Genomic DNA, 105,820 nt, shown 5'->3' with positions numbered 1-105,820 from the left:
GAGGGTTGCGGCCGGAAATGGGGAAACGACGCTCCTGCATGGCGGTAAGTATGAACCTCTGCAGATGGCCGAGGTGCGGTAGTTCATCCAGGAAGAGCACTCCCTCATGGGCCTCATGTATGGCCCCTGGCACGACACGGTCATAGGGCTGGGTACCCAGCTGGGCGTGCCCTCCGTAGGGGTCGTGGCGTACGTCACCCAGCAGTTCCGTCTCGGAACTGCCCGTGGCTAGGACGAACGGGTTGCGGTCCAGGCGGACCAGCACCTTGCGCGGAGATTGGCGTTCCCAATCGCGGCGCTTTTCCAAGGCCTCCTGGTCCAGGACCCTGATCATCTCCCCGCATTTTTCGAATACCACCACCTCCTCCTTGCCGAAGCGTGTGCGGGTGGTGGTGACACGTTCCTTGCCGGCCGCGCTGGCCAGACCGGGAACGTTCATCTGTTCGAACAGGCCGGTGACCAGGTCCCCGAAGGGATTGTTGTTGACGGTCGCCTCAGCGGATTTGATCTTTTGACACTTGATGCAGGTGCGTTCTTTTGGAGAAGAGTAAGCTCCGCAATTGCGGCAGCGATATCCTAAGCGCTCGGCGACGTTGATGGGGGCGTTGATCGGTTCGATGAGCTCACCCTCGGCGAACTCCCGGGATTGAGATTCCTTGCCGACCTCATCCTTGTTCTTAACTTCCACCAACGGCCGTTCCGGATTCTCCGGGTTGTGCACCACCCTTATCTCCTGGGTGGGGCGGGAAAGGTGCAGAGCTAGCGCCTGAGCGATCATGGACTTCCCGGTTCCGGGAGGTCCGACCAGCAACAGGTGCCGGCGCTGCTTTGCAGCGATGCGGGCCAAGGTCACGGCCTCGTCCTGACCGATCACCCTTTTCAGGGGGTCGGAGGGGATGGCCACCTGGGTGGTGTCATCGACACCGCACCAGTCCGCCTTGGCTTCGTCGCTCATATCAGTTCAGGTCGTCCTTGGACCAGATATCGATACCGGCCGGCTGTTTGGTGATGTTGCCCATCTTGGTGCCGACTATGGTGACGATCTTCAGGTCGGAGGCCAGGTCCAATATCCTCTGGGTGATGATCCCGTCGAAGACCACCGCGGATACCGGGTCCTTCTCCTCCTTCAAGGTGTTGACCAGCTCCTTCACTGCCACCTCTTTCAGGACACCGCCCTTGGCGTCGATGATGCGCGCTTTGGACGAGGATGACAGTTCGTTGATCATTCCCTTATACTTCTCCTGTGCGGCGGAGAGCTGCTTGCGGGAGCTAGGCTTACGCTCCTCCAACTCCTTCTCCTCTCCGAAGGACTTCTCCTGGCGCTCGAAGCGCTCGTGCCTCTCGGGTCGGGGCTCAGCATGTTCCGCCTTGGGTTCCTCGCGATCGCGGCGATCGGTCTTGACCGGCTTCTCCGAGCGAGGCTCCTTTTCGGGACGTTCCTTTCTGTCATGCCTTCCTGCACGGGGCTCCCTCTCCTCACGGTCGAATTTCTGCTCCTTGTCAGCGCGTGGCTGAGGGGCGGGTTCTTCCCGATCATCCTTGTCGGGGGTCTTCTCCCGGTCGGCCTTCTCGGCCTGCTCGAAGCGTTCCAGACGTTCGACCTTGTCGCCTCGGGTCTTGTCCTTGCCGTTACCGTTGCCGGAATCCGATTCCAGACCGAACATCTCAATGAACTGGTCTCCTGGGATCTTGTTCCGCAGGCATTTCATGATCTGTTTCTGGGTCAGTTCCTCTACCTCATGAGCGCGGGGCGCCCGTGCCACGAAGTCGACCTCGGCCACCTGGAACAGCTCGCGCAGGATCAGCTCTCCGCCTCTGTCGCCGTCGACGAAAGCGGTGATGACCCTTTCCTTGCTCAGGTCCATGATGGTCTTTGGAACGTTCGTCCCCTCGACCGCAATGGCGTTCTTGATTCCAGATTTCAACAGGTTCAGTACGTCGGAGCGACCTTCAACGACGATGATGGCGTCGGATTCCTGGACGTTCGGTCCGGCCGGCAGCCTATCTTTGCCGAAGTAGATTATCTCCTCCACCTGAACGGACTGGCGCACGCTTTCGGTGAGATCGATCCCGCTGGTCTTGGACTGCTTGATCAGCTCGGTCAGCAGTTCCCTGGCCCTCTCGATGATCCTCTCACGTTTAACGACACGTACGTCCTCGATGGACTCCACGATGATCTTGGCCTTGCACGGACCCACCCTGTCGATGGTCTCCAGTGCCGAGGCTAAGATAACGGTCTCGACTTGATCTAAGCTTGATGGTATCAGTATCTGTCCTTCGGACTTACCTTGTCTGGAGTGAACGTCAACCTCGATCCTGCCGATCCTGCCACTTTTCTGCAGGTCTCTCAGGTCGAGCTCGTCCCCCAACAGACCCTCGGTCTGTCCGAATATAGCTCCTACCACGTCTGGTTTTTCTACAATGCCGTCAGCGTTCAGCTTGGCCTTGACCAGATACTTGGTGGTGCTTGGGTCAATATTCATAGTTTCACCTCTTCTGGACTGGAAAAGAAGATAAACTCCCGAATACCTGTTTCATATCTCGCCCCTGACCCCTTCTGGGTCAGGCACGCGTTGACCATTTCATATGACCATCACTCACGGTCAGATGATCTATGGATGATAGTGATCATGATATAGGAAAGCCCAGCTAATTTTTCCAGGCCTTGATTGACGATGTCATAATTTTTCTTTAACTTATAAACTTTGTGATGAGAAAATCCGTTCAGGTCATAACGACCACGATAGGATATCACTTATCCAAATCGGGGAACTTGGTGATCTCCAATGTCGACGAACCGACCGCGACACCGTTCTTCTCATATTCCTCTAAGAGTATGCGTGATAAGGTGTTGCGAGTTCCCCGTCGTCCCCTGGTCTCGCAAATGTATCGAACGTGGAATTCAATATAGTTGCTCGTAAGCACTATGTTCACCTTCGATTCCACCTCCCGCTTGGTCAGATAATATTTCCCCATCATGATCGCGATCTCCGCCTCGGCCTTTGCCGTTACGGTCGCGGTCTCTCTCTTGACGATCTCCACCGTCAGTTCCGAGGCGGCCTTCCAATCGTTGTCATAGGAGATAGGGATGACCAGTTCGTCCCAAAGGAAGTTGTTGTCCTTGGTGTAATTGAAGATGGATCCGGATAACAGATGTCCATTGGGAAGGATCACCAATCTTCCCGTGGCCTGGTCCCCGTCGACCCACTCCCTCAGCTCCAGGAGCGTGGTGTACATGATGCCGATGTCAATGACATCGCCGACCACATCCTTCATCATGACCCGGTCCCCGACCCTGTAGGGAGATTCTATAAAGATGATGAACCCCCCGGCCAAGTTCTTGAAGACGTCCTGCAGGGCTATGGCAAGTCCCGCTGCGAACAATCCATAGGAGACGACCAACGTCTGTGGGTCGGTGACCCAAACGGTGATGATCGCACCGATGGAGAATATCAGGCTGAGAATGGAGAAGACCTTGCGCACTGAGTATCGGGTCTTCTTGTCGCTTAGCCTACCAGATACGAAGCTGGTCAGCAATATCGAGAAAACCAGGTAGATGATCGCCAGAGCCACCAATGTCTGGAATCCTTTATTGAGGTTGGGTTCTGGATAATAAAGATCGGCTATCCACAGTGCTATCGCAGAAACGATGAGCAATGATAGGTTGAGAGCCCTCTTCCACATCTATCATCTATACATCATACTGGATATAAAAACAGACGTCATCCGCCCGATGCCACCTTGACGATACGAAGTTCGTCACCCTCCCTGATCCTCTCCGTCAGAGGTATGGGGCTCTTACCGCGAACGACTATATGTGAATCCGGAAAAAGGTCCATGGCCCTGAGCAGACCCGCGACCGTCTCCTCATCACCGATCGACAGGACCTCGGTCCTCTTGTTAAAGGCAACTTTCACTTCCATCGCTGTTCATCCTTGACAGGTCATTCCTCTGAATTTATTTATCTGATTGCCAAGCCTTAAAATATTAAACTCCATTCCGCCCTTGGGCCAAGGTAGCCTAGTCCGGTAAGGCGGTAGCCTCGAATCGACCTTCAGGTCGAAGGGACAGCTACTGACTTCACGTCTCGGGAGTTCAAATCTCCTCCTTGGCGCCACTTCTTTTCTTTGCCATCAGGCAATTCCTTTGAAGTGCCCCGGACCGAGCAAGCGTTCTTGGATATCGCTGGCGAATTCCTCTGCCGCTTGATAATAGCCTTTGCCGAACTCCTTGTCCGTGAACTTCTCGTATTGCGCGTGTATGTTGGCGTCCGTCTCCAGCTGCAGTTCGTTCTCGATTATCGGAAAGACCTGGTTCTCCTCCTCGGCTATGTGCACGGTCATGAGGTCGACCAGCTTTCGTATCTCCTCCTCCATGGTTTCGACGTCATCGGCCTTGATCACTTTCAGGGTGGTCTTGATCATTTCACGTGCCTCGGCATGATCCTTCTTAAGATGTTCCAAGGTCTCGGCGATCTTGGGGCACTCACGGGCCGCCGCCGGGAAGAGGAAGAGCTCTTCCTTGGCATGATGGAAACGGTCCAGGAACTGCTCCAGAAAGGCCACGGCTTCCTGGAGTTCGGGGATATGTTGTGGCGCTCGGTGCGTACGTACCAGTTCACCTACTACATCCAGTACTTGTCTGACGATCCCGTGGTCGTACTGCAGGATTGTAACCGAGATCCGCATGGTAGAAACTAGGTCGAACCACCTTATTATTTATTTTGACCCGGGCGGTTATATCTAAGTCCTGAGCGATTACCTGCTCGAGTGATCTGATGGAAGACCTTCTGGAGAGGGCGGTGCAACGGGCCAGGTCTCATGGCGCATCCTATGCTGAGGCTAGATATCAATCCGATCGTAATGAATCGATCCTGATGAAGAGCGGAACGCCCGAGGCCACGTCGGTGGATACGCAGCGCGGCATATCGGTCCGAGTACTGGTGAACGGGGCTTTGAGCTTCGGGGCGACAAATGTCCTGGGAAAGAGGTCCCTCGACTCCCTGGTCAGTAAGGTTGTGAAGGGCGCCTTTGCCGCCGCTTCCGCCAGAAGGACCCCGATAATCATGTCCCCGGCTGAAATGGTCGTGGCGGACCATATGCTCAAACCACGCGTTTCTTTTGAGAACGTTCCCTGGGAGTCGAGATTGGAGCTTCTCAAGGATGCCGATTCCTCGGCACTGGAGGCCGCCGAGCGCTCAGGCATTAAGCTACCTGGTCGATACATCAGCCTGGACGCGTTGACCACGGAGCGGACCATCCTCAATTCTGACGGAGGTCGAGTGCACAGCGTCGTGCCCCGCGTTTCCATGCATGTCTTTTTGACGGCGCTGCACTCTGAAAAGGGGACGATGCAGCGCATCATCTCCCGCGGCGAGTCTGCCGGATGGGAGGGAGTGGAGCGGTGGGACCTGCCATCGGTCTTCGGACGTGAGACCAAGACCCTGTCAAAGATACTGCGGGATGCCAAGCCCCTCAAGGGGGGCAAGATGGATGTCATCCTCGGTCCCGAGGTCGTAGGACTGGTGAGCCACGAGTCCAGCGGCCACCCTGGTGAGGGGGACCGCATACTCGGAAGAGAGGCGGCCCAGGCCGGGGAGACCTATCTTTCGAAGGACTCTCTGGGATTGAAGGTGGGAAGTGACCTGGTGAACGTCGTGGACGATCCTACCATCCCCCACTCCTTCGGATACTATCTTTACGACGAGGAAGGTGTCAAGGCCAGGCGACGCTATCTGATCAAAGGGGGCGTCATCAACGAGTTTCTGCACGACCGGGAGACGGCCGCCGAGTTCGGGGTGACCAGCAACGGTTCCTCTCGATCAGTGGCCTACGATAGGGAGCCCATCGTTCGCATGGCCAACACCTTCGTGGAACCGGGCGACCATTCGCTGGAGGAAATGCTCGAGGACGTTCGCTCCGGTATCTATCTCAAGAACTTCATGGAATGGAACATCGACGACCGCAGATACAACCAGAAGTACGTGGGGTTGGAAGCCTACAGCATAAAGGACGGTGAACTGACCTCACTGGTCCGCAATCCTGTTCTGGAAATAACCACGCCAGGTCTCTGGAAGGCAGTGGACGCCGTAGGCGATGAACTGGAGTTCTCCTCGGCCTATTGCGGCAAGGGCGACCCCATGCAGGGGATACCGGTGGGTACCGGTGGACCGCACCTCCGTCTGCGAGGAATAACCATGGAGGGATCGTCGTGAAACCGCAGGAGGTCTGCGAGAGCGCTCTGAGCATCTGCCGCCGGCTGGGAGCCAACGACGTGGTGGTCTCCGTGACGAACAATGAAGAGAGCATGGTGCGCTTCTCCAATGACCAGGTGACCGTGGTCAATTCTCTGGACGAGGTGTCGGCCAACATCTTCGTTTGCATGGGTCGGAGGAAGGCTGGCATCAATGTATTGGACCTCGGCGTTCGAGGTTTGGAGAAGGCCTGCCGTGAAGCAGTGGCAATGGCGTCCAACACTCCTGAGTCCAGCCTGTACGCACCCCTGCCTCATGGTCCGTTCGATTATGACCCTGAGCTGTTGAAGAAGGCCACGGTGCCGAACGGTCCCGATCAGGCGGTCCACTGGGCCCAGGAGGCCATCGCCGCGGCGAGGAAGGCCGGTGCCCTACGCACCGCCGGTTCTCTGGTCGCTAGGAACAGCATCGCTCATCTGGCAACCAGCGGCGATGTTCGTGGTCTGGCGTATCGGCCGTCTTTGGAGCTCTCCATACGTGCTTTCGGGGATGGTCTGGCTTCAGGCCACTCATTGTCAGTATCAGCCGACGAGGCCGGGTTCGGCCCGGCCGAGGCGGGGCGGGAGGCGGGGGAGCTGGCCAAGGCGGCCAAGGACCCGGTGAAGGGCTCCCCTGGAAAAATGGACGCGGTCCTGGGACCGATGGTCTTTGCCGACATCATCAGCCAGGTAGGACGATTCGCCTCCGCCTTCTATGTGGACGCTGGCATGTCCTTTCTCACCGGTAAGATCGGTATGCAGGTGGCCAGCGAGAATATGGAACTTATCGAGGACGCCACCGATCCGCATGCGTATGGGGCTTCGCCGTTCGACGCCGAAGGGTTACCGACCCGCCGAAAGGCCATACTGGAAAAAGGGGTGCTCAAGACCTTCCTGCATAACAGCGCCACGGCGGAAAAGTTCGGCACCCAGAGCACCGCTAACGCCGGTCTCATCGCTCCGGCGCCGTTCTGCCTGCAGGTAGGTCCAGGCAACGTCTCCGCGGAGAAGTTGATATCGCAGATCGATCGGGGGATATACGTCACCAATGATTGGTATCTGAGGTATCAAAACTACGCCACCGGGGATTTTTCCGCCATTCCCAGGGACGCCATGTTCCTGATCGAGGACGGTCAGGTAGTGTCGTCCTTGAAGGAGCTGCGCATCAGCGACAACGTGCTCAAAATGCTTCAGAGGGTGAAAGGTCTGAGCAAAGAGCGGAAATGGATCAAATGGTGGGAGGTGGGGACGCCTACGCTAACGCCGACGGCGCTGGTGAGCGAGGTGCAGTTCACCGCCTCCTCTCAGTGATCGTAACCTTCCATGTCCATGGATAACCGTCGATAGCCCAAGGGGCGTAACAGCTCCACCACCTTTCCCCTTTCAGAGAACAGTCTAGGTATCTCTTCCGGGGCCACCTCGATGCGAGCCCAGTAACCGTGGTCCCGGACGCGAAGCTGTTTGAAATCAAAGGGGGCAAGCAAGGCTTCGGCCTTGTTCACCCTTTTTAACTGCTCCTCGGTGATACGCACATCGTAAGGAATGCGGGTGGCCAGACAGGTATTGCTCGTGGCGTTCCAATTGGGAAGTTCCATCTGTTTCAGGAGAGAACGCACATCCTCCTTGTTCAATTTCACTTCGACCAGCGGTGATCGGACGTTCAGCTCCATTAGTGCCGCCCGTCCAGGACGCACCTCTTTAAGATCATCCATCTGGCTCCCATCGAGTATGTGGGTGATCTCTTCGTCCTGGCTCGCCTTCTTGATCATTCGAAAGATGGTGCTCTTGCAGATATAGCAACGGTCATCCCAGTTACGTTTGAAACATTCGTCGTTCACAAGATCGGTCTTGATCAGGACCACTTCGACCCCCATCTTCTCCGCGAGTTCCAATGCGTTATTCTGTACCTTGAGAGAGAACGTGTCCCCAATGGCCATGAAAGTGGTCACATCCGCTCCGGAATCCAGGGCGGCCTTTAGTAACAGGGTGCTGTCAACGCCCCCGGAGAAGGCAACGGCGACCTTGCCCATTCCCCGTATGAGATCGACCAATCTCTGATATTTTTCATTGGCATCGGTCATGTAGTTCAACGGTACAAGCCACGCAACATTATTTATTTTTAATCGAACATCGTTTACGTTCATATGCCAAGAAATCAATGCTGCCGGAGAGGGGGCGGACCTGGTCGACCAATGAAACCCCGTAACATATTGAGCATCATCGATTTCGATAGCTTCTTTCCCAAAGAGGGTGAGGCCAGGGTGCCAATTTTGATCGGGCACGATGAGGTCGAAGCCTTGCGTTTGGTGGATTATCTCGGGCAAAGCCAGGAGGAGGCAGCTCTTTCCATGGGAGTTTCCCGGGGAACGGTATGGAGGTGCGTAGACAGCGGGCGGCGCAAATTGTCGGCCATGCTGGTGGAGGGCCGTCCACTCCTGGTCCGTCAGGACACCGGGAACAGTGATATCGAAACAATTGATTAGGTTAACCTAAATTACTTATAATATCGTGTCTATGCACATAATGATGGTCGGTGATAGACCGGCCAAAGGAGATTTGATCATGCCATATTTAGATGGAACCGGCCCTTATGGGTCTGGGCAAATGGGTAGGGGCAGAGGTCCCTGTAGAGCGGGCGGCCGCATGGGCGGCAGAGGCATGGGATGGGGCGCTGGAATGCCGGTCGCTCCCACCTACGCTTATGTAGAACCGGCCCTGGCCGATGTACGGAGGAGCATGGAGATGGAGGCGGAACTATTGGAGAGAAGGCTCAAGGTCCTGAAGGGTAGGATGCAAGAGCTGGAGCCTGATCCCCAATGAAGGTCGCGGTCACCTCCGCCGGCCAGGGTCCGGAATCCATGATGGACGACAGGCTGGGACGCTGCCCATACTTCGTGATATTGGACACCGCCACTGGGAACATCGAGTCCCTGCAGAACACTGCGGCCGAAGCGTCCAGCGGTGCCGGGACCAAGGCCATGCAGATGCTGGTCGACAAAGGTGTCGATGTGGTCATCACAGGAAGGATAGGTCCGCACGCCTCTGCCATGCTGGCCGAGACCAAACTGGAAGCGGTCACTGGAATTTCCGGTATGGTGGGCGAGGTCCTAAAAGATTTTACAAAGAAGAGGGGTCTCTGACCCCCCTCTTCGATCCTATTTTTATTCCAATTTCATCAGTATGCCGCTACCACCACGGTCCACGGCATGCTTGCTCACTTCCTGCCAAATTTTATGGAACTCTAACGAGGCCAGTGAGTTCGGGAAGAGAGACGGCAACGGCTTCATGGCCTTGATCGCCTTCAGTACTGAAGGGTCGTAGGAAACACGTCCCACCACCATCACGCCGTTGCGGCGACAGCTCTCCTCAATGCACTCGGTCATTCCGGGGTGCAGGTCCCATTTGTTGACCGCCACGCACACCGGGATGTTGAAATGTTTGGCAAGATCGATCAGGCGCATCAGATCATGCTCACCCGATTGACTGGGTTCGGTTATGGCCAATATCAAGTCCACCCCGGTGATGCTGGCGATGGCCGGGCAACCTGTTCCCGGCGGCCCGTCGATGAGCACGGTGTCTATCCCGTCCGACTCAGCGATGTCCTCCGCCAGGTGCCTGACCTCGGTGACCAGCTTGCCGCTGTTGGACTCTCCCGGCTGTAGTTCGGCATAGACCATGGGCCCGCGGTCAGTGTCCATGACGAATATCTCGCCGGATTTCTGCCGGACCAGCTTAACCGCACCTTCCGGACATACCACCTGACAGGCACCGCATCCCTCGCAGTGGATCTCTTTGATCTGGAAATCCGAGATGGCCCCGAATATGCACACCTCCTCGCATTTTCCGCATTCTATGCACAGCTCGTGGTCTATCTTGGCCTTCAAAGCACCTACATAATCGTTCTTGGTGCGCAGTCTGCTGGACATGGTCAACGCCAGGTTGGACGCGTCCACGTCACAGTCGGCCAATACCAGTCCCTGGGAGTACCAGGCCATGGAAGCCACCGCGGTGGTCTTTCCAGTCCCTCCCTTCCCGCTCATCACGGCGATCTTGATCATCGTTGCAACCCCCTGATCTCCAGAAAGAGATCGAGCATCTTGCTTTCCATCCCCGGCATTGCTTCCAACAGGGTCCCGCCGTGGGCGTAGCACTCCGCTACCCGTCTATCGAAGGGGATCCTCATCAGAATAGGAACGTTCGTTATCTCACACAGGCGCTCGATGATAGCATCATCTCCGCTGGAGCGGTTGATGAGCACACCACAGGGCACTTCCAGTCTTCGGCAGACGGTGATCATGCCCCGCAGATCGTGCTCCCCGAAAGGGGTTGGCTCGGTCACCAACAGGGCAAAGCTCGCTCCGTCTATGGACTCAACCGCCGGACAGCTGGTGCCAGGAGGGCAGTCGATGATGACCAGGTCATCCTTCTCTTCCTTGATCTTTCGGATGATGGGAACCGACAAGGCCTCACCGGTCAACAGTTCACCGCAGGCGAACTTCATGAGCCCGGCCGTTCCGTAGCGTACCGTCCCCACTGACCGACCGGACATGGTGATCGCGTCGAGGGGGCAGACCAGACGACATGTCCCGCAGCCATGGCAGAGACCTGACATGAGCCTGACCTTCTTTCCCAAACGTATCATAGCTCCGAACTGGCAGTTCTCAACGCACTTACCACAGGCATCGCACTTGGCGGCGTCTATGACCGGGTAGGGCACTTTGACCTCCGCTTGCGAAAGGAACTCGGGGTGAAGGAAAAGGTGGGCGTTAGCCCCCTCCACATCGCAGTCCAGAAAGGTGAGCGGGCGGTCAAGTGATAGTGCTAAGGCGCATGCTACCGAGGTCTTCCCGGTGCCACCTTTTCCACTTGCGACGGTCAGGATCATGAGCGGCCCCCTTAATGCTGATGCTCGGAACAGGCGTTCGCATGGTTGGCCGCTGACATCTTCCCCTCTCGCCAAGCGTCCATGGTCTCCTGCACCGTTCCCTCGGCACCTACATATACCTGGATATTGAACGAGCCGAGCATGTCCACGGCCTTTGGACCAAGTCCGGAGCAGAGCATGACCTGCACACCCACCTTAGACAAAAGTTCCGGGGGCAGGCCTATACCGCCCATGTGCTCGCTGGTGTTATCGATGAACGTTAATTCCTGGGTCTCGGTATCGATTATGGCGTACGCCGGTACCTTTCCAAAGTGGGCTCCGACCGTGGCCGACATTCCATCGCGGTTCATAACTGGTATTGATACCTTCATTTTTTCACCTAAATTATCTTATTAACGCCGTGAATAATGTGCATACACATAAAATTATCCTTCGAAGGCCCCGCATAATGGTAAAATATACCTCCCGCCCTCGGAGACACGATGAACGTCCGGGACATCTTGGAAAGATATCGCCTGGGTAAGATCGATCTACAAAGAGCGGAACAGCTTCTGCGTATGGACTTTCTGGAACGGGTGGGCGAGCACACGCTTTTTGATCATGCTCGCGAGGCGCGACGAGGCATCCCCGAGGTCATTTGGGGGGAGAACAAGTCCCCTACAATGGTGGCGGACATCGTCCAGGCGGTGCTTAAGGACCGCGACGCAGTGCTGATCTCCCGGGCATCGACCGAACAGCTCGAGGCGTTGCGTGGTGTGGTGGACCCGGCCCACCTCCGTTTCATCGAAGGCTCTCGAATGATAGTGGTCGATAAAAGGCCAGACCGGCCCAAGGTCGGAATGATCGGCATATTGACCGCCGGAAGTTCGGACATCGCGGTGGCCGAGGAGGCCAAGGCCATGGCCGAGATCATGGGTTGCCAGGTGCTCACTGAATACGACATCGGTGTGGCGGCCCTGCATCGTTTCCTCGAACCGTTGGCCAAGATGCTGGACCAGGGCGTGGACGCATTGGTGGTCATCGCCGGTATGGAAGGGGCCCTTCCCACGGTCGTCTCCGGTCTCGCCGATGTTCCTATCATAGGTGTGCCTACTTCCGTAGGCTACGGTTATGGGGGAAAAGGGGAGGCGGCGCTCATGGGCATGCTGCAGACCTGCTCTCCCGGACTGGTGGTGGTCAACATCGACAACGGCATCGCCGCTGGCGCCACCGCTGCTCTGATCAGCCTGCGTTGCCGGCGCGAGAGGTGAATCGATGGATGTCAGGCCATTGAGGATGGAGGACATACCACGATCGCAGATCCTCATGGTCAAGACCTGGACCGAGCAACTGAAGCGATCCACCGGTCTGGACATCGAATATCCGGTCAGGCGGTCCAATTGGTACTCATCACGCCTGGAGGTCGAACCCGGAGGATGCTTATGCATTTTTGACGGGGATAAGATGCTGGCGGCGGGTTTCGCCCTCAAATGCGGTACATCCGGATGGATAGGGCCGATCGAAGTATTGCCAGAATGTCAGGGGCAGGGCCTTGGAAAGGTCATCCTCAGCGCCCTGGAAGATCATCTGAGGGGACGTGGTTGCCAATGCATCGGTCTGGAGACGATAAAGGACTCGCCGAAAAATGTGGCCTTCTATGAGAAAGCTGGCTACCACAATGACGGGGAAACGCTCTATCTGGAGAAGGTATTGAGGAAGGATCGGTTCATTTTTGGATCGCGCCCCCGCGCTCATAAAGAAAAGGAGATCGGACGCCTGGGGAACGCGGTCTCTCCTGGTTACGATCCATCATCGGAGTTCGTAATGGCAGTGAAGAGCGATCTAGGGCGGTCCTTCGGCCTCGAAGGGGTGGCAGCGCTGCTTCTCCAGGACCCCATTCTTGGATCGGGTAAATCCTATCTGAGATCGCTGCTTTGCGATTCCGAGGAACGAATGGAATCGGCAATGAAATTGGTCCGATACAGCGAGAACGAGATGATGAGGGGGGGCGCGATTTCCATCTTCACCCTGTTGAGGAGCGACAGTCTGTTCCTCCCCCGGTTATTGAGGGTCGGTTACCTGCCGAAAGGGGTGGACCTGCGTATGATCAAAGGCGATTTCCCTCAGAACCACCGGGCTTCCATCATCTCCTGGTCAGGTTAGGGGTTCTTGGGCAGAACTATGGCCAGGACCAGGTAGGCCACCAGGAACGTGCCTGCGGAGACCAGTATTCCCACGACCCACAACACCCTCATCAGGAAAGGGTCCAAGTTCAAGTACTCGGCCATGCCGCCGCACACACCGGCGAAAACCTTGTCCCTACTGGACCGTCCCAATCTTTTTGCCGGATAATACGGTTGATCGGGCTGGGCCCCATTGTTGTAGATAGGTCCCGAAGCGGTCGGAGGTATCGCCTGGGGTGGCTGGGGGCGATCTGCTCTCATTATCACGCCTATATAGCCGATCAGCAGAACCAGCAAAAATATGATGTATAGGATGGAGAAAAGCAGCGTGGCTATGGTCTCCAGTTCGTTCACGTTATTGGAACGGCCTAGCATGTCCATGATGTTCGCCAAAATCCACAGGACGAAGGTGATTATGATGGCGGCGATGAGCGGCGACAGCACGGAGTACTCCTTGGCGTATCGCCTCGAGGAATAACCGGAATAGGCGGCCAACAGCAAGATGAGGAAGATCAACAACAGGTTGTCGTTGAGGAAATTGCCGAACCGGTTGGCGAAGGACGATTCCCCCGACAGCGCGTTCACCACCTCGACGATCAACAGAACCAATATGAAACTCAGGAAAGCCTTCAGCAACGGACCGGCACCTTTGAAGGAACGGTCGAACTGGGTCTGAGCGTAACCAGTGTACGAGGGCGCCGGCGGCGATGATAGCGAGTTGCCGCACTTTAGACAGAATGTCGCCTGTTCTTCGTTCAACGCGCCGCACGTGGGACAGTAGGCCATGTCGTTAACTCTCCAGAATGCCCTATGCCACCCTGCCTTATTTTCTTTTTGCCGATCTCGTGATGAAAAGTATTTCCCTTTCGAAATGAATGGGCGATCGATCCAATGGCCTTACGCATCGTAGAGGTGATCCTGGAATCGGGGAACGAGGAGAGCGTAAGGGACGCCGTCAAGGACATCGACGTGGTGGAAATGTGGTGCGGTGCGACGTCCAAGGAGCGCCTGGAGGTCCACCTATTGGTCAAAGCTGAGAACAGCGAGGCTTTGGTGGACGCCCTCGGAAAAGCTTTCGATTCACTGGTCATATTTCGTCTGTTGATCCTCCCAGTGGAGGCCACTCTCCCCCGGGTGGAGGAGCCCCCGAAGGAAGAACCGGTCCTGGAGGTCGTGGAGGAGCCTAAGAACGGTGAGAAGAACCGTTGGATAAAGCGCATCAGCCGGGAGGAACTGCAGGAAGACGTCGAGGACTCCAGCGACCTTAACCTGGTATACCTGATAACCGTGATACTCTCGGTCCTGGTGGCGGCCATAGGGCTGCTGAAGGATAATGTGGCAGTGGTCATAGGTGCCATGGTCATCGCCCCTCTGCTAGGTCCGAACGTGGCCATGTCGCTGGCCACATCTTTGGGGGACAATAAGATGATAGCCAAGTCTGCCAAGACCTTGTTGGCAGGCATATTCTTGGCCCTCTCCTTATCGGTGATCATCGGGATGATCTTCACGGTGGACCCCACCGTACCGGAGATAGCTTACCGCACCAACATCGACCTTAGCGATGTGGTGCTCGCACTGGCATCGGGAGCCGCCGGGGCGCTCTTCTTCACCATCGGTACCTCCACCGCTCTGGTCGGGGTGATGGTGGCGGTGGCCCTGCTCCCTCCCCTTGTGGTCATGGGCATGCTTCTGGGTTCCGGACAGTTCAATCTGGCATACGAGACCCTGTTGCTTTTCATGACCAACTTCATCTGCGTCAACCTGGCCGGAGTGGCCGTTTTCGTGGCACAGGGGGTCAAGCCATCACACTGGTGGCATGCGGCTCTGGCCAAGAAATCGGTCTCATACGCCCTACTTGTGTGGGTAGCTCTACTGATCATCATGATCATCCTCTTGCTTTTCTTCTCATGATACTGAAAAATTGATTTAGATTGTCAGGCCATTATGGGCTCGTATGACAGTTAATGAGGATGATCAGAAGAAAAGGTTGGAGTGGGTGCTGCGTAAGGTCCGGGAGGAGTACGGTTTCATCCCCCTGGTCTCCGAGGTCATGTCCAGTCGCCCGGACATTTTCCTGCCCTACTCTGAAATTTCCAGTAACCTGTTCTTCAAACCAAAGTATATGGACCGGCACACGGCCGAACTGGCGGCCATAGCCGCCGGTGCAGCACTAGGCAGCGAGAACTGCTTGGGAGTGCACATACCTCAGGCCATCAAGATCGGCGTTAGCGAGGATGCGATCCTGGAAGCGATGCTGATCGGTTCCTTCATGAACATGAACCGCAGCAATTCCATCGCCTTCCGTTGCCTAAAGAAGGCCACGGAGGGGAAGGAATGAGGTATTCCGAGGGACGGATCGGCCGAGCGCTGGTACTACGACTGGAGGACGGGGACGTACTGCACGAGTGCGTCGAGAGGGCCGCATTCGAAAGTAAGATACAAAGAGCGGCGGTCCTGGTGGTAGGTGGCGCCGATCGCGGAAGCCGTTTGGTGGTAGGACCCAAGGACGGCCAGGAGGAAGATATATTGCCAGTGCTGACCGAGCTGGCCGGAGAATCGGAGATCGCCGGCGTGGGCACGCTGTTCCCGGACGAGGATGGAATGCCGTCATTGCACCTACACGCCTCCTGCGGTCGTGGGGAGAAGAGCGTCACCGGCTGTGTACGCCCCGGTGTCAAGACATGGCTCATACAGGAAGTGATAGTGATGGAGCTGTTGGGCCTGAGCTCCAAGCGGATCACCGACCCCCGCACTGGGTTCAAGCTACTGGAACCTTGATCAGAAGGCGTCTACGCATCGTAGGCCGACCTCAGAACATCTCTTCCTGATGAAAGATTCCAGGCCTTTGTAGTCCTTCCCAAGGTGGGCGCTCTCCAAACGATCTCCGACGATCTCCCCTCCGCAGCGTGAACGAATGTCATGGTACATTCCGGGGCGGGGTCGGAAACGGTCGAGCATGATCCATTTTATTCCGGTGTCGACCAGGGCGTCCACGAGTTCCGCGGCGTCCTTCTCTTCCAGCACCGGGAGCAGCGGTCCGACGAGAGCATAGGCGTTGATACCGACATCGGAGAATTGCCTCAGGGCATCCAGGCGCTTTTGAGGCAGGGGGGCGCCGGGTTCGAACTCCCGGCTTAGGGCATCGCTGATCGAGGTGACGGTAAGCCCGACCTCTCCCGGCAGCTCGCGATAAAGTTCCAGATCACGCAGTATCAGGTCCGATTTGGTGAGAACGCTGACCTTGAGGCCATGTGGTATGATCTCCATCAGGCAGCGTCTGGTGATGAGCAGATGTCGCTCCACCTCCTGATAAGGGTCAGTGACCGTTCCCAGACCGATGACCCCCTTCTTACCCCTGATCTCCCTGGCCAATGCCAGCGGCAGATCGGTCCGGGCCAGAACGTTGGTCCATTCAGAACGGGGACGTTTGGTTACATAGGGCGCATAGCAGTAAAGGCAATCATGCTGGCATCCCACATATGGGTTCAGGGCATAATCCAGACCCGGCAATCTAGATGGCGGCAAAGCCACCCGCGTACGTACCTCCGAGACCTTTGGAGCCCTGGGCAACGGCCGCCCCTCCTCCATGGCCAGAAATAGATCCAGATTAGACATAATCGTCCAGCCTCCGCTGGTGCTTGAGGTCCTGCAGCACCGCACTGTGACTCGTCCAGGTAGGTATGGGGATGTCCATGCGGGTCTGCACATGCGCCATAGCCTGGTCCAAGGTGTTGAACTTCCTCGGTCTCTGCGTCAAGGCCATGCGCACGTTCTCCCTAACGTTCCACACCCCTACCGGCAAAAGGTAACCAGGATGGGCCTCTCGGAAGATGATCGCTCCAGATTGTCGTCTCTCTCTTTGCAGGAGCTCATTGACCGCCAGACGCGCGGCGTAGTAGCAGCCGCCGATCTCCGCGTAATCCTTCCTACCTTCGAAGAACTCATGCGAGGAGATGATCTCCACCTGCTTCCCCAGGGGGTTCCACACAGTATTGGGATACCAGGCCTCGATGAGCTCGTAACGCCAGGAGGTCGGTGTGAGCATGACGCTCCATCGATTGTCCAGCTGGTCCCAGTCGTAAACTCGGAACTCGTTGATGAGCGGAAAGGTCTTGGTGGTCCTCAGCATGTCCTTGCCCAGGATGTCGTCGACCGCAGTGATGCTCCAACGGGTGGGCACTAATCGTCGGTTATCCTCCACGCCAAAAGCTCCGACGCTGAAGGCTTTCTGTATGCGGGAGATCAGCACTTCGCCCTTGTACAATCCTTTGACCGCCTCGGCGGCCTTCAGGTCCGTATCATAGTAGGCCTTCTCCACTCTGTGGTCGTACTTGGGGGTGGATATGCGCAGCTTCTCCAGCTTGGCCGAGGGGCCGAACGGTTGGATGTTGTCATCAAGAACGATGCGTCCCGTAGGTTTCTTGGAGAAGTTGGCCTCAACGTCCACGGAATTTATGGCCAGCGCCAGTTCCCTGGTGTAGTCGACGATGCGCCCTGCGTTCTGGAAGTTCTTAACGTCTACCAAATGTTTCCCCCGGACCAGGCGGAAACGGAAGTCCACGATCTCTTCGATCGATTTGCCCATCCACTGCTCTGGAGTGTCCATGATCATGGTGTCACCCAGGTCCGGTGGCACCAGGGGGCCGATGTCCACCTTAGGATAACCGTAGCGACCGACAAAGACCCCTGGGGGAGAGCTGCCGTGCAGGTCCTGGGTATTTATGAGCTTCTTGGTCCGGGAATGGGAGTAGAACTTGATCATCAAAGGACAGCGGTCCTTTCCGCAGAGGTTCTTGCTCCCTTTGCATATGTGGCAGGGGCTAGAGCTGGAGACGTTCGTCTCTGGGAACGGTGATACATCGAACGGCTGTGGTCCCAGGGTCCTCATGAACGAGCGTTCTACCGAGGAATGGATATATGACCGTTTTCCAAGGCGGATCAAAAGTGGGGATGGTCCTTGATGATGTTCAGGGCTTCCATGGATCGTTCCCAGTCAAGGGTGATGCCGTGGGTTATCCCTGGCAGCTCCACTGATTCGTATTCATTCCCATTGAACATCAGGGCGACGACGATCCAAAGGCGTGCCCCACCAAGTTTGGGCAGGGAGATCAATGAGGCGCCGTAACCATTAGGGAAGCGGTAGACCCTTTGCTCTCGTCCCCCCTGAATATCTAGGCAAGCCTTGCAATAACCCTCGTCCACTCGGAACGAATCCAGGTCCCCGTTCATGGTCAGGACTACGAGATACCCGGAGAAAAATGTTTCTTCCTTTGATTTATAGCTATTATTTTATATTCCATGGTCATTACCAGGGGTGTCAGCATACTGTTTTAGGGAACGCTGAATCCGACAATTTTATATAGAAGCGATAAAATACCGACCGTAAGGAGGCTCATTATGGCTTACGGAATGGGACAAGGTAATCAGCCTATCATAGTTCTTCGCGAAGGTACTGAGAGATCTAGGAACAAGGAAGCGCAATACAACAACATCGCCGCAGCCCGCGCGGTCGCCGACTCTGTACGGTCGACCTTGGGGCCCAAGGGGATGGACAAGATGCTGGTCGACTCCATGGGGGATGTCGTCATCACCAACGATGGCGTCACGATCCTGAAGGAGATCGATGTTCAGCATCCGGCAGCCAAGATGGTCGTGGAGATCGCCAAGACCCAGGACACTGAGTGCGGCGACGGAACAACTTCCTCGGTAATTATTGCCGGGGAGCTGTTGAAGAAGGCGGAGGCCTTGGTGGAGCAGAACATCCACCCCACCATTATCGCAAACGGCTACAAGATGGCCGCTGCCGAGGCAATAAAGATACTGGACACCATAGCTGTGTCCGTTACCCCCACCGACACTGAGATGTTGAAGATGGTGGCAATGACCGCAATGACCGGCAAGAGCGTAGGCGGCCAAGGAGAATTCCTGGCCGAGGTCGCAGTAAAGGCCGTCAAGGCGGTCGCCGAGAAGAGCGGTAAGAACTACACCGTTGATGTGGACAACATCAAGGTGGAGAAGAGGACCGGCGGATCTATCTCCGAGACCGAGATCATCGAGGGCATCGTCATCGATAAAGAGAGGGTGCACCCCCGCATGGCTACACAGGTCAAGAAGGCCAAGATCGCCCTGCTCAGCGTTCCCATGGAGGTCAAGAAGACCGAGGTGGACGCCAAGATCCAGATACGTGAACCATCTCAGATGCAGCGCTTCCTGGACGAGGAAGAGGCTACCCTGAAGAGCATGGTCGACCAGATCGCCGCAGTAGGCACGACCGTAGTGTTCTGCCAGAAGGGAGTGGACGATCTAGTTCAGCACTACCTGGCCAAGGCCGGAATATTCGCCGCCCGCAGGCTTAAGGAGTCTGACATGGAGAAGATCGCCAAGGCCACTGGAGCAACCATCGTCGGGAAGATCAGCAACATCGCCAAGACCGACCTTGGATTGGCAGACATGGTCGAGCAGAAGAAGGTCGGCGAGAACGATATGATATTCATCACCGGCTGCAAGAACCCCAAGGCCATAAGCGTCATCGTGCGCGGCGGTACCGAGCACGTTGTTGATGAGGTCGAGAGGTCCCTGCACGACGCACTGCGCGTCGTAGGGGTCGCTTTGGAGGACGGTAAGATCGTTCCGGGCGCCGGAGCCCCTGAAGTAGAGCTGTCCCTGCGCTTGGGCAACTACGCATCCACCGTCGGTGGCCGCGAGCAGTTGGCAATAGAGGCGTTCGCCTCTGCCATGGAGATCATTCCCTGGGCCCTGGCCGAGAACGCAGGCTTGGACGCCATAGACATGGTCATCCAGCTGAAGTCGGCTCATGAGAAGAAAGGCGCCAACTCCAAGAACATGGGCTTGGACCTGGATGCCGGCAAGCCGGCAGACATGTTGAAGTCTAACATCATCGAGCCCTTAAGGGTAAAGACCCAGGCCGTAAAGTCTGCGGCAGAGGTCGCTAACATGATCCTGAGGATCGACGATGTCATCGCCTCCAAGAAGGGCCCGTCGGGACCCCCGGGCGGCATGGGTGGAATGGGCGGCATGGGTGGAATGGGCGGCATGGGCATGCCCGGGATGATGTAAACATCCCAACCACCTTCCCATAAACCTCTTTTCTCATTTTTAATTTTGATATTCATACGGACAATAATTTTAATAGAGACCCAGATAATTCAGCATTAATTATTTCCAAGAAGGGATGAATCATGAAAAAGATGCTTAGCACCTTGATATGTGCCCTAACCCTCCTGGCTCTTCTGTGTTCCTTGGCCGTTCCGGCCGTGGTGGCGATTAGTACGTCTGCAGAAGCACCAGTGTGGGTAAAAGGGGACAAGTGGGCGTATGGAATGGAAAACGATGTCGGAGCCGATTTCGGGGCTCAGTTGCAGGAAGTCAAGGACCTCCTCGAGGGAGAGACCGGAGGGACGGTCAACACACTTGAACTGGACGGCAGTTCCGGCTTCTGGATACTTTTCGAGGTCACCGAAGCTAACAGCGATATCTACGTTTTAAGCATGGACGCCGCTGTAAAACTTCAAATTGATGCCTCGATCTCCGTGACCGCGGAGATGGAAAAGGCAGGTACCTATAGTTACGATCAAGAGCCGGAGACAGAGTCAATGGACATCGAGATCGAGGCCAATGTGGACCTTGCGCTCGTAGTCGGTGTTGACATCACCTTTGAACGCGACACCATGGCCATCAGTGAGATCACCATGAACGTCAATTTCGACGGTGTGGTCGCCTTCACGGCCCAGAACATACCCAGCAGCGAAACCAACTGGACGGACTATAGCACTACCATCTCATATGATGACTACGATGTCAGCGCCGAAATGGAAGCGAACCTGGCAATGGAGATCTCGTTCGAGCCCGCCTTGAACATATGGGACTTCCCGTTGGAATACCGTGACGAGTGGAGCGTGAACTCCGAAGCCACCATCAGCGGCAGCATGACCGGGATGCTGGATGTGAATGGTCTTCCCCAGGACATGAGCGATGAACTCTTCACCGATGAGTTCATCGAAAGCACCGGGTTCAGCGACTTCCCCATCATTTTCGAGCAATTGAACTCGGACGACGGTGATTGGCCGTTCCAGGATGGGATGCTCGAGGAGGTCTCTGAGGACGTAGAGATGACCCTGAAGTGTACCAGCGTCATAACCGTTCAGGACGAATACTGGGGAGAGATCACTGTCTACAAGATCGAGGCCCAAGGAACGCCATTAGAGTTCTATTATTCCCCCGATGTAGGGTTCATGTCCTACTTCTCGATGAACTCTGACGATCTGGACGACATTTTTGATCTGAACGTAGCAGTGATGCCCAGCGAGGAATTCAGGATGGAGGCCGTTGACCCAGCCGTGGCCGCGGACAATATCAACGAGATATCCGACTACCAGGGCAGCATCGGTCCTGATGGCCAGGGTGGCATCGCGGGCTTCTTCCTAGATGCGCCGTATCTCGGCTTGATCCTCATCGGCATCATCGTCGTTGTGGTCGTGGCCTCGATACTCCTGATACGAAAGAAATAGGCAGGACCGAAAACCATTTTCCAAATCCTTTCATTTTATTTATTTTTGACAGAACAAAACGTCGATCCGATGAAAGTACCCATCATTCGTAATCATGGTGGCTCGAACCCCTTTCCGGGCCTAGTTTTATAATAACGCAATCATCTGTCATCCCAATCGATCCAGAGGGAAGGCCCATGAAGATATTGGTTGTATACGATTCGGTCTCACCAGCAAAATTGACTGCCAGAGTGGCCGATACCATCGCTGGAGCTATGAAGGAAAAAGGAATGGAGATCATCTCAGTTCCGATCGAGGACGTCAAACACATCAATGTCGAGGAGTATGATTGCCTGGTGATCGGGTCACCCACCATGGCATGGAAGCCGACAAAGGCCACTCTGAGCTTCCTCAACGGACTGGCCGGAAAGACCTATTCGGGCAAATACGCTGCCGCCTTTGATACGCAGGTCCAATTGATCATCAGCGGTAATGCGACCAAGACGATGGAAGCTAAACTGAAAAAGTTAGGGTTCGGACTGGCATCACCACCGCTCATGGCCTACGTCGTAGATAAGAAGGATGGATATCAGATGAAAGAGGGGGAGCTGGAAAGGGCTCAGAGGTGGGCGCAGGAATTGACATTATCACTTTCAATGAAAGGATGAAGCCCATTGGCCGATCCTTTAATTTTTATTATCATCCTTTCCAACGGTCGGCGGTTGAAACACATCTATGGTCTCAATGATTTAATCTAAGCGGAAGACCGTCTACTGATCATGACCATCAGGTCCATCAATCCCCGCACCGGTGAGGTCATCAAGGAGTTCAAGCCGTCCAGTGAAGATGATGTCCTGCGATGTCTGAACAAAGGCAGGAAGGCTCAGAAGATATGGAACACTGAGTGGGACAAGGGCGACCGCATCGAGGCGCTGAAGGAGCTTCAAGGAGTCATGACCTCCATGAAGGAGGACATGGTCCACACGGAGATGCTGGAAGGCGGATTTCCGCAAAGGGACGTCATCGGAACTTTCAACGGAGCGATCAAAGGGTTCGATCATTATATCTCCGAGGTCCAGTCCGTGGACGATTACGATTTTCCTCTCAACCCTGCCGGATGGCCGGATACAAAGGCCACCATCAATCTGGTCCCTCACGGGGTCATAAGCCACATCGGCATCTGGAACTATCCGTTCTGGCAGACCATGATCAGTTTGATCCCGGCTTTGCTCACCGGCAATGCCGTGGTCTTCAAACCCTCCGAGTACACCACCATGACAGGGCTGAAGATCAAGGAGGCGGTGGAAGGTACCAGTATTCCCGATGATGTCTTCCAGGTATTGGTGGGTGGGGCTGATATCGGCAAGGCCATGGTGACCGCCCCCTTCGATGCCCTGGTGTTCACTGGGGGACGGGGAACCGGTCTCGATATCACGCGTCGCGCCGGGATCAAGCCCATGGTCCTGGAGCTTTCAGGTAACGACCCCGGCATCGTCTGTGCAGACGCCGACATCAAAGCCACTGCCAGAGGGGTGGCCAGCGGGACATTCTCACACGCCGGCCAGGTATGCATACGCCTCAAACGTCTTTACGTGGTAGAGGACATCGCCGACCCTTTCATCGATGAGCTGCTCAAGGTCACATCTCACATCGATGTGGAGAAGCAGATAGGTCCCCTGATCAGAGAGGAGGCTAGGGACAGGGTCTATCACAAGGTTCACCAGGCGATCGAGCAAGGATGTGAGCTCCTGACAGGAGGAGATAAGATGCCCGGGCTCGGATTTTATTATGAGCCTACCGTGCTCAAGGTCAGTGACGATTCCCTGGAGATAATCAAAGAGGAAACGTTCGGACCGGTGTGCCCAATAAGGGTGGTCAAGGACGAGGAGGAGGCGATCATGCTGGCCAATGATAGCGATTATGGTCTGGGGTCTACCATTTGGACATCGGACCCCTTGAAAGGGGAGGCCTTGGCCAGAAGAATGGAAGCTGGCAATGTCTGGATAAACGATTACGGTCGTACCATCAATTGCGGGGAGCTGTTCCAAGGCTGGAAATGCAGCGGCATACCTTCCACCAACCGCCGTATCACCTTGTTCATGAAGAAAAGGACCATCGTCAACCATCAGATATGTCAAGCCAGACCTTATTGGTTCAATTGATCCACCCGGTGCTGCTGGCGATCATGATTACGTTTGGTCTGCTCTCCGGTTCGATGTTCGATCGTAGGTAACTTTAGTGTTGGATCAGATCAACTCCGCGGACATGGTCGCGTTGATGGATATGTCAAAACGAACCTCCTTATCCCAGCCCGAGCGACGGAAGATATCCATAAATCCCAACCCTATGGTTTTTGGATGACCTGCGATCATGGATATGAATGAATTCACGTCTTGTACAGAACAACCGAACTTAGGCATGGCGAGCCCTCCCAATACCACAACTACGCTAGATTTTGATGGATCGAAAGGCTCGTTACTTATCTGGAATCCAGCACCTTCTACCCATGACATCTTTCGGCATTTATCCCATATCGCCCTGGCTCCAAAACCAAAGGACATGTTGCGATCTCTCACGGAATATGCCATCAACTGAGCGAACGGGGGGCATACTGCCTCGGAACCTATGAAAACCACACTGCTTCCGTCTGGAATGTCTACTAACGATCCTCGGAACAGTTTTGTCAAACCAGAAATTCCATCTGCCCTTTCCATGATGTATTACTGTCCGAAGGCATCATATTTCTTTCCCCGGAATGTGAGCTATTCATTGCTCAGCGTTATTTATTGCGTTAATATCGTACCAAGTTTTACATTTCACATTCATTTATTAATAATATGGCTATAATAATATAATATAATAATAAATATATTCAATAATGTATGTAAAAATAATAGATAGTAACTTAATAATCATTAATAATAAAACATATAGCAACTTAAAATCTTATTAAGATCAAATATAGTGTTATAATGATTAATAAATATAGTATGTATCATTACAATCATAATAATAAAATCAATATAATTTATTAATCGATAATATGTCTGACAAATGTCTGATTATATATATTTAATAAAACAATATTCCACCGATTCTGCGGTCATATGTCAGACATTGAGAAAATGAGAGCGGCGGTCTATGTCAGGGTCTCTACCGAAGACCAAGCACGTGATGGTTTCAGTTTAGCCGCGCAGCTCAAGCGTCTGCGATCTTATTGTCTAGCCAGGGGCTGGACCGTGGTGAACGAATACGTCGATGACGGGTACAGTGGTAAGAGCTCGGAACGTCCCAACTACAAGAGGATGATGCATGACAAGGACCTGTGGGACGTGCTGGTCGTATTGAAGATGGACCGTATCCATCGCAATAGCCGAAATTTCACCATGATGATGGACTTTCTTCGATCATGGAACAAAGAATTCAATTCCATGCAGGAGAGCTTTGATACCACGACCGCCATCGGCCGGTTCGTAATGGACACCATCCAGCGTATCGCACAACTGGAGAGCGAGCAGATAGGTGAAAGGGTCAAGGTGGGAATGACCCAGAAAGCATTGGAATGCAAGGGTAATCTGGGTTGTCCAGCTCCTTACGGATATCACTATCTGGGAGGAGAGCTTTGCATCGATGGGACCGAGTCCCTAGTCGTTGAGCGAATTTTCAGAATGGCAGCGAACATCTGTTCGTTGGGTCAGATATGTAAATCTTTGGACGCTCAGGGATGCCAGACCAAAAATGGTGGCGCCTGGCAAAGGGCCACCGTCCATGGAATCCTCACTAACAACATATACCTTGGAAAAATGGTCTGGGACGGCATCGAACAGAATGCACCACAGCTCAAGATCATTGATATCGGTCTCTTCAACGAAGTTCAAGAGCTGTTCGTTGAACGAATGAAATCCAAACGCAAGCCTAAGAGGATAGCTGCTAAAACCTTGTTCAGGAGCGAGGTCCATGCCTAGGGCGGCCATATATACCCGGGTATCGACCGAGGACCAGGCTAAAGAGGGTTATTCGCTAGCGGCACAAAAGGAACGATTGAATGCTTATTGCGACGCCCAAGGTTGGGATATCGCCGGATTTTACATCGATGAAGGGCATTCTGGAAGAAACACCCGAAGGCCAGCGTATCATAGGATGATCGAGGAACGCGACAAATGGGACATCATCCTGGTCATGAAGATGGATCGTATCCATCGTAATTCAAAGAACTTCATGATCATGATGGAGAACCTGGAGAAATGGGGGAAGAAGTTCAGCAGTATGAACGAGTCTCTGGACACCTCCAATGCCGTAGGCCGTTTCGTAGTTGACATCATCCAGCGTATCGCCCAGCTGGAGAGCGAGCAGATAGGGGAACGCACCTACATGGGGATGAGACAGAAGGCCGAGTCGGGAAAGGGCGTGTTGGGCTTCAGGGTGCCATTCGGTTATTACCTCGAAGATGGCAGGCTCATCCAGGAGGAGAACGAGGCCCATGTTGTTCGCTCCATCTACGAACGATATCTGGCAGGTTCTACCATGGACATGATAGCCTGGGACCTGAACAGGGAAGCGATCACCACCCGTAATGAAAGGCACTGGACGATATGGTCGATCAGCAGGATATTGCACAATCCAGTTTATGTCGGGTATCTTAGATGGGACGATCTGGTCATACCATCAGAGCATGCGCCAATAATGAAAGTTCAAAAGTACAACGAGGTGCAAAAGATGGTAGCATCCCGAACAAAGAACAAAAAACACTGTTCGATCTCCCAGTTGCCTGGGGAATAGGCATTGACCCGGATTCGAGTGCCAATGTTATTACTGGCCCATAAGAATGCTATATCGATATAATATAATTATTTTAAATATAATATTCGAAAATGAAACTAGCCAGATGGTTGAAATATTACGATATCAAAAATAATGTTATTCTATTGTACCGGAAGCGATAAAAGTTATTACGATTATATAAAAATTGCGTTGATTTAGGTATGTTTAACGGTTGAATGGCCACTCATCTTTTAACACGTGTTAATAATTTTTATTAACAGTCCTTAATGGGTAAACTATATATTATCATCAGTGATGGATACTATGTTAGGATTGTTAAGCAATCCGATAGGACAATCCGAAGGGAGAGGGGATCACAATGGGAGAGTACGTGCAATGTCGCGGCCAATTCTGTAATTTTTTGATTGCAGTTACCTCGACTAGCAATAGCCTCATCCTTTCTTTATGTCCACAAAAATGGAGTGATTAAATGGCAGAAGAAAGCAATGTACACATCAAGCTAGCTGGAGCTGAGGTACTGGGATTGTTCCTGGTCAGCATAATGGCTATCTTGGTTGGAATGTTTGGACTTGGTGTATTCGACGATTTGAGTGTAATTGCGGGGGTGGCTGCCTTAGTCGGCACTGGCCTCTTCCTTTGCACCATCGTCGCATACCTGAATGAGAACATACTGGTATCGGCCGCCTTTGGTCTGTTCGCTGTGTTCCTGCTGGGATTCGCCGCAATGGCTACCCCAGTATTGACTGGCGCCTTTGAGGCATATATCGCCGCAGAAATATACACCATATTCGTTGGACTTGGCCTGTTGATGGTCGGCATCGTAGCCTTCGCTCAGCCGGTCAAGATCTTGCCCATATTCCTCGTAGTCGCTGCCCTGGCCTTCGTGTGCCTGGGTCTGTGGTTCGACATGGGTGAGGACATCAGGATGGTAGTCGGTCTGCTGTGGACCATCGCCAGCTTAATGGCGCTGTACATGGCAACTGCGATCGCCTTCCTGGTCGTCAAGGGCAAGGTAGTCCTTCCCCTGCTCATAAAGGCCTAAGCGGGAAGAAAGACCAAACGCTTCAAACCCTTTCCATATTCTCTATTTTTTAACAAGATTGAACTAATTCTCCGACCTATCTTTTTGTTATGGTCCTCAATATTTCCCGATGGGTATGTTGCGATCTTCAGGAAGCTATGGGCCAGGTCGAACTTCGATCCGAGCAAGGTATCCGCTGCATAATGGACCCCCTTGGGGAGCTTACTAAGGATGAAGGGGCGTCAATAGGTTCACTGGCCAATTATCTGGAGCTGATCCGAGCTATGGATAATCGAGATATGCATACGTCCATTTCCATCAAACCAACCGCCCTGGGTGCCGCTTATGATCCTGAACGGTGCTCGGACAAGATATGCGAGATAACTAACCAGGCGTGGGGCAAGGGGATCGCTGTCGAGATCGATATGGAGGCTCGGAAGTACTTGGACCTCACAATGGGTGTGGTGAAGCAGCTTGGTAGTTTAAATCGAGGGTCAATATCGGTCGCTGTTCAGGCTTACCTGTACCGAACACCTAAAGACATTCTTGACCTAGCATCGGGCGGGGTTGGTATCAGGCTCGTCAAAGGAACATATTCCGGAGACATCGGAGATCCGGGAGAGGTCCGGGGGGTCATGCTTGAGAACGTCGATCTATTGCATTCATTAGGTCGACCTTTCTCGGTAGGAACTCACGATCCTATTATCATTGGTAAGGTGACCAAGGACCGAAGCATGAAAGGGCTTTTGGAGATCGGGATGCTCAAGGGATTAGGTGATGATACGAAACTTCGTCTTGCCGGGAGGGGGTGGGCCGTAGCGGAATATGTTCCTTTCGGATCGGACTCCTATTCTTACACGATGCGTCGGGAGAACTACCTTCGGCAACTTTTAGAGCTAGGGTTAGAACCGTGCCCATAAACGGCGTTAATTGCATCATTTTTCTGTTAACAATAGTACATTTTTACAATACCTGTTTTTAGATGTAAAATGAGGGGGGAAAACCCATTTTTCACTGCTCTCAAGTTGATGTTAGGGAGTCCGTCGCTTACAAATATGAACTAGTTTGTACAATAAATTATTGAAACTATTATAATCAATAATAATAGTTATATAAATAATAAGATTAAAACTGTAATAATAATTATAATACAGTAAATTAGTAATATAGATATAATTATACATATTATAATTAACAATAGTATTATGGTGATATCCATGTTGGAGAGAAAAACAACGATACAGGTGACCGAGACGACCCGTGACCGACTATACAAATTAAAATTTCGCCGAACCTATGATCAATTCCTAAACGAACTATGTGATATGTTCGAAGATCATGAAAAAAGCGGGTCGGGAAGCACTGCAAACGTTGAATTGTAGATTAACATGAATAAAATAATGATAGTAATGATATCTGCTATAATATAGAGGATAAAATCAATAATCTAAGAAAAAACTCTCTGCTAGATCGGTTCCGAGGCGGCAGAGGGATATTTTATAGTCGCGCAGGTCCAATAATATTGTTAGTGATTTTTCTATGAAAGCAAGTATCGAGAAAGCTCTGAACGATCAGATAAATGCTGAGGTGTATTCGGCCTACTTGTACAAATCCATGGAAATGTACCTTCATTCCATTGACCTTCCTGGAATGGCCAACTGGATGAAGGTGCAGACCCAGGAAGAGCTGGCCCATGCTGAAGGAATGATCCAGTTCATCAACCTACGCGGCGGCCGTGTATCATTATTTGCCATCGAGATGCCGAAGAAGGAATGGGCGTCTCCAGCCGAGGTCTTCAAGGACGCCTTCGATCACGAGGCAAAAGTAGTGACGATCAAGATCCACAAGCTCGTTGATCTGGCGATCGAAGAGAAGGACCACGCGTTCAATCAATTCCTCCAGTGGTATGTGGCCGAGCAGGTAGAGGAAGAGGATAACACCAGCACATTGGCAAGGCGACTTAAGAAGATCGGGGACAACATGCCCGCCCTTATGGCGGTCGATACACAGCTTGCAGCCAGAATGTTCGTTGCTCCAGTAATCCCTGGGACTAACGTTGGCGCTCCATAAAAAAGATGTTTTCGCAGGGTTCCCCCTGCTTTTTAAATTTTTTAAGGCTCTAAGACCTTGTTGATCACGTGGATATACCCGTTACGACATTTTATGTTGCCCTGGATGATCGTAGCTCCTCCGACCTTGAGGACTCCAGCGGCATCTAATGCCAGTTCCTTACCTTCCACTGTCTTGACGGTCTTCAATTTAGCCAGGTCGTCGTAGTTCATTCTTCCCGCTACAACATGGTATGTCAGGAGTGACTTCAATTTAATCTTGTCCTTGAGTAACGCTTCTATTGTTCCTGCTGGAAGGTCCTGAAAAGCTGAGTCGTTGGGTGCAAAGACCGTGTACGGTCCCCTGCCCTTCAAAGTATCCACCAATCCAGCGGCCTTCACCGCCTCGACCAGTGTCTTGAATCCTCCGTCAGCGACGGCAATGTCCACGATCGTTCCCAGGTTTGGGTCCACTGCCTCAGTGGCCTTTTTCTTAAATCTATCGAAGAATCCCATAAAATCCCTGGGAACGAAGTTGTTCTATGTCTTTATAAAACCATACTATTAACGCCAGAAATTTCAATCAAATCAAATTTAATTATTTAAGTAAAATCCTTGTTCATTCATGGTTAATTTATATAATCACGAAAATTATATATAGTGATTAAAGAACACGCCGGAAAATTCCAATTCAATTATAAATCGAATTATAAAATACGTAAATAATATACTAAAACACGTTACATAGTATAATATTAAACGTCTTTTATCATGAGTAATATAATAATCACAGATAATAATAGTAAAGTAACATTGATTTCAAATATGTTAAAGACAATATATTTCTCAAATTTCTTACAACTGGAGGGAATTGGGATGCAAACGAAGAAGCTGAGAGCATCAGCGGTAGCCTGGTTACTATTGATGCCCTTGTTCATGGGTCTTTTATTCATAGGCGGGACCGGGTCCGCGGTCACATTGTCGCTTGATGAGACCTCTTGGACAAAGGGGACCATCGATAGTGAATCAGATGTTAGCAATGTCATTAGCGAAGCGATAGATCTTGACGGTTATCTCCACGTGAGCTATTATGACACGTTCGGTCAGAATCTCATGTATGCCACCAATAGTGATGGCGCATGGATGACCGAGGTTGTCGACAGTTCAGCGAACGTCGGAAAATACAACTCAATAGCTGTGGACTCCTCGGGAAAGGTCCACATTAGCTACTATGACGCCACCAACAATGACCTGAAGTACGCCACTGGAAATTTAGATTCATGGTCTATCTCTGTAGTCGATTCGACAGGTGTTGTAGGGGAGTATAATTCGATCGCGATCGGATCCGGTTCCGTTTACATAACCTACCTGGACTACTCCAACGATGCGCTAAAATACGCGGTCAAGTCCGGTAATTCGTGGAGCACTGCCTTGGCGATCGAGGACGTGGGTTTCGGTAACAGCTTGATGTTCACCGACGGAAAGCTGCAGGTCGCATACATCTCCCAGGATAATGAATTGTGCTACGCCTCATTGAACGGATCGGAATGGACTTCTGAGGTTGTGGATTCAGGTTCATCTTTCGGTGTTGAGATCGACATCGATGCGATGGGTGAAAGGCCATGTGTAGCATATTACGACGAGATATCTCGCGATCTCAAACTGGCCATACGCGGTACCAGCGGGGTTTGGAGCAAACAGATTGTGGACGACACCACGAATGTCAACTCCTGGCTTTCCCTGGATATAGATTCGATGAACCGGTTCCACATCACGTATTATGACATGTCGAACCAAGACCTGTGCTACGCATACTTCAACGATGATTGGAGCTTCTGGGTGCTTGATACGTCCGGCGGTGTTTGCAGTGCAATGGTCTCCGATTATAACAACAAACAACATGTCGTATACATCGACCTGGTGGATGCGAGCGCGCAGCTGAGCTACATAACCAACTCCGGAGCCAAGTGGGTGCTGGAAACCGTGGACGAAGACGGTTTAGTGGGAGAGCAAAGCTCCATCGCCGTTGACGCCGATGGTTTCATCCATATGGCTTATTACGACAATTCTAACGGAAGCCTGAACTACGCTAATAACGTGGATGGATGGAACGTAGTGACCATCGACAATACCACTCCAATGGTGGGACTGTTCCCGTCCATTGCCCTGGACGCCGATGGCAACGTTCACATCAGCTACTACGACATGACCGGTTCCAGGATCCTTAAGTACGCCACCAATCAGGACGGCGACTGGGATATACGCACCCTGGACGGCTCAGGTGATGTGGGATTGTACAGCTCCATAGCCATCGATGGGAACGGGTCGGTGCACATCGCCTACCTCAATCACGCATCAAAGAACCTGAAGTACACCAGCAATGCTGGTGGGGACTGGATAATAGGATTGATCGACAGCAGCGGACAAGTCGAAGGGCGTGTCTCGCTGGCGGTCGATTCAGAGAACATGGTGCATGTGGCCTACTATCGCAGCGGGGAACTGATCCACGCCAACCAGATAGTCACAGGGTGGGCCATAGAATCCCTGGAGACCTCCGACCAGCTTGGCGGTGGCATCTCTATGTTCATTGATGATCAGGACCAGATCTACATCACATACTACAATGAGGTCCTGTCCCTACTGAAATATAAGAACAATGTCGGTGGACAGTGGAATGGTGCCCAGGTGATCGAGGCCGAAGGGAACGTAGGCATAGCCAGTTCCATTATGGTCGATGCGAACGGCGACGAGCACATCGCCTATGTCGATCAGGCTGGCTCGGGGATCCTGAAGTACGTGGAAAAGAGGAACGGCATCTGGATGTTCCAGAAGGTCGACCTTCAAGGCTGCGGGGATCACATCTCCATGGCTATGGACTTCCAGGGGAGGGCTCATATAAGCTACTACGATCCGGTGGGCAAGGACCTTAGGTACGCCTCATCTGTCGTGGTCCCCTCCGCCCCGCTGAACCTTACGACGACCGTAGGTGATGGTGCTGTCACGTTGAACTGGGAAGCTCCCGCTAGCAACGGTGGTGCCAATATCACCGAGTACGTGATCTACCGGGGAACCAGCACCAACGATCTGGTCCTATACGATGATGTGAGCGGAACGGCGAACTCCTACAGCGATCTGGGATTGGAGAACGGGGTCTCTTGGACATACCGCATTAGAGCGATGAACTCCGAAGGCAGCAGTCCATACTCCAACGCGGTGGTCGGCACTCCATGCACATTACCTGGAATGCCAGATGTAGACGCCTCCGGTCAAGACAAGGCTGTGCTGCTGAAATGGAACGCGCCTGACAACGGCGGTGCGGCAATAACCGAGTACAGGGTCTATCGTCAGAACGAGACCGGTATGTTCGTGCTCATCGCCACCGTGGGTGGCGGAGAGACCAGATATACCGACACTGGATTGGAGAACGGAGTGGAATACACCTATCAGGTGGGCGCCGTGAATCCCGCTGGTCCAGGTCCATGGAGCGAGAAGGCCTCAGCTACCGCCAACCCGAACAACGACATGGTCATGATCATCGTGTTCATCGTCGTCATCGCAGCCGTGGCGGGTGCAGGGATATTCCTTCTCATGAGACAGAAGGGCAAGATCTGAGAACGAGGGTTCCAACCCTCCTTTTTCCTTATTTTCATTTCTCTTTACCTCACTTTTATAAGTCACGCGGTCATTGTGACAGTTGATGGGTGACGATTGGACGGAGCTGTACCGCCCCAAAGGACTGGTGGAAGTGGTCGGCAATCCCAAGGTGATCAAGGACCTGCAACAGTGGGCCCTATCCTGGGAGGAAGGTCGTCCTTCGCACAGGGCCGTAGTGCTCATGGGCCCCCCGGGCGTTGGCAAGACCAGCGCTGCTTTGGCTTTGGCCAACGATTTCAATTGGGGGGTGGTGGAGATGAACGCCTCCGATCAAAGGAACGCTATTGCCATCAAGAACGTGGCTGGGCGCGGCTCTCGTTCCGAGACCTTCACCGACGAAGGTGAGTTCCTTTCAAGCAAGGAAGGGCGCCTCAAGCTCATCATACTCGACGAAGCGGACAATATCTTCGGTCGGGAGGATTCTGGGGGCGTACCCGCCATAGCGGACCTCGTCGCCAACACCAGACAGCCGGTCATCCTCATAGTCAATGATTTCTACGCGCTCAGCAGGAAGAGCTCGGCCATCAAGAACAATACTATGCAAATAAAGGTGGGCAGGGTGCAGGGGAACACCATGCGCGGTGTTTTGCGCAAGATCGCCCTGGACCAAGGGTTGGAGGTTCCGCAGAGGGTTTTCGAGACCATCATCGAGAACTCCAATGGGGACATGAGGGCGGCGGTGCGTGACCTGCAGGCCGTGGCCGAAGGCAATGAGAGCATCGGGGATGATGACGCTTTCGTGCTGGAGAGCCGTCTGTCCCTGAGGAACATGTACGACCTCATGCGCGATATTTTGCACGAGGGAGACGCCAAGCGTGCTCGACATACCATGATGGACGTAGATGAGACCCCGGAGCATGTGATGATGTGGCTGGACGAGAACGTATCCTTGGAATACAAGGGTGAGGACCTGCACCGGGCCTACGAGCACCTTTCCCGTTCCGATATTTTTCTTTCCAGGGTGATAAGACGCCAATACTATGGGTTCTGGGCATATGCCTCCGATCATATGTCATACGGTGTTACGACATCCAAATCGCGAACGAACCGGGGATGGGTGCAATATCGTTTCCCCAGCTACATCATGAAGATGTCCCGGAGCAAGGCTACGCGCAACATGAAGTCCCAGATATCTCAGAAGATCGCGGATCACACCCACACCTCCACGCGTCGGGCATCGCAGGATGTATTGCCATATTTGAGCACCATCTTCAAGGCCGACAAGGATTTCCGTCTGGCCATCACAATAGAACTGAACCTGGGCATGGAGCAGGTCGCATATCTGCTGGACAAAAAGGTTGATTCCGCCGAGATCAAACGTCTCATGCAGGATGTGGAGGATGTCCTTCGGTCCAAAGAGGGTGATCCGAACCCCGTTCAAAAGGTTTTCAAGGAAACTGTGGTGGAGGAGCCAAAGCCGTCAATGAAGCGATCGGAACCCCGCGGAAAACAGAGCTCCTTATTCCAATATGAGGGGTGAGTCGATTGAATAAGGACCTCAAGGAGATACTGCAGAAGCAGCAGTACCGATTATGCGGGGACCACGCCGGGGTAAAGCTATGTCACTGGATGAAGCAAAGCTTGCTGAAGGGGCGAACCTGTTACAAGCAGGACTTCTACGGCATCCGCTCCCATCGCTGCCTCCAGATGACCCCGGTGGTGAACGATTGCACTCACAATTGCCTTTTCTGCTGGAGAGTGCGCGGATTCGAGTCGACGGTCACGAAATGGCAGGACCCCGAGGTCGTGCTGGACACCTGCATCGAAGGGCAGCGTCAGCTGATCACCGGTTTCAAGGGTGATCCGCGCTGCTCTCCGGCCATGTGGCAGGAGGCCAGGGAACCGAAGCAGGTGGCGATATCGTTGGCGGGTGAACCGACAATGTATCCTTACCTGGGCGATTTCATCGAACTTTGTCATCGTCGGGGAATGACCACCTTCTTGGTGACCAACGGTACCTTCCCGGAGGTCCTGGAAAACCTGAGCACCTTACCAACGCAGCTCTACGTGACCGTGGCCGCGCCGAACGAGGAGATATACCGACAACTGTGCGTTCCGAGGATCCCGGACGGATGGGACCGAATAAGGCGCACTCTGGAACTATTGCCGTCCCTCAATACCCGCACGGTCATCAGACACACCGTGGTCAAGGATTGGAACCTTGGTTGGGAGAAGGAGTATGCCGCTCTTGACCGCCTTGCCGATCCGACCTTCGTCGAGCCGAAGGGCTTCGTGTTCGTCGGTGATTCGCGACGTCGAATGTCCATGGATAACATGCCCTCTCATTCCGAGGTGCTGGAGTTCGGGCGTCGTCTGGCTGAGGAACTGGGGATGACCCTGTTGAACGAAAAGTCGGCAAGCAGGGTGGCCGTCTTCGGCGAAGAGGGGACCAGTACTAAGATACCCGGTCTGGAATGATATCGTTCATATCGGGCGATCTGCCAAGAATCCCAGGACCTGGGAGCAACACTTGTTCGCCGGAATGATGTGTCCTGCGCCTGGAACCCACTCGAGCTTCGCCTCTTTGATGCGCTTCTGCAGTTCCACGGCGAAATGCGGTGCGACCATTATGTCCTCCTCTCCGTGCATGACCAGGGTAGGGCTCAAAATGCTCGATAGTCGCTCGTGACTGTCGAAAAGGTCTAGAGCTAGCTTCTGTCCGCGAAATCCCTCCAAGGCCCTTTTCCCGTTGCCATTGGCCCTTCGCTGCGCCGGCTTGGCCAACGCCAACCGTTTGAAGTAATCCTCCGGCAGGCACCAGGATTGCATCATTTCCATAAGTGAATCGAAGGAGGCCCCCTCATCCGCCGAACGTATCATGGTGTCGATGGCGAAAGCGGATCGTTCCGGCCTCCTTGCATAGGTGGACATGAGAACTAACGCTCCCACGCGGTCAGGGTGGTTGATGGCGATCTCCTGGGCCACGTTCCCGCCCATGGACCATCCCAATACGTGGGACCGCTCGATCTCCAGGTGGTCCAAGAGGTTCATGATGTCCTCGGCCATCGTATGCATGGTAAAAAGGGTGGACGGATATTCCGTATCGCCCGCTCCCCGGTTGTCCAGTATCAGCACTCGGTGCTTCTTCGATAGAATAGGTACGAACTTCTTCCAGAAGGATATCTCACCACCAAGGCCGGTGATGAGCACCAGGGGTTCTCCTTCACCATGAACCTCAAAGTTCATCTGGATGTCACCAAGGACGGCCTTCGGCATCGAACGGCGGATTGGAATGATCATATATGCATTTATTCCAAGAACCCCCTAGCTTAACGCTCTCCCATCGGACCGTAAATGCTCCGTTCTGGACGTAAGTACGGACCAGAAAGATGATATCGATAGGGATGCCTAGTTAGATGGAAATGGAATGGATCGATGAGACGGTGGCCATAGGAAGTTGGTTGGACCATCGGAGGCATGGTATGCAGAGGCTGCAGGGTATAGATCTCAGTATGAACGCCCGATCCCTTTTCGACGAAAGGTTCTATTTCGTGGGTCGACGCCCCAACACGGCCAAGATCATCAGGGCCGCGGAACTGCTCATGGAACTCTCCAACAAAGGCGTGAAGGTCATGGTCCATTGCTATCACGGACGTGATCGTTCAGCGTTCGTGGTCATGGTTTACCTAAGCAGGAAGTTGGGGATCGGCTACTCAGAGGCTTTCGATATCGTCCGCCGAGGACGGCCACGTGCCAGGTTCCACAAGGATTGGGTGGACGCCATGGGCGCCGAGATCGAAGGAAAGTCTTGAGGGACGTTCTCACCCAGGTAACTGGGCGATCACCTTTTCGTCCAGCACGTACTTGAGGCGTGGTCCTACTAGGTACACGGGTGCGTAGCTGAAGAAATCCAGACGGATCACATCGTAGATCATAAAGGCGTAATACTCGGACATGATGGCCTGGAACCTTTCTTCACGCTCCGCCCCCATCCCTGCCGGGGTGTTGAGCACCTCGCAGCGCGTCAGCAGCTCCTTGAGCTTCCCCACCTTCGAACTCAGGATCGTAATGGCCATGCGCCGGCTGGTGAGGCTCTGAAAGCTCCTCATCACCCATATCTGCACGGCCAGGAACATCACTATGATGAAGAGGTCCTCTAGGATCAGGTGGCTGAGGGATGCCAATAGGCTAGCCAGGGTGACACCTGGGAGTATCAGGGCACCAATGAAAAGTATGGCCAGAGCGGTGACCAGTCCAATGGCCACCATGAGCACCAATGTGGTGGCGGCCCAACCCTTGGAGCGAGCGATCCCTATTCGATCTTTCCAGGCTCTAGCGAACAAGGTTATCCCTTGTGACTGAGGATGTAAAATGATTATCAGGGCGTAGAAGGTGATGATCAACGACACCTGCATCGACACTAGGAGCACCAAGCTGTCGACCATGGAATAGGAGGTCAACAGGAAATAGGCCAGTAGGCACAGTCCCGTTCCCAGTATTATCGTGAAGCTGAGGGTCAGGGGGACCATCCCTCCGAGAAACACCGTCAACCCCATCTCTATGGCCAATTTCTTCTTGCGCAGCAGTAGTTTGATGGCTAGCCAGCGGTGGTCCGTACCTTTCTCCCTTGGCGCCACCTTCTGTTTCGGGCGGGTCCGGCCCGTGGTCGTTGGCAGCAGCAGTATAACGAAATTGTAGGAATAGAGCAATAGCGCGACGATCAACCAGATATGCAATGTCTCCGGTCTCATGATGATTACCGCAGAGACCAATATCAGCAACCCCAGAGAGACGATCGACCTGAGCGTTCGATTCTCCCCTTCATTCCGCACCCGACTCAGCATCATCTCCTGATGGGTCAGTTCCCTTGATACATCAATAAAGAAGTCGGATACATTCTCGGAGACGGCATCACGTTCGGTGGGGTTCATAGCTTATTCGGGCATCAAATAGCGAGGTCTATCATAAAAATGATTAGCTAACTAACAATATAGAGATGCGAAAGGATATTTAATCCGTTCATAGATAATTACTCCTGGTACTTCCATGGGCAAGAAAGAGAAAATGGCTTCGATTTTACACTTGGTAGGTGGAAAACCGGAGAACGTAGAGAAGATCGTGGATGAGATCGACAAGTTCTTCGATAATCTCAACGCAGAGATGGAGGATTGGAAGGTCTCCATGGAAGAGTTTCCGGACGGCACCCGTCTCTTTGCACGATTTCAGGTGCTTATAAAAAAGTAGGTGCGGACATTGAGCCCTGAAAAAGAAAAAAAAGAGGTAAAAAAGGAAGAGGACGACGACAGGGTCTTATTATGTCCCGAGGAATGGACGGATCCCGAATGCCGTAAGGTCGTGGGGGAATATCATAAGGGCCTGAGCGATGAAACCTCGGGTATTGATGCGGACATGAAGGCCTTTGAAAACATATGGACCGCCAAGGGCAGGAGCAAGGTTGATAGTGAATACCACAAGGAAGGGGCTCCTTTTATGGGTTGGTCGGAGGATGGGGACCGCCCCATGCCCCCGTCGTCCCGTACTCCGGAAGAATATCAGAGGATAATGAAGGAACGCGGGGTATCGGAGAGAGAACCGGGTGAGGGATACATGCCCATCAACCTGGATAGGAACATCGACGTTGGTACGGTGGAGGTCATCACCTACGCCCTTTTCCGAGCTGTGTTCGGTAAAGGGGTGAGCATACCCATCAAACGCGAGGGCATGATGGACATGGATGTTGTAGTCCGAGGGAAGGACGTGATCCTGAACACCAACCAATTCTTCTTTGTCGTGCCCGATCTGGCGGTCTGGCGGATCATCTATTCTCACAAGGGCGTACCGGTGATGGAGCTCGGTCGTGGGGTCAATAAGGGATTAAAGATCCATCGTCTTCAGGCCATTCGTCTAGTTCTTGAACTATGGAAGGGATCGATAAAGAACCAACGGGAGAAGGCACGGCTCCTTGCCGCTCCTCCGCCAAAAGAGGAGGAGGGGGCTCAGTGACAGCGCAGACCAAGAATGTTCCAAACAGCTTGGATAACCGGGAATTCTTCCGCGGGGTCCTGAAAACCATCTATTTGATAATGGCCGAGGCTTTCGAGATGCACAAGATATCGGTCACCCCGATAGGTGCGGACGGATCGCGCCTCTCAATACCGGTCAAGATCGAGGGACTCGACTCAGAGGACCGTCAGATAATCTATTTCGGCAAGATACTGGGGGGCAGCGACATCATGACCGAGCGCACCTTCCAACTGTTCAAGAACATCTACCTACAAATGAACTCCAGAGAACCCCTCTTCGATTTCACCCACTCGGCCAAGGAGATGGCCAAACATCAGTTCGAAGGACTTTCCAAGATGTATGACATAGGCATTCCCACGGCCAAGCCCTTTGGGTATTATCCTTTGGTCGGAGGCCTCTGGTTATTCGTGGCGGAGTTCCTTGACATGGGTGATGCTGTTTCAGGTAAGAAGATCAAGATGGAACAACTGGAAGAGGCCTTCCAGCATTTGAGGAAGATGCACCGTAAGAAGGTTTTCCATGGGGACATCAAACCAGAGAACTTCATATTCTCAGACCAGGTGTACATCATGGATGTAGGCCATCTATTGGAGGACGCCCCCCAAAAAGAGAAGAGGGCCTATGACTTGGCATGCATGATAGCATCCTTCCTAGAGTTTGGAACTCCTGAGGCCATCGTCAAACTGGCCCGGAAGAATTATCCCGGTCGGGACCTAAAAAGGGCCTCTGATTATTTGGACCTCATCGATAAACGACCAGACTTTCGATTGTCGGCGGTCAAGATAGAAAAATTGATACGCCTTCTTCAGAAATGAAGGCGCGATGCTCCTGATCAGCCCTTCTTCTCCTTTTTCTTGATCAGGGCCCTCGCGTGGATCTCCACTATCGTTCCTTCCTTAGTATCCTCCACGGAGAACTTCCACTGTTCCAGGGTCGCATCGAAATCCTTAAACATCTTCTTGATCTCCTGGCCTTTCTCTGATAATACCTCTGATATATCTTTCTCTGGCATAGGTACGAAACCTCCAGTTAAATAGTGCATTCCAAGGTAGATATAGATTGGGAATCAAGCATCAGACCATAGCTGGGTAGCTAGGTCCCTAAGTTTGAACTTCATTATCTTGCCACTTGCCGTCAACGGATATTCGTCGATGAAGTGCACGTACTTCGGTATCTTGTAAAAGGCGATCTGCCCCCGGCAATGGTCCCGCACGTCATCCGGGGTCATGGTGACCCCAGGTTTCAGTATAAGGAAGGCCGCCGGCTGCTCACCATATTTTTCACTGGGGACGCCGACCACCTGCACATCCTGCACCCCCGACATATGGTGGATGAAGTCCTCCACTTCCTTGGGGTAGATGTTCTCGCCACCTCGGATGATCATGTCCTTAAGGCGGCCAGTGACGGCGAAGTAACCTTCCGCGTCCTGTATGCCGATATCCCCCGAATGCAGCCATCCATCCTTGTCTATGGCCTTGGCGGTCTCCACGGGCATGTTATAGTACCCTTTCATGACGTTATGGCCCCGGCAGCACAGCTCACCGTGCTCCCCGACATGGCAGAACCGGCCGGTCTCCGGATCGATGATAGCCACTTCCACACCGGGATAATGCTGACCTACGGTGGAGCATTTTCTATCCAGGCTCGGCTCGTCAAAGCGCGTCTGGGTCATGCCTGGGCTGGTCTCGGTCAACCCGTAAACGTTGGTGACCTCGGTCATGTTCATGCGTTCCACGCATTCCTTCATGGTCTTGATGGGGCAGGGCGCCCCGGCCATGATGCCAGTGCGCAACGATGAGAAATCGAACTTATGGAATAGTTTGTGGTCCAGGATGGCAATGAACATGGTGGGTACGCCATACAACGCGGTGCACTTCTCACGCTCGATAGACATCATGACATTGATGGGATCGTACCTCTCCAGGATGACCATGGTGGCACCGTGGTTCAGACAGGCCATGACCGCCAATACGCAGCCGAAGCAGTGGAACAGCGGTACCGGAACGCAGACCCGGTCCTTCGGGGTGAAGTTCTGATTGGCCCCGGTCCAGTAACCGTTGTTGGTGATGTTGAAATGGGTGAGCATCACCCCTTTGGGGAAGCCAGTGGTACCGGAGGTGTACTGCATGTTGACCACGTCGTACGGCGACAGCTCTCCCTGACGCTGGCGATATTCCTCATCACTGACCTGGACGTTCAAGGCTAACAGCTCGTTCCAGGAATACATGCCGCGATGTTTCTCCGGACCCAGGAAGAAAACCCTCTTCAATTGAGGATAGTTATCAGAATGAAGACCATCGCGAGGCTGGTCCTTCAGTTCCGGGATCAGCTCGTAGAGGGTTTGGACATAGTCAGTGTCCCGATAGCCGTCGATGATGAAGATGTTCTCGCAGTCCGATTGCTTCAACAGGTAATCGATCTCAGCGTTGCGATAGTTGATGTTGATGGTGAGCAGGATCGCTCCGATCTTGGCGGTGGCGAACTGCAGCGTCACCCAATGAGGCACGTTGGTCGCCCATATCGCCACCTTTTCGCCCTTCTTCACGCCCAATGCCATCAGGCCTTTGGCGGTCTTATCCACAGTGTCCCGGAACTCCCGCCAGGTCAGTCGATAATCGCGGTCGACATAGACCACCGCGTCCTGATCCGGCACCTTCTCGGTTATTTCGTCCAAAAGCTGGCCGATGGTGGCCTCCCGGGTGATATCCTCTCTTGCCATCCATTCACCTCAGAAGGGGGTGTAGATCACCGCGTAAATCTCGGCGTTCGCGTCGTTCGCTGCGCCTAGATGATGCGGCACGATCGAATTGTAGTACATGGAATCGCCAGCCTTCAGTGTGAACGTGGTCTTACCGTAGATGAGCTCCACCTCACCTTTCACCACGATGATCAGTTCCTCCCCCTCATGGGAGGAGGTGTTCTTCTCGCCGTTCGGTTGGATGACGATGAAGAGGGGCTCCATATGCCTGTCCGTCTTGCCTTTTCCCAGGGGGTAGTAATGATACTGACCTCCCGCTCCTCCATTGTGAGCGGCGGTCTCTTCTATACGGTCGGTGGCACGTACGATGACCGGGTCTTCCCTCACCTGGTCGTCCATGAAGGTTCCCAGCCGCTGACCTAACGCTCGGGATATCTTCACCATTACGCCTAGCGGGGGATAGACCTCTCCATCCTCCACCTTTCGAATCAAGGCCGCGTCCACTCCTGCGTTCTTGGCTAGGTCGTCAATGGTCATTCCCAATCGCTCGCGGAATGTGTGAACACGTGTCCCGATCTTCTCAGAAGAGGGCATTTCGTAATCCTCCAAATCATGGCCAGTCCTCAACGAGGCTCGGCAATGTCTCTACCTAAACTGCCGACCGTTTATGAAACTTACCGTCAACCGATCCCATGGCTCCAAATAAAATGAAAAATGAGCAGAGTGCCGAAACACTCGCTCAGAAATTGTTCTTCGCCCATTCGAAGGCGGTCCGATACACCAAGCGGTTCCTCTCGACGAGCTTCGGTTTGGCCGCGAAGCTGGCGTCCAAAGCGGCTAGGACTTCCTCTTCTGGTAGTCCGTGCAGACCCATCGCTGTCAACGCACCCAAGAGTGCGGTGTTGGCCGCCTTGGGCGTTCCGCTCTCGACGGCTATCTTCGATGCCGGGAAGGCCAGAACACGTACACCATCCCTAGGTTCTGGACGAGGAAGTGAGGCCTCATATATCATCACACCACCCGGTCTGACGGTGTTGTAGTACTTCTCCAGTGCTGGCTGGCTCATGACCACCAACACCTCTGGATCGTCCACCGTGGGAGATCCTACTTCGTGGCCACTTACAACGACCGAACAAGATGCATAACCGCCCCGCTGCTCCGGTCCATAACTTGGTAGCCAGGATACAAAGCGTCCCGCCAGACCGGCAGCCTCTGCGATGACCAGTCCAAGCGAGAGCACGCCTTGACCTCCGAACCCGGAGAACTTGAAGCTCTTCTCTTTAAAGGCGGGATCGACCTCGGCGGCTTTTCCCTCATGTTCCTCACCGAACAATTGGGAAAGGGTCAGTTGCGGTATCTGGTTGGGTATGGGTGCGTCCTCGGCCGTGCGGTCCCTGAGACATCCTAGAGGGAATACCTTCTCCATACTCTCGGTGACGAACTCGGCGGAAGTCACCGGGTCCATGCGCCAATTGGTTGGACAGGGAGAAAGGAACTCCACGAAGGCGTATCCCTTGCCGTCCCTTTGGATCTCCAATGCCTTTCTCACGGCCTTCTTGGCCTGCATTATCCTTTTAGTGTCGGCGACCGAGACCCTCTCTATATAGACCGGGGCATGCAGCTGGTCCAGCACCTCGCACACTTTTAGTGGATAACCTTCCTTGGCCGCGTCGCGCCCGAACGGGGTGGTCGTGGTCTTCTGACCGATCATGGTCGTAGGGGCCATCTGCCCTCCGGTCATGGCATAGATAGAATTGTTGATGAAGAAGCAGGCGAAATGTTCACCGCGGTTCGCTGCCTGGAATGCGTTGTTGAAACCTATCGCTCCAAGGTCCCCGTCCCCCTGATAGGAGATTACCACGCTGTCGGGTAGAGCCCTGGAGACACCGGTGGCGATGGCCGAAGCACGCCCGTGCGGACCGGCCACGTTGCCGCAGTCGAAATAGTAATAGCAGAAGGCGGCGCATCCGACCGGCGATACGAACACGGTGCGGTCCTGAATGCCAAGGTCGGCCATGGCCTCGGCTATGAGCTTGTGGATGATCCCATGTCCACAGCCAGGGCAATAGTGCGTCGCTCTTGTCCCTTTTTCCCTCCGATCGAACGTTTCATTGAAACCAGTGGCGCGCTTGATCATTGCCCTCCCTCCCTCAGCATCTTCTTGGCCCTCTCCACCACGTCCTCCACCTTCATCATGTTGCCTCCCATGCGGTTGATGAGGTCCACTTGGCAAGAGATCTTTCTATCCAGATGGAGCAATAGGTCGTCTCGATACTGACCGTTGCTCAGCTCCACGACCAAAATCTTTCCGGTGATGGCCGCTTTCTTCAATTGTTCGATCGGGAACGGGAACAGGGTTATGGGCCTTAGCAATCCGGCCTTGATGCCCCCGTCCCTAAGCCGGTCCACCGCCGAACGGGCGATGCGGGCGCTGGTACCGTAGCCGGTGAGCACTATCTCCGCATCTTCCAGAAGGTAGGACTCGGCCAGAGCCTCTACCTGCATGGCGTCGTACTTCTCCTGAAGCGCCCAGTTGTGCCTTTCCTGCAGTTCGTTGTCCAGGTATATGGAGGTGATCAGATTGCAGCGGCTTTCATGATCCCCATGCACTGCCCATCCATCCGTCATGGGTTTTACCTTTACTTCTTCAGGGAATGTGAGGAACTCCATCATCTGTCCCAGCACCGCGTCCGCCAGAACGATGGCCGGGTTGCGGTATTTGAACGAAAGCTCGAAGGCCTTCATGGTCAGATCGCACATCTCCTGTACCGAGGCGGGCGCCAGGACCAGGCTGTGATAATTGCCATGGCCGCCGCCCTTGACCGCCTGATTGTAATCCCCCTGCTCTGGGCCGATGTTGCCCAATCCAGGTCCTACCCTCATAACGTTGACCACTACCGCTGGTAGCTGTGCTCCGGCGAGGTATGACATGCCTTCCTGCATCAAGGATATTCCCGGTCCGGAGGAGGCGGTCATGCTTAACTTACCGGCCGCGGCCGCACCGAATATCATGTTGATCGCCCCGGTCTCACATTCCGCCTGCAGATGCTCCCTTCCTAATTGTGGGAAGTATTCAGCCACCGCGTGTGCTATGTCGCTCGCAGGGGTGATAGGATATCCGAAGTACATCTCGCATCCGGCGTACACTGCTCCAATGGCCACCGCCTCATTTCCCTTGACGAACTTTCTCATGGGATCACTCCTCCCCCTTGTCGCGAACCTCAATGGCATAGGGTTCCGGGCAATTGTAGAAGCATATGGCGCAGCCAGTGCAGCCCTGACCGGAGTACTGGACCGGGTAAAATCCCCTGCGATTCATTTTGGTCGATCTGACCAGAACCTTCTTAGGGCAAGCACTGAGGCAGCGTCCACACCCTTTGCATTCGTCCTCATCGATGATCGGTCGGGGGAGATCATTCTCGGCGTCGCTCATCGTTAATCTGGAATGAAAGACGGTACTTAATATTATTCAACGAGACACGTTCCGATCACGGTTCATATAATGATCTATCGATGGATCCCTTTCAATGGGATCATTTTAGCATGTCCTCTGGAAACCTCGTTGAAATGTGATTTAAAGGGTTTTAGCGGGTTTGGCCCGGAGCGATGACAACGGCTCCATAGCCTCGTATGGGTAGCGGGCCATGTGTTTCATCCAAACTCCCGTTCACCTCCAGGAGTTCCGTGGAGACCGTCAGTTCGCCGTTCTGGACGAGATCAGAGACCGAAAAGTAGACCACCAGGTCATTCCAGCCATCACGGTCGACGTCCTTGCATGTGAATTTGAACCGATCGTTCTTCTGGGTGGCGACACCGGCGTTCCCGATCCGGAGTGACGCAACGTCGATCCAGATGCCATCGGCGTCCTCGTTCCCGTAGATGATCACCCTCAACAGCCCACCGCTCTTGATGCTCATCTTGTCATTTCCGTCGCTCGACCTGACGTCGATCCGAACATCGATGGCGTAGGGCCTTCCGGCCAACGCGAACCATCCGAGCTCTGTCACGTTGGCCCAAACGTAACCTGAATATCGGATTCCGAATATCTCCTGGTCTGTGGTGTTCACCCCGGTCGTGTTAGATCCGAGCCCTGAGCCGATCCTTTCCCATCGACCATCGTCGCTGGAGAACGACCAGAGGCGAATGGACTGCTCATCGATGTCCAAAAGATCATCGGTGTCCCCGTCCCCGTTCATGTCCAGCTCCTCGTCTGTGTAATATATGCGTACCAACGCCCCTTCCAGGGTCGTGTTCGGGTCATCGAGGCTGAGCTCGACGTTCACGAACTTGTCCAGGTCCATCCATCCCGGTGCGATTCCCGTGCTTGGTCCGATGGTAGATGGAGCCTCAGTCGCGTTCACCTTGGTGACCCCGACCTCAAAGGTGTCCATGGACCCGAGCTTCGCCCAGATGAAGGTGTCTGTGAGGTGCATGCTATCGATCAAATCGAGCTTGAAGCATGCTCGGGGATTGTGATATTGGACCATATAGCCCTTTTCGCTGACGGTCATGCTCATGCTCTTGAGAACCCCGACCGCCCTGATGGCATCAGTATCATAGGTCATGGAGAACATGACCACGGTCTGGGTAGCGTTCCAGACCCCGTACCTCACCGCCATCCTATCGATCGGTGATGATGTCATGCTGTCCAAAACGTTCCCCGAATCGGAAAGCAACTGGGAGATGAGCCCTCCGGCCGTACCCGCTCCATTCGCCGGATCGCCAACCAGCACGATGTATTTGGCCTCGTAATGCTCGTCTATCAACTCCTGGGCTGTGACAACCGTGACGTTGACCCGGCTCGTCAGTTCGTTGAAGAACGTGTCGTTGAATTGGGCCGAATCGATCACCAGCATCACATCCTGGTCCAGGAACAACAGGTTGTCCGTATCCAGACCATCAGGGACACCATCCCCGTCCGAGTCCTGGCTACGGGGGTTCAGGCCGGTCTCAAGTTCGAAGGAATCGTTCAGTCCGTCCCCGTCGGTGTCGTTCGAGAGGGGGTTCAGATAGGTCGCCACCTCGAAGCCATCGCTGAGGTTGTCATCGTCCGTATCTCCATTCAGGGGGTCGGTCTCGTAAAGGGACTCGTAACCATCGCTGATCCCGTCGCCATCCGAATCGTCAGCGTTCAATCCCGTCCCGGTCTCGAACTCGGTGCCGTCGAACATGAAGTCATCGTCCGAGTCAGGATCCATCAGGTCCGAACCGGCCAAGGCCTCCTGCAGGTCCCCCAGTCCATCCTGGTCTGTATCGTTCTTCCTCGGGTCGGACCCCAGATCGAACTCCGCCAGGTCGTTGAGACCGTCCCCATCGGGATCAGGATGCAAGGGGTCGCTACCGAACTTTACCTCCTTTCCGTCACTCAGTCCGTCCCCGTCGGAATCCCAATGACAGGGGTCCGTGCCCATGGCGATCTCAATTGCGTCCTTTAGGTTGTCCCTGTCCGTGTCCACCGAACGGGGGTCGCTGCCGACGTCGAATTCCTGGGGATCAGGTAATCCATCCTTGTCGGTATCAGTGGAGAAAGCGTCGCTGCTCACCCATGTGGTCTCACCGACCGATCCTGGACCATGCTCCGTGGTCACGGTGGTCTCCCAGCCCGTCTCCTCGGAGACGTCATTGAGCCCGTCCCCGTCAGAATCGAGGACCTCTGGCGGAATTGGGCCTATCCAGGTTGTGTTGTGCCAGAACTTTTGTATATAACCGCTATCACCTTCGCCGATGTAGATGGAATTGTCTTCGTCCAGCGCAATGCCCCTGGCCGCGTTCAACTGGGGATATTCGCCCTCATAGCCGAAAGAGAACATCCAATTGCCTGTATTGGTGAACTTCTGCACCAGGGCGTTGCCCAAGATGTAAGGGGTATAGGAGTCCGTCACCAATACGTTCCCGTCCTCGTCCACGATGATGTCCTTGGGGTCGGCGAACTGTCCCGGCATGTTCCCGTACCCGCCCCATTCACGCAATTTCACTCCGTTCTGATCGAACACCTGGATAAGTGTGCTGTTTATCACATACAGTAGACCATCGTGACCGATGTGGAATTTTGTGTAGTAGTCATACCAGCGATCGATGCTCATGTTCCCCACTATGATGTCGGCCACGTATGTGCCGTTCGTCTGATACTTGCGAACCAGACCGGGCTGTGTGTCGGAATATGCATGATCGTCCATAGATACGAAGATCTGACCGCTCTCGTCCAGAGCTATGCCCTCGAGGACGTAGAGGGAGGAATCGCCGGAAAGGAAGGGGTCGATCTCAAGAAGCAGACCTCCCGACCTGTTCATGACCAGTACCTCGCGGTTGCCGCAGATGTACAGGTTGTCGTCGGGTCCGATGGCGAGGTCCTTCACCACTCCGAGGATGGGGGTATCGAAGACATCGACCAAGGTCCCGTTGGGATGATACACGTGGACCGAGGTGTCCTCGTAACCGCTGCTATACACCATTCCCTCCGAATCTATGGCGAGGCAGCGGGTGTCCCCCCAATCGCCCTCGATCAGACCATACCCGAAGCTCATGGAGTATTCCAGGCTGGTCTGGTAGTAACCTCTCAGTTCGTCCTTCACCCCGTCACCATCGGTGTCGTCCGACACGGGGTTGAGAAGGCTGTGATACTCCTCCAGATCGGTGATGCCGTCCCCATCACCGTCCATGGTGCAGGGGTTGCTACGAACGTGCCAGTAGAACATCGTCCCCTGGTAGGTGAAATTGACCACCCAACCGGAGTGCTCCATGATGTCCGTGAGCCCGTCCCGGTCCGAGTCGTATGACCAGGGGTCGGAACCCCAGATGTGCTCCTCGCGGTCGTTCACCCCATCCTTGTCGGAATCGGCAAGTGCCGGGTCCGTTCCGATCTGGATCTCATATTCATCCCCCAGACCGTCCTGATCGGTGTCCCAGGACCAAGCGCTGGTCCCGTTCTCCTCCTCGTTCTTCAATCCGTCCCCGTCGCGATCGTTTGATTCAATGCTCTTCCAGAGTGCGAACTCGTCCACGCTGCCGGGCATGACATCGAAGTACAGGGTGGTCCATCCTTTACTCTGGGAGTCAGAATAGGACTCCCGATCGCACCACCAGCCGAAGAACCACCAGCAATCGTCGTAGTAGACATTGTAATCGGCGCGAAGGCCCACCGCCACAGGGAAGTTGACCATTCCTACCCCGGGCTGAACCCAGGCCTCGGTCTCGTACAAAGTGGATTTGGAGTTCGAGGTCTGGCTGGTCTCCAGGACCGTGTAGTTCCCACCGGTGGCGGACCAGCTGTACCAGGGCACGCTCATCGTCTGTTGGGGTATGATGTAACTATCACGGACATCGCTTTCGCTTCCATCGGAAGTGATGGTGACGTTTCCGTAATGCCAGCTCTTGAACCAGATGCGATCGCCAGCATCGATCCCGTTCCCATCTAGGTCAATGAGCCCCGTATCGGACCCTATGGTATCCAAGTTGACCTCGCTGCGTATGTTGGTATCGGTGAAAACATCGATCAGCCATTTCAGGAATTCCTGCCCCCAGGTGGAACCGAAGAGCAGCAGGCCTATCACGTCCACAATCGCTATCAGCCCGGCGATTATGGCCCCCACGGGCCCCAAGCTCGCTATGCCTATCAGTATCAGGGTATAGGCAAGGGTGAAAATTGCCGTGGTGACCGCGATTCCGGTCCCCACCGCCGTCCAGCCCATCTCGAAGCCTATAGAGAAAAGGGCGTATAGGGAGATGACCACGGCGATGACGATCCCTATGACATTCAAGGTCGTACTGACCCGGCTCATGAAGGAGCCCGCGCCCTGCACGGAGTTCCTGACGGAGGTAAAAGCTTGCTTGAACAGCTTCCAGGTACTTTCCAACCCGGTCTTTACCATGTTCCCCACGGCCACGAAGGCCTCGGAAAAGGCGTAGGCCGTGGTAATTATCTCCACCTGGAACATGAGAAGGTCGATGGCCCCCAGCCCAAAGCTCAGTATGGTGTCCACCGTTTCGCTTATGAACTCCCCTTCCGGAAAGTTGAATTCCATTGGTACTGAGTTGACATGGGTCACCGTGACCTCTCCAACGCACCAGCTCGCCATGAGGCCGGTCAGGCTTGCTAGTTCTTCGGTGGTCAAACCCCAGGATCCCATGGTCTGTACGATCTCATGGAGGTCCAGCGGTTGTTCGTCGTCATCCTCATACCAGCTGGTCTTGAGAAGGCGCGAGGTCACCAGGTCCACATTATCAAGGTTCATCACCAACGTACCGTTGATGTCCGTGGCCATCGCCACATCCGACATCTCGATGCATCTGGAACGATCGATGAAAGCGGTGATGTAGAACGCTAGGCCGACTCCGCTGGCGTTCTCTCTGGCCATCGGCATCATCAAAGTGGTAATGGCCCTTACAGCCTCATCGCTGGTTGCAAAGCCGGCGGTCTGCATGCGGTAGATGAGGTCATGATCGTCGAGAATGTCGTCGATGTCCGGAATGTCGTTCTCCGGGTCGCGCAGGAACTCATATGCCATGATCAGATTGGCCGCCACCATGTTCTGTTCATCATCCCCATACACCAAGGCGACATCGGTCCCGTGGTTCTCCTCGGCCGACAGGCCGGTCAGGATGAAGTCTTCATAATAGTAGGCCAAGGTCACGGTGTGCTTCCTGAACCCCAGGTCCTCCTTGATGAACTCGTCCATCCCTTCGCCCTCGTTGCCATCGGCCCTGATGTTACCATCCCAGTCCGCAGCCAGATCGTTGCCGTTGAAGGCGGTCAATCTGACGCTCCCGCCCTCCGAATAGATCCTGGTGAAGACCGTGCTCTCCTCGATGGTACCAGATGAGAAATCGACAGACCCGTTGTCATCGACGTTGAGATAGAGGCCATTGGAACCGACGATGGCCACCTTCCCGCCCCCCAGCTCCGTCCATTCAAGGGTCTCGTTGTCCGATACCTCTCCGTAGGAGATGGTCGCCTTGCCTTCCGGATCCAATGCCAGATGCCCCCCATCGATCCATTCCAGGGACGCGATGGGCACGTCCGTCTTCCCGTTGACCTTCCAGATCAGTTCGGCCGTTAGGTCCAGGGTCTGAGGGGACCCCAGGGAGGGGACGTACATACGGGCCTTCAAGGCCACTACGTTCCCCATCTCCCACACCGGGAACAATGGCACGTATATGCTTCCCTCCTCAACGACCATCCCATATTCGAGTATGTCCTCCTGGGGCGGAAGGATCGAGCTATCCACCTTGAGCATCGGGGCTATGGTGATGTCCTCGGTCGATTTGTCCAGGTCCTTCATGGTCCCCGCGCGGTCATTGGGCCAATCCCAGGTCTGGAACAGGAGCTTCATGTGGTCAGGGTCGGCGGTCCTGAGTTGAAATGTTACGAAAAGGGGATCGCCGCTATAGCTGATCTCGACCTGGGTCTCGCTGATCAAGGACGTTGAAGCGAAGGGGGACAGGTCGATATAGTCCACAACACCGTCCCCGTCGTTGTCCCAGTCCCATGCATTGGGCTGTCCATCCCCGTCAAGATCGATGGGTACGCCCATGACCTCCTTGTAATCTGGAAACTTGTCATTGTTCGAATCAGGCGATTCGGGGTCCATGCTCAACAATATCTCTTCGTAATCGTTCAGGCCGTCAAAATCGGAATCATCGTTAAAAGGGTCCGTACCTATGACCCATTCGACCGAATCTGGCATCCCGTCCGCGTCGGAATGGTTGGTGTCGGACGTCACCCGCATCAGCTCTTCTACGAGGACGGTGAGGTCCTGATATGCCGTCTCCACTACCGAACCGTCTCCAACGCCATCTTCCGTTCCGACCATGGAATTTGCGTCCAATGTCATCGGTTGGAACGCCAGAAGCAGGAAGAGCCCCCCAACTATCAGTGCCATGCCCCCTTTCAACACAGATATTCACCTCGTTTCACGTAGGTGCTGAGAAAAAGGAACCAAGTGGATCATCTTCGCCGGTAGGCCCGAGCCCTACTGCTCAGCTAGATCGATCTTACAATCGTTTCCTACGCTTTAGTATACATATTGACCGCAGGTCACCTTAAAACTTACCGTTTTATTTAAAAAGGAAGGATTTTACAACATGGGTCCATATTTCACAGGCTACCGTAGGTACGTACATGCTCCCAAGACCTGAAAAGTGCCGGGTCCTTTTCGGGGTCACCGTACAGGCCGAGGTCCTTCCTACCGTAAAGCTTACGATCTTCCCCAACGGGGCACACTTTGATGCATATGCCGCAGGGGGATCGGTACTTCTTCTTAAGGCTGATGCTTCTACGAGTGCATCGGCCTTTGTTAATTGAGATCTGTGGGTATTCCACTCCGCCTATGGCTTGAACCGGACAGGCCTTGATGCAACGCTTGCAGCGGATGCAGAGCTGCTTGTCCATCGGTTTCCCGGCGGGTATCTCGGCAGTGGTGAACACTGAGACGAACCGCACTCTCGGCCCGCACTCTTTGGTCAGCAGCATGTTATTGAGCCCGAACGTTCCCAGTCCAGCGAGGTAGGCGGCGTGGCGGTGGGAGAAGAAGGCGTAGGGATTGTCAAGCAGCAGCTCCACAGACCCATACCCATCGCGTGGGACGTAGGCGGAGGCATGTCCCTTTTTGTTCAGGAACTCGGAAAGCTGATAAGCCCGTTCATCCAGCTGGGCATTGATGTTCTTGTATAGCTCCTGATACCAGATGGATGGTGAGGTCTCCAGGATCGGCAGCGTCACCGGCAGGCCGAGAACGATCACCGTGCGGCAGCCGGGAAATATCGCCTTGGGTCGAAAGGCCTCCGGTGGCCAGGGTTCGAACGGAGGCTGCTCCCAAGCGTCGGCGGATGCAAAACCGATGATGTCCACACCCATGTCCCGACATTTGGCCATAACCCGGCTCTTAAGGTCCCCGGTCATGAACTAATAATTGCCCCATGGGTAGAAATAATTGCCCCCAGACCTAATGTCTGGTGAGCCTCTCGGAGACCTTCTCGGCGAACTTCATGGTGTCGAGCGTCCCCCCTATGTCCCTGGTCCGGTCCCCCTCGTTCAAGGTCTGCACCAGCGCTGACTGAAGACTGCTTGCGGCGTCCATCATCTTAACGAACTCCAATAGCAGGCTGGCGGACAAGATCGTGGCCGAAGGATTGGCCACGCCCTTTCCAGCGATGTCCGGGGCGCTGCCATGTACCGGTTCGAAGAGCCCGAAGCGATCACCGATGTTGGCCGACGGTGCCATTCCCAGACCTCCTGTCAAAGCCGCGGCCTCGTCCGAGAGTATGTCCCCGTATAGGTTCAAGGTGACGATACACTCGAAAAATTTGGGTTTGGATATCAATGCCGCTGCGGCAGCATCCACGATCATATCATCGGCAATGAGTCCAGAACCCTCCATGACCTCGTAGAACACCCGTCTGAAAAGACCGTCCGATTTGCGCAGCACGTTCGCCTTGTGGATGCAGGTGATCTTGTTGAAGCCCATGACCTTGGAGACCTTGATGGCCTTCTCCACGATGCGTCGGCAACCCTTCTCGCTGACCACACGCTCCAGGATGACCTTCCCGTCCTCTTCTCTCTCCAGGCCGGTGTACATGCCTTCGGTGTTCTCTCGTACGATGACGGTATTCAGGTCGACCAGTTTGTACTCTGGCAGAATGGGGAAGCAAGGACGTATATTGGCGTAAAGGTCGAAATATCTGCGTAGTTGCAGTAGTGGGGAATGGTAGCAGGGATCGGCGGTCACCGGAGAAGTGATCGCTCCGAACAATACCGCCTTGGACGATTCTAGGATGCTCAGCGTCTCCGGCGGTAGATAATGACCGGTACGCTTGAAGCTGGCCAGTCCCATATCCGCTTCTACGAACTCCAGGTCCAGGTCCATGCCTTTCAGGATATGCATCGTTGCATCCACTACCTCAGGACCGATACCATCCCCGCCGATGACCGTTACGCGTTTCATTCCAATCGCTCTACCAGTGAGGCTACCATGATCGGCAAGGTGATGGTGGCGTCGCCCTCCACGTTCACCTGCCAAGCGTTCTCCCGCACCTTCCCCCAGGATATGGCCTCGCGCACCTGGGCACCACTTAGGGAGCCATCATACTCCGCGGCCGTGGTCATATAAACAGCGTAATCCAGTCCACCGCGGAACTGGTTCCACCAGATGACATGATGCTTGGATATGCCCCCGCCGATGATGAGCGCTCCGCTGCGTTCGGCGTGGAAGACCAGTCCGGAGAGGTCCTGCTCATCTTGGAACAGGTCCATCTTCAGGTTACGGTGGGTCTGCCAGTACATCCACAGTTGGCTGCCGAAGGAACCGTCGGTAATGCCAGGGACGAATATGGGGATCTGATTCTTGTGAGCCCAGTAAAGCAGGGAATCCTCGTTGTCCAGACGAGCGCCGATCTCATCGATTATCTCCCTGGTCGAGATCGATTCCTTTCCCGCCAGTATCTCCTCGAACATGGGGAGCAGGCGCTGCTCCAGCACAAGGCCGTAGCTCTCGTCGGGAACGATGACATTGCCAAGGCGGTTCATACCCTGTTCCCGCAGCTCGGCATCGTCCATATTGAAATCGCCATGGTAATAATGCTTCCAGCTGCGCGCCAGATCATGATCGAGCGTGCCGCATGTGGTGATGACCACGTCCACCAGCTTGCGTTTTACCAGCTCGACTATGACCCCCCTCGTCCCGGTGGCCATGAGGCAGGCTGGAAAGGAGAGGAAGGTAAGGCATTCCTCGTCCTTCACCATCTTTTCCACGATGTCCACCGCGTCGGCAAGTTTCTTTGCGGTGAATCCTCCGGAATCTGACATAGCCTTGACCAACTGGTCCACGGTCATGCCGGTGTCGACCTTGATGTCGCTTACCTTGCGTTCTTCCATTATGATCGTCCCTCCTATTCTCTGGCCATAGAAATAAGTTATCTTAGGTAAAAATGTAGTATGATGTACAAAGTTCAGGAGCTCGACGAATGATCGGTGGTCGAACCTGTAAAAAAATAGTGGCCAGGAGTCCCATCTTCATCATTTCTTTCATGTCATAATGGAAGCTGGAGGTCAGGTCGTCATCGAGCATGGTGAACATATTCTCGAGGACGGACCATTGGGCCATCGGCAAGAGGGCTAGGAGGGACTTTATTCTTTAAGAACGGTTCAAGAACGATGGACAGCAAACGATTGGCGGTGCTGAGCGGTGGTTTCATCGGTCCTCTTTCCGGGAACGCGGTACTGGCCATGATCCCGGTGCTGAAACTGGAGTTTGGAACGGGGCCGGAAGAGATACTGCTGTCCATAACCTTCTTCATGCTCCCTTTCGCTTTCTTCAATCTGTTCTCTGGCACCATCTCTGACGTCTTCGGACGACGTAAGCTGATCACTATCGGGTTCATGATCTACGCCCTTGGATGTATCATCTGCGTTGTCGGGCCAGACCTGTACTCGTTCTACCTGGGACGGGCAGTTCAAGGTTTCGGCTTCGCGTTCGTTAACCCTGTACTGTTGGCAGTGCTTGGGGACCTTACTCCGCCCAATGAGAGGGGCAGGGTCATGGGATATTTCGGTGCGTTCACCACTGCCGGTATTGCCAGCGGACCCATGATCGCAGGGTTCCTTTCCCAGTATGATTGGCGGTGGATGTTCGTATTGGTGGCCGTTCTAGCCATTGCGGTCACCTTCTGGATACGGACCGCCTGCACCATACCGGTAAAGGGTCCAAGGTCCCGAACCCAGCTTTGGTCCAACATCAATAAGGCGTTGAGGTCTAAAGGGGTGATCGCCCTCTGCCTTCTAGGGTTCCTGACGTTCCTATGTTATATGGGGGCCATAGGATTTCTTTCGGACCATCTTTCATTGGCACCCTTATCATTGAGCGAGGAGGATATCGGCCTGCTCATCGGCATGAGCGGCATAGCTGGAATGTTCGCCGCTCCCCTCGGCGGCCGCTTCGTGGACTCAAAAGGGCGTATCCTTACGGCCATAGGTGGCTTTTCCGTCGTGGCGCTGGCCATGGTCCTGCTGCTGTTTTCCAACGGATGGATCACCTTCGCACTTTCATTGCTGGTCCTGGGGACCGGCACCGCCTTCATATGGGCATCGTTGCTGACGATGACCGTGGAGATAGTTCCCGACCTCAAAGGCACTGTTTCATCGGTCTTCAACAGCTCCCGTTTCTTCGGCTATTCCCTGGCACCTTTGATCTTCGCGCCGATATACGCCTTCAACGGGTTCGATACGCTCCTTCTGGTCGGCTTCCTGCTTACCTTGGTGGCAATACCACTGTTGCTACTACTGTCCCTTCAATTAAGGGGGTCCCAGGAAGAAAGCACCTGAGATAGCTGAGACCGGGTTTTCTCCGAACTGCTGGAATTATTTAACACCACCCATCCGTTCACTGAAAGCTCCAGCACCTTTGCTCGAACCTTGTTCAATGATGACAGGTTCTCGAACATCTCCCGGTCGTGCGCCCTATCCTCTATCCTTCTAATAGCGCATTCCGGAGTGGTATCGACAAGAAGCAGCCGGGCAGGGATGGGGAGCAGCTTGCAAAAGAAACGGTAACCGTAATGATGTAACCCCGCAGGCAAATATGCCGTGGCCATCAGGTAACGTACGAAAATGACCTTGTCATAGTCGTGCCATCGGCGCAGAAGTCTTAACGAGTTCAATACATCGAGGATGAAAAAGATGGTGGCCACCAGGCGCATGAGCTTGCCCTCGGCCGTCAGGGAACGTCGGCTAAGTCTGCCGAACCAGGAATCAGAAGGGTGAGTGCGTATCAGGACCTTTTCCCCCCTTCCTCGGTAATGCTCAGCGATCCACCCTGCCACGGTGCTCTTGCCCGAGCCATCGATCCCGTCCACGACTATCATTTCCATTCGATCAAGCACCCCAGATGCCCGTCAGGGCCAATATCAGGGCGGTAGATAAGGGGATCACCAAATTGTCATATTCGCCTGGTGTGTAGAGTTCTACGATCGCAACGTAGGCGCCCAGACCCAAGGCCAAAATGGCCGTCAGGGGGAGGGCGATGGTCCTATCACCGTAAAGGCCGGCGTTGAAAAGGAGATTGTAAAAGTTAAGGATGATGAATATGCCAAGAGCGGCGAAGAAAAAGACCGCCGCTGTCCCTTCCAGGGTCTTGTTCCCTCTGATCTTTCTCCTCCCGTACGTCTTCCCGATCAAGCCCCCCATACCATCCCCGTATGCCATGCTCACGATCCCCACCGAGGCGATGACCAGGTCACCAAAGGCGAAATATGCCAAAATGGTCCAGGAAATCGCATAATAAACTAGGCCCAATTTATGACCGTCGTGAGATGCGGTGCAAAGGACCGACCCCTTTAACCCGCTTTTCAATCCTCCTTTCGCCCCTCCATCCTGATCCCCATACCTTGAGAACAATAGTAGCAAGGGGATGAAAGGGGCGGCTGCTAAAAGGGCCATGATGTAATTAGTATCGAACACCCACCAAAAGATGGCGATGTTCCCTATCATGATATGAATGAACTTACGATGGAAGGACCTCTTCTTTAAGAATCCCCATTTAGTGGTTATTACCACCATTATGCCCACATAGGCGTAGACAAGGATCAGACCGAGGGCGTCACCGCCAAGCAAAGCAATCTGCCCCTTATGGCCTTAGATAATATAAAAAGTTCAATGGGGCCCAGCCTTCATATGCGGTCGTTTTGACCTCTTTATGAATATCTTTTTAGATATCCACTCAAAAGACCTTAAATACAGTACTGGCGGATGCAGAGTCGGGATGAACGAGAAGGATCTTTTATTGTTCGACCGGCTCAAGGACGTACTTGGTGATCCGCCACGTACTGGGCCGGTTGTGATGGACGTTAAGACCACGCAGTTCGTGCGGGTCGAGCTAGTCCTACTTCGCCTCTTAACGGAAGAAGGCCGAAACGGGATCTTCATCTCTGTCGATCGGCCCCATCAGTACATGGTACATCTGCTCAACATGCACCAGATAGACCATGGAAATCTAACGTTCGTGGATGCGGTGGCCCGATTTTCATCGGATTGTAAACAAGCCGAAGCCAGGGTGGGCTTTCTTCAAGGACCGCGCAATATCGATACCTTACCGGAAGCTCTCAGGGAATGGTCGTCACGTTCCAACAGTTCCGGGTTTGACATGAGCAAATGCAGTTTCGCGATCGTAGACAATCTGAACACATTACTGAACTTCAACAGTCATCAAGTTGTCCAGACGTTCCTTGATGATTTCATCAAGACCTTCGAAGGCAAGGTCACGATCCCAATGGTGATCGACAAGGAACGTAACCTTAACCTATTTCAGATGGCATCGTCCAATGGGAGACCGCATTTGGACCTGAGCACGGAAAGCGTTCCTCGAATTTTTAACCGGCCTCGATTACAGATCATAGAACCAAATGTGTGTGGAGGGATTCGTTAATGGAATCGACAGATATAGGACGTTCCGATCTGGCACGAATACAGACGGGAATACCAGGGCTCGATGACATGATCGAGGGCGGTTTCCCCTTCCCCTCGGTGATCCTCGTCTCGGGCACGGCCGGTACCGGAAAGACCACGTTCGCCCTAAAATTCCTAGCCGAAGGGGCGGCGAGGGGTGAGCAGGGGCTTTACTTTACGACCTTAAGCGAACCGACACAGTGGATGTTGCGTTTCTCATCCCAGTTCGAGTTCATGCGACCTGAGTTCTTCGAAAACGAGATCGTCTATGAAGATCTGGGAAATCACCTTCGTGGCGGAGATTCAGCCGCGTTGTTGGAGGCCATCGAAAAACGTATCGCCGAGGTGATGCCTCAGCGTATAGTCATCGATCCCATAACCGTGGTGGGGGAGATGTTCAAGGACGGATACAGGCAGTTCCTCTTCGATCTTACAAACAGGTTGAAGAACTGGAACGCGACCACATTGGTCACCGGAGAGGTACTACCAGGTGAACTGTACCCACCTGAGATTTCCTACGCTGTGGACGGCATCGTGCTGCTACATCTGGCCGAGGAACTTGGTGCCCGGCGCAAATACCTCGAGGTACTGAAGATGAGGGGCACCAATCACGTCACCGGGAAACATTCCATCGACATCTCTCGTAAGGAAGGCCTCATCGTGCTCAAGGCTCGATTCTAGGTAAAAAACAAAAAAAATCAGCCTCGATTCGTCCTATTCCGCCCATCCAGCCATCATGGGAGTTGATCGAGGCCAGATTACATTTTTTATGTTGTAATTCGTCCTAAATGATTAATATAAGTACCCATATCTAGGCTGGAATTTATAAGAGGCTTAGTAATGCTAGACGATCCTCTGTACTACATAATACCGATCGCGGGCATAATAGGGCTCCTCTTCGCTGGATACCTCACTTGGTGGATCCTCAGGAAAGATACTGGAACTCCTGAGATGAAAGCCATAAGTGACGCTATTCGCGAAGGTGCGATGGCCTATCTTGCTCGTCAGTACAAGACGATCGCCATCATCAGTGTCATATTGGGCGTCCTGATTACAGTCGGGATCAACCTTTGGACAGGTGTGGCGTTCCTGATGGGTGCTTTCTTCTCTGCCCTGTCTGGATACATCGGAATGTACGTGTCCGTGAATTCGAATATTAGGACTGCGAGCGCCGCAAGGCGCTCTATGAACGAGGCGCTTCTGACCTCCTTCCGCGGTGGTGCCGTTTCCGGTATCGCCGTGGTGGCTTTGAGCCTATTAGGTGTCGCCGGAATATTCTTCGTTTACCAGGCTTGGGTGGCCGTTGGAGCCCCTGACTCTGCTGCGTTATACCTCGATGCGTTGTTCTTGGTCGTGGGCTATGCCTTCGGCGCCAGCTTCGCGGCGTTGTTCGCTCAGCTGGGCGGCGGTATCTATACCAAGGCCGCCGATGTCGGTGCTGATCTGGTTGGTAAGGTCGAAGCGGGTATTCCCGAGGATGACCCCCGTAACCCTGCCGTCATAGCCGATCTCGTTGGTGACAACGTCGGAGATTGCGCCGGTCGTGGCGCTGACCTGTTCGAAAGCACCGCTGCCGAGAACATCGGTGCCATGATATTGGGTATCGCCATCTTTGCTATCACTGGCAACCCCGGTTGGTTCATGTTCCCTCTGGTCGTTCGCGCCTTCGGGTTGATCGCCGGCCTGGTGGGCATCATGGTCGTCAAGCTGAGAAGCGAGGACGAGAACCCCATGAAGGCCATCAATCGCGGTTACTATGTAACGAGCATCATCGCCGCCATACTGTTCTACTTTTCAGTGGACCAGCTCTTGGATCATCAGATCGCTTTCTTCTACTGCGGTATGATCGGCATCGTTCTCAGCATCGCGATCGTTTACATCACCCAGTACTACACTGCTGGTGAGTATCGCCCGGTCAGGGAGATCGCCAAGGCATCTGAGACCGGCGCCGCCACCAACATCATCACTGGGATATCCATAGGGATGGAGACCACCGCATTGTCGGTGTTGGCCATCGCATTGGCATTGATCGCCTCGTTCGAACTGGGTCGAAGCGTCACCGACGTGGAGAACCTCAAGTTCGTCTATGGGCTGTACGGAACTGCCGCGGCCACCATGGGTATGTTGACCACCTGCGCTTTCGTGCTCGCGGAGGACACCTTCGGACCTATCACCGACAACGCTGGTGGCATCGTCGAGATGTCCCATCAGCCGGAAGAGGTTCGTGAGAGGACCGACCGCCTGGACTCCATCGGCAACACCACCAAGGCCCTGACCAAGGGATACGCGATGGGCGCCGCTGCGCTGGCCGCCTACCTATTGTTCGGAGCGTTCTTCGAGCAGGTAGCTAGGATCCGGGGCATCGACATCCTGACCTTCTACGAGAACTTCCACGTGGACCTGATGCAGCCGGTCGTGTTCGTATCGGCCCTCATCGGTGCCATGTTGGTGTACTTGTTCACCTCCCTGGCCATACGCGCCGTGGGCAAGGCCGCCGGAGATATGATCTCCGAGGTACGCCGTCAGTTCAAGGAGAGGCCCGGCATATTGGCCGGAACCGAGAAGCCCGACTACGCCACCTGCGTCGACATCAGCACCAAGGGGGCCCTGAGGGCCATGATGCTGCCTGGCATACTGCCGGTCGTGGTCCCCGTGGCTTTGGGACTGATCCTCAGGTACGCATACCCTGAGACCAACGACATGGCCGTCATGGGAGTCGGTGCCTTCTTGATGGTAGCGACCATCGCCGGTGTGCTAATGGCCCTCTTCCTTAACAACGGAGGAGGCGCCTGGGACAACGCCAAGAAGTACATCGAGTCGCAAGGCCTAAAGGGCACACCAGTGCATTCAGCTGGTGTGGTCGGAGATACCGTCGGAGATCCGTTCAAGGATACCGCCGGGCCTTCCCTGCACGTGCTGGTGAAGCTCCTGTCCACCATCACCCTGGTCTTCGCCGTGATGTTCGTGGTCTGAAGCAAACCCTTTTCCTTCCCTTTTTTTTATCCAGCATCCCCAATGCTTATATGCTCGTTGCTCAATCTTTATATAACCGATTTATCATGCCAAGGTAGTTAAGAGGATTACTCATGTATTTGTTGACCCAAAGGGAGAGAGTCGTTCGCATTCCCCCTGACCGGCTGGGCGATAACGTCAACCAGGTGGTCAACGAGTTGGCCCGAGAGGCTTACGAAGGCCGCATCGAGGGAAACGACTCGCTCACCGTTCTCATCAAGAACATCGAGACCGTAGGTGACGGTCGCATTGTGCATGGCGATGGGGCGGTCTATCAGACCGTCAAATTCGATTCGCTCATATTCAGGCCCATGATCCAGGAGGTAGTGGAGGGCAATATCTGTGAGATCCTGAAGTTCGGCGCCTTTGTGCGCTTTGGACCTCTTGATGGACTACTCCATATCAGCCAGGTAATGGACGACCGCATCGATGTCGATGACAGTAACCAACGGTTGATAGGCAAGGACACCAAGCGTGACCTGAAGGTCGGTGACACCGTCCGCTCCAGGATAGTAGCCTTATCCTTCAATGAGATGAACCCGCGCGAGAGCAAGATCGGCCTGACCATGAGACAGCCCGGATTGGGCAAGCTGGAATGGTTGACCGAGGAAAGGATCAGGAAGGAGGTCGAGAAATGAAGGTGATCAGGGCCTGCAAGACCTGTTCTTTCATCTCTGAAGAGGATAAGTGCCCTCGCTGCGCTGGTGACATGTCCAAGGAATGGCAGGGGTATGTGGTCATAATCGATCACACCAAATCCGAGATAGCTAAGAGGATGGGCATAAATGAGAATGGCAAGTACGCCCTCAAAGTCCGCTGAACTGGTAGTTCCTCCAAAAGGTTGGAGTCTGCCGGATAGCTTGAGGAGCGAACTTGGCATGCCCTTCGGGAAGCTGCTTCAGGACAAAGATCTCCTGGATAATCTTCTCGAATGTAAGAAAATAATCACTGTGGGGGACATCGTATCCGCCACCCTTATAAACAAGGGCGTCATCCCCCACATTACGGTATACGATCGATGCAACGAGAGGATGGAGCTGGATGCTGATGAGCACCCGGTAGACCGCCTGTCGGTGCCGGAGATACTGGTGGAGAACCCCCCAGGACTGATCACCCCTGAGCTGGTAAAGGCCATGAAAGATGGTCTTGGCCGCGAGGATAAGGTCAAGGTCCGGGTTCAAGGAGAGGAGGACCTGGCTGCGCTGGTCTGCGCCGCGTTGGCTCCAGAAGGTACCTGTCTCCTTTATGGTCTCCCTGGAAAGGGAGTGGTGTTGGTTCACACTGACGCCAAAATAAACCACGCGGCGCGCGAACTGATACGCTCAATGGAGGTATTAAAGTGAAGATCGAGATCGAAAGCAAGAGGCCCAACGTCCTAATGGACAGGACCGAAGTGTCCTTCAAGGCCGACCACCGAGGAGAAGGTTCCCCAAAAAGGGCCGATGTGAAGGTCAAGTTGGCGGAGGCTTTGGCGGTAGGCAAGGAAAAGGTCATCATCGACCACATGGAGGCCGAATTCGGAATGGGCGTAAGCACGGGCTACGCCAAGGTATACGGCAGTGTAGAGTCGGCCAAAAAGTTCGAGAAGAACTATCTCCAGGCCAGGAACGGACTGTCCGAGCCGAAGAAGGTTTCGAAGAAGAAGTAAGGTGTTGACATGGCAGCCAAGAAGAAGGAAGTCAAGAAGGAGACACCCTCGGCCAAGAAGAATTACTACAATGCCAAGGGAGACAAGCTTGAACGGTTGAAGAAGTACTGCCCCAAGTGCGGGCCTGGTGTGTTCCTGGGAGAGCACAAGGACCGGACATCCTGTGGCAAATGTGGTTACACCGAGTTCAAGAAGAAGTGAGCTCGGGCCCGATCTTCCTCCCTCATCGAGGGAACAGGTTAATAGGTCGTGGGACCTTCCCAATGACCGCGGGCCTGTAGTGTAGCTTGGATATCATTGGGGCTTCCGAAGCCTCGAACCTGGGTTCGAATCCTGCCATCTCCGGATGGGGGCGAAATTCCCAGCAGGCCCGCCTTTCTCCTTACATTTTTTCCACTACTTACTTATCCATCGAGCTTGTTTTCCGCATTCATGCAACTGACTTTGGAAGAGGAGGCCATGCTCGCCGGGGAACACGGTCTCGGAAAGCGGAAAGCGATGGAGCTTCTGGTGGCGTTAGGGGCCATCTACGGCGCTGACCGCCTCATTCCGATCACTTCCGCTCACCTTTCCGGTGTGTCATATAAGACCATCGGCGAAGGAGGCATCGAATTCCTGGAGGAGATGGCCAAGGATTCCAAGGTCATGGTCCCCACCACCCTCAACCCCATGGGAATGGATGCTGAACGCTGGCGGGAGATGGGGGTGACCGAACACTTTGCCCAAAGGCAACTGCACATCATCGACCTCTACCGCCAGATGGGGGTGGAGGTCAATTGTACCTGCACCCCTTATCTGCTGACCAATCGGCCCAAAGTAGGCGATCACATCGCCTGGGCCGAGTCCTCCGCGCTATCCTTTGCCAATTCTGTACTGGGTGCTCGGACCAATCGGGAAGGAGGGCCGGGAGCATTGGCCGCGGCCATAATAGGTCGCACACCCAATTATGGTCTCCATCTGGATGAAAATCGTATACCAACACATATCGTACAGGTCGATGAGGACATCACCAAGGACGAGTGGTCCCTGGTCGGGCATGCGGTCGGCCGTAAACTGGGGGCATGCATCCCATTCTTCAGAGGGCTGGGTAACGACGTCAACGGCCTCAAGTCCCTGGCCGCAGCGATGGCCGCATCTGGGTCGGTAGCATTCTTCATGGTGGAAAAGGTCACCCCCGATCAGCCTACATCCCTCGAGGGATTAGAGACCGTTCATATCACCAGGAAGGACATCGAAGACACCCTTCAGCGTCTGACAAGTGCCAAAGTGCCGGATCTCATCGCTATCGGATGTCCTCATCTTTCGGAGACCGAAATGAAGCAATTGGCGATCTTCCTCGAGGGAAAAACGAAGAAGAGCGATGTGGAGGTGTGGTTCTGTACCTCCAAGGGCGTTTATCTTCGGTGCCCGAAGGAGAGAGCTGTGCTGGAAAGGTTCGGCAAGGTGCTCTGCGACACCTGCATGGTGGTAGCGCCCATCGAAGGGGTGCATAAGGTCACAGCAAGCAACTCGGCCAAGGCCTGTTCCTATCTTCCAGGTTTATGTTCTCAGAAGGTCCTTTGCGGTTCGCAACGCGAACTGTTGGAGTTGATAATATGAGGATCAAGGGTCGCACGATATTCAAAGGGAAGGTCATCGGTCGAATTCTGATGATCAATGAACCGTTCAGTTTCCTTGGTGGCGTGGATCCCCGCAGCGGCCTACTGACGGTGGCTTCCGGGAGGGAGGGGGAGAACGTGGAAGGAAGGATACTGGCCTTCCCCTGTGGAAAGGGGTCGACGGTCGGTTCCTACACCATCCTGGAACTTAAGAAGAACAAGCACATGCCTGCGGCGATAATCAACGCCAAAGCAGAGACCATAGTGGCCACCGGGGCGGTCATGGCAGGTCTGCCCATGGTGGATTCATTGGATCTTTCCATCCTAAGGGACGGGGATAGGGTCCTGATCGACGATGGCACCCTGGATGTGTTCGATGTTCAGGAGAAACGGGTGGTCACATGCATATTACATCGGAAAGGCAAGATGCTCCTCCTCAAGCGTAGTCAGAAAGTGGGGACGAACAAGGGGAAATGGGCTGGGGTAAGCGGTTATATTGAAAGGGGTGAGAAGCCCGAGGAGACCGCTCTGAAGGAGGTTTCTGAAGAGACGGGCATCACCACCGCCCGCCTGGAAGGAAGAGGCGAGATGCTGCGCATCAGGGACGGAAATAACGTTTGGAACGTGTATCCCTTCCTCTTCGAAGTGGGCGACGAAAGCGTGACCCTGGACTGGGAGCATGTCGATTCGACATGGATCGAACTGGATGAGCTTTCGAATTACGACACCGTGCCCGGTTTAATGATGGTACTTAAGGCCCTTGGCCTATAGGTTGCTGTCCACTTCCTTCTCCAGCAGGGTCAACTCGTTAGCATCCAGTGTGGAAGGGTTCAACACCATCAGCATGATGGAATTGTTGATGGCCACCTGGTCCCTAAGGGATTGTACGAAACGCAGCACGGTTAGGAAGTTGTTGTTGGTGATCAAATACTCCAGACCGTCCAGCAATACCACTCCTTTCTCTTTGCTGAGGAACTGTTCCAGTGAATAGCTCAATTTTTCCAGGTCCTTCGGACGCAGACTGTCCTCCTTTCCCACGTTGCTCAGCCAAATGATCGGCGTATCGTTCATTTCGTATTTGCTGCGTATCTTAAGTGGATAGTTGCGAGTAACGCAGAACCCTTTGCTACCCTTGTTCAACTGATCTATGAACAGTTTATATGAGCGGTCCGAGCGGTCATCCTTGATGAGATAGCTGTAACCACCCTGCAACCCCTGTATTTTGGTAACTGTATCCGCCTCATCCTCGACCTCCACCAATAGCGAGGTGCCGCATGATGGACATTGCAGGTCCCCAGCGGTGACCTCCCTTTTACATTTAGGGCATACGGTGCAGCGTTCGAAACCGCCATCGTTGATGTATTTGATGATCTCGTCTATGGTCTTGCTTCCCAATCCTGGAACGGATTTGAACTCGTCCCGATCGGCATTTTGCAGCTTCTCAATGGAATCGTATCCAGCGTCGTAGAGCATCTCCGCTTTCAGCTCGTTCATGCGGGGAATGCGAAGGAGATAAGGTATGATGTCCCCCTTCTCCATCGGTTTTCCCAACGATTCCGGAACGGTCTTGTTCACCTCATGCGTACGATCGAAGTAATGCAGTACCTTGCGTACTTCGGCCTTGTTCATTTTGGTGCATTCCTCGATCTGCTCATCGCTCATCAACTTTAGGTCTGCGGCGCTTCTAACGCCTGCCCCGACCAACGCCTCCGCGATCTTAGTGGTGATGCCAGGAATATCGGCCAGCTCTTTGATGGAATCCTTCAGGTTCATGGAAGTGACCCCGATCTCCACCGTTTCGCCCTCTATCTCCCATTTTTTTACCATCTCACCGTGAGGTTCTGGCACAAGTTCCATGGATTTGGAGCGGACCTCGTTCATGATGTGGGTCTTCCACATCTTCAGGAACTCGCTCACCTTGGCCTCGGCGCTGATCTCCACCTTGACGAACTCCTCCACATCAAGTTTCAATTCCTTGCGGGTCTGCTGTATCCGCCTGGTGATCTCGCGCGAAAAGCCCTCGGCCTCTATCTCGTGGGTGATCTCGAAGTCGAGGTACAGCTCACCGGCGCTAAATGTGGTGGCGTATACATCTTTGGGCAGTGATATGGTGAACGAGACCATGTTGGGCTCGATCTTGACCAACTGACCTTCTATGCCCAACGAGTACTCTCCACGTTGCATGCTCTCCTTGATGAGGTTGGCCGGTCGGCTCTGCAGCAGGACGGCGATCTTGGAAGCCCATTGCCGATAGACCTTTCCAATGGCCAGGGGGTTCGGTACCACGTTGAGCACCGTCTCCGCCCATTCCTCGCCCGGGGATACATACTCAACCTGTTTGACATTGGTCTGAGAACGTAGGATGTCCTCCATGGAGCGTAATGCCATGAGCGTGTCGCTGTTCTCTACCTTAATTACGATCCTCTTCATGGGCCAGCGCAACTTCACGTTCTTGAGCTGACGTTCCCTGGTCACGGTCTCCACTATCTCTTGAACTAGAGACATGGCCTTTTCCAGCCGTTCGTCAACTCGGGTAAGGTCGCTAGATGGCCAGTCCATCATGTGCACCGTGGTCTTTTCCCCGCCTAAGTGTCGGTAGACCTCCTCCGTCAGGTGCGGACATATCGGCGCCATCAGTAATGCCGTGTCCATGATGGCATCGTACAAGGTACGGTAGGCGGCCAGCTTTCCGGAATCACCTTCTTCGTTCCACATACGGTCGCGGATCAACCTCACGTACCAGCGGGAAAGGTCCTCCAGTATGTAATTTTCGATGGCCCTTCCGGCCTTATGCAGCTCCAATGCATTGATCTGACGGGTGACCTCGTTCTTCAGTTTCTCCGTCATGGATATGAGCCAGATATCTTCCTGTTGGAGATGTGGTCTCACTCCTTCGCGGGTCACCTTTTTTGGATCGAACCTGTCTATGGCCATATAGGTCGTGGCGAAGTTCACCACGTTCCAGAAGACGTTCAATGTCTTCCGGGCGTTCTTCACCCCTTCCATCTGGAATGGTATATCTTCCCAGGGGGCGGATGTCTTGATGAGATAGAAGCGCAGGGCGTCGGCACCGTATTCCTTGATGACCTTCCCCGGTTCCACTACATTGCCTTTGCTCTTTGACATCGGCTGTCCATGGCTATCAAGCATCCAGCCATGCATGAGCACCGATTCGTAGGGAGCACGTCCGAAGGCGATTATACCTGCAGCAAGCTGAGAATAGAACCAGCCGCGCGTCTGGTCGTGGGCCTCTATTATTAACTTGGCAGGCCACAAACGCTCGAACGCATCTCTCTCTCGGGGGAACCCCAATTGGGCCCAAGAGGCCACCGCGGAATCGAACCAAACGTCAAGGACATCGGGTATTCGGGACATCTGCTTACCGCACTTGGGGCAAGGCAGCTTCACTTGGTCGATCCAAGGCCGGTGCAATTCCATGTCTGGATGATATCCCTCCGCACCTTCCAGCTCTTCGATCATACCGACCACCTTCATCTCACCGCAGCTGCAGGTCCAGACGGGAATGGGTATTCCCCAGTACCTTTGCCGAGATATGCACCAGTCGCGGGCGTTCATGGTCCAGTCGTACTCTCGAGAGGAGCCGGCCCAATCCGGGGTCCAGCGGATCTTCTCGATCTCCTCGAGCATCTGGTTCTTGACCTGAGTGATCCGTAGGAACCACTGATTGGTGGTACGGAAGATGATCGGTGAATTACAACGCCAACAATGCCCGAAACGGTGCTCTATGACCCCGCTGAAGAACAGATGGTCCTTTGCTTCCAGGTCCTTTAGCAGTTCCGGGTTGGCCTTCTTGATATGCATGCCCATATACTTCTGTCCGACCAGTTGTGTGAAAAGGCCGGCTTCGTCGACCGGGCAGAACGGGTCCAGACCGAACTCCTTTCCTAGATCGAAATCCTCCGGACCGTGGCCCGGGGCGATGTGGACCAGCCCAGTGTTTGAAGCTTCCACTGTCTTGGAGGGGATCACCTTGTGCAACCATTTACCGGTGGCGGTCGATTGGTAAGGGACCTCGTCTATGAATGGCGTTATATATTCCATTCCTACAAGGTCGTCACCTTGGATCTCCTCTAGCACCTCGTACTTCTCCCATCCACCCAGACCTTTGATCTCCTCCTCCAATCCCTTAAGGATGATGACCGTGTCCGTTTCTCCTATCCTTCGGTAACGTACTTTGATATAATCGAAATCAGGGTGGGCGGCAACGGCCAAGTTCGCTGGTAGGGTCCACGGAGTGGTCGTCCAGATCAGCAACGAGACCTTGGGTTCGTCCTTTAGCTTGAACTTGACATAGATGGAAGGGTCCTTCTCATCTGAATAATTGATCTCGGCCTCGGCCAGAGCGGTCTCGCATCGAGGACAGCCAGGAAGCACCCTGTTAGCCTTTTCCAGCAGACCCTTGTCGAAAGCCCTCTTCAATGTCCACCAGGCAGCTTCGATATAACTGGGGTTGATGGTCAGGTAAGGGTGATCCCAGTCGAACCATACGCCCAGTTCTTTGAAGTCCTTGTTCATCTTCTTTTGGAAGTCCAGGGCAAAGCTCTTGCATGTTCCGACGAAGCGGTCTATACCATACTCTTCGATCTCCTTCTTGTTCTTGACACCAATGGACTTCTCCACCTTGACCTCGATGGGCAGTCCGTGCATGTCGTATCCCGGGGTGTCGGTGACATTGAACTTCTGCATCCGCTTGAACCTGACCATGATATCCTTGATGGTCTTGTTCATCGCCGTACCGAGGTGAATATACCCGGAGGTGTACGGTGGACCGTCCACAAAATAGAAGTCCGGCCCTTTGGCCCGGGATTCTTTGGTCTTCTTGTAAGAGTCGGTCTCGACCCAATAGGCCTGTACCGCGATCTCTAGCTCACTTGGGTTATAGCTACCTTGGACCTGCTTTATCATCGCCGTCCCTACAACCCCTTATCTGATGTCATCCTTTTAAAGGTCTTGGTCCTGGCTATCATTTGAAATAAAAAAGGTTGTATAAATTGATCAGAACATGTCCAAACGCCGCTGGTTCTTCTTACCGGAGGAGAATTTTTCCAAAGCGGACGCGACGCGCTTCTCGGTGAAACCGTACTCTCCGCAAAGCATTTCCCTGACCTTCTCTTGGTCAGGTGCTTCCCACTGTAGTCGATAATCATCGGTACGTTCAAAGTTCAGAAAGATCGACTCCACTTGATCGAGATCATGTTCGTCCATGCCAAGTGCTTTGAGCGCCGAAGGCAGGTCATGATGCTCCTTGATCAACTTGAGGGCCTTCTTAGGCCCTATACCAACGACACCCGGATTGAAGTCCGTCCCAACAAGTAGACAAAGATCTACCAATTGCCGAGCGTTGATGCCCAAGTTCTGTAATGTTTCCTCCTGATCAATGAGCTGGGTGCGTACCTCACGGTACTCGTTACGGCCCGGCATCTTCCTTCGTCCGGAGAGGGTCAGGTTCCGCACCAGACGTGGAGTTCCAAAAAGCAGGGAGTCGAAGTCCTGAGAGGCCGACGCCCATACGTCCCCTTTAGCGCACATGTACGCCGCTTGGGCCTCGCCCTCTTCCGGCGCCTGGATCACCGGTATGCCAAGATGTGTGAGCAATATGCGTGATGATTGCACTATCTCGTTGGTTATGCGTGATGATTGTGTTGCTTTGGAGTATGCTTTTCGTACATCCCCCTCGGCCTTTGCCAGCTCCCATTCCTTCTTGGCAGATTCCCTCCTCACTCTCCTTTCCTTGATGGTCGCTTCCTTTTTTTCCGGAGAGATACCATCGAATACGTAGGCTGGACGGATCCCCATCTCAACTAGGTTGGCATTCCGGTTCAAAAGTCCTTCCAGATGAGAGGTGACGCGGCCGCGGGGGTCCATAAGGGGGGTGCCATCAGGCTGTCTTATCACCGAAAGGAATTGATAGATGGCGTTGTAAGCGTCAATGGCGACGGTACGCCCCATCAGGTCCCTCGGTTCAATGTCCTTGGTGATGACTAGGTCTGAAAGGTTTACTCCCATGTTCCCAATGATGTTATGACACCCGGCCATAAAGTTATTGTCCAAGGCACCAATCGATACGTCATGCGGGACGAGCACGTTTCTGCCGGAAAAAGGCCGGTGGAAGAGGGGCAGGTCTACGATGTCACCATCACAGATATCGGTGAGAGAGGTGACGGCATAGGCAAGATCGAAGGATTGGTCATCATCATCCCAGATACCACCCCCGGTGATACGGTGAAGGTGCGCATAATCCGTTTGGAGAGAAAAGTTGCCTTCGGACGAAAGGTTTGATCAACCTTCGGCCTTAGGTATGTACAACATCATTAGGCCAACACCCATCCATAGGATGGCCAGCATGATTACCCAGATGTTGGGGGCCACGAGCAGGGCAGCAAAGAGGATGAGCAGCGGGACCACGACGGTCAAGAATAAGACCATCTGCTTATCGGATATCTTCAGCATCATAGCAACTCCGCAATACAGCCCCTCGATATGAAGTTTACTGAGTCTAGTCCACATCCTTTTTCTTGTTTACGAACTTGATGCCCGCCCAATCATCGTCCAGAGCTGATATCTTGACCTCGGCCATACCATGACCGGTGCCAACTTCCCTAACGGTCAGACCGACGATGTCCGACTCGATGTTAGATGAAGTGCGTGGATATGAGATCCAGAAGATACCTTCCTTCTTCAGACCGCGCATGAGTATGGGGTACTCTCTTCTCAATTCATCCTCGGAGGAGGTGAACAATTGGACGAAATCTAGGTCGGTATCGCTACCGCTGACTTCAACAACATTCTTTGGTAAGCGGCCCAGTGCCAGATCGTATTTCAAAGGGGGATTGATTATACGAATTCTCATTCCCTCTTTAATGCCTAGCTTAGCCACCAATGATTTTTTAGAGCCTATTCGTGCCATGAGTAGATCATTCTCACGATGTACATGGACCCTATCGCTTAAATACGACAAGGTTCGCCCTAGATTCGGGTTCTCCGTTATTATACTTGCTATTGCCCCGATGACCTTAAAAACCGTGCCAAAGTGCGATCTCCGCTGACATATCCGCAGATTTAAATAGGGATGAACCGGCAGCCAGCACTGTCGCTCCGGCCTTCGCGCACTGTAAACCGGTGCTCCGGTTGATGCCGCCATCGATCTCGATCTCAAAATTAAGCCCATTATTCTTCCGATGTTCGTTCGCCTCGGAAATTTTAGGCAATATCTCAGGTTTGAAGGATTGACCGCCGAAACCAGGCTGTACGGCCATGATCAGTAATAGATCGACATCCGCTAAGAACGGCTTCACCAGAGAAAGATCTGTGCCCGGATTGAGAGAGATACCGGGCTTTTTGCCAAGACGCCTTATCTCGTTCAACGTCTTTCCCATGTCCTCAGTGGCCTCAACGTGCACCGTTATGTAATCCGCCCCGCTCTCAGCGAATTGCTTCAGGTATCGCTCAGGACGCTCGATCATGAGATGCACATCGAAGGGTATCGTAGCGTGGGGTCGTAAGGCCTTGATCACGTCAGGACCGATGGTAAGATTAGGAACGAACATACCGTCCATCACATCTACATGCACCCAATCCGCCCCAGCTCGTTGCAATCGGTGCACCTCCTCCCCTAAACGGGAGAAGTCCGCGGACAATATCGATGGAGCTACCTTGACCATTTTAAGAACCTCGACCGAACGTTCCAGAGATGTCCGGTGTGGTAAAAATACTTTGGATGGGGAGGGGAAGGACCTGCCCACCCATCAAGAGCACCTGTTCAGGGGACGAGGATCAGTGGTATCTTAATGTTCTGACTGACCTGACCCGCAACTCCCCCTAATGAGATATTGGTCGCGGCACAGGAACCTTTGCGGCCCATGATGACCAGGTCGTGGCGCGATGAAACGTTCAATATCACCTCTGGAGGGTTTCCCGTCATTGTGCTGAGACAATATCGGCCGCCCGACTCCTTGATCAAGGATATCCCCGCGTTCGATTTCGCTTTGGCGATGCCATCGATGTCACAGGCCGGTGCGGTCTTCTCCATGAAATAATCGCAATCCATTGGGGTGACCACAACTAAAATGGTCAGATAGGCGTCCATGGGCACAAAAATGTCGCGAGCGAACTCCACAGCTCTCAAGGAGTTTTCAGAACCGTCCACGCAGACCAAGATCTTCAACCGATCGTTCATGCATTCAATATTGGGTGATGAACGCATAAGGATATCCCCGTAGAGGCAATCCTATTATATTGGCCATGAAGGTTCCTGGTGCATGGTGGAACCTCGTCACGCTATCAAGGAGCACAAGACCTGCGACATCAAGGGCTGCGAGGCTGAATCGGAGCGCTCCATTTCAGGGGATGCGGCCGAAGAGGTCGAGCTCAAAGTGGAAGAAGGTCTAAAAAGGGTGCATCTTTGCAAAGAGCACTATAGGGAATTCAAAAAGTTGGCAAAGAAGGACCGTCAACTAGAGGCGCTGGGCCGTTGATGAACAAGAGCTGATCATCTCGAGGGAGTCATCTATGGTATGAAGGCCGGCTATATCCAGGTAATGTCGAGCGCCGGGCTTTCCGGTGCCGCCTTACTGATCCCCAATATGCTCAGGGACGACCTGGGCGCGAACATCATGGAGATCGGCATCATTACCGCCTCCTTCAGCATGGCCCTTTTCATCTCGTCCTATATTTTTGGACGCGCCTCGGACGTGCATGGGCGACGCCTGTACCTTCAGGCCGGACTGGCCCTAACATGCATCTCACTGTTCCTCTTGATCTTCGTCAACAGCGTCGAGACGCTGGCGGTAGTGCGGATCATGGTCGGCCTATGTGCTGGCATTTATCCATCCGCATTGTTGGCGCATGTCTACGAATCAGAAGGAAAAGTGGGTCGTTTCACCGCCTTTGGTAGCCTAGGTTTCGGTGCAGGTACGTTCGTCGCCGGTTTCGTGGGAATCTATTACCAGATATTCCTGATCAGTTCATTGTTGCTCCTGGTGGCCTACATCCTATCCCTTCGCCTATCATTCGGGGAAGAGAAGGTGCATAAGGTGCCGTTCTTCCCCGTTGCGATAATGAAGCACAATTTCCCGGTGTACCTCTCGGTCATGTTCCGTCACACAGGCGCCAACATGATATGGGTCGTCTATCCGATCTTCCTGGCCGACCTGGGGGCCAGCATGCTGTTCATTGGTCTCATGTATGGGGTCAATGCCATGGGACAGTTCATCTTAATGCGCTTCATAGACCGGTTCAACGCAAGATATCTGGTCATGGCCGGCTTCCTGATATCGATCCTTACCTTTCCATCATACACGTTGGTCACCCGGCCCGAGGAGATCATACCGATGCAGATTTCCATCGCCGCTTCCTGGTCCTGTCTCTACGTCGGTTCCATCAAATATCTGATGGAGAGGAACGATGAAAAAGGCACCACCGCAGGTCTGCTGCAGTCATCCCTGAGCATATCCGCCATCCTGGGCGCTTTGTTGGGAGGGGTGACCGTGTTCACCTTGGGCTATCATGGTTCAATGTACATAGCCACCGGTCTGGCGGCGGTCGGGTTCCTCGTGTTCGTCATCGGCAATCGATTTCTTACCCGTCGGGAGAAAATAGTTTTAGATGGCAAAGGGGATGGGGGGACATGGACCTAACATTCCTGGGCACCGGCGGCAGCGTTCCAACAACAAAACGGAACACGGTGTCGATCGCCCTACGTCGGGGGCCGGAGGTACTACTTTTCGATTGTGGAGAGGGGACCCAAAGGCAGCTGATGTCATCATCCGTCTCCTTTATGCGCATCACCAGGATATTCATCACCCATCATCACGGAGATCATTTCCTAGGTCTGCCAGGTCTGATCCAGTCCATGAACTTTTACGGCCGTACTGCAGTTCTGGAGATATACGGGCCCGAAGGGACCGCCGACCTAGTGACCCGATTGCTTGGGCTAGGTACCTTCGACCTGCAATATGAGGTTCAAGGCGTGGACCTGGTCCCGGGACAAATGGTCACTGGGGAAGGCTACCGCATCACTGCCTTCAGGACCACCCATACCATCCCTTCCTTGGGGTTCGCATTCCATGAAGAGGACAGACCGGGCAGGTTCGATCCGCAAAAGGCATTGGACCTCGGGATCAGGGAGGGGCCGGACTTCTCAAGGCTGGTTAATGGGGAGAGCGTGATGGTCGGTGAGGAGCGCGTTGCTCCGGAGGAGGTCATGGGACCCCCAAGAAAAGGATTGAAGATCGTATACAGCGGCGATTCCTCTCCATGCCAGGAAATGTGTGATGCCTCTCAGGGCGCGGACGTTCTGATACATGAGGCCACAGTGACCTCGGATCTGAGCCAGAAGGCCAAGGAATACGGTCATAGCACCTCCAAGGACGCGGCGGTCCTGGCCAAGGAAGTCGATGCAAAGGTGCTCTATCTGGTCCATATCAGCGGGAGGTACGACGATGTCGACCCACTTCTTCTTGAAGCTCGAGGAATATTTCCAAATACGATGATCCCAAATGATCTGGATACCTTCATTGTGAGGAACGAATAGAGATTCATATGTGAATATAAGTCACATCAGCTTGAGCAGATCGGCAGATGTTATTATCCCGGTCATGTCACCGTTCTTGCTCACCATGACCGCGTGGGAACAGCTCAGCAAGGATGTCACCGCCTCAATGGGGGTATCCTCGTTCACAATAGGAAAAGCTTCATCCATCATCTCATTGACATTGAGCTCGACGATGGTCTCCATTCTTTCCCCGTCCCTCAATCTGGTCAGGATTATCATCTCACTTATGCTACCCACATGCTGGCGTCCTTGGAAGACTGGCATTTGGGAAATTCCGCTAGAACGCATCAGGTCAGCGGCGGCCCTGACCTTTTCTGTGGCCTGAACCCCTACGATGTCCTTGGTGGCCAGGTCCACTGCCCTACTTGCCTTGGACCTCCTGCGAGATTCCTCCTGAAGAAAGGTGAATATCTTGGTCACCGCTTCATAACTTCCTTTAATATTCCCTCTTTCCAGCTTTGCTATGGTGGACTGGCTGATCCCGCTTGAACGGGCAAGTTCTGATTGCGTGATGTCCAAGGACTTACGCAGATGTTTGATCTCCGATTCAGGAGGGAACTTCATAATAGATAATAGCTTTATTCATATAAGAATATTTGAGTCAATTACACTTATATCAAACTAGGATTTTCCAATGGCCTACTTAGCCCGGTATGCCCCGGGTCATTCCAATCAATACGAAAAGGTGAAAGATCATGGCAAAAGTCAGTTCAAAGGTCAAGGCTAGCGCGAAACCGGTGGCCCGTAAGGTAGCTCCAAAGAAGCCCTCGAAGAACATCGTTGTGGAAAGCATGTTGTCCACTCCATTGGCCCAGCAGAAGGTCGAATTGGTGGAGCGAAAAGGAATAGGCCATCCAGACAGCATATCTGATGGTATAGCCGAGGCCGTCTCCCGTGCCCTATGCAAGATGTATCTAGAGAGATACGGAGAGATCCTGCACCATAACACCGACCAGAACGAGATCGTAGGCGGACAGAGCGCCCCCAAGTTCGGTGGAGGTAGGATGCTGGAGCCGATCTACATAATGCTTTCCGGAAGGGCAATAACCCAGGTGAACGGTGAGAGGTTGCCGTTCTCCACCGTGGCCATAGCCGCGGCAAAGCAATATCTGACCCGCTTCCCTAATCTGGACACCGAGAACGATGTCATCGTGGATTGCAAGATCGGTAAGGGTTCTTTCGACCTGATCAAGAACTTCGAGGCCTTGGAGGACCAATGCAAGATGGAAGGACATGAGAACCACTGTCTGCTGGCCAACGACACTTCCTTCGGCTGTTCCTACGCCCCATATTCCGAGACCGAACTGGTCTGCCTGGAGACGGAGAAGTACATCAACGGTGCTATGAAGAAGAAGCTCAAAGAGACCGGCGAGGATGTCAAGGTCATGTGCTCCCGAAGGGACAAAGAGATCACCATGACCATCGCCTGCGCCATGGTCGATCGATACATACCTGACGCCGACCATTATTCAAGCGTCCTAGGTGAGATGAAAGAGAGGGTTCTGGACAATGCCACGAAGTTCACCGATTACGATGTGAGGGTGGATATCAACCATGCCGATAACCCGGCGACCGGCAATTATTATCTGACCGTAACTGGTCTGAGCGCTGAGAACGGAGACGACGGATCGGTGGGACGCGGGAACCGCATGAACGGGCTTATCACACCTTATCGCCCCATGTCCATGGAAGCCTCCGCCGGTAAGAACCCCGTCACCCACGTGGGCAAGATGTACAACATCCTGGCCAACTGGATCGCCAACGATATCGTGAAGAAGAGCAACGGCAACATCCTGGAAGCCAATGTGCGTATTCTGTCTCAGATCGGTCGTCACATCAGCGATCCCGAGACCTGCAGCGTTCAAGTGTTCATGGCCCCCGGTGCGGACTTCAAGAAGTGGCAGAAGGAAGCCTACGCCATCGCTGACGAATGGCTAGATAACATTGGTAAGGTGACGGAGAAAGTTGTAAAAGGACAGGTAACGGTGTTCTGAAGCATGAAGCTCGTCGATCTGCCACGCTACGGTCCGGTGCACCGCTTTGGAAACCATCACGTTTACCGCACGTTGATGGCGCTCTCGGACCAGAAACGCAAAGGAAGAAAGCACATAGCGGACGCGGTGGGCATCGGCGAAGGCAGTATGCGGACGATAATCGAGTACCTGCGTGGCCTTGATATGATCGACATTCGGCAGACCGGGGTCAAGATCACTCGCCACGGAAACGACTTCCTATCGAATCTTCCCATCAAGATCGCCAACATCGGTCATGGCTCCATCGCCCTGGGGCTGGAGTGCGTGGCGGTGCAGATGAGCAATAACGGTGACAAGATCAAGATGGGTGTCGAGCAGAGAGACTCGGCCATCATGGCCGGGGCGGATGGCGCTACCACCCTGGTGGTAAGGGGTGGTAAGATGATAGTGCCACCGGACTACGAGCTGGACGAGCACGATCCAGCTATTACCGCCCTGCTTCGCTCCGTATTCAACATCCGTGACGGAGATGCCATAATCATCGGCACCGCCCCCACGGTGGCCATGGCGGAGGACGGAGCATTGGCGGCGGCCTTCGATCTACTTTAACATCCTTTTGATCTCCGTCAAGTCCTCCGTTTCCGGCAGACAGGTGCCTTTGAGGCAAAGGCGGTAGGAAGGTCTTTGACGAACCGCGCCCTTCTCCAGGTGCTCGGCCATTGTGGTCAGAAGATGAGGGTGGTATCCCTCGATATGAAAGTTCCCGGGCCCGAATATCTCCAACGTTTTGCTCATCTCCTTCATGAGGACCCCATTGATGAACATGGCATATGATGAGGGCACTACCCGAAGTTCCTTCAGGAAATGACGCTCGCTGCCCTCCACGACCGATACGATCCTCGCGTCGTTGAACATGGCTGCCAGTTGTACCAATATGTAATAGGCGATGGAATTGCCCGAGGGTGCGGCACCATCATAAAGGTCCTTGATGCGAACCAGTAACAACGGGTCTTCCCGCGACATGAAGAGGCCGCCCTCTTCCTTGTCGGTAAATAGGTTTATCATCTGCTCAGTGAGGACCAGTACCCTCTCCAACTGTTTCGCCTCGTGGGTCAGAAAATACATCTCCAAATGGGCCCAAGCCAGGCATGCGTGGTCATCGAGGAAGGATAGGGCGCCCATATGTCCAATTCGGCTGTTATGATATAGTTCCCCATCGACCACCATCCTTTCCTCCAAGAAGGTGAGCGCTTGTTTAGCCATGCGGAAAGCTCTTTCCGAACCTAGGTAACGATGCGCCTTGCATAGGGCGACGATCATAAGCCCGTTCCAATCCGTCAATATCTTGTCGTCGAGGGCAGGGTCAGGCCGTTGATCTCTTTTCGATCTCATTGTTTCCCGCAGATCAACGTCCCATGCCATTAGGGTGACCGGGTCCATCCCCTTCTTCGTGGCATGTTCGGCTACGAAAGAGGTGAGATGCAGAACGTTCTTGCCCGACCTCATACGGGTCCCCTCATCACGATAATTTCCCGAATCCCAGATCCCGTAGAGTTCCTTGAAGATGACCATGTCCTCCGCGGATAGGAGCGAGGACAGCTCATCGTATGTCCAAAGATAGGTAGATCCCTCCTCGCCATCCGCATCAGCGTCCTCGGAGGAGAAGAAGCCGCCTTCGGGCGAGGTCAAACGTTTTTCCACGTACACTATCAGTTCCTCGGCGGCCTGACGGTATTCCTGTTTGGAGGTGATGGCGTAGGCTTCGGCCAAGGCCATTAATATCAATGCCTGGTCGTAAAGCATCTTTTCGAAGTGGGGCAGGTGCCATCGGGGGTCTGTGGAGTATCTGTGGAAGCCCCCTCCGACGTGGTCTCTGATCCCCCCCTTGATCATGTTATCCAGCGTTTTGATCACCATATCAAGGGCCACTTGATCGTGATGTTCCCTCCAATACCGCATGAGGAAGATCAACTTATGTGGAGAGGGAAATTTGCGTTCCCCGTCAAATCCACCATATTTGGGTTCGTAATCCTCCTTCAATCGCTCCAGGGCGAGCAGTGGTAACATTGAGACATCGCCCTCCTCTGGGTCTCGTTCGAACGAATCGAGCATCTCCAGGACCTTGACCGTCACATCTTTGATATCATCCCTTTCTTCCCGCCAGACCTTGTTCACCGCCGGCACGAGTTCTAGCATGCCGGTCATTCCCTGTTTGGAAAAACGAGGCAGGTAGGTCCCGGTCCAAAATGGGACCCGGTCCGGGGTCATTATGATGGTAAGCGGCCATCCTCCGCCACCGGTCATCATCTGACAGACCTTCATGTACAGGCTGTCAACGTCCGGACGCTCCTCTCTGTCCACTTTGATGTTGACGAACGTCTCGTTCATAAGGCGGGCCACATCAAGGTCCTCGAAGCTCTCCCGTTCCATCACGTGGCACCAGTGGCAGGAAGAATACCCTATGGAAAGGAAAATGGGTCTGTCGAGATCTATGGCAGCTGCGAACGCTTCCTCCCCCCAAGGATACCAGTCCACCGGATTATACGCGTGTTGTAAAAGATAGGGGCTCCTCTCCCCGACAAGACGATTTCCCTTTCTTTCCTCTGCCATGAGTTCCATGAACGAAGCTGCAAGGTAATCTAACTTACCCTTGACACCCGGGCCATTGGTATGGATGGAGATGTGAAATGGTGATATGAACAGACCGGTCGTTCAAGCCCAGGGACGAAAAGAACGAACATCTGCAACCATCAGGGCGGAGGAAGGGATGGTGCTATCATAGTGCAGGCAGATCATTAGTGTACGCCGCATTCTCGATCCCTATGTCGATCTCGATAGTTATCTTCTGATTACCCATACTGGAGTCTCGAATGTTCAATAAAAGGCAAGAAAGGGTAATAAGAGGTTTGGAAATGGTTTGGAAAGCCGGTCGTCACCGACCATTAACCCCTTTGCGTTTTTCCTCCCATTGGTCCGATGGGACTTTCGAATCCCCTTATCCCGTCGAACATCAATGATTATGAAATCATCTTTTAAATAAATTTGTGTGGGGAATAAAATGAAAAAGGGTTTGAAGAGGTTTGATGCGGTCGTTCACCATTTTTCCATCATGGGCATCATTACCCTTTCCGCCATGTTCTCCAGGGTCTCTATTCCAGTGACCTTCTGGGCATAGGGCGTCAGGGAGGCGATGTCCGCACGTTCGATGTACTGGAACTTGAACTTGCGACTGCCGGCCATGAGCTGCTTCAGGCCTTCTCCCACGCGTTCGAAGTAGGTGTACTCGCCAACTGCACCATAGGGTATGTCCTTACCCAATAGTTTTCCAGGGAAGCGGTCCTCGATCTCCTGAGCGTTGATGAAGAAGTGACGGGGGTTGGTGCCGTAGCAGGTAGCGAAACCAGCGGGCAGACTGTTCGCCTCGGCCAGTTTCACGTAGTTGTAGCTCTTCATTACCGTCAACAAAGGAGCACGGGCCATGGCGATGGCCTTCACCAGGGGCCCATCGCCAAGATTGCTCATGGCCATGGACTTGTAGATCTGTGTCTCGTTGACGAAACCACCAGCCATGACCAGGTCGGGTATGAACTTGCCCTTCTCCTTTAGGGCCTTGGCGCACATCATGATCTGTGCCTGAAGATGCACCGTCGGAGTGCTCATCTCGTTCATCATGGGAACCGGGGACATACCAGTACCGCCGCCAGCTCCATCGAAGGTCAGCATATCGATCCTGGCATCTGATGCCGCCTTCATGGTGAAGGCCACTACCTCAGGTCGATAGGCCCCGGTCTTCAAAAAGACATACTTGGCACCCTTGGACCTTAGGTCCTCGACATCCTCGACGAACGACTTGTGCTCAGGGAATCCCACGCGAGAATGCCTCTCGAAGCTCTTGAACGCACCATTCTTGAACGCCTCCTGAACATCCTTGTCCTCAGGATCTGGCAACACCAGGTATCCCCTCTTCTTCAGTTCCAGGGCCCGCTCCAAAGTGGTGAGTCTGACCTCGCCGCCGATGGCCTTGGCGCCCTGTCCCCATTTCCTTTCTATGATGTCCACTTCCAACTTGGACAGCGCGTATTCGTCCACGCCGCCACGCTGGTCCTCGACATTGGTCTGAACGGCGATGCCTCCGTGTTTGCCGTCCCACAGCTCACGGAAGGAGTTGACGCGGAACTCCAGATCGGGGGAGTGAGTAACTTTGCCCTTGCTGTACGTGGACTCGTGGTCCATTCCGCACACGTTCTCGCCCACGGTCTGAATTATTCCACTTATGGCAGCGCCTTTCGCCATAGCATCCCAGTGACGCCTGGCGACGGCAGTGGAACCCAGACCGGCGATCACCAGAGGTACCTTGAGCGGGATGGGGTTCTTAGAATGACTAGCAACATAGGTGGTGACATCGGCGTTCTCAAAGAACGCCTTGTCAGAAGTTGGTTCGATGCCATAGGCACCTATGAGCTCAGCCATGATCTGAAAATGCGACCAGTCGAGATGAAAATCCTTATTGGAGGCGGCAGTGCTCTTTCCGAAGTACTCAGGGATCGGGTATAGGACCTCGCGACCCCGGAAGGCGGATTTACCTACCTCGCAAAGCACGTTGCAATCCTCAACGCAGATGGGGCACATGCCATTGACCGGGCTGATATCCTGCACCCGGGTCTTAGTGCCTGTTGTCGACCTACTGTTTTCTATGGTGTTCAAGGTTGATTTCACGCTCCTTGTAAAACTATATTCTGCTTGGATTGGTTGTCCATATATGAATATTGCCCAAAACAAATTAGATGATTGCTCATTTACATTATATAGTATATAGATAAATGTCTAAAATTAATTGGCCAGTACTAGAATAACCGACTATTTGTCTAAATCATATACATACCGTATGTGAAAACAGATAGGATATGGAGGATAATGTTTATAATCAAAAACAATTAACAATGCCTGGTGTTCCAAGTTGGGTCTTAACGTTAAATATCTAAGTACGATCTGGGGAGCTGCGGTCGGTATCCTAATTGGAGACGTGGTCTATTTTTTAACGGCTGAGGTGTTGGCCTTCCTATTGATCGTACCCTTCGCCTTGATCGGTTACATACTTGGGAGAAGATACTATCGCAAGCACGGTCCCTCCAATGGGATGACTCGAGAGCGTATGTAAACCAAAATTTAATACACCGCCATATCATGATGGGCCAAGGAGTGGGTTCATTTGCCGGACATCAGGGATAAGGTGGAAGATGACCGAGGAATACTAAAGAAGATCCAATTGGTCATACCGGGTTTTCGTGGCTATCGTATCAGGGAGGACATCCGGGATTCCGACCGCATGCTGAGGGCGGAATTGGCCAAAAGACTAGGTCTGCAGAGGACCCAGTTGGAGGAATCCAGAAGCGCCCTGGTGCGCAAGGATCCCATGTCCGATGCATTAGAGGAGATCGGCGGTGTCATCAACCTGTTTAAAAAGATAGAAGGTAAAATGGCCCACGCCGAGGTCGGTTATTCCGGAATATCCGCCGACATTAAGATCAAGGAAAGAGAGCTGGACAGTCTATATGAGTATGACGCCTCCATGATCGAGAGCCTACAATTCATTGACCAGGCCTTGATAAACGTGCCCGAGATGATCACGTCGGGAAACGATAACGACCTGATGTTCGCGATCGATACTGTGAGGTACAGAGTGACGGGCCTCGAGGAACGATTCAATCGCCGAAAGACCGCTATCACTGGAACGGGGTTGTGAACAAATGAGCTTGATAGGTGCAGAGACATTCAAATGGGAGGACGGGGAGAAGCGGAGCAATATCATGTACCGCATGCCCCGCAACATTCGTTTCAATGATAACATAGTGGTGCGGGAGGATGAGATCGCCGTGTTCTACCGGGACGGTAAAGCACTGGCATACCTGGACCGCCCAGACCGTTACGCTCTTACCTCGCTCAACGCCCCCATCATTGGCAAGGTCATTGAGGCCTTATCGGGCGTCAGACAGCATGCTGAGGTCGTTTACCTGCAGAAGAAGGTGTTCGACGGAAAGTATGGCAGCAAGCAACCCTATCAATTCCGGGATGCTGAGTTCGGCATGGTCAACCTCAGGGTCTTCGGTGAATTCCGTTACAAGGTCGGTTCCCCGGAGAACTTCGTCAACCAGTTCTTGGGCACTTTGAACTACGCAACCTCCGCCGAGGTGGAGGAGCGCATCAAGGAGCAGATGGTGGTACTGATCTACAACGCCATCGGTGACATGAAGAACAAAGGCATGGGAGTTGCGGATCTCGCCAGCCAGCTGACCAACATTGAACAGGTAATTCTTTCCAAGACGAAGGACCACTTCGACCTTTATGGCATCATTATCGACAAGGTCTCGGGTATGTATATCTCCCTTCCGGACGAGGTTCAGAAGGCGGTAGACACTCGTGCATCCATGCAGATATTGAACACCAATTACGCCACGTATCAGGCCGGACAGGCCATGCGCGAGGCCGCCACCAACACGTCGGGAGGCGCAGCAGCTGCGGGTGTAGGTATAGGTGCAGGGTTCGGTGCCGGTTACATGATGGTCGATGCCGTACGACAAGGCTCGCAGCAACCCGCCCCTGGCGCGATACCAGCGGTTCCGGCCGCGGAAGCGGTACAATCTACGAACATGGTCCCTTGTCCCAAATGCAATGCGCCAAATCCTTCTGAGGCCAAGTTCTGTCGTAATTGCGGTAACAAAATGCAGGCGGAGAAGATCACCTGTAAAAAGTGCGGTATGGAGGTCCCGGCGGATTCCAAGTTCTGCTTGGAATGCGGACAGCAGTTGAAAGGAAATATGAAATGCCCGAAGTGTGGCAAAGAGCTGCCATTGTCCGCAAAGTTCTGCCCCGAATGTGGTACTGGCATCTAAGGTGTTCAAATGGCCAGCATGAAATGCACCAAGTGCGGGGCACCGGTCGAGTTCGATGTGGGGGACAAGTTCGTAAAATGTTCCTACTGCTCCTCTCAGATCTATGTCGACCGTTCCGGGGCCGGATTCTATTATGCATTACCTTTCGCCATGGGGGAGAACGATGCCATAGGTGTCTTTCGACGCTGGGGCGGAGGCTCAACCAAGGCCAAGGACCTGGACAAGCTGGCCCAGATCTCCTCATTGAAGAAACAATACTTTCCGGTATACATGTTCAAACGGGACGTTAATGGCATGGAACAGGTTCACGTGGAACCTGCCGCCTCCACGACCTTGCCCGGATTGCACAGTTTGAAGGTGCCAGGCGGTGACCTGAAGATATTCGATGATAAGTTCGACAGCTCAGGTGCAGAGCTGGTCAAGCCAGACATCGAAATGACCACCTATCTAAATGACCTGCCGGGAACGGCCAAGGAACAGGCATTGGTCTACTTTCCCATATGGAGGTTGGACTATGTCTTCGAACAGCGCACCTTCGTGGTGGTCATCAGCGCCTCATCGGGCGAGGTGTTCTCCGCCGACTTCCCTCAGCGGAGCTCAGTTGCTTACATGGCCGTGGCCAGCATCGGGTTCGTGGCCTTTCTGGTAGAAGGATTGCTGGTATCGAACTACCCGCTGCCTGCGATGATGATGATGGTAGGGACCGTGGCCGCAGTGTTCCTAGTGGCCAACTTCGTTGCCAGGAGGATGTGACCTTGTCTGTCAGCGTAGGCTTGAACTGCCCCTCCTGTGGCGGTGCCATACAGATCAGTGAGGGAGATAACGTCATCAATTGCCAATATTGCGATTCCCTGCTGTGGGTAGAGGGAGACGCTGGCGTCATCACCATCGCCTATAAGAACATGCAGAACAAGGACAGCGTGTTACGGGCTACGGAGCAATGGTGGCGCAAGGGGTTGAAGGCAAGGGACCTGAAGAAGAAAGGTCGATTGATGGAATGCTATCCCATCTACCTACCTTTCTGGAGCACGACCACCAGGGTCGCTGGATGGATATGTGGATATGAAGAAAGGCATTACACCGATAAGCACGGTAACACCCATACCGAGCGCATACCGAAAGAGGAGATGGTCCTGCGGGACTATCGGTACACTAACATCGCCTGCGACCCCGGCGATCTCGGCATCAAGTACCTGAGGAACAACTCAGGAGAGGTATCGTTCACTGATTTCGAGAGCATTCCGACCTTCGAGAGCACCACTAGCAAGGACGAGACGGTGGAACTGTCCAAACAGCGAGCGATGAGCGATGCCCGGGATGACGCCAACGTGCCGCACGTGACCTTCGAGAAGATGACGGTCATACCGAAGAGGCTGAGCATGATCTATTACCCAGTATGGGTAGTGCGCTATGCATATGGGGAGAGGATGTACATGGCAACGATCGACGGGGTCACCGGCAACGTTCTTTCCGGAAGGGCTCCGGGTGATCCGCTCTACCAAAGCCTAGCGGTGACCGGGGGGACCTCGATAGGCGGTTTGATAGGCGCCGCGGGCTTGGCCTTCGGCATCGGGGCTGAGGATGTGACCATCGCCATAGGTGGGCTTGTCGTCGGAGCTGTGATCCTTGGATTCACCTACATGTTCTTCCGGCACGGTTCGGAAATAATAGACGGTGATTTCGATGATAAGAAATTGGGTAACCCTTTGAAAGGTTTCAAGATCACCGGTACTAAGTGGAGGTTCAACCGATGAAGGTCCTGCAGATCAAATGCCCGCACTGCCAACAACCGATCTATTCCAAGGTCAGGGACCTGGCTTTCTATTGCCCCCACTGTAAGACAATGCACATAAGGGACGGCGGGATCAATGTCATCGATTTCGATGTGGCCGAGTTCCATACGAACTCTCCCCCGGACCGGGTCTATATGCCCTTCTGGCGTCTGTTCTCCGGGTTCACGATAAACCAGTCCAATGTGGCTGGTGGCATGCTGCATAAGCTTGGCCGATTATTGAAGGGTACGGCCAATGGCGGCAACATCTTCATCTATATACCAGCCTGGGAAACGGATGTCGATGAGTTCAAGAGGTGGGCCATGAACTTGACCGAGGCCCAACCCATGTACTCGCTGCGCTTGGACTTCAATAATGTGGAGAGAGCCCCGACAGTGGTTCCCAAGGAAGAGGCGATGAAGATGGCCGATTTCGTCATCGTAACCATGGAAGCGGAGAAACCAGGTACCCTGCAGTACCTCGATTACCAGTTACAGGTCCACGATGCCCGGTTGATATACCTGCCTTTCATAAAAGGTGAGGGCGGAGTGGTACCTGGGTTCTGACATGGGGAGACCTTAGCATAAAAAGATTAAAAAACCACCATTGATAATAGGTGAACATGGCCGAGCTTCGTCTCAGCAAGGGGCTGATCGCTGGTATAATCGCCGCGGTAGCTGTACTTATCGTTGTCATGATGATCATCCTGGCCTATAACGACATGATCGCCAAGGAACAGGAGGTGGAGAACGGTTGGGGCAACATCGAGGCTCGGTATCAACGCAGAATAGAATTGATCCCCGCAGTCAGTGCCGCTGCCAATGCCTCTTTGCTGTTTGAACAGAACCTATTAACGAATATCACTAATGCCAGGACCAACTGGTTAAACTCCAGGGGAGATCCAGCGGCCAACGTTAATGCCACAGAAGAGCTTGATCGTAACATGTTATTGTTCGTAGCTACCTATGAGAACTATCCTGTTCTGCAATCGATCGAGGTCATGAGAGATTTCATCGCCGAGCTATCCTCCACCCAGGGGATGATCGACGCGGCCAGGATATTCTACAATGATGCGGTGAGGGAATACAACACAGCCATACGCAGCTTCCCCAATGTGCTGTTCGCAGGCGCTTTCGGCTTCCAAGAGGCGGTGTACTACTCACAGGGGATGTGAGCTAGGTAATGAACCGCACCGGCCGGGTGCTGTTGGGATCGGCGGCGATCGTGATCGCGGCCCTTCTCATCTTCCTCGTTATAGTCCCGGCCATCTTTCCTCCGAAGGACACGCGTTTCGAAGGCATACCCACCCTGGAATATTACGTCACCGATAATGTCAACGCGCTCTCTCTGGATTCTTACTATTCGGTCGATGATATCTGTTATTTCGTCGACGATAACACCTCCTGCGAGATGGCGGTGCTGATCGTCAATAGCACCCAACCACGTGAGGCCAACGAGTTCGCTCTACGCACCTTTCAATTGAACGAGCTGGGGAAGGCGGGGAAGGATAACGGTGTGCTCATCCTGATCGTCACCGAAACCAAGGAATGGAAGGTGGAGGTGGGATACGGTCTGGAAGGCGTCCTGACGCCCACGTTCGTAAACCGGGTGGCGCAGGACCAGGTGGTCCCCTATCTGGAGGTGGAGGATTACGATAGCGCCGTCTACAATATGGCCCTCTACCTGGGGGCGGAGATCATCGATAAGTATGAGGCGCCGCAGTCCGGAGATCCGGCCTATCCCATCGGCGGCATACCGCTCACCTGGTGGCAGTGGGTCATCGCCATCATCGTGGTGGTAGCAGTTTTGATCGTCACCCGTGGACGTGCTCTGTTCCTCCTCTTCCTATTATTGTCCCGCGGCGGCGGTCGTGGCGGTTTTGGCGGAGGCCGGTCTGGCGGAGGGGGAGCTGGAGGCAGATACTGATGATCATGCCCTACGACCTTGAGGCCATCGAGATATCCTCTCCGCATCTCAGAATATATTGCAGGGGTCTTTCCCCCCTAATCCTCGAAATCATTAATTAAGGTCTTTCCAATCAGGCAGCATCACAAGGTGAACTGATGTCCAGCAGGTCGAGCGAATTGGAGGAGAAATGGCAGCGAAGATGGTACTCTTCCAGAATACACGAAGCTGAGATGGATGGCAGACCGAAGTTCATGCTCATCTTCGCCTACCCTGGGGTCACCGGGTACCTGCATGTCGGGCACATGCGCGGCTACACCTATGTGGACGCCATCGCCCGCTACAAGCGGCTGGAAGGGTTCAACGTCATGTTCCCCGTAGGTACGCACGCCACGGGGAACGGGGCTATAAGCTTGGCCGCCAGGATCGCTCGCAGGGACCAGAAGACCGTCGATTACCTTTGCGGGAACACCTGCCCCCTCGAAATGCTCGACGAGCTGGAGGACCCGATAAAGGTCGTCGAGTTCTTCAACGACGTTTATATTAACCAGTATTGGAAACGCTTCGGTTTCCTGAGCGATTGGAGACGGTTCACCTCCACGATAAACAAGGATTACCAGATGTTCATCAGATGGCAGTTCCGCAAATTAATGGAAAGAGGACTGCTGATCCAGAAACCGTACTTCGCGCCAGCCTGCATATGTCATGGTCCAGTGGCCATCGACGCCTCGGAAACGGACATCCAATGCGGTGGCGGCGCCGAGACCGTGGAGTACACCCTGCTCAAGTTCAAATGCGATGACATGTACCTGGTCGCCGCTACTTTACGACCGGAGACCGTTTTTGGCCAGACCAACTTCTGGGTGAACCCTGAGGCCGATTACGTCAAAGTTAACGTCAACGGCGAGGTTTGGGTGGTCAGCGAGGCCGCCTTTAAAAAGCTCACCTATCAGAAGGACGGCCTGGAGAGATTGGAGGAGCTGAAAGGTACCGATCTCATAGGCAAGAAATGCGTGGCGCCGATGGTCCATAGGGAGATATTGACCTTACCAGCGGACTTTTGCGACCCCAACGTCGGGACCGGCCTGGTAACGTCCGTTCCATCCGATTCTCCGGATGATTGGATATCCCTGAGGGCCCTTCAGAGGGATGAGACGACCCTATTGAAGTTCGGCCTTGATGTGGATGAGGTTCGTGCTATAGCGCCAATAGCTATCATCGAGATGAAAGGTTGGTCCTCTCTGCCAGCGGTGGAAGTGACGGAGAAGATGGGCATCGAGGCTCCTGGAGATCCCCGGCTGGAAGACGCCAAGAAGCTGGTGTACAAGGAAGGTTTCCATACCGGCCGGATGAACCAGACCGCCGGCGAATACGCCGGCCTCCCGGTGATGGAAGCCAAGGATAGGATGAAGCAGGTAATGCTCGCATCTGGAGAGGCTGATGTCATGTACGACCTCTCCGAGACGGTGATCTGCCGCTGTGGCGAGCCGGTGGTCATCAAGAGGGTCGATGACCAATGGTTCATCGACTATGCCAATCTGGAGATCACCGAAGCGGCCAAGGAACAGGCCCGGTCCATGGACATCTTCCCGGCGGAATATAGCATCAACATCCATGCCGTGCTGGAATGGTTCCGTGAACGAGCCTGCGTTCGCCAGGGAAATTGGATCGGGACACGTTTCCCGTTCGATGAGAAATGGATCATCGAGGCCATCTCGGATTCAACGCTCTACCCTCTTTACTATGCAATATCGAAGTTCGCCAACGATGGACGGTTAAAGGCCGAGCAGATGACCGAGGAGTTCTTCGATCTGGTTGTTCTAGATAAAGGTTCGTTCGAGAAGGTCAGTGAAGTAACTGGCGTAACCGCGGAACTGCTGCATCAGATCCATGACGAGGTGCATTACTGGTATCCGTTGGACATGAACCTCGGTGGCAAGGAGCACATGACCGTGCACTTCCCGGCATTCCTGTTGAACCACGTGGCCATATTGCCGCCGGAGATGCTCCCGAAAGGGATATTCGTCAACTGGTACATCATCGGAAAAGGAGGCAAGATATCCAAGTCGAAAGGTGGTGCCCAACCGATCCCAGGAGCCGCGGAGAAATATGGGGTCGATGCTCTGCGCCTCTATTACGCCCACATTGCCTCACCCTTCGCCGATGTCGAATGGGATAACGAGGCGGTGGAAAGCTATACCGCCCGCACCGAAAAGATGGAACGGACCTTATTGGACCTCATGACCTTGAATGGCATGCCCAATGATGTGGACGGGTGGCTCATATCACGCATGGCCAGCCGAGTGCTTCGAGTCCGTGATCATATGAAGGGTTACGACCTGCGCTCCTTGGCCACCGAGGTATATTTCGAAGCGTTCAACGATCTTCGGTGGTATCAAAGAAGAGGCGGTTCCAACTCCGTGACGATCTCGCGGGTGATGGACATGCTGCTTCCATTGATGATGCCCATCACACCTCATACCGCCGAGGAACTGTGGGAATCTTCCGGGCGGAATGGAATGGTCTCATCGGCCGCGTTCCCCCAGGTGCAGGAAAACGATGTCGATATCGCCAAGGAAAGGGCTGAGGAGTATCTCAAGGCCATGATGAACGATGCCAATGAGATCCTCAAGGTCACCGGTATCAAACCCAGCAGGATGCTGTTGTATACTGCGGCCCCTTGGAAATACCGGGTGATGAAAATGGCCCTGGACCTGTCGGCAAAGAACGAACTGCAGATACCCACTTTGACCAAGGCGGCAATGACCGATCAGGAGATACGCGGTCACGGCAAGGGTGCCTCGGACTACGCCCGAAAATTGGCCGAGGAATTCATGAAACGCTCCGCATCGGAGATCGAACGGACGGGGCAGAGCTTTGACGAGCACGCCTTCCTTTCCGGCTGCCTCAATTTCCTGAGCGAGGAATACAATTGTCACGTGGAAGTACATGTAGCCGGAGAACCTGGTACACCAGACCCGCAAGGGAAATCTCGCCAGGCCGTACCGGGACGCCCGGCCATCCTGGTTGAGTGAGCTTAATCGCCCCAGCGGTGGAAAAGCTCGTGCGGCTGGTCCAACTGGTCCAATATCTTGCCGACCAGAAAGTCCACCAGCTCCTGAATGCTCTGAGGCTTAGGATAGAAACCCGGACTTGCCGGTAGGATGCACGCCCCATCCTCGGTCAATCTTAATGAGTTACGCAGCATGATCGCGCTCAATGGGGTCTCCCGAGGGACGATGATCAATTTTCTCCTTTCCTTCAAACACACCGCCGCGGCTCTGGTCACAAGATTGTCGGCAATGCCATGGGACACTTTGGCCAAGGTGGATTCGGAGCATGGACAGATCACCATGGCCTGGAAACGATGGCTTCCCGAGGCCACCGGGGCAAAGAGCTCGTCCTCGTGGTATACAGCATCGGCCAGGGACTCGACGTCAGAGACAGAATAGGGGGTCTCCGCCTCGAGGATCCTCTTGGCCGTCTCCGTTATTATGAGCGCCTTCTCCCCCTCAAGCTTCTCTAAAAGCCTAATACCATAGATGATGCCGGAGGCTCCGGTTATCGCGACGACGGTCTTCACGTTTCCAATTAAGGATTGACGCATATTTCAAATCATTCGCTGACATCATTTTATATCCGCGTTGCGATTTGTCATCCACAGCATTCATTTCATAATGACGGAAATTTGCTGAGCTACCGGCCCTTTCTGGACAATGGTACCAGGCGGGGCGCTGCTGGACAAAACTCTTTTATATAGGTACCATATTAGTGGCCGAACATACCCTTTGGTCTAGTCAATATCTAAAATTCATTGAGGTTGGTTAATATGGTTACGGTCTATGATGCGCCCTCCGATAAATTGATTGAAAATGTGGCCCGGAAGTTGAAAGACTCTGGGGCAGTGAACCCTCCTGAATGGGCAGAGTTCGCTAAGACTGGCGTACATACGGAGAAGGCGCCAATTCAACCCGACTGGTGGTATACCAGGGCTGCTTCGGTTCTTAGAAAGGTCTATGTAAAGGGCCCCATCGGCACCTCCAAGCTTGCTGCTGAATACGGTGGATTCGTCGACCGCGGCTCCAGGCCTAACAGGGCCGTCAAGGGAAGCCGTTCAGTCATCAGGAAGTCCCTGATGCAGTTGGAATCCTCCGGATTGGTGGCAAAGAACAAGAACAACGGACGCATGGTCACACCCAAGGGACAGGCCCTTCTTGACAATGCGGCCAAAGAAGTCGTCGACTCCATTTGAACGAGGTGATACACCGTGGAAGATGCTGAACTCTCTGACCTGCGTCGGCGTAAGATGGCTCAACTGCAACAGCAGGGAGAGAATCAGGCCGCGATGGAACAGCAGTCCCAGGCAATGGAGGCACAGAGGCAAGCAATTCTTCGCCAGCTGTTGACCCCCGAGGCCAGGGACCGCCTGGCCAACGTCCGGATGGCCTATCCGGATATCGCCCGCTCCGTCGAGGAGCAGCTCATCAGACTGGCTCAGGCCGGTCAGATAAACTCACAGATAGACGAGCCCACCCTGAAGCAGATACTCAGGAAGGTATCCCCTCAGAAGAGGGAAATTAGCATTGAGAGGTTATAATATGGCACGCAACAAGCACGCCGCCATGAAGGCACGATTGATGAAGAAGATCAAACAGAACCGCCGTGTACCGGCATGGGTCATGATGAGGACCAGCCGTACCTTCCTACGCCACCCTATGAGAAGGAACTGGCGCCACAGCAAGCTTAAGGAGTGATGGAAATGGCAGAGGAGAAAGAGTCCGTCTACAACATACCGATGATAAAGACCAAGATGGTCCCTACCACCGGCCGGTCCAATAGAGCTGTGAAAGAGATAAGAGAGTACGTCGCCCGACATATGAAGGCCGATCAAAAGGACATTTGGATCGACCCCAAGGTCAATGAGGCCATCTGGGCTCAGGGAAGGACCGCACCCCCAAGCAAAATGCGTGTGAAGGCGGTACGTTTCGAGGATGGCCTGGTCGAGGTCTCTCTCCCGTCCGAGTGAGAACTGAAAAATGTTGCGGGTCTCTGACTATAATGGCATAGAGTTCGTGGGCGTTTACACCGTGGCCAACGAGGCCATGGCCCTTTTGCCTAAGGACTCGGATGATCGTTACATAGATGACATCTCCACGGCATTGGTCGTGAAATGCTCTCAAGGAACGATAGCCAGTACCAATTTGATCGGCGCCCTAGTGGCTATGAACTCCTATGGAGCGGCGGTCACGTACTTCGCCACAGATGAAGAGATCAAAGCCTTTCCCGGTCTGACCGTTGTCCGGCTGGAGGATCGCCTCAATGCCTGCGGTAATAACATCCTTGTTAACGATAACGGCTGCCTGATCAATCCGGAAATGAGTGATAAGACAGTTCGCGAGCTTGGGAGGATCTTCAACGTGGAGGTCTTCCGAGGCACCGTGGCCGAACAGAACACGGTAGGCTCGGTCTGCAAGGTCACCAATAAAGGATTGATATGCCATCCCGCCTCCAGCGAAGATGATCTTTCAATGCTGAAACGCATATTCAAGGTGAATCCGAAAATAACCACCTTGAACTATGGTGCTCCCTACGTCGGATCGAGCATCGTGGCCAACAGCAAGGGTGGAGTCGTAGGTTCCCGCAGCACCCCTATCGAACAGGGACGAGTGGAAGAAGCGTTGGATATCATATCGTGATCTTACTGGGAAAACACCCAGTATTCAGTTTTTTCAGGCAGTTCGTCGAGTTCGAAATCAACCTCGTTCCCGACGCGTATGACCTTATCTTCAGGAATTCCACGCAGGAACTCATCAACGGTTTGTATCGACAAAGATAGTCCCCCGACACGAAAGTGCATGGGTATGGCGATCTTCGGTTTCACGGAAAGTACCAGTTCTCGCGCTTGTTGACCATCGATGGTGAAAGTTCCCCCGACAGGTATGAATAATACATCGACCGGACCGATCTCCTCGATCTGGTTATCGGTCAGCGGATGTCCGAGGTCTCCAAGATGACAGAACCGTACCCCACCAATGGTGAATTGGAAAAGAATTACCCGGCCGCGCTTCTCCCCTTGCACATCGTCGTGGAAGGCGTTGATCCCGCGTATATCGACACCTTTGATCTGCCTCGGCGCCTTATCCTTGACGAGGACGTAATCCCCCCTAACTACCCGGATAGCGTTGTGATCGAAATGATCGTGACTTATGAGGACAATGTCCGCCCGCAGTGATGGTGGCTTGACGCCGATGGAACGACCGTCATGCGGATCGATCACTACAGTCGCTGAATTACCGACCTCGAAGCATGAGTGCATGTGCCAGATGAGCCTCACGTGAACGCACCTAATCCTCAGGGAAGAACCTTGCACCACAAGAGGGACAGGTTTTCTCGTTCTTCTCCACAGACTCATGACATTTTGGACAAATAAAGACCTCCCCTGAAATTTTTCGTTTCAGCGACGGATAAGTCATTATCGCTCCAAAGATTATCAGGACCGATGATACGGCGCCTGTGCTCAGACCCCCCAATTTATCAAAGGATCCGAGCGCGGATAATGTCAAAGCAACAAAATATAGCGCGGTTCCGATGACGAGCACGACCATGGCCTTCTGAGCACTGATATGAAATCGTGATCCAAGAGAACGTATTTCGCCTTGCTTTTTCGGTAAGTACCTCGGGAGGATCGCCGCCTGTTCAGTTTTGGTCTCCCCAGTAACTAATGGGGCGGGAGTTTTCCTCTTTGGCGTCGCATTCTTATGTGTCGCCACCTGTTGTTCGACAGGGATGCGTTTTTTCTCCACCGGAACGACCGTAGGTTTTACAGAATCGATTACCGGTGAGGCCTCGGTTATCGGCTCCTCCACGATCTCAAGTTGCTCGACCGAAGGGATCGAAATTTCATCCTTGCTAACCACTTCATACACCGTAGGAGGTTCCTTCAGCGGTTCGATGGTCGGCTCCTCCACGATCTCCTGTGGTTCGGGGGTCTTTATCACAACCGGTGCCAGTACCTCCTCCACGATCTCCTGTGGTTCGGGGGTTGGATCGAGTTCTTTCAATTCCTCGACGATCTCATCGAGACCTTCGATAGCCTTCACCTCGACCAATTTTATCGATGGAGTTTCCTTACGTATGATGGTCGATTCGATACGTCGGGAAGTATTGTGATCCATTGTCTTGGATTCTCCCAACCGAGTGAGAGATTCAAGATCTTTGACATGGGATTGCCAATCGTCACTGATGGTCAAGGATTGCCCGCAGAAATCACACTGCTTGGCGGTTGGTTTATTACGTAACCCACATTTAGGGCATTCCTGAAAACCAGGTTTCCTCTCCATCTCAGTGACGGATACCTCCCTCCCTAATTATATTCTTTTTTACCTGGATATAAGAAAATGATATAAACGATGACCTAAGGGAGCCTCGTTTTCAATTGTTCTATCACAATTTTAATATAGAAGAATGCTGGATTGATATGTTAGATGAAGGTACTGATCCTCAGCGTCGATCGGGACGACGATTTTGGTAAGAAAGCTGGGCTAAACAGCCCCTTCATTGGTCGAGAGGAGAACATCAATGCCGTTATGGCATTGGGTCTCAAGGACGCCGAGGATAGTGATGTCAACACGGTCCTGGCCGCTCTAGGCATGTACGATGAGATGCTGAAGAAAGGCGAGGACGTAGAGATCGCTACGATCTGCGGGGACGTGAAGGTCGGTTACGAATCGGACCTGGTCCTCACCACGCAATTGGAGAACGTCCTGGAGGTCGTCAAACCGGACCGTGTCGTCCTGGTCAGCGATGGAGCGGAGGACGAGTTCATCTATCCCATGGTGTTCTCAAGGGTCAAGGTCGATTCCGTTCGTCGTGTCTGGGTAAAACAGGCTCCGACCGTGGAAGGAACCTACTACATCATCATGAAGATGCTGCAGGACGATAAGATGAGGAAACGGGTCTTCACCCCGCTGGGATTGGTCCTGACAGTTCTTGGTTTTTTCAACCTAGTGCCTCAGTTCATCGAACTAATGCAGCAGAACGCCAATATTCAAATTGTAGCGAGCATGGCATGGGGCATGATCAGCCTCGTGCTTGGAATATACCTGATATCTTTTGCATATAAGTTGGCGGAACGGATCGATAGTTCTTTCAGGCGCTTTACAGAAGGGGTCATGAACGGAAGTCAGATGATCCCCTTCGCCATTATGGCGGCCATCTTGTTCTTCGCAGGCATATTTTTTGCCTGGGACTCGCTAACAAGGGATACTGAGTCAAGCACCCTATCCCTACTATTGAAAACATCAAGCATCCTCCTTTGGATGTGGGTTTTCGCCTTCTTCTCCTACCAGACAGGAAAGTTCATCAACCATTATCTCTCGTTCGGCAAGATATACAGCACAAGTCTGATAGTCAGCACCAGCCTGTTCGCTATCGCCTTCATTCTTCAAGCGTCATTTGACCTGGCGACCCTTATCTTCGGATACCCTAATTACGGGGAATACGTCATATTTCTGCAAGTGATGATCGGATTCCTATTGGGGGGTTTCAGCGGCCTCATTAACTTGAACCTCAAAGGATACGCGCGCAAGCTCTCACCTGAGGTTGAGGGGGAGATCGAGCCTCAACAGTATCCTGAGGCTTAAGAATGGAATGGGCTCGTTGGAAGCCGATATACCTTGATATTCTGGCTGATTTCGGATATGACGCTAGAGCGGATGCGAGGTCAGCGACTGTCCTTGCGAAACTTGTTAAGGACAGACAAGTAGTGAATTTTCGTACGATTGTCGATTGTTTGGGAAGCCGAGTGTCGATATGTGGAGCGGCGGCATCATTAGAACACGAACTGAGCAGAATGTCAATTGATGACACGCTCATCTCGGCCGGCTCGGCCACGGGAAGAATGGTGCGACAGGGGATCTTGCCAGATATCATTGTTTCCGATCTAGATGGCGACGTGCAATATGAGATCGAGGCTAGTTCGAAGGGAGCGCTCATCTTTGTGCACGCTCATGCGGACAATATTGAATCGATCGAACGTTATGTACCGATATTGAAAGGCCCTGTTATTCCAACGGTTCAATGCCAGCCTTTTGGCGTTGTATATAATTTTGGAGGATTCACCGATGGTGACCGGGCTTACATGATCGCCCGTCATTTCGGGGTCGAGAACATTCGAATGATAGGTTGGGATTTTGATCGGCCTTTTCCCAAGGAAGGTAGTGACCTCTTCATAAAGAAGAAAAAACTGATGTGGGCGAAAAAACTGATCAACGATTTTTAATGCTCTTTTTCGAATATTGCTAATTATAAACAATGGATGAAATAATATCTTTTTGAAAATTTATTCATATTGCCAATAATTGATACTTATTTACCATCATAATGACAATAATATTGGCTAATTGTTGGATAACAAACAGTTCAAATTGTTCAAAAAAGTAGTCCCTATTTCACCTTACTGGATACCTTTTTCGAGGGTCTAGAATCGACAAAGGTATTTATAGCAACAAATTGCATACAAACGTCAATCTCCCAGTCATTTATTATCACAGGGAGAAAAAGGAGGATTGAGAATGGAAGGAAGTGAAATCAAACCTGAGGCCGCGGCCAAGGGTGGCATGAACATCAAGTTAATAGCCATTATTGTAGTGGCTGTACTAGTTGTCGCCGCCGTGGGTGCCGTGTTGCTGATGGGTGGAGATGAAGAGCCCGAACCAGAGGCTACGAACTGGTTGGATAAGGGCTTTAAACTTGAACTATTCTATAACTCAGGGAACGACGTCAGGGCCTTAGCCTGCCAATTAATGAAGCAGGGGCTTGAGTCCTTGAACCCCGGTAAGATCGAGATAACCGCTACCGGAGTCGAGTGGGCCCAGTACCTTGAGCTCAGGAAGAACGGAGCCATGCCTGCCATGTTCCTTGGATGGGCCCCCGACTACGCTGACCCCGATAACTATGTCCAGCCTTTCTATCATTCATCTGGAACATATGCCAGCATGATAGGATACTTCAACAGCACGCTGGATACCATGATCGTCGAGGCTCAGTCTATTCTGAATACTACTGATAGGGCCGCAGCATACGAAGATATGGAGATGGACATGTACGAGGATTGCGTCTTCATTTGGACCGCTCAAGCGACCCAGTTCCATGCTGAGAGGTCTTGGATCAGCGGCTATTATTTCAACCCCATGCAATCCGGTCTGATATACAACTCATTCGATAAGCCAGATGTTGCTCCAGCTGGAGCCCCATCAAGCTACGATGGGGACACTTTCGTCATGGCCACCATAGATGGTAACCCAGAGAGCTTGGACCCCGCTGTAGGCTACGAGACCGCCGGTGGAGAGATCATGCAGAACGTCTACGAGAACTTGATCTTCTACAACGGTACCTCCGCATCCGAGCTTATACCGGTTCTAGCAACTGAGGTTCCTACCGTTGATAACGGCGGTATCTCCGCCGATGGTCTTCAATACATCTTCCATCTGAAGGAAGATGTGGTGTTCCACGACGGTACCGATATGACCTCCGAGGACGTGAAGTACAGCCTGGCCCGCGCGCTAATGCTGAACGATCCTCACGGACCGGTCTGGATGTTAGGACAGGTCACCATACCCGACTACTATGATTATGACCAGGGTTCCTACAGCGCCGATAATTCAACCTTCACCCCCGGCATCCCCGCTGATGTCATAGATGATGCCATATGGGCATCGGACGACTACACCATACAGATCAACCTGACCAGCGCCTACCCGGCCTTCCTATACGTGATGGCCTACAACGTTGGCGGTGTAATTTCCAAGGACTATGTGGAGTTGAACGGAGGTATGAGCTACGATGGTTACCTGTACATGTATAACCACATGTGCGGAACCGGTCCCTACGAGTTCGTCGATTGGCAGTCCAGCGATTATATCAGCATGGTCCGCAACGACGCATACTGGGACGAGCCCGCAGCTATAAAGAACGTCATCATCCGACAGGTTGCTGACGCCGCCACCAGGATCCTGCTGCTGAAGGCTGGAGACGTCGACTGCGCAGCCATACCCAGGTTCCAGAAGGCCGATGTCGAGGGTGTTGCAGGAATCAACATCACCCAGGGCATAGGTACCTTCAACGTGGACTTCCTGGGTCTGAACCAGGCTCTGAACCTGACCGCCCTGCCCAACCCGGAAAAGACCAACGTACCGATGGATTTCTTCGCCGACAAGAACGTTAGGCTGGCCTTCGCTCATGCCTTCGATTACGCAACGTACATCGATTCAGGTCTGAAGGGCACCGCCATACAGCCAAACGGTCCTATCCCGGAGGGTATGTTCGGTTATTCGGCGAATGTCCCGTTATACGACTTCAACCTGACCAAGGCAGCCGACTTTTTGAAGGCTTCCGATGTTCCGGCTGTTGATGCGGGAGCTGGCGCCGACACCGTGTTGGATATGATCATAGCCAGGATCGAAATTTAAACCCCTTCCCATTTTAATTTTTTTATAAACCCATTATCTAAATGAAAAAAGCCGATCAGTAATGAAATCCAGGCAAGCGGGGTTTGAATCTAATGAGGTTGCTCAATTACATAATTAGAAGATTGCTGTTGCTGATTCCAGTTCTTCTCGGGGTCTCGATAATCGTATTCACACTGACCCGAATAACAGGCAACCCTGCGGCCGCTTATATTAACGAAAAGATGAGCCCGAGTCAGATCGCACAGGTCTTTGAAAGATACCACTTCGATGAACCTATCTGGACCCAGTTCATTTATTGGTTACAGGGGGTCATCCAAGGGGATTGGGGCTGGTCCCGGACCGCTGGTCTGCCAGTCACCGATGCCATTTTAAAATATTTCCCAGCCACGTTCGAATTGACCATCGTCAGTATCATCATTGCCGTTGGGATAGGCATATTCCTGGGGATGAGATCGGCCGTTCGACGTAACAAACCGTTCGATCACGTGACCAGAGTGGTCTCTTTGTTAGGTGTGTCCCTGCCTATTTTCTGGTTGGCATTGATACTTCAATTTGTTTTCTATTACCAATTAAAATTGTTCCCTGCAGGTGGACGTTACGATATATCGTTCATAGTTGAAGGGAACATTCCACGTTATACAGGTTTTCTGCTGATCGATTCCTTGTTGATCGGTAATTTCGATTTGTTCTTCAATGGAATATATCATCTAATATTGCCCGCGGTCACCTTGTCGTTCGGCACCATTGCCATCGTTACAAGGATCATGCGCAACAGCATGCTGGAGGTGCTTAATCTTGATTATATCCGAACAGCTCGGGCCAAAGGTCTGAGCGATCGTTCGGTCATTTGGAAGCATGCGAGAAAAAATGCCATGATACCTACTACCACCGTGATAGGGCTAGCTTTCGGAGGTCTGCTGGGAGGTGCGGTCCTGACAGAATCCATATTCTTTTGGCCAGGCCTTGGGAAATGGTCGGCCCAATCGATCAGAGTACTGGATTCCACGTCCGTCATAGGTTTCTGTCTATTGGTGGCCTTCATTTACGTTATAGTGAACCTTGCAGTTGATGTCATGTACGCCTATCTTGACCCAAGAGTTCGTCTGGGGTGAGCCTAATTGAAGATAATTAAGAATAAAGGGAAGAGTTCCGGGAAAGCACGATCACAGAAGGTGCGCCCCAATAAGCCTGGATCGGCATCAATGACGGCCCTCGGATTGGGTGGGCTGTCGCAAGAATTGAGACCCAGGATAAAGGAGCTGAAGAACTCTCTAGGTCTCATCCGAGAGAACATCACTGCAATGATGGGGCTCATTATGGTCCTGAGCATAGTCCTTATTGCATTATTTGCACCCTTCATCTCCCCTCCGGGCCTTGGAGACCCGATGGTCATCCCCAAAGATTTTGGAGACCCTCAGCCACCTGGAGCTCCTGGTCATCTGCTTGGAACAGGAAAATGGGGTGCGGATATGCTCTATGGATTGGTGTGGGGTGCTAGAACCTCAATTACCATCGCCTTGTTCGTGGTGTTCACAGCTATGATAGTAGGCATCATGCTTGGAGCATTGTCCGGATACTACGGGGGCAAGATCGACGATTTAATAATGCGCCTGACGGACGTTTTCCTATCCTTACCAGCACTGATATTGGCCATGGCCATAGCTTCCATCTTGGAGCGTACTCTGATCAATCTTATGTTGGCATTGATCATTGTTTGGTGGCCACCATATGCCAGATTGATACGGGCACAGGTGCTGTCGGTCAAGGAGAACACCTACGTCGAAGCAGCTAGGGCGATAGGTGCTAGCCGTAATCGCATCCTGTTCAAACATATCGTACCAAACTCCCTCTCACCCATTATAGTGAGCGTGACCATGGACATGGGCTCGGTAGTACTGGTCGCTGCAGGTCTAAGCTACATAGGTTTCGGTGTAGAGACAGGATATGCCGAGTGGGGACGTATGGTCTCCGATGGTCAACAATTCTTCCTTAGCACCGTTTATTACCTGGGGGAACCGATCAATCCCTGGTGGGTGGTCGTCTTCCCTGGTACTATGATATTACTGTTCACTATGGGCTTCAGCCTATTAGGTGATGCACTGAGGGATATTCTCGACCCGAGATTAAGGAGGTAAAGTAATGGACGAAGACACCATATTACAGATAGAGGACCTTTACCTCAATTTCTATACCAAGGCTGGAGTGGTAAAAGCCATTGATGGCGTCACATTGTCGATCCGTAAAGGTGAGACGTTCGGTCTGGTAGGAGAGAGCGGTTGCGGCAAGAGCGTAACAGCCAACTCGGTAATGGGATTGATACCCACCCCGCCTGGCAAAATCGAGAAAGGGGCCATCAAGTTCGTCACACCTATCGAACTGCTCAAAAAGATCGGTCAACGTAAGGAAAATGTCATGGATAGAATGCTCAATAAGATCGGTCGACGACGCGTAAAGAACCGAACGGAGCATTTATCCCTGGACAACCAACGCATGGTCAACATTCTGAAGTTAGATAGGAAGGACATACGTTTGATACGGGGTAAGGCCATATCCATGATCTTCCAGGAACCGATGAGCGCCCTCAACCCTGTATTCACAGCCGGGGATCAGATATCCGAAATTATCTTATTGCACGAGAAAAAGGAGCTGGCCGAATCCGTGCTCAAGAAATTGGATGAGGAACGCAAGCGTGATGAGACCTATACAAAGGTGTCCATGAAGAACGGCGATAAAGGAACCTTTCACTGTTCCAGCTGCAATGCGACCGTTCAGGAGGACCAGACCGTTTGTCCCCAATGCGGCGGTAGTTTCGTTCGTCGTACCTTTAGGAAAATGGGTGGACCGAGATACTCGTTCTATAAACGGATCTATACTAAAATGAGCACCAACCCGGATGCATTACAATTCGTATTCATGTCCAAGATACCCATAATGAGGAGGTACCAAAGGCCGATGAAGATGGAGGCCAACGCCAAGGCACTGCGCATGTTACGTCTGGTCAGGATACCCGATCCGAAGAACGTATTGAAATCCTACCCCCATGAATTGAGCGGGGGCATGCAACAGAGGGTCATGATCGCAATGGCTCTTGCCTGTAAACCGCAATTGCTGATAGCCGATGAGCCTACCACCGCCTTGGATGTGACCATACAGGCCCAGATACTGAAATTGATGCAGGAGCTACAAGATGAGATGGGGACGTCCATTCTCATGATCACCCATAATCTGGGGATCATAGCCGAGACCTGTAGCAGAGTGGGCGTCATGTACGCGGGAAACATTGTGGAAATGTCGGATAAGGCCAGCATATTCAAGGAGCCGCTGCATCCGTACACCCAAGGTCTAATGAACTCCATACCCAACGTGGCCGTTCAATTGACGCGACTGGAGACCATTCAAGGAAACGTGCCTAACCTCATCAAACCACCCGGTGGATGCCGGTTCCACACCCGTTGCCCATATGTCATGGAATATTGCAAAGTAAATAAGCCAGAGAGTAAGGAAGTGAGGCCCGGCCATCTAGTGGCCTGCCACCTATACAACGGAGGTGGGTCAAGTGGATGAGATCTTGATCGAGTGCCGGGGGATGAAGAAGCACTTCCCTATCCGCGGCGGACTTCTTAACCGCAGTATAGCCAGCGTCAAAGCCGTTGATGATATCAACCTGGTCGTCAAAAAGGGGGAGACCGTCGGCCTCGTGGGAGAAAGCGGTTGTGGCAAGACCACCGCTGGCCGATGCATGCTCATGTTAACCAAACCGACCAGCGGACATGTCTATTACAAGATGCCCGGGAACATCAGAGAGGAATTGATCGATCTGGAAACGGAACTGGGCGATACTATCAATGGCACTAGAAAAAGGGGCCGGAGGGGCAGGGCATTAGACCCACGCCTCCAATCGATCCTGGACCGATATGCCCTGGACGTCAAACCTGATGACGAGCTGCGCCGCTTGAGGAAGGACATGCAGATCGTTTTCCAGGACCCATACTCGTCCCTGAACCCCCGTATGCTCATCAAGGATATTTTGGCAGAACCACTAGTTGTCCATGGCATAGGGCAAAAGAAGGAGATCACTGAAAAAGTGGCCATGATGATGGAGAAGGTCGGTCTTGGACAGGACCACATATACCGATACTCGCACGAATTTAGCGGAGGGCAGAGACAACGGATCGGTGTTGCCAGGGCGCTCATGCTGAATCCCGATCTGGTGGTTTTGGACGAACCGACCTCGGCCCTTGATGTTTCAGTGCAAGCACAGATACTGAACATGTTGAACGACCTGCAGATCGATTTCAAGCTCACCTATATCTTCATCTCCCACGACCTAAGCACCATTCAGTACATGTGCGACCGGGTCTGCGTGATGTATCTGGGAAAGGTGGTCGAGTCGGCAGAGAAGTCCGAGCTCTTCAAACACCCTACACACCCCTACACCGAGGCATTACTGAGCTCGATACCCGTCCCGGACCCAGATGTGCACCACAACCGTATCCTACTATCGGGGGACGTACCTAGCCCGGCCAATCCTCCAAAAGGATGTCGGTTCCATACCAGGTGTCGCTACCGAGAAGCGATCTGTGAAGATGTCGAACCAAAATTAGAGGATAAGGGCAATGATCATTTCGTAGCCTGTCATTTCCGTTGATGTACATGGCTAAAAAAAGGGTCATCATAGTCACCAATGAAGAGGAAGATGAGGCCGAGCCATTACATTCCAAACGGTCCATGCAGGCCTCCATCCCCTGGTCCGAATGGACCAAAATTTACTTCCTCCGGTATTGGTACATCATTGTCTGTGCCTTGGTCGACACGTTCGTTCCTTTGGAAGTTTACAGGGTGATAGACGAATCATACGATTATGTAGCGGCATTCCTATTACTGGCCGTTCTTATCCCGGTGCAGGTGTTCATCTATTTGCGCCTGTGGGGAAAGGACGGTCTTTGGAGTCCGGTCGAAATTGAGGAATGATTCATAATTACTGTTTTTAAAAGTCAGTTAATTTATATTTCTACCACGATTTGGCTGATGGAGAAGGTAATTGACAGTAGTAAGTATGGAGGAAGTAGTAAAGGCATTATCCAATACTATGGGTAAGAAGGGTATGTCCCTAGAGGACTTGGAAAAGCTTGCTGAGTACATCCTCTCCTTTTTCGGTTACACTGACGAGGTCATAGACAACCGTCTTACCTCGGAAGATCGCGATGTCTTCTACATGCTGGAGGAAGAAGGTTTCCTCACCACCACCCAGGAGGAGGTGCACCTTAAGAAGGGGAAGCTATGGCGTATTCATTACTGGATCTTGAAAAAGGACCAGATCAAACGCGTGGCAAATATTCCCGACGAAGTTCCCCTGGACCCTAACGACCCCAAAACCTTGTATACAGGCATGGCAGAGGACGTGTGGGAGATCCGAGAGCGTTAGGTATTTTATACCCAGGCTCTGTTCCTGCCAAATGATGTACGAAGACCTGCTGCTGGTCCTGTTCGCTATTATCGCATTCATTACCTTTGTGCGAATGGCTGACCGAAGGGGATGGCTCAAGAAGTATGGCATGAGCGCCTACGGGCCATTTCTCATGTGGAGGACCCAAGGTGGCAAGAACTTCATCGATCGGCTAGCCAGACCGAAGCGGTTCTGGCAATATTATGCCGTGGTTTCCAAATGGCTTTGCTTAGTGGTCATGTTCCTAATGATGGCGTTGTTGATCTGGGAAGCGACCATCGTCTATCGCATTCCTGCAGAGAGCGCTCCCGGTCCGGAGATGATCTTGGGCATACCGGGCATAAATCCGATCATCCCCTTGTGGTATGGTATACTGGGTTTAGTGGTGGCCATCGTAATTCACGAGTTCGCCCACGGGATCCTCACACGCGTGGGAGGCATGGCCATCCGCTCCATGGGAGTTTTACTTCTCATCGTGCCTATGGGGGCCTTCGTGGAACCGGACGAGGAAGCTCTAGGTAAAGTGGAAAAGCGTAAACGTATGAACGTTTACGCTGTAGGACCGGCCACGAACATCATCGTAGGTCTGGTATGCGCCCTCATATTCTCATCAGCGATGATGGCCAACGTCGAACCGATAAGGGATAATCCGATCGTGATAAGTGTCAGTAACGACGGGCCAGCCGACATGGCGGGATTAAAGTTCGGAGCTCAGATCGTGGAGATAAATGATGTGGAGATCAGTTCATATGAAGATTTCTCATCCTATAACGCTCCAGACCCCGGGTCCAAGGTCAACGTCACCTATTATTTCAATGATGAGATATCAACAGCAACGATGACGTCCGGGGTGGTACTGACCACCATATCTGCGGGATATCCTGCCGATGACGCTGGAATGAGGTCCGGGATGATGCTCTATTCCCTCAACGATACCGTGATCATCAACGAGAATGGTCTGGTGAACGTACTGAAACAGACCCATGGTGGTCAGACGATAAACGCCACCGTTCTTTCATATGACGAAAATGTACAGGATTATGTGGTCGATACGTCCGTCACATCGATCACTTTAGTTAGCCGGCTGAATTACTACGAGACCGTAAGTCCAGCATCAATTAACGACGATTTCCAAGACTACGGGTTCATGG

At 53.2% G+C, this 105,820-nt stretch carries 107 protein-coding genes and 2 tRNA genes (1 of these 109 cut by a window edge); 68 read left to right on the top strand and 41 right to left on the bottom strand.

Features of this window, described 5'->3' with window-relative positions; translation table 11 throughout:
- The 4 genes from VMW85_07260 to VMW85_07245 form a co-directional block, all read right to left on the bottom strand.
- The coding region (locus VMW85_07260; GenBank protein ID HUT27824.1) for an ATP-binding protein at nucleotides 1–955 on the bottom strand (955 nt) is incomplete at its 3' end.
- Nucleotide 956: 1 nt separating this feature from the next.
- On the bottom strand, nucleotides 957–2,483 hold the full coding sequence (gene dnaG, locus VMW85_07255) for a DNA primase DnaG (GenBank protein ID HUT27823.1): 1,527 nt from the start codon (nucleotides 2,481–2,483) through the stop codon (nucleotides 957–959).
- A 268-nt stretch (nucleotides 2,484–2,751) separates the two neighbouring features.
- The gene (locus VMW85_07250) at nucleotides 2,752–3,684 is read right to left on the bottom strand and encodes a mechanosensitive ion channel domain-containing protein (protein HUT27822.1); all 933 of its coding nucleotides are present in this window, start codon (nucleotides 3,682–3,684) and stop codon (nucleotides 2,752–2,754) included.
- A 38-nt stretch (nucleotides 3,685–3,722) separates the two neighbouring features.
- Nucleotides 3,723–3,923 (bottom strand): hypothetical protein, encoded by a 201-nt coding sequence (locus VMW85_07245; GenBank protein HUT27821.1) that lies wholly within the window; start codon nucleotides 3,921–3,923, stop codon nucleotides 3,723–3,725.
- A gap of 86 nt (nucleotides 3,924–4,009) precedes the next feature.
- Between VMW85_07245 and VMW85_07240 the strand changes: the two genes are divergently transcribed.
- A tRNA-Ser gene (locus VMW85_07240) sits at nucleotides 4,010–4,117 on the top strand.
- Between the two features lie 16 nt (nucleotides 4,118–4,133).
- Here VMW85_07240 and VMW85_07235 read toward each other — a convergent pair.
- Nucleotides 4,134–4,688 (bottom strand): hemerythrin domain-containing protein, encoded by a 555-nt coding sequence (locus VMW85_07235; GenBank protein ID HUT27820.1) that lies wholly within the window; start codon nucleotides 4,686–4,688, stop codon nucleotides 4,134–4,136.
- A gap of 89 nt (nucleotides 4,689–4,777) precedes the next feature.
- On the opposite strand from VMW85_07235, the gene VMW85_07230 reads away from it, so the two are divergent.
- Complete coding sequence (locus VMW85_07230) at nucleotides 4,778–6,214, top strand: TldD/PmbA family protein (GenBank protein HUT27819.1); 1,437 nt, start codon at nucleotides 4,778–4,780, stop codon at nucleotides 6,212–6,214.
- Complete coding sequence (locus VMW85_07225; protein ID HUT27818.1) at nucleotides 6,211–7,542, top strand: TldD/PmbA family protein; 1,332 nt, start codon at nucleotides 6,211–6,213, stop codon at nucleotides 7,540–7,542. Before VMW85_07230 ends, VMW85_07225 begins: the two co-directional genes overlap by 4 nt.
- Here the strand turns inward: VMW85_07225 and larE are convergent.
- Complete coding sequence (larE, locus tag VMW85_07220; protein ID HUT27817.1) at nucleotides 7,536–8,312, bottom strand: ATP-dependent sacrificial sulfur transferase LarE; 777 nt, start codon at nucleotides 8,310–8,312, stop codon at nucleotides 7,536–7,538. The genes VMW85_07225 and larE overlap by 7 nt on opposite strands.
- 63 nt (nucleotides 8,313–8,375) lie before the next feature.
- Between larE and VMW85_07215 the strand changes: the two genes are divergently transcribed.
- The 3 genes from VMW85_07215 to VMW85_07205 are packed head-to-tail and all read left to right on the top strand — an operon-like array spanning nucleotide 8,376 to nucleotide 9,371.
- Nucleotides 8,376–8,714: a DUF134 domain-containing protein gene (locus VMW85_07215; protein ID HUT27816.1), complete on the top strand. Its 339-nt coding sequence runs from the start codon at nucleotides 8,376–8,378 to the stop codon at nucleotides 8,712–8,714.
- Nucleotides 8,715–8,745: 31 nt separating this feature from the next.
- Nucleotides 8,746–9,051 (top strand): DUF5320 domain-containing protein, encoded by a 306-nt coding sequence (locus VMW85_07210; protein HUT27815.1) that lies wholly within the window; start codon nucleotides 8,746–8,748, stop codon nucleotides 9,049–9,051.
- Nucleotides 9,048–9,371 carry a NifB/NifX family molybdenum-iron cluster-binding protein gene (locus VMW85_07205; protein ID HUT27814.1) on the top strand — a complete coding sequence of 108 codons (324 nt, stop codon included), beginning with the start codon at nucleotides 9,048–9,050 and terminating at the stop codon, nucleotides 9,369–9,371. Before VMW85_07210 ends, VMW85_07205 begins: the two co-directional genes overlap by 4 nt.
- Before the next feature lie 21 nt (nucleotides 9,372–9,392).
- Here VMW85_07205 and VMW85_07200 read toward each other — a convergent pair whose 3' ends face one another.
- Genes VMW85_07200 through VMW85_07190 form a run of 3 tightly spaced genes read right to left on the bottom strand, consistent with a single transcriptional unit; the run spans nucleotide 9,393 to nucleotide 11,487 of the window.
- Nucleotides 9,393–10,289 carry an ATP-binding protein gene (locus VMW85_07200; protein ID HUT27813.1) on the bottom strand — a complete coding sequence of 299 codons (897 nt, stop codon included), beginning with the start codon at nucleotides 10,287–10,289 and terminating at the stop codon, nucleotides 9,393–9,395.
- Nucleotides 10,286–11,116 (bottom strand): ATP-binding protein, encoded by an 831-nt coding sequence (locus tag VMW85_07195; GenBank protein HUT27812.1) that lies wholly within the window; start codon nucleotides 11,114–11,116, stop codon nucleotides 10,286–10,288. The genes VMW85_07200 and VMW85_07195 overlap by 4 nt, the downstream gene beginning before the upstream one ends.
- A gap of 11 nt (nucleotides 11,117–11,127) precedes the next feature.
- Nucleotides 11,128–11,487 (bottom strand): NifB/NifX family molybdenum-iron cluster-binding protein, encoded by a 360-nt coding sequence (locus tag VMW85_07190; protein HUT27811.1) that lies wholly within the window; start codon nucleotides 11,485–11,487, stop codon nucleotides 11,128–11,130.
- A gap of 111 nt (nucleotides 11,488–11,598) precedes the next feature.
- On the opposite strand from VMW85_07190, the gene larB reads away from it, so the two are divergent.
- Together larB and VMW85_07180 are read left to right on the top strand one after the other, a co-directional pair.
- Nucleotides 11,599–12,366, top strand: coding sequence for a nickel pincer cofactor biosynthesis protein LarB (larB, locus tag VMW85_07185; protein HUT27810.1), 768 nt, complete (start codon nucleotides 11,599–11,601; stop codon nucleotides 12,364–12,366).
- Nucleotides 12,367–12,370: 4 nt separating this feature from the next.
- A complete protein-coding gene (locus VMW85_07180) occupies nucleotides 12,371–13,258 on the top strand; it encodes a GNAT family N-acetyltransferase (GenBank protein ID HUT27809.1) in 888 nt (295 codons plus the stop codon).
- Here VMW85_07180 and VMW85_07175 read toward each other — a convergent pair.
- The gene (locus VMW85_07175) at nucleotides 13,255–14,064 is read right to left on the bottom strand and encodes a PspC domain-containing protein (GenBank protein ID HUT27808.1); all 810 of its coding nucleotides are present in this window, start codon (nucleotides 14,062–14,064) and stop codon (nucleotides 13,255–13,257) included. The genes VMW85_07180 and VMW85_07175 overlap by 4 nt on opposite strands.
- Nucleotides 14,065–14,169: 105 nt before the next feature.
- Between VMW85_07175 and VMW85_07170 the strand changes: the two genes are divergently transcribed.
- From VMW85_07170 to VMW85_07160, 3 genes are read left to right on the top strand one after another with little or no spacing between them, the layout of a single operon-like run.
- Entirely contained in the window at nucleotides 14,170–15,189 is a 1,020-nt protein-coding gene (locus VMW85_07170) for a TIGR00341 family protein (protein HUT27807.1), read from the top strand.
- A 43-nt stretch (nucleotides 15,190–15,232) separates the two neighbouring features.
- Entirely contained in the window at nucleotides 15,233–15,616 is a 384-nt protein-coding gene (locus tag VMW85_07165; protein HUT27806.1) for a carboxymuconolactone decarboxylase family protein, read from the top strand.
- A complete protein-coding gene (locus VMW85_07160) occupies nucleotides 15,613–16,056 on the top strand; it encodes a PPC domain-containing DNA-binding protein (GenBank protein HUT27805.1) in 444 nt (147 codons plus the stop codon). The genes VMW85_07165 and VMW85_07160 overlap by 4 nt, the downstream gene beginning before the upstream one ends.
- Here the strand turns inward: VMW85_07160 and VMW85_07155 are convergent, their stop codons facing one another.
- From VMW85_07155 to VMW85_07145, 3 genes are read right to left on the bottom strand one after another with little or no spacing between them, the layout of a single operon-like run.
- The gene (locus VMW85_07155) at nucleotides 16,057–16,893 is read right to left on the bottom strand and encodes a radical SAM protein (GenBank protein ID HUT27804.1); all 837 of its coding nucleotides are present in this window, start codon (nucleotides 16,891–16,893) and stop codon (nucleotides 16,057–16,059) included.
- Nucleotides 16,886–18,166 (bottom strand): Nre family DNA repair protein, encoded by a 1,281-nt coding sequence (locus VMW85_07150; GenBank protein HUT27803.1) that lies wholly within the window; start codon nucleotides 18,164–18,166, stop codon nucleotides 16,886–16,888. Before VMW85_07150 ends, VMW85_07155 begins: the two co-directional genes overlap by 8 nt.
- A 50-nt stretch (nucleotides 18,167–18,216) precedes the next feature.
- A complete protein-coding gene (locus VMW85_07145) occupies nucleotides 18,217–18,507 on the bottom strand; it encodes a hypothetical protein (GenBank protein HUT27802.1) in 291 nt (96 codons plus the stop codon).
- Nucleotides 18,508–18,675: 168 nt separating this feature from the next.
- Between VMW85_07145 and thsB the strand changes: the two genes are divergently transcribed.
- The 4 genes from thsB to VMW85_07125 all read left to right on the top strand — a co-directional run bounded on the left by thsB (nucleotide 18,676) and on the right by VMW85_07125 (nucleotide 23,947).
- The gene (gene thsB, locus VMW85_07140; GenBank protein ID HUT27801.1) at nucleotides 18,676–20,355 is read left to right on the top strand and encodes a thermosome subunit beta; all 1,680 of its coding nucleotides are present in this window, start codon (nucleotides 18,676–18,678) and stop codon (nucleotides 20,353–20,355) included.
- A 122-nt stretch (nucleotides 20,356–20,477) separates the two neighbouring features.
- Nucleotides 20,478–21,806 (top strand): hypothetical protein, encoded by a 1,329-nt coding sequence (locus tag VMW85_07135; GenBank protein ID HUT27800.1) that lies wholly within the window; start codon nucleotides 20,478–20,480, stop codon nucleotides 21,804–21,806.
- A gap of 176 nt (nucleotides 21,807–21,982) precedes the next feature.
- Complete coding sequence (locus VMW85_07130; protein ID HUT27799.1) at nucleotides 21,983–22,453, top strand: hypothetical protein; 471 nt, start codon at nucleotides 21,983–21,985, stop codon at nucleotides 22,451–22,453.
- A gap of 111 nt (nucleotides 22,454–22,564) precedes the next feature.
- Complete coding sequence (locus VMW85_07125; GenBank protein HUT27798.1) at nucleotides 22,565–23,947, top strand: aldehyde dehydrogenase family protein; 1,383 nt, start codon at nucleotides 22,565–22,567, stop codon at nucleotides 23,945–23,947.
- Between the two features lie 84 nt (nucleotides 23,948–24,031).
- Here the strand turns inward: VMW85_07125 and VMW85_07120 are convergent, their stop codons facing one another.
- On the bottom strand, nucleotides 24,032–24,499 hold the full coding sequence (locus VMW85_07120) for a DUF2124 family protein (GenBank protein ID HUT27797.1): 468 nt from the start codon (nucleotides 24,497–24,499) through the stop codon (nucleotides 24,032–24,034).
- Between the two features lie 393 nt (nucleotides 24,500–24,892).
- On the opposite strand from VMW85_07120, the gene VMW85_07115 reads away from it, so the two are divergent.
- The 5 genes from VMW85_07115 to VMW85_07095 all read left to right on the top strand — a co-directional run bounded on the left by VMW85_07115 (nucleotide 24,893) and on the right by VMW85_07095 (nucleotide 29,658).
- A complete protein-coding gene (locus tag VMW85_07115) occupies nucleotides 24,893–25,750 on the top strand; it encodes a recombinase family protein (protein HUT27796.1) in 858 nt (285 codons plus the stop codon).
- A complete protein-coding gene (locus VMW85_07110) occupies nucleotides 25,743–26,564 on the top strand; it encodes a recombinase family protein (protein ID HUT27795.1) in 822 nt (273 codons plus the stop codon). Before VMW85_07115 ends, VMW85_07110 begins: the two co-directional genes overlap by 8 nt.
- Before the next feature lie 472 nt (nucleotides 26,565–27,036).
- The gene (locus VMW85_07105; GenBank protein HUT27794.1) at nucleotides 27,037–27,609 is read left to right on the top strand and encodes a hypothetical protein; all 573 of its coding nucleotides are present in this window, start codon (nucleotides 27,037–27,039) and stop codon (nucleotides 27,607–27,609) included.
- 137 nt (nucleotides 27,610–27,746) lie between these two features.
- Nucleotides 27,747–28,508, top strand: coding sequence for a proline dehydrogenase family protein (locus VMW85_07100; GenBank protein HUT27793.1), 762 nt, complete (start codon nucleotides 27,747–27,749; stop codon nucleotides 28,506–28,508).
- A gap of 619 nt (nucleotides 28,509–29,127) precedes the next feature.
- Nucleotides 29,128–29,658: a ferritin gene (locus tag VMW85_07095; protein ID HUT27792.1), complete on the top strand. Its 531-nt coding sequence runs from the start codon at nucleotides 29,128–29,130 to the stop codon at nucleotides 29,656–29,658.
- A 41-nt stretch (nucleotides 29,659–29,699) separates the two neighbouring features.
- On the opposite strand, the gene VMW85_07090 is transcribed toward VMW85_07095, so the two are convergent.
- On the bottom strand, nucleotides 29,700–30,110 hold the full coding sequence (locus VMW85_07090) for a fasciclin domain-containing protein (GenBank protein HUT27791.1): 411 nt from the start codon (nucleotides 30,108–30,110) through the stop codon (nucleotides 29,700–29,702).
- Between the two features lie 402 nt (nucleotides 30,111–30,512).
- Between VMW85_07090 and VMW85_07085 the strand changes: the two genes are divergently transcribed.
- From VMW85_07085 to twy1, 3 genes are all read left to right on the top strand, one after another.
- Complete coding sequence (locus VMW85_07085; protein HUT27790.1) at nucleotides 30,513–33,248, top strand: fibronectin type III domain-containing protein; 2,736 nt, start codon at nucleotides 30,513–30,515, stop codon at nucleotides 33,246–33,248.
- A gap of 85 nt (nucleotides 33,249–33,333) precedes the next feature.
- Nucleotides 33,334–34,770 carry a replication factor C large subunit gene (locus VMW85_07080; GenBank protein HUT27789.1) on the top strand — a complete coding sequence of 479 codons (1,437 nt, stop codon included), beginning with the start codon at nucleotides 33,334–33,336 and terminating at the stop codon, nucleotides 34,768–34,770.
- 5 nt (nucleotides 34,771–34,775) lie between these two features.
- The gene (gene twy1, locus VMW85_07075) at nucleotides 34,776–35,708 is read left to right on the top strand and encodes a 4-demethylwyosine synthase TYW1 (protein HUT27788.1); all 933 of its coding nucleotides are present in this window, start codon (nucleotides 34,776–34,778) and stop codon (nucleotides 35,706–35,708) included.
- A 6-nt stretch (nucleotides 35,709–35,714) separates the two neighbouring features.
- Here the strand turns inward: twy1 and VMW85_07070 are convergent, their stop codons facing one another.
- Nucleotides 35,715–36,506: an alpha/beta fold hydrolase gene (locus VMW85_07070; GenBank protein ID HUT27787.1), complete on the bottom strand. Its 792-nt coding sequence runs from the start codon at nucleotides 36,504–36,506 to the stop codon at nucleotides 35,715–35,717.
- A gap of 140 nt (nucleotides 36,507–36,646) precedes the next feature.
- Between VMW85_07070 and VMW85_07065 the strand changes: the two genes are divergently transcribed.
- Nucleotides 36,647–37,042, top strand: coding sequence for a dual specificity protein phosphatase (locus VMW85_07065; GenBank protein ID HUT27786.1), 396 nt, complete (start codon nucleotides 36,647–36,649; stop codon nucleotides 37,040–37,042).
- A 9-nt stretch (nucleotides 37,043–37,051) separates the two neighbouring features.
- Here the strand turns inward: VMW85_07065 and VMW85_07060 are convergent, their stop codons facing one another.
- Nucleotides 37,052–38,161, bottom strand: a complete 1,110-nt coding sequence (locus VMW85_07060; GenBank protein HUT27785.1) for a hypothetical protein — start codon at nucleotides 38,159–38,161, stop codon at nucleotides 37,052–37,054.
- 133 nt (nucleotides 38,162–38,294) lie between these two features.
- On the opposite strand from VMW85_07060, the gene VMW85_07055 reads away from it, so the two are divergent.
- Genes VMW85_07055 through VMW85_07045 form a run of 3 tightly spaced genes read left to right on the top strand, consistent with a single transcriptional unit; the run spans nucleotide 38,295 to nucleotide 40,069 of the window.
- Entirely contained in the window at nucleotides 38,295–38,474 is a 180-nt protein-coding gene (locus VMW85_07055) for a hypothetical protein (protein HUT27784.1), read from the top strand.
- 9 nt (nucleotides 38,475–38,483) lie between these two features.
- Nucleotides 38,484–39,233, top strand: a complete 750-nt coding sequence (locus VMW85_07050) for a hypothetical protein (protein HUT27783.1) — start codon at nucleotides 38,484–38,486, stop codon at nucleotides 39,231–39,233.
- Nucleotides 39,230–40,069, top strand: a complete 840-nt coding sequence (locus tag VMW85_07045; GenBank protein ID HUT27782.1) for a hypothetical protein — start codon at nucleotides 39,230–39,232, stop codon at nucleotides 40,067–40,069. Before VMW85_07050 ends, VMW85_07045 begins: the two co-directional genes overlap by 4 nt.
- A gap of 17 nt (nucleotides 40,070–40,086) precedes the next feature.
- Here the strand turns inward: VMW85_07045 and VMW85_07040 are convergent, their stop codons facing one another.
- The 10 genes from VMW85_07040 to VMW85_06995 form a co-directional block, all read right to left on the bottom strand.
- Nucleotides 40,087–40,266, bottom strand: a complete 180-nt coding sequence (locus tag VMW85_07040) for a hypothetical protein (protein HUT27781.1) — start codon at nucleotides 40,264–40,266, stop codon at nucleotides 40,087–40,089.
- A gap of 54 nt (nucleotides 40,267–40,320) precedes the next feature.
- Nucleotides 40,321–41,973 (bottom strand): AMP-binding protein, encoded by a 1,653-nt coding sequence (locus VMW85_07035; protein ID HUT27780.1) that lies wholly within the window; start codon nucleotides 41,971–41,973, stop codon nucleotides 40,321–40,323.
- Nucleotides 41,974–41,982: 9 nt separating this feature from the next.
- Nucleotides 41,983–42,546: a cupin domain-containing protein gene (locus VMW85_07030; protein ID HUT27779.1), complete on the bottom strand. Its 564-nt coding sequence runs from the start codon at nucleotides 42,544–42,546 to the stop codon at nucleotides 41,983–41,985.
- 145 nt (nucleotides 42,547–42,691) lie between these two features.
- On the bottom strand, nucleotides 42,692–44,089 hold the full coding sequence (locus VMW85_07025; protein ID HUT27778.1) for a 2-oxoacid:acceptor oxidoreductase family protein: 1,398 nt from the start codon (nucleotides 44,087–44,089) through the stop codon (nucleotides 42,692–42,694).
- Nucleotides 44,086–45,144, bottom strand: a complete 1,059-nt coding sequence (gene vorB, locus VMW85_07020) for a 3-methyl-2-oxobutanoate dehydrogenase subunit VorB (GenBank protein ID HUT27777.1) — start codon at nucleotides 45,142–45,144, stop codon at nucleotides 44,086–44,088. The genes VMW85_07025 and vorB overlap by 4 nt, the downstream gene beginning before the upstream one ends.
- Before the next feature lie 4 nt (nucleotides 45,145–45,148).
- Nucleotides 45,149–45,385 (bottom strand): 4Fe-4S dicluster domain-containing protein, encoded by a 237-nt coding sequence (locus VMW85_07015; protein HUT27776.1) that lies wholly within the window; start codon nucleotides 45,383–45,385, stop codon nucleotides 45,149–45,151.
- Between the two features lie 151 nt (nucleotides 45,386–45,536).
- The gene (locus VMW85_07010) at nucleotides 45,537–51,830 is read right to left on the bottom strand and encodes a hypothetical protein (GenBank protein ID HUT27775.1); all 6,294 of its coding nucleotides are present in this window, start codon (nucleotides 51,828–51,830) and stop codon (nucleotides 45,537–45,539) included.
- A gap of 215 nt (nucleotides 51,831–52,045) precedes the next feature.
- Nucleotides 52,046–52,849 carry a 4Fe-4S dicluster domain-containing protein gene (locus tag VMW85_07005; GenBank protein HUT27774.1) on the bottom strand — a complete coding sequence of 268 codons (804 nt, stop codon included), beginning with the start codon at nucleotides 52,847–52,849 and terminating at the stop codon, nucleotides 52,046–52,048.
- Between the two features lie 43 nt (nucleotides 52,850–52,892).
- On the bottom strand, nucleotides 52,893–53,891 hold the full coding sequence (locus VMW85_07000; protein ID HUT27773.1) for an isocitrate/isopropylmalate dehydrogenase family protein: 999 nt from the start codon (nucleotides 53,889–53,891) through the stop codon (nucleotides 52,893–52,895).
- Nucleotides 53,888–54,820 carry a deoxyhypusine synthase gene (locus tag VMW85_06995; protein HUT27772.1) on the bottom strand — a complete coding sequence of 311 codons (933 nt, stop codon included), beginning with the start codon at nucleotides 54,818–54,820 and terminating at the stop codon, nucleotides 53,888–53,890. The genes VMW85_07000 and VMW85_06995 overlap by 4 nt, the downstream gene beginning before the upstream one ends.
- 279 nt (nucleotides 54,821–55,099) lie before the next feature.
- On the opposite strand from VMW85_06995, the gene VMW85_06990 reads away from it, so the two are divergent.
- Nucleotides 55,100–56,266, top strand: a complete 1,167-nt coding sequence (locus VMW85_06990) for an MFS transporter (GenBank protein HUT27771.1) — start codon at nucleotides 55,100–55,102, stop codon at nucleotides 56,264–56,266.
- Here the strand turns inward: VMW85_06990 and VMW85_06985 are convergent.
- Complete coding sequence (locus tag VMW85_06985) at nucleotides 56,233–56,811, bottom strand: thymidylate kinase (protein ID HUT27770.1); 579 nt, start codon at nucleotides 56,809–56,811, stop codon at nucleotides 56,233–56,235. The two genes, VMW85_06990 and VMW85_06985, sit on opposite strands and share 34 nt — an antisense overlap.
- Before the next feature lie 4 nt (nucleotides 56,812–56,815).
- Complete coding sequence (locus VMW85_06980) at nucleotides 56,816–57,553, bottom strand: hypothetical protein (protein HUT27769.1); 738 nt, start codon at nucleotides 57,551–57,553, stop codon at nucleotides 56,816–56,818.
- A 148-nt stretch (nucleotides 57,554–57,701) separates the two neighbouring features.
- Here VMW85_06980 and VMW85_06975 point away from each other — a divergent pair, with 148 nt between their 5' ends.
- The 11 genes from VMW85_06975 (at nucleotide 57,702) to VMW85_06925 (ending at nucleotide 65,413) form a co-directional block, all read left to right on the top strand.
- Nucleotides 57,702–58,364 carry a hypothetical protein gene (locus VMW85_06975; protein HUT27768.1) on the top strand — a complete coding sequence of 221 codons (663 nt, stop codon included), beginning with the start codon at nucleotides 57,702–57,704 and terminating at the stop codon, nucleotides 58,362–58,364.
- Nucleotides 58,364–59,065: an ATPase domain-containing protein gene (locus VMW85_06970; protein HUT27767.1), complete on the top strand. Its 702-nt coding sequence runs from the start codon at nucleotides 58,364–58,366 to the stop codon at nucleotides 59,063–59,065. The genes VMW85_06975 and VMW85_06970 overlap by 1 nt, the downstream gene beginning before the upstream one ends.
- 159 nt (nucleotides 59,066–59,224) lie before the next feature.
- Complete coding sequence (locus tag VMW85_06965) at nucleotides 59,225–61,357, top strand: sodium-translocating pyrophosphatase (GenBank protein HUT27766.1); 2,133 nt, start codon at nucleotides 59,225–59,227, stop codon at nucleotides 61,355–61,357.
- A 113-nt stretch (nucleotides 61,358–61,470) separates the two neighbouring features.
- Nucleotides 61,471–62,034, top strand: a complete 564-nt coding sequence (locus VMW85_06960) for a DNA-directed RNA polymerase (GenBank protein HUT27765.1) — start codon at nucleotides 61,471–61,473, stop codon at nucleotides 62,032–62,034.
- Nucleotides 62,031–62,216, top strand: coding sequence for a transcription elongation factor subunit Spt4 (spt4, locus tag VMW85_06955; protein ID HUT27764.1), 186 nt, complete (start codon nucleotides 62,031–62,033; stop codon nucleotides 62,214–62,216). The genes VMW85_06960 and spt4 overlap by 4 nt, the downstream gene beginning before the upstream one ends.
- The gene (locus VMW85_06950) at nucleotides 62,182–62,739 is read left to right on the top strand and encodes a DUF359 domain-containing protein (protein HUT27763.1); all 558 of its coding nucleotides are present in this window, start codon (nucleotides 62,182–62,184) and stop codon (nucleotides 62,737–62,739) included. Before spt4 ends, VMW85_06950 begins: the two co-directional genes overlap by 35 nt.
- Nucleotides 62,736–63,044 (top strand): hypothetical protein, encoded by a 309-nt coding sequence (locus tag VMW85_06945; protein ID HUT27762.1) that lies wholly within the window; start codon nucleotides 62,736–62,738, stop codon nucleotides 63,042–63,044. The genes VMW85_06950 and VMW85_06945 overlap by 4 nt, the downstream gene beginning before the upstream one ends.
- A 9-nt stretch (nucleotides 63,045–63,053) precedes the next feature.
- The gene (locus VMW85_06940) at nucleotides 63,054–63,245 is read left to right on the top strand and encodes a 30S ribosomal protein S27ae (protein HUT27761.1); all 192 of its coding nucleotides are present in this window, start codon (nucleotides 63,054–63,056) and stop codon (nucleotides 63,243–63,245) included.
- Between the two features lie 70 nt (nucleotides 63,246–63,315).
- Nucleotides 63,316–63,417: transfer RNA gene (locus tag VMW85_06935), tRNA-Arg, on the top strand.
- Between the two features lie 59 nt (nucleotides 63,418–63,476).
- Nucleotides 63,477–64,643 (top strand): aconitase X catalytic domain-containing protein, encoded by a 1,167-nt coding sequence (locus VMW85_06930; GenBank protein ID HUT27760.1) that lies wholly within the window; start codon nucleotides 63,477–63,479, stop codon nucleotides 64,641–64,643.
- Complete coding sequence (locus VMW85_06925; protein ID HUT27759.1) at nucleotides 64,640–65,413, top strand: DUF126 domain-containing protein; 774 nt, start codon at nucleotides 64,640–64,642, stop codon at nucleotides 65,411–65,413. The genes VMW85_06930 and VMW85_06925 overlap by 4 nt, the downstream gene beginning before the upstream one ends.
- On the opposite strand, the gene ileS is transcribed toward VMW85_06925, so the two are convergent.
- Together ileS and fen are read right to left on the bottom strand one after the other, a co-directional pair.
- On the bottom strand, nucleotides 65,408–69,568 hold the full coding sequence (ileS, locus tag VMW85_06920; GenBank protein HUT27758.1) for an isoleucine--tRNA ligase: 4,161 nt from the start codon (nucleotides 69,566–69,568) through the stop codon (nucleotides 65,408–65,410). The two genes, VMW85_06925 and ileS, sit on opposite strands and share 6 nt — an antisense overlap.
- A gap of 90 nt (nucleotides 69,569–69,658) precedes the next feature.
- Nucleotides 69,659–70,669, bottom strand: a complete 1,011-nt coding sequence (gene fen / locus VMW85_06915; protein HUT27757.1) for a flap endonuclease-1 — start codon at nucleotides 70,667–70,669, stop codon at nucleotides 69,659–69,661.
- Nucleotides 70,670–70,732: 63 nt separating this feature from the next.
- Between fen and VMW85_06910 the strand changes: the two genes are divergently transcribed.
- Nucleotides 70,733–70,942: a TRAM domain-containing protein gene (locus tag VMW85_06910; GenBank protein HUT27756.1), complete on the top strand. Its 210-nt coding sequence runs from the start codon at nucleotides 70,733–70,735 to the stop codon at nucleotides 70,940–70,942.
- On the opposite strand, the gene VMW85_06905 is transcribed toward VMW85_06910, so the two are convergent.
- The 4 genes from VMW85_06905 to VMW85_06890 form a co-directional block, all read right to left on the bottom strand.
- Nucleotides 70,943–71,116, bottom strand: coding sequence for a hypothetical protein (locus VMW85_06905; GenBank protein HUT27755.1), 174 nt, complete (start codon nucleotides 71,114–71,116; stop codon nucleotides 70,943–70,945).
- 43 nt (nucleotides 71,117–71,159) lie between these two features.
- Nucleotides 71,160–71,570 (bottom strand): hypothetical protein, encoded by a 411-nt coding sequence (locus VMW85_06900; protein ID HUT27754.1) that lies wholly within the window; start codon nucleotides 71,568–71,570, stop codon nucleotides 71,160–71,162.
- Nucleotides 71,571–71,676: 106 nt separating this feature from the next.
- The gene (gene rpe, locus VMW85_06895; GenBank protein HUT27753.1) at nucleotides 71,677–72,324 is read right to left on the bottom strand and encodes a ribulose-phosphate 3-epimerase; all 648 of its coding nucleotides are present in this window, start codon (nucleotides 72,322–72,324) and stop codon (nucleotides 71,677–71,679) included.
- Nucleotides 72,325–72,422: 98 nt separating this feature from the next.
- Complete coding sequence (locus VMW85_06890) at nucleotides 72,423–72,839, bottom strand: universal stress protein (protein HUT27752.1); 417 nt, start codon at nucleotides 72,837–72,839, stop codon at nucleotides 72,423–72,425.
- Nucleotides 72,840–72,921: 82 nt separating this feature from the next.
- On the opposite strand from VMW85_06890, the gene VMW85_06885 reads away from it, so the two are divergent.
- The 3 genes from VMW85_06885 to rnz are packed head-to-tail and all read left to right on the top strand — an operon-like array spanning nucleotide 72,922 to nucleotide 75,194.
- The gene (locus tag VMW85_06885) at nucleotides 72,922–73,137 is read left to right on the top strand and encodes a hypothetical protein (protein HUT27751.1); all 216 of its coding nucleotides are present in this window, start codon (nucleotides 72,922–72,924) and stop codon (nucleotides 73,135–73,137) included.
- Nucleotides 73,138–73,176: 39 nt separating this feature from the next.
- A complete protein-coding gene (locus VMW85_06880; protein HUT27750.1) occupies nucleotides 73,177–74,298 on the top strand; it encodes an MFS transporter in 1,122 nt (373 codons plus the stop codon).
- Nucleotides 74,289–75,194 (top strand): ribonuclease Z, encoded by a 906-nt coding sequence (rnz, locus tag VMW85_06875; protein ID HUT27749.1) that lies wholly within the window; start codon nucleotides 74,289–74,291, stop codon nucleotides 75,192–75,194. The genes VMW85_06880 and rnz overlap by 10 nt, the downstream gene beginning before the upstream one ends.
- Before the next feature lie 21 nt (nucleotides 75,195–75,215).
- Here the strand turns inward: rnz and VMW85_06870 are convergent, their stop codons facing one another.
- Nucleotides 75,216–75,779: a CBS domain-containing protein gene (locus tag VMW85_06870; GenBank protein ID HUT27748.1), complete on the bottom strand. Its 564-nt coding sequence runs from the start codon at nucleotides 75,777–75,779 to the stop codon at nucleotides 75,216–75,218.
- Between the two features lie 131 nt (nucleotides 75,780–75,910).
- Here VMW85_06870 and VMW85_06865 point away from each other — a divergent pair, with 131 nt between their 5' ends.
- On the top strand, nucleotides 75,911–77,209 hold the full coding sequence (locus tag VMW85_06865; protein HUT27747.1) for a methionine adenosyltransferase: 1,299 nt from the start codon (nucleotides 75,911–75,913) through the stop codon (nucleotides 77,207–77,209).
- Nucleotides 77,210–77,212: 3 nt separating this feature from the next.
- Nucleotides 77,213–77,797 (top strand): DUF4443 domain-containing protein, encoded by a 585-nt coding sequence (locus VMW85_06860; GenBank protein ID HUT27746.1) that lies wholly within the window; start codon nucleotides 77,213–77,215, stop codon nucleotides 77,795–77,797.
- On the opposite strand, the gene VMW85_06855 is transcribed toward VMW85_06860, so the two are convergent.
- Both VMW85_06855 and VMW85_06850 read right to left on the bottom strand, forming a co-directional pair.
- A complete protein-coding gene (locus VMW85_06855) occupies nucleotides 77,789–79,807 on the bottom strand; it encodes a thioredoxin domain-containing protein (protein HUT27745.1) in 2,019 nt (672 codons plus the stop codon). The two genes, VMW85_06860 and VMW85_06855, sit on opposite strands and share 9 nt — an antisense overlap.
- 474 nt (nucleotides 79,808–80,281) lie before the next feature.
- Nucleotides 80,282–81,892, bottom strand: a complete 1,611-nt coding sequence (locus VMW85_06850; GenBank protein HUT27744.1) for an FMN-binding glutamate synthase family protein — start codon at nucleotides 81,890–81,892, stop codon at nucleotides 80,282–80,284.
- Between the two features lie 505 nt (nucleotides 81,893–82,397).
- On the opposite strand from VMW85_06850, the gene VMW85_06845 reads away from it, so the two are divergent.
- The 8 genes from VMW85_06845 (at nucleotide 82,398) to leuS (ending at nucleotide 90,790) form a co-directional block, all read left to right on the top strand.
- Entirely contained in the window at nucleotides 82,398–82,931 is a 534-nt protein-coding gene (locus tag VMW85_06845; protein ID HUT27743.1) for a hypothetical protein, read from the top strand.
- Between the two features lie 4 nt (nucleotides 82,932–82,935).
- Complete coding sequence (locus VMW85_06840) at nucleotides 82,936–84,078, top strand: SPFH domain-containing protein (protein ID HUT27742.1); 1,143 nt, start codon at nucleotides 82,936–82,938, stop codon at nucleotides 84,076–84,078.
- 9 nt (nucleotides 84,079–84,087) lie between these two features.
- Nucleotides 84,088–84,831 (top strand): zinc ribbon domain-containing protein, encoded by a 744-nt coding sequence (locus VMW85_06835; GenBank protein ID HUT27741.1) that lies wholly within the window; start codon nucleotides 84,088–84,090, stop codon nucleotides 84,829–84,831.
- A 2-nt stretch (nucleotides 84,832–84,833) separates the two neighbouring features.
- Nucleotides 84,834–85,832, top strand: a complete 999-nt coding sequence (locus VMW85_06830; protein ID HUT27740.1) for a hypothetical protein — start codon at nucleotides 84,834–84,836, stop codon at nucleotides 85,830–85,832.
- A complete protein-coding gene (locus tag VMW85_06825) occupies nucleotides 85,829–86,416 on the top strand; it encodes a hypothetical protein (GenBank protein ID HUT27739.1) in 588 nt (195 codons plus the stop codon). Before VMW85_06830 ends, VMW85_06825 begins: the two co-directional genes overlap by 4 nt.
- A 56-nt stretch (nucleotides 86,417–86,472) precedes the next feature.
- Nucleotides 86,473–87,024 (top strand): LemA family protein, encoded by a 552-nt coding sequence (locus VMW85_06820; GenBank protein ID HUT27738.1) that lies wholly within the window; start codon nucleotides 86,473–86,475, stop codon nucleotides 87,022–87,024.
- 8 nt (nucleotides 87,025–87,032) lie between these two features.
- Nucleotides 87,033–87,776: a TPM domain-containing protein gene (locus tag VMW85_06815; protein ID HUT27737.1), complete on the top strand. Its 744-nt coding sequence runs from the start codon at nucleotides 87,033–87,035 to the stop codon at nucleotides 87,774–87,776.
- A 137-nt stretch (nucleotides 87,777–87,913) separates the two neighbouring features.
- Entirely contained in the window at nucleotides 87,914–90,790 is a 2,877-nt protein-coding gene (leuS, locus tag VMW85_06810; protein HUT27736.1) for a leucine--tRNA ligase, read from the top strand.
- Between the two features lie 2 nt (nucleotides 90,791–90,792).
- Here leuS and VMW85_06805 read toward each other — a convergent pair whose 3' ends face one another.
- The gene (locus tag VMW85_06805) at nucleotides 90,793–91,338 is read right to left on the bottom strand and encodes a UbiX family flavin prenyltransferase (protein HUT27735.1); all 546 of its coding nucleotides are present in this window, start codon (nucleotides 91,336–91,338) and stop codon (nucleotides 90,793–90,795) included.
- 246 nt (nucleotides 91,339–91,584) lie between these two features.
- Between VMW85_06805 and VMW85_06800 the strand changes: the two genes are divergently transcribed.
- Genes VMW85_06800 through VMW85_06780 form a run of 5 tightly spaced genes read left to right on the top strand, consistent with a single transcriptional unit; the run spans nucleotide 91,585 to nucleotide 93,451 of the window.
- Complete coding sequence (locus VMW85_06800; GenBank protein ID HUT27734.1) at nucleotides 91,585–92,007, top strand: 30S ribosomal protein S19e; 423 nt, start codon at nucleotides 91,585–91,587, stop codon at nucleotides 92,005–92,007.
- Between the two features lie 15 nt (nucleotides 92,008–92,022).
- Nucleotides 92,023–92,352 (top strand): DNA-binding protein, encoded by a 330-nt coding sequence (locus tag VMW85_06795; protein ID HUT27733.1) that lies wholly within the window; start codon nucleotides 92,023–92,025, stop codon nucleotides 92,350–92,352.
- A 1-nt stretch (nucleotide 92,353) separates the two neighbouring features.
- Nucleotides 92,354–92,509, top strand: a complete 156-nt coding sequence (locus tag VMW85_06790; protein ID HUT27732.1) for a 50S ribosomal protein L39e — start codon at nucleotides 92,354–92,356, stop codon at nucleotides 92,507–92,509.
- A gap of 5 nt (nucleotides 92,510–92,514) precedes the next feature.
- Complete coding sequence (locus VMW85_06785; GenBank protein HUT27731.1) at nucleotides 92,515–92,781, top strand: 50S ribosomal protein L31e; 267 nt, start codon at nucleotides 92,515–92,517, stop codon at nucleotides 92,779–92,781.
- 10 nt (nucleotides 92,782–92,791) lie between these two features.
- On the top strand, nucleotides 92,792–93,451 hold the full coding sequence (locus VMW85_06780) for a translation initiation factor IF-6 (GenBank protein HUT27730.1): 660 nt from the start codon (nucleotides 92,792–92,794) through the stop codon (nucleotides 93,449–93,451).
- A gap of 2 nt (nucleotides 93,452–93,453) precedes the next feature.
- Here the strand turns inward: VMW85_06780 and VMW85_06775 are convergent, their stop codons facing one another.
- Nucleotides 93,454–94,089 carry an MBL fold metallo-hydrolase gene (locus VMW85_06775; GenBank protein HUT27729.1) on the bottom strand — a complete coding sequence of 212 codons (636 nt, stop codon included), beginning with the start codon at nucleotides 94,087–94,089 and terminating at the stop codon, nucleotides 93,454–93,456.
- Between the two features lie 10 nt (nucleotides 94,090–94,099).
- On the bottom strand, nucleotides 94,100–94,855 hold the full coding sequence (locus VMW85_06770; GenBank protein ID HUT27728.1) for a zinc-ribbon domain-containing protein: 756 nt from the start codon (nucleotides 94,853–94,855) through the stop codon (nucleotides 94,100–94,102).
- A 384-nt stretch (nucleotides 94,856–95,239) separates the two neighbouring features.
- Here VMW85_06770 and VMW85_06765 point away from each other — a divergent pair, with 384 nt between their 5' ends.
- From VMW85_06765 to VMW85_06720, 10 genes are all read left to right on the top strand, one after another.
- Complete coding sequence (locus VMW85_06765; GenBank protein HUT27727.1) at nucleotides 95,240–96,397, top strand: DUF373 family protein; 1,158 nt, start codon at nucleotides 95,240–95,242, stop codon at nucleotides 96,395–96,397.
- Between the two features lie 2 nt (nucleotides 96,398–96,399).
- Entirely contained in the window at nucleotides 96,400–97,035 is a 636-nt protein-coding gene (locus tag VMW85_06760; protein ID HUT27726.1) for a 6-hydroxymethylpterin diphosphokinase MptE-like protein, read from the top strand.
- Between the two features lie 292 nt (nucleotides 97,036–97,327).
- Complete coding sequence (locus VMW85_06755; GenBank protein HUT27725.1) at nucleotides 97,328–99,223, top strand: ABC transporter substrate-binding protein; 1,896 nt, start codon at nucleotides 97,328–97,330, stop codon at nucleotides 99,221–99,223.
- A 92-nt stretch (nucleotides 99,224–99,315) separates the two neighbouring features.
- A complete protein-coding gene (locus tag VMW85_06750; protein HUT27724.1) occupies nucleotides 99,316–100,335 on the top strand; it encodes an ABC transporter permease in 1,020 nt (339 codons plus the stop codon).
- A gap of 126 nt (nucleotides 100,336–100,461) precedes the next feature.
- Nucleotides 100,462–101,358 (top strand): ABC transporter permease, encoded by an 897-nt coding sequence (locus tag VMW85_06745; protein ID HUT27723.1) that lies wholly within the window; start codon nucleotides 100,462–100,464, stop codon nucleotides 101,356–101,358.
- Between the two features lie 4 nt (nucleotides 101,359–101,362).
- A complete protein-coding gene (locus VMW85_06740) occupies nucleotides 101,363–102,787 on the top strand; it encodes an oligopeptide/dipeptide ABC transporter ATP-binding protein (protein HUT27722.1) in 1,425 nt (474 codons plus the stop codon).
- Nucleotides 102,780–103,871 carry an oligopeptide/dipeptide ABC transporter ATP-binding protein gene (locus tag VMW85_06735; protein ID HUT27721.1) on the top strand — a complete coding sequence of 364 codons (1,092 nt, stop codon included), beginning with the start codon at nucleotides 102,780–102,782 and terminating at the stop codon, nucleotides 103,869–103,871. The genes VMW85_06740 and VMW85_06735 overlap by 8 nt, the downstream gene beginning before the upstream one ends.
- On the top strand, nucleotides 103,871–104,194 hold the full coding sequence (locus VMW85_06730; GenBank protein HUT27720.1) for a hypothetical protein: 324 nt from the start codon (nucleotides 103,871–103,873) through the stop codon (nucleotides 104,192–104,194). The genes VMW85_06735 and VMW85_06730 overlap by 1 nt, the downstream gene beginning before the upstream one ends.
- 70 nt (nucleotides 104,195–104,264) lie before the next feature.
- Nucleotides 104,265–104,648: a DUF6015 family protein gene (locus VMW85_06725; protein HUT27719.1), complete on the top strand. Its 384-nt coding sequence runs from the start codon at nucleotides 104,265–104,267 to the stop codon at nucleotides 104,646–104,648.
- A gap of 31 nt (nucleotides 104,649–104,679) precedes the next feature.
- Nucleotides 104,680–105,820, top strand: partial view of a site-2 protease family protein gene (locus VMW85_06720; GenBank protein HUT27718.1) — the 5' portion only. Its footprint extends 476 nt past the window's final position; the window shows 1,141 of its 1,617 coding nt (coding positions 1–1,141); the start codon lies at nucleotides 104,680–104,682; the stop codon falls past the right edge of the window.

The organism is Methanomassiliicoccales archaeon, assembly GCA_035527755.1.
GTDB lineage: Archaea > Thermoplasmatota > Thermoplasmata > Methanomassiliicoccales > UBA472 > UBA472.
The sequence above is the reverse complement of the archived record's forward strand: the minus strand, read 5'-3'. Positions and strand labels throughout refer to the sequence as shown.

Coding starts and splice junctions, on each gene's coding strand:
- VMW85_07200 (HUT27813.1), bottom strand. CDS start 10,289: ATGATCAAGATCGCCGTGATGAGCGGGAAGGGAGGGACTGGAAAGACC.
- VMW85_07245 (HUT27821.1), bottom strand. CDS start 3,923: ATGGAAGTGAAAGTTGCCTTTAACAAGAGGACCGAGGTCCTGTCGATC.
- VMW85_06950 (HUT27763.1), top strand. CDS start 62,182: ATGAGAATGGCAAGTACGCCCTCAAAGTCCGCTGAACTGGTAGTTCCT.
- VMW85_06975 (HUT27768.1), top strand. CDS start 57,702: ATGAACGAGAAGGATCTTTTATTGTTCGACCGGCTCAAGGACGTACTT.
- VMW85_06740 (HUT27722.1), top strand. CDS start 101,363: ATGGACGAAGACACCATATTACAGATAGAGGACCTTTACCTCAATTTC.
- rpe (HUT27753.1), bottom strand. CDS start 72,324: ATGGTCAAGGTAGCTCCATCGATATTGTCCGCGGACTTCTCCCGTTTA.
- VMW85_07210 (HUT27815.1), top strand. CDS start 8,746: ATGCACATAATGATGGTCGGTGATAGACCGGCCAAAGGAGATTTGATC.
- VMW85_07215 (HUT27816.1), top strand. CDS start 8,376: ATGCCAAGAAATCAATGCTGCCGGAGAGGGGGCGGACCTGGTCGACCA.
- VMW85_06995 (HUT27772.1), bottom strand. CDS start 54,820: ATGGAAGAACGCAAGGTAAGCGACATCAAGGTCGACACCGGCATGACC.
- VMW85_07165 (HUT27806.1), top strand. CDS start 15,233: ATGACAGTTAATGAGGATGATCAGAAGAAAAGGTTGGAGTGGGTGCTG.
- VMW85_06765 (HUT27727.1), top strand. CDS start 95,240: ATGAAGGTACTGATCCTCAGCGTCGATCGGGACGACGATTTTGGTAAG.
- VMW85_07070 (HUT27787.1), bottom strand. CDS start 36,506: ATGCCGAAGGCCGTCCTTGGTGACATCCAGATGAACTTTGAGGTTCAT.
- VMW85_07055 (HUT27784.1), top strand. CDS start 38,295: ATGGCTTCGATTTTACACTTGGTAGGTGGAAAACCGGAGAACGTAGAG.
- VMW85_07175 (HUT27808.1), bottom strand. CDS start 14,064: ATGGCCTACTGTCCCACGTGCGGCGCGTTGAACGAAGAACAGGCGACA.
- spt4 (HUT27764.1), top strand. CDS start 62,031: ATGAAGGTGATCAGGGCCTGCAAGACCTGTTCTTTCATCTCTGAAGAG.
- VMW85_06760 (HUT27726.1), top strand. CDS start 96,400: ATGGAATGGGCTCGTTGGAAGCCGATATACCTTGATATTCTGGCTGAT.
- VMW85_07205 (HUT27814.1), top strand. CDS start 9,048: ATGAAGGTCGCGGTCACCTCCGCCGGCCAGGGTCCGGAATCCATGATG.
- VMW85_06880 (HUT27750.1), top strand. CDS start 73,177: ATGAAGGCCGGCTATATCCAGGTAATGTCGAGCGCCGGGCTTTCCGGT.
- VMW85_07145 (HUT27802.1), bottom strand. CDS start 18,507: ATGAACGGGGACCTGGATTCGTTCCGAGTGGACGAGGGTTATTGCAAG.
- VMW85_06900 (HUT27754.1), bottom strand. CDS start 71,570: ATGGCACGAATAGGCTCTAAAAAATCATTGGTGGCTAAGCTAGGCATT.
- VMW85_07095 (HUT27792.1), top strand. CDS start 29,128: ATGAAAGCAAGTATCGAGAAAGCTCTGAACGATCAGATAAATGCTGAG.
- VMW85_06855 (HUT27745.1), bottom strand. CDS start 79,807: ATGGAACTCATGGCAGAGGAAAGAAAGGGAAATCGTCTTGTCGGGGAG.
- VMW85_07190 (HUT27811.1), bottom strand. CDS start 11,487: ATGAAGGTATCAATACCAGTTATGAACCGCGATGGAATGTCGGCCACG.
- VMW85_07150 (HUT27803.1), bottom strand. CDS start 18,166: ATGAGGACCCTGGGACCACAGCCGTTCGATGTATCACCGTTCCCAGAG.
- VMW85_07155 (HUT27804.1), bottom strand. CDS start 16,893: ATGTCTAATCTGGATCTATTTCTGGCCATGGAGGAGGGGCGGCCGTTG.
- VMW85_06800 (HUT27734.1), top strand. CDS start 91,585: ATGGTTACGGTCTATGATGCGCCCTCCGATAAATTGATTGAAAATGTG.
- VMW85_06905 (HUT27755.1), bottom strand. CDS start 71,116: ATGATGCTGAAGATATCCGATAAGCAGATGGTCTTATTCTTGACCGTC.
- VMW85_07180 (HUT27809.1), top strand. CDS start 12,371: ATGGATGTCAGGCCATTGAGGATGGAGGACATACCACGATCGCAGATC.
- VMW85_07120 (HUT27797.1), bottom strand. CDS start 24,499: ATGGAAAGGGCAGATGGAATTTCTGGTTTGACAAAACTGTTCCGAGGA.
- VMW85_07085 (HUT27790.1), top strand. CDS start 30,513: ATGCAAACGAAGAAGCTGAGAGCATCAGCGGTAGCCTGGTTACTATTG.
- VMW85_06820 (HUT27738.1), top strand. CDS start 86,473: ATGGCCGAGCTTCGTCTCAGCAAGGGGCTGATCGCTGGTATAATCGCC.
- VMW85_06860 (HUT27746.1), top strand. CDS start 77,213: ATGAAGCTCGTCGATCTGCCACGCTACGGTCCGGTGCACCGCTTTGGA.
- dnaG (HUT27823.1), bottom strand. CDS start 2,483: ATGAATATTGACCCAAGCACCACCAAGTATCTGGTCAAGGCCAAGCTG.
- VMW85_06930 (HUT27760.1), top strand. CDS start 63,477: ATGCAACTGACTTTGGAAGAGGAGGCCATGCTCGCCGGGGAACACGGT.
- VMW85_07195 (HUT27812.1), bottom strand. CDS start 11,116: ATGATCCTGACCGTCGCAAGTGGAAAAGGTGGCACCGGGAAGACCTCG.
- VMW85_07060 (HUT27785.1), bottom strand. CDS start 38,161: ATGAACCCCACCGAACGTGATGCCGTCTCCGAGAATGTATCCGACTTC.
- VMW85_06780 (HUT27730.1), top strand. CDS start 92,792: ATGTTGCGGGTCTCTGACTATAATGGCATAGAGTTCGTGGGCGTTTAC.
- VMW85_06985 (HUT27770.1), bottom strand. CDS start 56,811: ATGGAAATGATAGTCGTGGACGGGATCGATGGCTCGGGCAAGAGCACC.
- vorB (HUT27777.1), bottom strand. CDS start 45,144: ATGAGAAAGTTCGTCAAGGGAAATGAGGCGGTGGCCATTGGAGCAGTG.
- VMW85_06730 (HUT27720.1), top strand. CDS start 103,871: ATGTACATGGCTAAAAAAAGGGTCATCATAGTCACCAATGAAGAGGAA.
- thsB (HUT27801.1), top strand. CDS start 18,676: ATGGCTTACGGAATGGGACAAGGTAATCAGCCTATCATAGTTCTTCGC.
- VMW85_06750 (HUT27724.1), top strand. CDS start 99,316: ATGAGGTTGCTCAATTACATAATTAGAAGATTGCTGTTGCTGATTCCA.
- ileS (HUT27758.1), bottom strand. CDS start 69,568: ATGATAAAGCAGGTCCAAGGTAGCTATAACCCAAGTGAGCTAGAGATC.
- VMW85_06815 (HUT27737.1), top strand. CDS start 87,033: ATGAACCGCACCGGCCGGGTGCTGTTGGGATCGGCGGCGATCGTGATC.
- VMW85_06825 (HUT27739.1), top strand. CDS start 85,829: ATGAAGGTCCTGCAGATCAAATGCCCGCACTGCCAACAACCGATCTAT.
- VMW85_07135 (HUT27800.1), top strand. CDS start 20,478: ATGAAAAAGATGCTTAGCACCTTGATATGTGCCCTAACCCTCCTGGCT.
- rnz (HUT27749.1), top strand. CDS start 74,289: ATGGACCTAACATTCCTGGGCACCGGCGGCAGCGTTCCAACAACAAAA.
- VMW85_06870 (HUT27748.1), bottom strand. CDS start 75,779: ATGAAGTTCCCTCCTGAATCGGAGATCAAACATCTGCGTAAGTCCTTG.
- leuS (HUT27736.1), top strand. CDS start 87,914: ATGTCCAGCAGGTCGAGCGAATTGGAGGAGAAATGGCAGCGAAGATGG.
- VMW85_07235 (HUT27820.1), bottom strand. CDS start 4,688: ATGCGGATCTCGGTTACAATCCTGCAGTACGACCACGGGATCGTCAGA.
- VMW85_07005 (HUT27774.1), bottom strand. CDS start 52,849: ATGACCGGGGACCTTAAGAGCCGGGTTATGGCCAAATGTCGGGACATG.
- VMW85_07100 (HUT27793.1), top strand. CDS start 27,747: ATGGGCCAGGTCGAACTTCGATCCGAGCAAGGTATCCGCTGCATAATG.
- VMW85_07015 (HUT27776.1), bottom strand. CDS start 45,385: ATGAGCGACGCCGAGAATGATCTCCCCCGACCGATCATCGATGAGGAC.
- VMW85_06790 (HUT27732.1), top strand. CDS start 92,354: ATGGCACGCAACAAGCACGCCGCCATGAAGGCACGATTGATGAAGAAG.
- VMW85_07040 (HUT27781.1), bottom strand. CDS start 40,266: ATGCCAGAGAAAGATATATCAGAGGTATTATCAGAGAAAGGCCAGGAG.
- VMW85_06960 (HUT27765.1), top strand. CDS start 61,471: ATGTATTTGTTGACCCAAAGGGAGAGAGTCGTTCGCATTCCCCCTGAC.
- fen (HUT27757.1), bottom strand. CDS start 70,669: ATGGGAGTAAACCTTTCAGACCTAGTCATCACCAAGGACATTGAACCG.
- VMW85_06865 (HUT27747.1), top strand. CDS start 75,911: ATGGCAAAAGTCAGTTCAAAGGTCAAGGCTAGCGCGAAACCGGTGGCC.
- VMW85_07035 (HUT27780.1), bottom strand. CDS start 41,973: ATGGCAAGAGAGGATATCACCCGGGAGGCCACCATCGGCCAGCTTTTG.
- VMW85_06940 (HUT27761.1), top strand. CDS start 63,054: ATGGCAGCCAAGAAGAAGGAAGTCAAGAAGGAGACACCCTCGGCCAAG.
- VMW85_07110 (HUT27795.1), top strand. CDS start 25,743: ATGCCTAGGGCGGCCATATATACCCGGGTATCGACCGAGGACCAGGCT.
- VMW85_06885 (HUT27751.1), top strand. CDS start 72,922: ATGGTGGAACCTCGTCACGCTATCAAGGAGCACAAGACCTGCGACATC.
- VMW85_06890 (HUT27752.1), bottom strand. CDS start 72,839: ATGAACGATCGGTTGAAGATCTTGGTCTGCGTGGACGGTTCTGAAAAC.
- VMW85_07065 (HUT27786.1), top strand. CDS start 36,647: ATGGAAATGGAATGGATCGATGAGACGGTGGCCATAGGAAGTTGGTTG.
- VMW85_07030 (HUT27779.1), bottom strand. CDS start 42,546: ATGCCCTCTTCTGAGAAGATCGGGACACGTGTTCACACATTCCGCGAG.
- VMW85_06910 (HUT27756.1), top strand. CDS start 70,733: ATGCGGGACGAGCACGTTTCTGCCGGAAAAAGGCCGGTGGAAGAGGGG.
- VMW85_07080 (HUT27789.1), top strand. CDS start 33,334: ATGGGTGACGATTGGACGGAGCTGTACCGCCCCAAAGGACTGGTGGAA.
- larE (HUT27817.1), bottom strand. CDS start 8,312: ATGACCGATGCCAATGAAAAATATCAGAGATTGGTCGATCTCATACGG.
- VMW85_07130 (HUT27799.1), top strand. CDS start 21,983: ATGAAGATATTGGTTGTATACGATTCGGTCTCACCAGCAAAATTGACT.
- VMW85_07000 (HUT27773.1), bottom strand. CDS start 53,891: ATGAAACGCGTAACGGTCATCGGCGGGGATGGTATCGGTCCTGAGGTA.
- larB (HUT27810.1), top strand. CDS start 11,599: ATGAACGTCCGGGACATCTTGGAAAGATATCGCCTGGGTAAGATCGAT.
- VMW85_07170 (HUT27807.1), top strand. CDS start 14,170: ATGGCCTTACGCATCGTAGAGGTGATCCTGGAATCGGGGAACGAGGAG.
- VMW85_07105 (HUT27794.1), top strand. CDS start 27,037: ATGGCAGAAGAAAGCAATGTACACATCAAGCTAGCTGGAGCTGAGGTA.
- VMW85_06970 (HUT27767.1), top strand. CDS start 58,364: ATGGAATCGACAGATATAGGACGTTCCGATCTGGCACGAATACAGACG.
- VMW85_07125 (HUT27798.1), top strand. CDS start 22,565: ATGACCATCAGGTCCATCAATCCCCGCACCGGTGAGGTCATCAAGGAG.
- VMW85_07250 (HUT27822.1), bottom strand. CDS start 3,684: ATGTGGAAGAGGGCTCTCAACCTATCATTGCTCATCGTTTCTGCGATA.
- VMW85_07115 (HUT27796.1), top strand. CDS start 24,893: ATGTCAGACATTGAGAAAATGAGAGCGGCGGTCTATGTCAGGGTCTCT.
- VMW85_06990 (HUT27771.1), top strand. CDS start 55,100: ATGGACAGCAAACGATTGGCGGTGCTGAGCGGTGGTTTCATCGGTCCT.
- VMW85_06965 (HUT27766.1), top strand. CDS start 59,225: ATGCTAGACGATCCTCTGTACTACATAATACCGATCGCGGGCATAATA.
- VMW85_06835 (HUT27741.1), top strand. CDS start 84,088: ATGGCCAGCATGAAATGCACCAAGTGCGGGGCACCGGTCGAGTTCGAT.
- VMW85_07230 (HUT27819.1), top strand. CDS start 4,778: ATGGAAGACCTTCTGGAGAGGGCGGTGCAACGGGCCAGGTCTCATGGC.
- VMW85_06755 (HUT27725.1), top strand. CDS start 97,328: ATGGAAGGAAGTGAAATCAAACCTGAGGCCGCGGCCAAGGGTGGCATG.
- VMW85_07160 (HUT27805.1), top strand. CDS start 15,613: ATGAGGTATTCCGAGGGACGGATCGGCCGAGCGCTGGTACTACGACTG.
- VMW85_06840 (HUT27742.1), top strand. CDS start 82,936: ATGAGCTTGATAGGTGCAGAGACATTCAAATGGGAGGACGGGGAGAAG.
- VMW85_07010 (HUT27775.1), bottom strand. CDS start 51,830: ATGGCACTGATAGTTGGGGGGCTCTTCCTGCTTCTGGCGTTCCAACCG.
- VMW85_07025 (HUT27778.1), bottom strand. CDS start 44,089: ATGATCAAGCGCGCCACTGGTTTCAATGAAACGTTCGATCGGAGGGAA.
- VMW85_06785 (HUT27731.1), top strand. CDS start 92,515: ATGGCAGAGGAGAAAGAGTCCGTCTACAACATACCGATGATAAAGACC.
- VMW85_06925 (HUT27759.1), top strand. CDS start 64,640: ATGAGGATCAAGGGTCGCACGATATTCAAAGGGAAGGTCATCGGTCGA.